A 115,343-nucleotide genomic window follows, 5' to 3' on the forward strand; every position below is an offset into this window, starting at 1 on the left:
AGCCTCGGCAAAATTGGCAAACAAAAGCGTTGCTAACAAAATTAAAAATACTATGAAATTGTAAGTAAAACTGCCTTGGTCTTGTGCGCCAAATAAAATGGCAATACAAACAGCAAGCATAATGGCAGTTCCAATTTCAACGGTGAACATGACCGGATTCTTGAACATTATTTTCGGGTTTAGCTTTACAAAAGACTGTACTAGCGCCTCTTTTACTTGCTTACTTTCGAATAATGAATTGGATTTATTGTTATTCATTTTTATTATTATTTTAATGTAAAATATTCTGCCAATGGTCCTAAAGCCAATGCTGGGAAGAAAGATAAGGCTGCAATAATGGCGATTACGGCAAAAACCATAACTCCAAAAATGGTCGTGTCTGTTTTTAAAGTTCCAGCACTTTCAGGAATATATTTTTTATTTGCCAACAATCCTGCGATAGCTAAAGGCCCAATGATAGGAAGGAAACGACTCAATAATAAAACAATTCCTGTGGTGATATTCCAAAAAGGATTATTGTCGCCCAAACCTTCAAATCCAGAACCATTGTTGGCAGCGCTCGAAGTATATTCGTATAACATTTCCGAAAATCCGTGATTACCAGGATTGTTCAACCAGCCAGTGGCATTACCGCTAAACCAGTAGCCCATTGCAGTATCATTTGCAGCAAAATAAGATGCTAAAGCCGTTCCTGACAATATCAATAAAGGGTGAAGAATGGCAATGAAAGCTGCAATTTTGACTTCTCGGGCTTCAATTTTCTTTCCTAAAAATTCTGGTGTTCGTCCCACCATTAATCCCGAAATAAAGACCGCTAGAATGATAAAAATATAGAAGTTCAAAAATCCTACGCCGCAACCACCATAAAAGGCGTTGACCATCATCGCTAGTAATTGCATCGAACCAGAAACCGGCATCGAGCTGTCATGCATACTATTGACCGAGCCTGTAGAAATCACGGTGGTAGCAATGCTCCAAAATCCAGAAATAGCGGGTCCAAAACGAACTTCTTTGCCTTCCATGGCTCCGGTTGTTTGGGCAATTCCCATTTTTTCGATAGCTGGGTTTCCGTTGAGTTCACTTATAACTGTTGGAATAACTAAAAGTAAAAATCCAACCGTCATAACGCCAAAAACTACGTAGGACAGCCTTCTTTTCTTTAGATAAAAACCCAAAGCAAAAATCATCGCAAACGGAATTATTAATTGTGCCCAAAGTTCAACTGCATTGGTAAAATAAGTAGGATTCTCTAATGGATGTGCCGAATTGGCTCCAAAAAATCCTCCGCCATTGGTACCGATATGTTTGATACCGATAAATGCTGCAGCTGGTCCACGGGAAACTGCTACCGAATCCCCTTGTAAAGTGGTAATTGTATCTTTTCCTTCAAAAGTCATTGGTGTTCCGCTAAATAACAATGCGATGGCTACAAGAGCAGAAAGAGGCAGTAAAATTCGAGTACAGCTTTTGATAAAATAGTTATAAAAGTTGCCCAATTTATCAGTGGTTCTTTCTTTCATTGCAGTAAAAACCATTGCTGCGGCAGCCATCCCGACACCTGCAGAAACAAATTGCAGGAACATTAATACCATCTGTGATAAATAAGAAACACCTGTTTCACCAGAGTAATGCTGCAAATTACAATTTACCATAAACGAAATAGCGGTATTGAATGCCAAATCGGGAGTCATGTTTGGATTATTGTCTGGATTCAAAGGCATTGAACCTTGAAATAACAAAACAAAAAAGCAAAGAAAGAACCAAACCATATTCACGCTTAACAACGCTTTTAAATGTTGTTTCCAGTTCATTTCTTCAGTGGAATTGATACCACTTATTTTGAAAATAAATTTCTCAATTGGATTGAAAATCGGGTCAAGTAATGTTTTATCTCCCGTAAAAACTTTAGCAATATATTTCCCAACAGGAACCGCTAAAATTATAGAGATTATAAAAATACTAATGACACCAAATAATTCTGTGTTCATAATTTAATTTTAGATTAGTTATTTAAAATTTTTCGGGCTTGATTAATACATAAATCAAATAGCCAAAAACGGCCAGTGCGACAATAAATAGTGCAGTCATAATTTAGATTTTTTCAAAGAATTCGACAGATTTAAAACAAATCGCAAATAACAAAACGGCTAGTGCGAGCAAAAGGATTGTGATGATCATAATTTTAGATTATTGGATTATTGGACTTTTAGACAATCGATCAAATAATTCAATCGACTACTCTTGTTATACTCCCGAAGCATTTATTTGCTTGATGTATTCCGCCTTCAAGGATTTTGGGAAAAGATCTGAAATAGTGCAATGGCGCATTTCCATAAAAGAGGAAACCGAAAAAAGATAGACATTGGAAATAGCAATTTTAGTTTCATTGCTTCCTGTTGCCAATAAGCGTTCAGCGAGTGCCAAACATTTTTTTGCTCTGGAAATATTTCCCGTAATAATGGCAGTCTTGGTGATTTCGGCGAAGCGTTCTGCTTGTTTGTAAATCGTGGTGACTTGATTTTTCATAAGAATGATTTATTATGTTCTTCATCGCTTATGCCAAAATACATTCCAAAAAACTACAGCACCCTTTAAAGCTTTGTCAATTAAGGTTTTGAAGTTTTTATGCCAAAAAAAAGCATAAAAAAAGCCTATCAAAATGATAGGCTTTTCTCAAAATAATATGATTTTAATGAATATTGTATTCGTCTAATTTTCTATAAAGTGTGGCAATACCAATTTCTAGTAACCGCGCCGTTTCGGCTTTGTTGCCCTTTGTATAATTCAAAACTTTTTGAATGTGTAATCTTTCGACGCTTCCTATAGAAAAAGCGGAGACTATCTTGTTGTCTTTGGCAGTTTGATGTTGTATTTCGTAAGGCAGCAAATCTTGAGTTAAAATCTCGTTAGTAACCAAAATAACAGAACGCTCAATCACGTTTTTAAGTTCCCTTACATTTCCTGGCCAGTGGTACGTCTCAAGTTTATTAAGAAAATCGGCGTCAATTTGAACTGTTTTTTTATTGGTTTTAGCCGAGAATTGAATTGCAAAACTTTGGGCTAATGGAGCTATATCCTTTAATCTTTCGCGTAAAGGTGGAATTTTAATCTCGAAAATATTTAGCCTAAAATAAAGATCAGAACGAAAACGATGTGCTTCACTTTCTGCCTTCAAATCCCGATTTGTAGCTGCAATCAAACGAAAGTTAGATTTTTTTACAGTAGTTCCTCCAACCGGAATGTATTCATTTGTTTCTAAAACCCGAAGCAATTTAGCTTGCAAATCAATAGGCATTTCTCCTATTTCATCTAGGAACAAAGTCCCGCCATGCGCTTCTTCAATAAACCCTTTTTTATCTTTTAGTGCTCCCGTAAAAGCACCTTGCTTGTGTCCAAACAATTCACTTTCGAGAATTTCCTTACTGAAAGTACTGCAGTTCAAAGCCACAAAGGACTTCACTACTCTATTGCTATTTTCATGAATGGCTTGAGCAAAAACTTCTTTTCCGGTTCCTGTTTCTCCTGTTAATAAGACTGTTGAATCTGTAACGGCTACTTTTTTAGCAAGTTCTATTACTTGCTGCAAAGCTTTTGATTTTCCAACTATAGTTTGGAATGAAAATTTATCTGAAATTCGTTTTTCGAGTATCACAACTTTGCGTTGTAATTCTGATTTTTCAAGAGCTTTATATAGCAGAGGCAGTATTCTGTCATTATCATCACCTTTAACAATATAATCAAAAGCGCCATTTTTCATGGCCTGAACACCATCGGAAATATTTCCAAAAGCTGTCAATAAAATAACCTCAACAACGGGAAAGGATTCTTTAATCTTGCTTACAAAATCTACACCATTTCCATCTGGAAGTTTAACATCACACAGTACCACATCAATATCGTTGTGTTCTAATTTCTTGAAACCTGATTTTAAATCGGAAGCTTCAAGAACTTCAAAACCTTCTGATTTTATTATTCTGGCGAGAAGTCCGCGAAGTTTTTCTTCGTCGTCAATTATGAGTATGTTTTTCAAAATAAGCTATCAATTAGACCACAAAAATACATTTTTTTGTAGGGGATTCATGAAAATATTGTTTGCTATTGTTTTTTTAAGATCAATGATAACTTTATAGAACTACTGCTCTTGACTTTTAAAAATTGTACGAAAGTAAAAAAGTAAAATAAAAAAATAGATTACATTATCAATTGCTTGCGCTAATACAATACCTTCAATGCCATATTTTTTTAATAGCAAAGTACTTAAAAATAGCATTAAAAATAAGGATAACAACTCTGTCAATAAGAATGCTACAGTAAGTTTTTTGGCAAAAAATTGACACCCCAAAATTAAAGCAGCAACCTTGAAAATATCTCCAAATAATTGCCAAAAAAACAGGGCCGCAACAGGACGGAAAGCGGGAGTAAAAAGAAGATCAATGATGTAAAATCGTAGGCAATATAATACCACCATGACAACTATAAAAAGTGGTAAAACCAATTTATAAAATTCCAAAAACATTTTTTTTGTTGCCAAATTGTTTTTGGCTGTAGCCAATTGCGGTAAAAAATATACACTTATAATAGTGGTCACAAACATCATATAATATAAAGAAATACGCGTCATAGTCTCCCAGTATCCAGCTTGTTCAAGTCCTAAATTTACGATGATATTTTTTCGAATGGCGAGATAAATCAATGGACCCACAACAGCTGTGGCCAAAGTCATTACTGTATAAGATCCTAATTTTTTTAGAATTGCAAAATCAAATTCTTTCCAAGAAAATAAGGATATAAATGCAATTTCTTTATTGGCAAAAAAAACGGCTGCAAAAAATAGTGTTGCTGGCATCAAGACGAGCGCAAGTAACGCACCCGTTGTTTTGTAATTAATAATCAATACTATAGACAATAAAAAACCCAATACATTCCCTATTGTATTGATCCAAATAACTTTTTTGTATTTACCAAATCCATTGATAACAGCGGTAAAAAATACAGAAATGGTATACCATGGTAAAGAAAATGCCAAGACTTTTATGATAAAAACAAAGTCGAAATTTTCTCCAAATAGCAAAAAATTCCAATAGGATGCCAAAAAAAACAAGGAAGAACTCAAAACCACTGCAACTGCAAGCAAACTCATCGTTACTGTTGCTAAAACTTTCTTGAGTTCCAAATCGCTATTTTCGGCTTCAGCAACATATTTTACGATGCCATTTTGAAAACCTAAAGTAGAAATATTCTCCAGTGAAGTAAAAAAAACACGCAAATTTCCCACCAATGCCATTCCGCTAGGTCCTACAAAAACAGCTAAAATTTTTGAAGTGATTAATCCTGAGACTATTTTTATGGCAACACTCAAGCTATTCCAAGTAGCAATTTTAAATAACTTATTTTGAATAATTTTACTTAATATGTTCAAACTAATATTGATTTAAAATCGTTATCACATAACTAACTTCGTCCTCAGTCATGACAGGGCTCATGGGTAAACTCAAAACCTCGTTATGTATTTTCTCGGTTATGGGAAATGAATGTTGGTTTAAAAATTCAAAAGCTTTTTGCTTGTGTGGCGGTATAGGATAATGCACTACCGTTTCAATATCATTTTCGCTTAAATATCTTTGTAGATCATCTCGATCAAGTGTTCTAATCACAAACAAGTGAAATACATGACTTGTTTCATGATCAATGGAATTTGAAATGCTCGGTAATATTATCTTTTCATTTTTTATTTCATTTAAATATCGCTGTGCAACTGCTATTCGATGAGCATTTGCCGCGTCTAGAAGAGGTAATTTTACATTTAAAAATGCTGCTTGCATCTCATCTAATCTAGAGTTTACCCCTATAAAATCGTTTTTGTATTTAAGCTTAGAACCATAATTTCGTAAGTACCTTAAAACTTCAGCAAGAGCAGCATCATTGGTAGTAATAGCACCTCCATCTCCTACTGCTCCCAGATTTTTACTTGGATAAAAACTATAGGCTTGATTGCGGGATAATGGCTCCTCTTGTAATTCTAGAATGGCTTTACCACTCGTAATTTGAGCACCATGAGCTTGGGCTGCATCTTCCAGTACTATTAAATTATGAGCATTTGCAAGGGCAAATATAGCATCCATATCTACCAATTGTCCGTATAAATGAACAACTAAAATAGCCTTGGTATTTGAAGTAATATGTTTTAGAATAGCATTGGTATCAATATTGAACGTACTAAGCTTTGGCTCTACTAATACAGGAACAAGATCAGCTTGTAAAATAGCTAGTATACTGGCAATATACGTATTAGCAGGAACAATGACAGCATCTCCTTTTTTTAATTTACCTAATTGTATGTACCCTTTAAAAAGCAATAAAAGTGCATCAAAACCATTGCCTACACCTATACAATACTTGGTACCGCAGTACTTAGCAAAATTCCGTTCAAAATCCTGCATCTCACTCCCTAGTATATACCAACCATTATCCAGTACTTGTTTCAACTTATCTTGAAAAGCACTTTCATAAGGTGCATTTATTTTCTTTAAATCTAGGAATTTAATCATCTATCAAGACTTAATTTTTAATTACAAAAATAGCGGTTAACTTTTCAAAATCAGCCGTTTGTACTTCATAAAAATCTTGAATTATTGTTCTAGCTCCAAAACTTTCTTTCCAGTATGACAAACCTTCGTTGAGCAACTTCCCATTTTGTTCATTTGAAATCCCAAAATCAAAATACCGCTTATGAGCAAAAACTTGATAAATTAAATGTTGGAATAAAATGTCAAGGCTTCCTAATTTTTTTCCATTTTCAAATTTAGATAGGTATTGACAATGGGTCACTGTATCGGTTTCAAATATGGTTGCACCTGCAACAATAACATCCTTGTTGTATACATTAAACTGCCTAACGTTTTCAGGAAACTTTGTTTTTAAAAACTCAATTTCTTGAACCGTATGCACAGGCTCTATTTGATGTTGTGCTTTCAAGTTAGGAATTAATACCTTGTCCCAAAACGAGTTAAAATTATTTTCCTCCTTAACAACCAAATTATTTTTAATCCCTCTTATAATTCCATTTTTTCTGGATCTATCAAATGTAATATTTTGGGTCAAATCTATCACAGCCAATGAATCTCTTCGTACTAATTTGGCATCGGCCAAAAATAAGGCATATAGCAATTCATCGGATGGTTTGTTACAATATATGGAGGGAATTGCTTTTAGATACAATTTTTGAACCGCATTATGATTTAGGAAATATAAAACCTTCTTAAAGGCCATGAGAATTGTTTTGAGCTTAGATTTATCAGTTGTAACCAGACCTCCGTAAGTAAGACCTTGGTGAGAAAAAACAGTATCCTCAACTCTGTTGGCTGGCAATACACCAATCAATTGTGAATTGAAATAAATCAAAAGTGAAAAATCAACAAAACGATCTTTATGGTACTCCATAAAATCCCGATGATACAAAAAAGTAGCATTTTTGGCTTGACCAATAAAATCATTCCACAGTTTATAATCAGTAGGTTCGTATTTTTTTATGTAAAATTGCTTCACTTTTAAATTTTAGACAGCATTAAAGTAATCATTTTTTTATTTTTTTTCTAAGGTAGGTAAATACCATTTAAACTTGACTGCCATCAATCTAAGCGAAATAATTATAGACGAAGTTGTTAAATACAGCACATCATTTTCTAGGTTTAAATCCCTAAGTATAAAAAATACGATTCCGCCCAAGATACAAAGGGTAGCGTAAATCTCCCGCCTAAAAATAACTGGAATTTCAGTACATAATATATCCCGAATTACGCCTCCAAAACAAGCGGTCATAGTACCTAGCGCTACACATATTATAGGATGTAACCCAATGTGAATTCCTTTTTCAAGACCAATGAGTGTAAAAACACCCAATCCTATAGTATCAAACAAAAATAAGGAAGTCCTGAGTTTGTCAAATTTTTTTCTAAAAATAATAGCCAATACAAAACCCACGGCAATAACATAAACATAATTCAAGTCTAGCATCCATCCTACAGGAGTACGTCCAATCAAGATGTCACGCAATGTTCCACCGCCCACAGCCGTTACAAATGCTATAATAAAAACACCAAAAGGGTCCATTTTTTTACTCATAGCTGTTAATGCTCCCGAAAGTGCAAAAGCCATTGTACCAATAAGATCTAGAAAATGAAACATTTAAAACTAGTTTTTTGCCAAAAATAGATAAAATCTGCGTCAATTCACCTCTAGTATCCCTAAATTATAGTGCTCTTGCTTTGTATTAAATATTAAATAAAAGGGCTTTAAAACTGTCATTTCTCTATGTATCTTTGTAGCTACAAATCAAATAGATCAAAATCTTGAAACAAATTACTTCAGTTCAAAATCCATATATAAAATCCTTAGTGCAACTACAGGAAAAGGCTAAAGCACGTAAACAATCTGGAACTTTTTTAATAGAAGGGAAAAGAGAAATTGAAATTGCAGTTAAAGGTGGATATGTTCTGGATCAAATTTTATTTCTTCCAGAGATTATTTCAGAAACCGAAGCATTGCAATTATCAGCAACTGCTGAGTTAATTTCTATAAATAAAGAAGTGTATCAAAAACTAGCTTATAGAGATACTACCGAAGGGGTTTTGGCTGTAGCCAAAACTAAATCCACGCAATTGAATGATCTCAAATTGTCGAAAAACCCTCTAATCCTTATTGCCGAAGCTCCAGAAAAACCGGGAAATATTGGGGCACTATTGCGCACTGCCGATGCCGCTAATCTAGACGCCGTAATCATAGCAAACCCAAAAAGCGACTTGTATAACCCTAATATAGTGCGTTCAAGTGTAGGATGTTTGTTTACCAACCAAATTGCAACTGGAACCACAGCAGAAATTATTGCTTTTTTAAAAGATAAAAAAATCAACTTTTACTGTGCCACCTTACAAAACTCAAACTCCTATCATTTAGAAGACTATACTACACCAACGGCACTAGTTGTAGGAACAGAAGCAACAGGACTTACAGAGGATTGGCGAAATGCAGCAACACAAAACATAATTATCCCAATGCAAGGCGAAATTGATTCTATGAATGTCTCGGTAGCAGCTGCAATACTTATTTTTGAAGCCAAAAGACAAAGAGGTTTTTAAAATTTAAAACTTACTTATGCCCTCTTTTTAAGTCCTAAGAAAATGATAAAACACCTTTTTGATTTGCAAATATTACAATAAATTGCTAAATTTAGTGATTATACAAAGCTGTTATGATAGAAATTGATATCGAGAAAGAAAATAAAGCAATTGCACAAGAATACAAAGAGTTACTAAGAATAAGTTACCAAACCCTAACCGAAGAGGATAAAAAGCTCATTCGTAAAGCATTTGATGTATCTGTTGAAGCCCATAAAGACCAAAGAAGAAAATCTGGTGAAGCCTATATTTTTCATCCGATAGCTGTGGCCAAAATTGTAGCGTCAGAGATTGGTCTTGGAGCAACCTCTATTGCTGCAGCCTTACTGCATGATGTTGTTGAGGATACGCCAACAACTGTCCAAGACATTGAACGCTTATTCAACCCCAAAGTAGCTCAAATTGTAGAGGGATTGACTAAAATCTCATTGGTACAAAAAGACTTGAACGCCTCTTTACAAGCGGAAAATTTCCGTAAAATGATATTAACGCTCAATGATGATGTACGTGTAATATTGATAAAACTCGCCGATAGATTGCACAACATGCAAACAATGGATTCTATGCGAGAGGACAAACAAACCAAAATCGCATCAGAAACGCTTTATATTTATGCTCCACTAGCGCACCGTCTAGGTTTGTATAATATTAAAACCAAACTTGAAGATTTAGGATTAAAATACACTGAACCATCAATTTACAACGAAATTGTAAGTAAAATAAAAGAAACTAAAGAAGAACAAGACGCCTATATTGCTGATATTTCAGATGTTATTAAAACATCATTAGATATTGAGAATGTAGAATATATAATTAAGGGACGACCAAAATCAGTCTATTCCATTCGAAGAAAAATGAAAGCTCAAAATGTAAGTTTTGATGAAGTGTATGATAAATTTGCGTTGCGAATTGTATACAAATCAAATCCTCATGAAGAAAAATTCATTGCTTGGAAAATATATTCTATTGTAACAGATCATTACAGACCTAGTCCCAGTCGTTTACGCGACTGGATATCATCGCCTAAATCAACTGGTTATGAAGCTTTACACATCACTGTTATGGGTCCAAAAGGACGCTGGGTAGAAGTACAAGTACGTAGCGAACGCATGGATGAAATTGCAGAAAAAGGATATGCTGCACACTACAAATACAAAAATGGAGCTACCGAAGAAAGTGGTCTGGATGTATGGCTAAACCTCTTGAAAGAAGCGCTAGAAAACTCTGAAACAAATGCGGTTGACTTTGTAGAGGATTTCAAAATGAATTTATATTCAAAAGAAATTTTTGTCTTTACGCCAAAAGGAGAAATAAAATCATTGCCAAAAGGTGCTACCTCACTAGACTTTGCATTTAGCATACACTCAGAAATTGGAATCAGAACTAGAGGAACGCGTGTAAATGGAAAATTAGTACCACTAAACTTTGAATTAAAAAGTGGAGATCAAATAGAAGTAATCACATCACAACATCAAAAACCTTCTATCAACTGGCTGGATTATGTAACCACTTCAAGGGCAAAAACAAAAATTAAAAATGTTTTAAATGAGAATACTAAAAAAATTGGCGAAGAAGGAAAAGAACTTCTTACACGCAAATTAAAACATTTAAAAATAACATTGAGTGAGCAAGTTATTAATGAGCTCGTTAATTTCTTTAAACTCAAAACAAGTCTTGATTTATTTTACAGAGTAGGAATAGGTGCTATAGAAAATCAGCAACTCAAAGACTACGCTGCTCAAAAAAGCAATACGTTCATTAATTTTTTCAAGAATAAGATAAAACGTTCTCCTAGTCATACATCAGATGAGGACATTCACAAACCTATTATCAGTAGTAATTATGACATGCTTGTTTTTGGAAAAGAACATGACAAGCTGGATTATAAATTATCTCCTTGTTGCAATCCTATTCCTGGGGATGATGTTTTTGGGTTTGTAACTATAAATGAAGGAATAAAAGTTCACAAAAAAGATTGCCCAAATGCAATAGGGATGCAATCTAATTATGCATACAGAATCATGTTCGCAAAATGGATTGACTCTTCTCAAGAAGAATTTAAAGCCATTATCAATATTACGGGAATGGATATACTAGGACTTGCAAATGAACTTACAAAAGTAATTTCGAGCAATATGAATGTAAATATTCAAAGTATTTCACTGAGTACCGATGCAGGTATTTTTCACGGACAAGTAGCAGTTATTGTACAGAACAATACTATTTTGAAAAAAATGATCAGCAACATCAAAAAAATAGATGGTATAGACAAAGTTACAAGAGAATACAAGACCTAATTATTTTACAAACTAATTAGTAGCCAATACCTTCTTTTTATAAATCAAGTGCAATCTTGTATGGATTCAAAAAAGAAAACTTTACATTTTAAACTAAAAAAATTATCTTTGCCAGCATATGACACTTATTGCCACAGACAACTCAAAAAACCAAGAAATCGTACGAAATGTATTTACGATTTATCTTGAAAAAAAAGGGCATCGCAAAACACCAGAGCGATATGCTATCCTACAAGAAATTTATGATAGCGAAGAACATTTTGATGTAGAAAATTTATACATCAAAATGAAAAACAAAAACTACCGTGTGAGTAGGGCAACACTTTACAACACCATTGAGTTACTGCTAGATTGTGCTTTAGTTAGAAAGCATCAGTTTGGTCAAAATCAAGCGCACTATGAAAAATCGTATTTTGACAAACAGCACGATCATATCATTATGACTGATACCGGAGAAGTAATAGAGTTTTGTGATCCAAGAATTCAAACCATCAAAAAAACAATTGAAGAGATTTTTGATATTGAAATCACCAATCACTCGCTTTACCTTTACGGCAATAAAAAACAAAAACAATAAGAGAACACTAGTTCTTAAAATATAAAATTAACTACAAATAACACTTAGAATGACGGTAGATTTATTATTAGGATTACAATGGGGAGATGAGGGGAAAGGAAAAATTGTTGATGTTCTTACTTCTAAATATGATATTATTGCCCGTTTTCAAGGAGGTCCAAATGCAGGCCATACACTTGAATTTGACGGAATAAAACATGTTTTAAGAACTATTCCATCCGGTATTTTTCATAAAACTGCTGTAAACATAATAGGAAACGGAGTTGTTATTGACCCTGTAGTTTTTCAAAAAGAAATTGAAGGCCTAGAAAAATTTAATTTAGATATCAAAAGCAAATTAATAATTTCTAGAAAAGCACACTTAATCTTACCTACTCACCGCTTGCTAGATGCTGCCTCTGAAGCATCAAAAGGGAAAGCTAAAATTGGATCAACCTTAAAAGGTATTGGTCCAACATACATGGATAAAACAGGTAGAAACGGAATTCGTGTGGGTGATATTGAACTCGAAGATTTTGCAGATCGTTACAGAGCATTAGCTGATAAGCATGAAGAGATGATCAAGTTTTACGATGTATCAATTCAATACAATTTAGCTGAAATGGAAACTGAATTCTTTGCAGCAATCGAAGAATTAAAAAAATTAGATTTTATTGACAGCGAAGAATATTTACACCAAGCTCAAAAGGCTGGTAAATCAATCTTGTGCGAAGGTGCTCAAGGTTCTTTACTAGATGTTGATTTTGGGACTTATCCTTTTGTAACATCATCAAACACTACAGCTGCAGGTGCTTGTACTGGTTTAGGTATTGCTCCAAATAAAATTAAAGAAGTTTACGGAATTTTCAAAGCATATGTTACTCGTGTAGGAAGTGGCCCATTCCCAACAGAACTTTTTGATGAGGATGGAGCAACTATGGCACGCGTAGGAAACGAATTTGGATCAGTAACCGGAAGACAAAGACGTTGCGGATGGCTTGACCTTGTGGCATTAAAATATGCTGTACAAGTTAATGGTGTAACGCAATTGATGATGATGAAAGGTGACGTACTTTCTGGATTTGAAACCCTAAAAGTTTGCACGGATTACAATTATAAAGGAGAAAAAATTTCGCATTTCCCGTATAACATTGAACCAGAAAATGTAACTCCAGTTTACCAAGAATTTAAAGGCTGGAAACAAGATTTAACGGGTATGACAACTTATGATGAATTGCCAGTTGAACTAAAAGAGTACATTGCTTTTATAGAAAAAGAAGTTGAGGTGCCGATCAAAATTGTATCTGTAGGTCCAGATAGAAAACAAACGATCTTAAAATAAACATACTAAACGTCCCGATTCAACGGGACGTTTTTTTTGTTCCAATAAATGAATCAAATGAAAAATCCAAATATTAAAATCCAAAATACTGAAATACTTTCTGATAACTGGTATCAACTAAACAAAGTAACATTTGATTATCAAAAAAAAGACAACTCATGGATTACTCAAAAAAGAGAGGTCTATGACAGAGGTAATGGAGCGGCCATATTGTTATACAACACGCATTTTAAAACAGTTGTACTTACAAAGCAGTTCAGACTACCTACCTATTTAAATGGCAATGAAAGCGGGATGATGATTGAAGTTTGCGCAGGACTTCTAGACCAAGACAATCCTGAACAATGCATAATAAGAGAAACTGAAGAAGAAACGGGATACCGAATTTCAAAAGTAAAAAGAATCATGGAAACGTATATGTCACCAGGTGCTGTTACTGAAATTCTCTATTTATTTACTGGTGAATATGATGCTAGCATGAAAGTAAGCGAAGGTGGTGGAGTTGAACATGAGGAGGAAAATATCGAGGTAATTGAAATGCCATTTGAAGTTGCATACGCTATGATTGAAAGTGGTGAATTAAAAGATGCTAAAACAATTATGCTCTTACAATATGCCAAAATAAATAGCCTTTTGTAATGAATAACACTATTAAAGGAGTTTTATTTGCTTTACTAGCTACTTTACTTTGGTCAGGAAATATGGTTATTGCAAGCGGGATCAAAGGACATATCCCTCCTGTTGGCTTAGCATTTTGGCGCTGGGCGGTGGCTTGTATTGTTTTGGCACCATTTGCTTTAAAAACAACTATTGACACAATTTCAACAGTTAAAAAGCACATTAAATACTTAGCACTTACTGCTTTGTTAGGCATCACCATTTTTAACACACTCATCTACTTTGCTGGCAAAACAACTAGTGCTGTAAATTTGTCATTAATTGCGATTTCGATTCCATTATTTATAGTATTGTTGTCCCGTATTGTTTTCAAAGAAAAAGTTTCAACTAAACAAAATATTGGAATTGCAATCATCATAACTGGAGTTTTGGTACTCATTTCCAAAGGATCATTTCAGGCATTACTGCACATACAATTTGCCATTGGAGATGTTTTAATGCTTTTTGCCTGCTTTTTCTTTGCGTGTTACACCATTTTAGTTCGCCAGAAACCAGATGAGTTAACTCCAAAAGTATTTCTATTCAGTGTGTTTGTAATTGGAACTATTTTCCTGCTTCCGATTTACGTCGTAGAACACATTTACTTTAAAAAAGTAACTCTGGATTCAAAAACCATCTTAATTACGGGTTATGTTGCCGTTTGCGCCTCCTTAATTTCATTTTATGTATGGAACGAAGCTATCCGTTTGATAGGCACCTCAAAAACAGCTTTGATTTACTACTTAATCCCAGTATTTAGTGGACTTCTAGCTTATTTATTTCTAAATCAAGAAATTTCACTTTCGCAAATGATCAGTATGGGAATCATTATTTCAGGGTTGTTAATTACCAATAAGAAATAGGATTGGTAACTTATTAAAAAAATTAAAACGTTCTATTTCTTCTTTAAATTCGGCAAAAAGAGCGCTATTATACCAATCAAGGGAAGATAAGCACATATAAAATAAACATGTGTTATACTAGTTTGATCAGCAAGACGGCCTAGTAAAGCAGAACCTAAACCTCCCATTCCAAAAGCAAAACCATAAAACAGTCCTGAAACCATTCCGAGTTTTTTAGGCAATAACTCTTGCGCATAGACTAAAATTGCTGGAAAAGCAGATGACATGATGATCCCAATAAGCACAGATAAAACTCCTGTCCAAAATAAATCTACATACGGCAACAACAAGGTAAAAGGTGCTGCGCCCAAAACAGAGAACCAGATTACATATTTTCTTCCAAACTTATCGCCAATTGGTCCGCCTAAAAGTGTACCTACAGCACATGAAACTAAAAATAAAACCAAATAAAACTGTGCATCTTGAACGGACAATCCGAATTTTTCAATAAGATAAAAGGTAAAATAACTTGACATACTAGCCATATAAAAGAACTTAGAAAAAATCAAAACCAACAAAATTACCACAGCTAAAACAATGGTAGTTTGGGATAAATTTGGTAGAGCAATTACTGTTTTCTTGGTGCTACGCAAACTTAAATGATGCTGGTACCATAAGGCAATTCTACTCAAAACCATTAGGCCAATTAAAGCTGCTATGACAAACCAAATGATATAAAACTGTGAATTAGGAACTACAATTAAAGCAATTAATAAAGGTCCAATGGCAGTCCCAGCATTACCTCCCAACTGAAAAATAGATTGTGCCAAACCGCGCTTGCCTCCAGAAGCTAGAAACGATATTCTAGAAGCTTCGGGATGAAAAATAGAAGATCCTATTCCTACCAAAACAACAGCAATTATAATCATTTCAAAACTAGAAGCGTAGGACAAACATATAATTCCTGACATAGAAAATAACATCCCGAAGATTTGTGAGAAAGGCTTTGGCCTCTTGTCTGTGTACAAACCCACTAATGGCTGCAAAATAGAGGCGGCCAGTTGATAAGCTAACGTAATTAGACCTATTTGCGAAAAAGTCAAATTAAAATTTTGTTTTAAAATGGGATATGATGCCGGAATAACAGCTTGGAGTAAATCGTTTAGTAAATGTGCAAACGCAATAGAAAACAAGATCGAATAAACGGTTTGCTGTGCAATAGGATTTGTATCTTGTTGGGATACCGAATTAGTAGATGTATTCATATTCAAAAAATAGATAAACGTATAAAAAATTTAGTTGTGATAAATCAGTTCAAATGAATTGTACTAAAAAATACCAAAACAACAAAGTGACAAACGATAATGGGATTCCAAAACCAACCATCATGCTGCTTAAACGAGGTTTTAAACCATGAGAAGCAGATAAAATACAAGCTGTAATCATAGGAGCCATCGCAGCTTCCATGATTGCTACTTGAATAATTTTAGAATGCTGTTGCAGAAGCACTACATACAAAAAATATAGGAGTGCAGGAGTTAGGATTAATTTATAAAGAAGTCCGAGTCCTAAAAAACGCCAATGTTGACTTTTACGTTCAAATTTTAATTGCAGTCCTACTGATAACAATGCTATTGGTGTTACGCCACTTCCTACTTTTTGCAATCCAAATTGAAGCGTATCAATAAAATCATATCCTAAAATATTCATGACACAAGCAATTATAAATGTAATGAAAGGCGGAAAAAAAAGGATTTTTTTTAAAATATCAAATCCATTAGATTGACTACTAGAATACATGGTAGCAACTAGAATACCTAGTGTAGAAAGTACTACAAAAGATCCTGGTTGATCTACTAAAATAGCTGTTTTCAATCCTTCTTCACCATACAAAGCCTCAATTATGGGGAATCCTAAAAACGATGTGTTTCCTAATCCTGCTGTCAGAATCAAACATCCAATAAGTTTATTAGACCAACCAAATTTTCTTCCAAGCAAAGTAAAAAAGAGATACGCGCCGATAAAGCCTATCCAAGCCACACCAATAGGAAAAAGCAACTCCGTACTCCATTTTATTTTAGGGATGTAAAATAATGCAAGCGCAGGAAGACAAATATAAATTACAATTTTATTCAGGAATTTATAAATGTCTACTGGAAATCCTTTGCAATGTTGCAAAATAATACCGAGTACTAAAAAAACAAAAATTAATATAAAATTGGTCATAGCTTAATTTACTACAAAAGTACCCCTATTTTATGAATTGAATCAAATGAATTTACAAATAGGCAAATGAAGAAGAAAAAAAACATTTTAAAATTGGTAAATTAAAAATACATCGTATATTTGTAACATATTTTATTACAGTATGATTTCAGGTAAGTTTGCTATAACCATTCACATTCTCACATTGCTGCATCAATTTCCTGAGGAATATCTATCCTCAGAGTTCTTGGCGTCGAGTATGAATGTACACCCCGTTTTGGTTCGGAAAGAGATAGCAAACCTTAAAAAAAATAATATTGTAGTTAGTAAAGAAGGTAAAAATGGAGGTAGTAAATTATCCGTTTCAGCAGCTTCCCTTACTTTAGATACCATATTTAAAATGACTTTTGAAACCGTTAACTTAGGCTATGCAAAAAACACGCCCAATCCAAAATGCCCTATCGGAAGAAAAATGAATGAAAAACTATCTGATTTGTATGATGAGATCAACACTAAAATCAGCTCTGAATTGAGCAACATAACACTCGAAAAATTTTCGAATCAATTTTAAACTTTTTTTTAACTAAAACTGTAACATTTTTTATTACTTATTAAAACCCAACATTATGAAAATTGCTATTATTGGCGCCACAGGATTTGTGGGCACTGCTATTTTAAACGAATTGACATCACGTAATCATGAAATTACTGCAATTGCGAGAAACCCAAAAGACGAAAATAATGAACTCGTAAAATGGATTAAGGCCAATGCCCATGTTGAAACGGAATTACTTGAGGCCATTACAGGAAATGATCTTGTGATTAACGCCTATAGTGCAGGCTGGACCAATCCTAACTTTTACAACGATTTTCTTGAAGCCTCAAAAACAATTCAGGAAGCAGTAAAAAAATCAGATGTAAAACGATTTCTTACTATTGGAGGTGGCGGTAGTTTGTACGTTGCGCCGAATGTTCAAGCTGTTGACACACCTGATTTCCCTAAAGAATATTATACGGGCGCTACCGCTGCTCGGGATTATTTGAATCATATTAAAGAGGAAAAAGAACTAGATTGGGCTTTTTTCAGTCCTGCTTTGGAGATGCATCAGGGCATAACTACAGGAAGAACGGGCAAATACCGTCTGGGTTTAGAAAATCCTATCTTTAATGAAGATAATAGAAGCATCCTATCTGTAGAGGATCTTGCAGTTGTTATTGCCGATGAAGCTGAAGAACCAAAGCATCATCAAGTACGATTTACAGCGGCATATTAGTACACAACTAGCATCTAAAAAAACAGTTTCAAAAAGTAAAAGCTTATTTGAAACTGTTTTTGTTTTTAGTACTTTTACAGTTCAACGCTACCATATTTTGGAACAAAAAAACAAAAACCCAAGCGCACTTCACGAAAAACCCGGAATTGCTCCTCCTGACATGATAAGCACATCATCTGTTGGAACCATTCAGCGTTTTAGAAAAATACAGCCGTCCGCAAAAGAACTTGTTGAAGGTATTCTAGCAGGAAACATTGCAGCCTTGAGCCGTGCCATTACGTTGATAGAAAGTACCAGCAGTACTCATTTGGCTAAAGCCAATGAAGTAATCACAGCTTGCTTACCGCACGCCAATAAATCGGTGCGAATTGGAATTACAGGTGTTCCCGGTGTTGGAAAAAGTACTTTTATTGAGGCGTTTGGAAAATACTTAACTAGTTTAGGAAAAAAAGTTGCTGTACTTGCCGTTGATCCTAGCAGTACTATTTCACACGGAAGTATTCTGGGTGATAAAACTCGTATGGAAGAATTGGTCAAAGATAAAAATGCGTTTATCCGTCCATCAGCTTCAGGAGAAACATTAGGAGGCGTTGCCCGTAAAACTCGTGAAACCATTACACTTTGTGAAGCTGCAGGTTTTGATATTATTATTATAGAAACTGTTGGCGTAGGCCAAAGCGAAACGGCTGTTCACAGTATGGTCGATTTTTTTCTGTTGTTAAAAATATCTGGTGCAGGCGATGAATTACAAGGCATTAAACGCGGGATTATGGAAATGGCAGATGCTATTGTGATCAACAAAGCCGATGGCGATAATATCAAAAGAGCCAATCTTGCCAAATTAGAATTCAACAGAGCTTTGCATCTTTTTCCAGCCAAAAAATCAGGCTGGACACCAACCACGGCAGCTTGTAGCGCCATAACACAAGAAGGAATAAGCGAAGTTTGGACCACCATCGAAAAATTCTTAAGCCTAACCAAAAGCAATGCCTATTTTTTTGAAAAAAGAAAGGAACAAAATCAATATTGGATGCTTGAAACGATCAACGAGCAATTGAAAACCAATTTTTTCAGCAATCCAGAAATCCAAAAATCATTAACATCTACAAAAAAAGCGGTACAAAATGATGAAATTTCACCCTTTGCAGCCGCTCAAAAATTATTAGAAACCTATTTCAAAAAAGAGTAAAACTTACTCTTTTTCGTAGCGTTCCATTTCCCGGTCATAAAACTCATTGGCAAGAACGATTAATCCTTCCATTTCAGTATTTAATTCAGCTTCATCTAAATCCTCGGCTTCTTCCATAAACTCTACCTCATCGTCTTTCAGATTAATTATAAATCTTGGATAGTCTAAGTGTATGATAAAAATATCTTCGGGAAAATCAGTATTGTCTCCTAGTAAAAATTTTGGTAATTCCATTATGTATTATTTTATTGATTCGTTTTACAATTCACCATTTAAGTGCGTTTTCTTTAGTTCCACCACAACTTCAAAAATCTATTTATCTGAAAGAATTATGGGTGCACTTCCTCTTCCATTCATAAAAATAATTTTTGTATTTGATGAGGCAGCTAATTCTTTTTGTGCCTTTATTTGCTCGTATTGCAATTGTTTATCTGATAATCCCGTCGAAATAATACGCTGATAATCTGCAATACCTTGTGCTTCTACTCTTTTACGTTCGGCCTCTTGTTTTTCTTTCTGCAACACAAACGTCATTTTTTGCGCATCTTGCTCTGCGTTAATTTTACTTTCAATAGAAGCTTTTACTGATGCTGGTAAGTTTATATTTCGAATAAGCAGTTGCTCTAGAACCAAACCTCTAGCTTTGAAATCAGCTTCAATGGTTTTAAAAATACGTTGTTGAAATTCATTTCTTTTTGTTGAATACAAAGCTACAGCATCATAATAAACAGCATTGTCTCTAATACGCGTTCTAGTTACTGGTCTAACAATTTTATCTGAATAGTTTACACCAATTTCTTTAAAGATTTTTGGAGCAGATTCTGGAGAAATTCTGAATAGAACGGTCAAATCGATGACTACTTCCAGTCCATCATTAGAAAGAACACGAATGGCATCATCACCTTGCTGAGCCCCTTCACTATGAACGGCAGACATGGTATAATTTTGTGTTTGAATATCAAATTCAGTCACATCCATAAGCGGATTAATCAAACTCAATCCACTTTCTAAGATATCAGACTGCACACTTCCATAAAGCGACTTTACGCCGACTTTACCAGCATCAATTTGTTTGAAAACCGCCGAAACAACGCCTAAGAAAATCAATAGTACACCTACAGCTTTTAGAGCTACTGAATATTTAGAGAAAGAATTTGATGTAGTATTTAATGTAAAACTAAAAACTAGAAGAACAACTCCAAGAATAATAAATACAATCATTTTGTTAGGGATTAAGTTTATATCCTTGTTATACGGAAATAGAAATAAGAAGTTACAATGTACGAAAAAATTTAACTTTGATGTTGTTGCATTGCCAACTTCTTAGTCAATCTTGCAAAGCGAATATACAAAAATAATGCAGCAATCGTCAAACCTGCCAAAAGTCCTATCCAGATACCCACCGCTTTGAGTTCTGTGTACTTCCCTAAATAATAGGATATAGGAAAGCCTACAACCCAATAGGCTACAAAGGTAATGTACATAGGGATTTTTACATCTTGAAGACCTCTAAGTGCACCCAAAACAACTACTTGAATTCCATCTGAAATTTGAAATATAGCGGCAATCAATAATAGTTTTGAAGTTATTGCTATAATTTCATTATTATCAACTAGTTGACTCGCATCGGACATGTTTAAGAAAAAATGTGGTAACACTTGATGAAAAATAACAAATAAAATCGCAAAAAATATTTCTAGTAAAATAGCTAAAATAAAAATAGAGCGCGCTACTACAATAAGTTGCTTAAAATCATTCAATCCCTTGGTATTACTTACTCGTATCATGGCTGTAACACTAAGTCCCAAAGCTACCATAAAGGTTGATGATGCCAGGATTAATGCAATTTGATTTGCAGCTTGACTATTTTTTCCCAATGATCCAGAGAGCCAAATTGCCGCCGTAAATAAAGTAACCTCAAAAAGCATTTGCATGGCTGAGGGCATTCCTAAATTAATGATTTTTTTAAGAATCGATTTTTTTATTTCTTTGAAACTAAAATTCTTAAAGTATTTTTTCAAATCGGCGTTTCTTTTCATCAGATAATGCATAAAAACGACCATCATGATTCGGGATAAAACCGTTCCTAATGCTGCACCTAAAATTCCTAATTTTGGAAAAATCCAGATTCCATAAATCAATACGTAGTTAAAAAAGATATGCACCACGTTCGCCAGCAAAATGGCATACATAGAGTATTTAGTTTTTGATAAACCATCTGCAAACTGCTTGTATCCTTGGTACATAATTACCGGAATCATAGAAAAAGCAACCCAATCAATATAAGGCGCAGCAAGATCAGCCACTTCTTTGGGCTGTTGCATGATATACATTACCTGCTTAGAAAGCACTGTAACCACAAACAATACAAATCCCAAAATGGTACATAGCAATAATCCGTGATGAAAAGTAGTTCGGATTTTTTGATTGTCTTTTTCAGCATCGGCCTCTGCAATAAGCGGTGTTATTGCTGTAGAAAACCCAATACCAATAGACATTGCAATAAAAATAAAACTATTTCCAAGTGAAACAGCTGCTAATTCAGTAGAGCCTAATTTCCCCACCATAAAATTATCTACAATACCTATTAATGTATGCCCCAACATTCCTAGAATAACAGGATAGGCTAATTTGATGTTATAAGAAAACTCTTTGACGTACTGCGATAAATTCACTTTATTCTTTTTTGATGACAAAGATAATAGAAGCTTTTAATTCTAGCTTTACAATTGCATTATTAAACTAGCTTTTTTCATTATTACTCCCCAAAACAAGAAATTCTGTAACAAACCCGTTAAATTGTATAACATGTCTACAAAACTCCAAGTCTATATTTGTACCGTTGTATTGCACGAATAACAAAAGCAAAATGACACAAAATATTAATATTAAATTTTACAATTATGACAATCGCAGGAAAAATTAAAACAGGATTTTTAGTAGCAGTAGCAATGATGTTTGCTTCAACAACTCAAGCACAAGAAACAAACACAGCAGAAAATTACGATCAAGGTTTCCGTTTAGGTGTAGGATTAAATGCAGGTTACTCAACTAATGATCCATACAAACTATCCCTTGGAGCTGACGTAAGAGGTCAGTATGATTTATCAAAAAGATACTCTTTGACTTTAACTACAGGATATACCAATTTATTTCAAAGTAAAGCAGATGGATTTCCTGGACAAACAGAAGGAAAAGATTTAGGTTTAATCCCAGCTAAAGCAGGTTTCAAAGCATTTGTTTGGAATGATCAATTTTACTTAATGGGTGAAGCAGGTGCTGCATTTGCAGTAAGTAATGTAGACAATACAAGAGATAAAACATCTTTATTGTTGTCTCCAAGTATAGGATATGCTACTAAATATATCGATGTATCGTTGAACTATACACATTACAATCATTTTGATCGTTTAAACAACAATGGAACTCTTGGTAGAGGAGTTGGACAAGTTGGAGTACGTTTAGCTTACGGTTTTCAACTATAAGACCTCTTAGAATTAGTTACAAAAAAAATGCGCTGAATTTCAGCGCATTTTTTTTGTCTATTCCTTTTCTAACATTTCTTTATACAGTTCCATATTAGCCTTGACCTTATCATCCATCTCTGGCTCCTTAATATCAGTGTGTTTTTGCATTTCTTCCCAAATAATCTTAGCCACAATATAACGTGCCATTTCCTTATCATCGGCTGGAACTACATACCATGGCGCATGCTCAGAACTTGTCTTGTTTATGGCTTCTTCATAAAAATGCATATAATTATCCCATTGATCACGCTCTTTCAAATCTCCTACCGAAAATTTCCAGTTGTGTTCCCTCTCTTCTAAACGGCGCAACAAGCGCTGCCTTTGCTCCTCTTTACTCAAATGCAAAAAGAACTTTAGCATAATGGTTCCATTTTGCGTAATATGCTTCTCAAAATTTTTGATCTGCTCCATTCTATTTTCCCAAAACTCCGGCGTAATGTCTGCTACGTTTTCAATTCCAGGTAGATTTTCGTTCAAAATATACTCAGGATGCACTCTCGTCACCAATACATTTTCATAATGTGATCTATTAAACACAGCAAACTTACCTTTTTCAGGTAAAACTAAGTAATGCCTCCACAAATAATCATGCTCTAATTCAGTAGAATTGGGCGTTTTAAAACTATGCACAACCACTCCTCTCGAGTTAAATTCCTTGAAAACTTCCCGAATCAAACTGTCCTTTCCTGAAGTATCCATTCCTTGCAAACAAATCAAAACACCATACCTATTGTGCGCATACATGACATCTTGCAAGGCACTTAATTTTTCAGTGACATTCTTTAATTTATCTTCTTTTTTTTCATCGCTGGCACCAATTTCTAAATTGGTTGGCAATTTTGACAACTTAATTTTGTCAACAACTTTAAAATCATCCGGATTTATAGACTTCATAGGAAATAATTTATCTTTACTTCTCAAATATAACAAATTACAAGTAGCTTTTTCCTGCTGTACGCTTGAATCTTTTCCTCCGCCAAAAAAAGGCGTTCGTAAAAGGATAACGCTTCCATCAGGGCTAGGGACTTGCTGCAAAAACACAAATAATGGAAAAATTCAAACTCGAAATTCTCTTGCATATCATCGGTATTGGTTCAGCTTCAGGACTAATCTATAAAGACAATTCCCTACTAATAATAGGAGATAACAGCGGATTCCTTTATGAATATCAATTGGATTCTAAAGACTTAAAACGCCATCCATTGCTCGAAAATCCTATTGAAAACACCCCTAAAAAAGACAAAGCCGATTTTGAAGCTATCGCATACTTTGCCGATAGTCTTTATGTTTTTGGCTCTGGATCAACCGCAAATAGGAACAAAATGATTCAGCTAAACGATGCCGATAAAAAAATAATTGCAACTCACGATCTAACCGATTTATATGCTGTCATGCAAAACTTTGGCGGAATCAATCCCGAAGATTTCAATATCGAAGGTGCCACGTATAATGGTCAAAATTGGTATTTATTGAACCGCGGTAACGGAATTTCGAATAAAAATGTACTTTTTACCATAGCTGGCAAAAACCTAACAAACGATTTTCAAATTCTTTCCAATACTTACAAATTACCTAAAATAAAAGGAGTACGCAGCAGCTTTACCGATGCGATTCTTGTAGACGATACGCTTTATTTTTTGGCCACAGCCGAAGATACAAAATCGACGTATGACGATGGAGAAGTTTTAGGAAGCTTAATTGGGAGCATCGACTTGAAAACCATGAAAATCAATTTCACACAAAAAATTAGCGATACCCATAAATTCGAAGGATTGACTTTATACACCAATTCAAAAGAAAAAATTGAGTTCCTGCTTTGTGAAGACAAAGACACTGAAGTTTTAGAAACGTATATTTATAAATTATCCTTTTCAAAACAATAAATCAAAAAATATTTTATCTCCATCCCAACCTTTTTCATTTTTTTAATCTCTTTAGTAGAAAGACATAAATTGTGATAAACGAAAATTTAATTTCTGACTGCAAAAAAATGCACCGAGATGCCCAGCGTCAAGTGTATGAGCTTATGGCTCCAAAATTGTACCGCACTTGCAAGCGCTACCTAAAGAAAGAGGAAGAAATAGAAGAGGCATTGGCCGACGCTTTCTATACTATTTTTACCAAACTCGAACAGCTCAAAGAATTTGGCGCTTTTGAAGCTTGGTCCCGAAAAATTACAGTCAATCATTGTTTGGCTACCATCAAGAAAAACACCAATTTCAATTTGCATCTTGATGATATCAAAACTATTGCGCAACCTTTTACTGATGAAATAACGGACCTCGAAGAGGAAGATTTGCTGAATTTGCTCAATCACATTCCTGAAGGTTGCAAGACGATTTTTAATCTTTTCGTTATCGAAGGCTATGGCCACAAAGAAATTGCAGTTATGCTGAACATTTCCGAAGGCACATCCAAATCACAATTGAATGCTTCGAAAACCAAGCTAAAGGAATTAGTAAACAATTTGTATTACCAAAAAGCGAAATAGTCATGGACAATCAAGAAAAAATATTCAACAAAATAAAAAATGCTTCCCAAAAAGCAGAAGAAAAAAACTTTCCTGCAATGGAAAAAGTTTGGATGCGAGTAGAAGAAAAACTAGACAAAAAAGAAGATAAAAAAGCTATTGCCCTTTGGAAAAAATTAACCATTGCCGCTTCACTCCTATTGTTTTTCTCATTGGGATACCAGTTTATTAAAACCGATTCAAAAGTAGTCAAGCCAAGCGGAACGAAAGAAAACAGCGTAGTAATACAAGAAAAAACAGAGCCTAAACAAACCGAGGGACTTTCAAAAACCATAAAACCAGATGCTGAAGTTATTCTAAAAAAACAAATTGAAAAACCTGTAATCGTAGTAAAAACAACAACTCATATCAATAGTAACATCAATCAAATAACTTCTACTAATTCAGAAGACATCGAATTGAGCAAGGACAAAGAAGCGAATATTAACGCCTTTAAAGTCGAAGCAATTGCATTAGAAGAAAATAAGGGAAAAGCCAAAATCACATCTACATACGATGCCACAACAAGAATGATTTCGGGTATAGTTACAGACGAACAGGACTTACCACTTCCTGGGGTAAATGTATATATTAAAGGAATAACAAAAGGTGTCGCAACTAACTTTGAGGGAAAATTTAGCATCAAAGCTGAAAAAGGAGATGAACTTGTTTTTTCATATATAGGATATGAAAACAGTTATGCTACTGTTGGTGAAAATGATAAAATAAATATGAAACTGGTTAATAATTCAATGGCTTTGAATGAAGTTGTAGTTGCTGCTTATGCATCTAAGCCAAAAAAATCAGTTTTGACGAGTTCTGTTGCTATGATTTCTGGTACTGATTTGATGAAACAAAAATCAGCAAATGTTAGTCAAGCCCTTCAAGGTAAAATTGCAGGAGTTCAAATTACAAACAATCCTGAATATTTGAGTCAAGACTCGCCTAAACCTTATCCAACAATCAGAATCCGCGGGAAAGCATCCATTAGACAATCAAACGAACCTTTATACATTATTGATGGAGTTCCTGTGAATCCTGATGAGTTCAAACAATTAAAACCCGAAAATATTAAAACTGTAAACGTCCTAAAGGACTTCGCAGCAACTTCTTTATACGGAAGTAGAGCATCAAATGGTGTCATCTTAGTAACAACAAAAAACGGAACTTATCAAAATCTTTCTAAAAAAGAACTAGAAAAAAGACTCAAAAAACTGAGCAAAAATAAAAAGCAAGAACAAATAGTAGTTCCACCAAAATCTATCGAAGTTTCACAAGAAGACTATGAAAATTTTGTAGAAAATCAATTCGAAAGTCCAAAATCAGCACCACTTTCCACTTTCTCCATTGATGTTGACAATGCTTCTTATACCAACATAAGACGTTTCATCAACAACGGACAAACCGTACCGAAAGATGCCGTGAGAGTCGAAGAAATGATGAACTTTTTCAAATACAAATATCCACAACCACAAGACCAAAATCCGTTTTCGATTAATACGGAATACAGTGATTGTCCTTGGAATCCAAAACACCAATTGCTAAAAATTGGTTTACAAGGCAAAAATATTCCAACGGATAATCTGCCAGCTTCCAACTTGGTTTTCTTGATTGATGTTTCGGGTTCGATGAGTGATCCCAACAAATTGCCATTGCTGAAACAATCGTTGAAAATTTTGGTAAACGAACTCCGAAAAAAAGACAAAGTAGCCATTGTGGTTTATGCTGGAGCAGCAGGAATGGTTTTGCCTCCAACATCAGGAGATGAAAAGCAAACTATCATCGATGCTTTAGAAAAACTCAATGCTGGCGGAAGCACGGCTGGTGGTGCAGGAATAGAATTGGCTTATAAATTGGCAGAAGAAAACTTTATCAAAGGAGGTAATAATCGGGTAATTCTGGCTACTGATGGCGATTTCAATGTGGGAGCTTCATCCAATACTGATATGCAAACCTTGATTGAAGAAAAAAGAAAATCGGGAGTTTTCTTAACTTGTTTGGGTTATGGAATGGGCAATTACAAAGACAGCAAAATGGAAACTTTAGCCGACAAAGGCAATGGAAATTATGCTTATATCGACAATATTCAAGAAGCCAATCGTTTCTTAGGTAAAGAATATAAAGGTTCAATGTTTGCTATCGCCAAAGACGTGAAAATCCAAATCGAATTCAATCCAAAACATGTTCAGGCGTACCGATTAATTGGCTACGAAAACAGAAAATTGCGCCCTGAAGATTTTACAAACGATACCATTGATGCAGGAGAATTAGGTAGCGGCCATACAGTAACGGCTTTGTACGAAGTGATTCCTATTGGTGTGGAAAATGAATTTATCAACAATCAACCTGACTTAAAATACACCAAAACAAGTTCAAATGAAAGTGATTATTCTGATGAATTGGCAACTATAAAATTCCGTTATAAAAAACCTGATGGTGACAAAAGTATCGAAATGGTAAAGGCTATTGAAAACAAATCAATTCCGTTGAAAAATTCGTCTGATGATTTTAAATTTAGTTCCGCTGTAGCTTGGTTTGGGTTGAAATTGAGAGATTCAAAACTAGTATCTAATACATCCTCTGAAGAAATCAAAAAACTGGCAAAAGAAGGATTGTCCAATGACGAAGACGGTTATAAAGCAGAGTTTGTCCGTTTGGTAGAAACTGTGAAATAATTATTTTAACCCGAGTTAAGTTATTCCAATCTGCAAATGTTGTGTATAAAGATACACTGAATAAACTTCTCAATAAACCTCTCACTCAACGTGAGTTATATTGAGAAGTTATTGTCAAAAAAACTAAAAATGATAAAATGAAACTAATTTTTTTAATAATATCTTTTCTTATAATAGTCCAATCTACTTTTTCTCAAACAGATAAAAAAGTAAACAATCCTATTTCAGCAAGTAAAACTCAGATTGTTTCAATAGATCCTGTTTATTTCGTACTAGGAACATTAAGTGATTATATGGGGCGTTTTTATGCTGTAAAAAGAGAAAAGCAAGTTGACAGATACTATCCTTTTGAAAAACCATTAGTAAATTATTTGAGTTTATATATTAAAACTGAATTAAATATTACTATAGAAACAATTTTTCAAAAATCGAATCACTGTGAAATGTATTCCGAGGAAATTTCAAAAAAAATGAATAGTTTTTATGGCGAAAAAGATGAACTCTTAAATAACAAATTTGAAACGAATGAGCAGATTTATTCCTTTTTAGCAGGTGTTTATTACAGATATGGTGAAAAACTGGATTCTTCTATTTATAAAATTCAATTAACTAACTCAACTAAACATCAAAATTGCAACGAATTCCTTAAACAGGTTGGTTGTAAAAACATATTATATGAATATTTGCAGAATATTCCAGCACAATTTATATATTACTTTGAACCAACAGCTGATTTGAAAAAATATTTTGATTCTATTGAGCCTGAAAGAGTAATACTTAAAAAATCATTTTATGATAGTATAGTAAAAATGACGGAGGGTGGTATAACGAAAACAGACTTCGAAATGAGTTTACAAAAATTAAAAGCGGACGGAATTGAAAAATTTAAAAAGGCTTCCAAAAAATAAATATCTTAACTTTGTTTCTGAACAAAAACAAAGCAAAAAATGACTGATTTAAAAAATAAAACGGCACTGGTTACAGGCGCCGGAAAAGGAATAGGGAAAGCAATTGCATTGGCATTAGCCAAAGAAGGCGTAAACGTAATTTTAGTAGCGCGCACTCAAGAAGAAATTGACAGTGTAGCTGCAAAAGTACGCTCGCTACGTGTAAAAGCTTTGGCTGTTACTGCAGATGTTGCTGATATCAACTCTGTAAACGCTGCGGTAGAAAAAGCACTAAGCGAATTTGGCGCTATTGATATTTTGATCAATAACGCTGGTATTGCATCGTTTGGAAAATTCTTAGAATTAGAACCAACCGATTGGGAACGCATTATTCAAGTGAATTTAATGGGACCGTATTACGTAACCAGAGCCGTTGTTCCAAACATGATTGAAAGACAAACTGGAGATATTATCAACATCTCATCAACCGCTGGATTGGCCGGAAATGCATTGACGAGCGCGTATAGTGCCTCTAAATTTGCATTGCTAGGACTAACCGATTCATTGATGCAAGAAATGCGCAAACACAACATTCGTGTTACCGCACTTACGCCAAGCACCGTGGCGACTGACATGGCCAAAGAACTCAAACTTACGGACGGAAATCCGGATAAAGTAATGCAAGCCGAAGATATGGCAGAGCTCGTAATCGCGCAACTCAAATTAAACCGACGCGTGTTTGTAAAAAACAGCAGTCTTTGGTCTACTAATCCGTAAAATTTAAAAGCTTACAGTATAAAAACTAAAAACCATTGAGAATCGCATTTTAATTGCTTTCTCAATGGTTTTTTCTTTATTACAATCTGTGGCTATTCCTTATTTTGTTGCGTAGCTCTATTTTTCTGTTCTTTTAAAATAGTATTCATATGTGCTTTTGTTTCTCTTTCGATATCACTTTCACTGAGTTGTAAACCTTTGGCATCGTCTGCCAAAACATACCAAGGTTTGGTTTTTCCAAACGGATAGGCTCCAAAAACAATGACAGGAGTTCCTTTTACTTTTATATTTTGATCATCTTGAAGTACCCATTCGTCTGCCCAACTGTACAGTTTTTTGGCATCTGCTTCTTGAAGTCTCAAACAAGAATGCGAAGCTGGATAACCCGGCAAAGCATATTGATGAAAACCAACACCCAATTTATTTTCGATGTTAAAATTCCATTTTAAATCCCACTCGTCGTTAAAAGTACTGGTTGTTTTTTCCGCTTTCCAATTGGTAAAAAACAATCCAGTTGGTGTTTTATCTTTTTCCCTTCCCATATTGGTTGGGCCGGTATAAATCAATTCGCCATTTTCATAGGCAGCAAAGGTTTGTGTTGGGTATGAAAAATAGATAATCTTTTCAACATCTTTCAAATACGAAACCTTCAAAGGAAAAGGCAAATAATAAGCAATATCTCCCGTAAAATCATTTGGAACTATAACCGAATCTAATTTTTTAAAATTCTCGGCATCAGTCCTATTGATGGCATAAGCAAGTTGCAATTGAGTACTATTGTTTGTAGCTTTCTCTACCCATTCTTTCGTATTTTCAAAATGATAAGTGACCGTACCAGGTTTTTTTCGTTCTATTTTAGTTGGAACTTTTTCTGTTAGATTTTTGTCTTTAGACTTTTTTGCATTCTCTTGACAAGAAAACAAAACACAGCAAACTAATGCACTAAGGATATAAACTATTGGCTTCATAAGGTTTAATTTTATTTTGTTAAAATTACCTCAATCAGCTATCAAGTCTCTTACACAATTTGTATTAGTTGTTACAGAATTAAACTTGAAAAAACCATTAAGAAATGAAGAAAATTAAGCTAAATACTTAATGAACTCAACCTCTTAATGGTTTAAAAATGTTTTACTTAAATGACTTATATGTTTAAAACCTACACTAACACAGATACAAAATCCATGCGCACACTACCATCCTCATCAATTCGAGTCAAGTTGATATCGTGTAGCGTATTCACTAATTCTGGATTCCAAGGCGTTTTTACTTTTACGTAATTCTCAGTAAATCCGTGAATGTAGCCTTCCTTATTTTCACTTTCAAACAACACTTTGCGTTGCGTTCCCAATTGACTTTCATAAAAAGCACGACGTTTTTTCACAGATAATCCACGTAACATTTTACTACGTTTCGCACGCACATTTGCCGGAACTACGCCACTCATAGCAGCAGCCTCAGTATTATCACGCTCCGAATACGTAAAAACGTGCAAGTACGAAATATCCAAATCATTCAAAAAATGATACGTTTCCAGAAAATGCTCGTCCGTTTCACCCGGAAAACCTACAATGACATCCACACCTATACACGCATGGGGCATTACTTCCCGAATTTTATTCACGCGCTCCGTGTACACCTCGCGTAAGTAACGGCGTTTCATCAACTTCAAAATATCATTACTGCCTGATTGCAACGGAATGTGAAAATGCGGCACAAAAGTTCTACTTTTCGACACAAATTCAATCGTTTCATTTTTCAATAAATTCGGTTCAATAGACGAAATTCGCAAACGCTCTATACCGTCTACTTCATCCAAAGCCTGAACCAATTCCAAAAAAGTATGTTCGTGTTTTTTATTTCCAAATTCCCCTTTACCGTAATCACCAATATTTACGCCAGTAAGTACGATTTCTTTAATGCCTTGTTTCGAAATTTCAGCTGCATTTTTCAATACATTTTCTAACTCGTCACTTCTAGAAATTCCTCTCGCCAGCGGAATCGTGCAATACGTACATTTATAATCGCAACCATCCTGAACTTTCAAGAAAGCACGCGTTCTATCGCCTATAGAATAACTGCCCACATAAAAATCAGCTTCGGCAATCTCGCATGAATGCACCTCGCCCATGTCATTTTTAGACAAATCGTTGATATAATCGGCTAGTTTGAATTTTTCGGTAGCACCAAGAACCAAATCTACTCCATCCACCGCCGCCAATTCTTCGGGTTTTAGTTGCGCATAACAACCCACCGCAGCTACAAAAGCTTTATCATTGAGCTTCATGGCCTTACGCACCACTTGTTTGAATTGTTTATCGGCATTTTCAGTAACTGAACACGTATTAATCACGTACATATCAGCCACTTCTTCAAAATCAACGCGATCAAAACCCTCGTCTTGAAGATTGCGCGCAATAGTTGATGTTTCTGAGAAATTGAGTTTACAGCCTAAAGTATAAAAGGCTACTTTTTTGCGTTTTTCCATAAGTAAGCGCTATCTAATGAAATCGTTGTCAAAAAAATAGCGTGCGCAAATTTACGAACAAATACGAGAAAATGATAACGATTTGAATTTTTATTAAACAGGGCGTGCCCCTTCGTAAACTGCGGGTCGGGCTATGCGCTCTATCTTTATTTTTTTAAAGAAAAAAATAAAGGATGCCGCTGCTATCCCTCACGCGAGCGCGCAAACTGCAAATCAAAACAACTGCAACAAGAAACACTATTGCTTTTGTAATAAATTTATTATTTCTATATTTGATAAATGCAAACTAACTGTGCTATATACTAATCATTTTCAATTGGTTTGAGTTGAAGAAGGTTTAAAATAATTATAGAGTATTTAGCAGATATTTTAAAACAACAACATTATGACATTAAGACAACAAATTGTGCAAGACCATATTGACAAAACAGCTATTAAACTTGATTTGACAGCAGACAATGCTTTTTTAATTTTTGCGCATAGTGTTTTTACTGATATTAGTATACATTCTTTTGATGAAAATGACAATGTTGACGGCGGGCAAGATAAACAAATTGATGCAATAACAATTGAAGATACCTCAGACGAAGCAACAATTTACATAACTCAAATTAAAAATGAAGAAACCTTTTCGTCAAACTGTATTATTCAAATTAGGAATGGTTTACAATGGATATTTGAAAAAAAACAAGCAGACATTGATACACTTACAAATATTAGATTCAAAGACAGAATAAAAGATTACAGAACTCTTCAATCGTCTTTAGGACCTTCAAATATTAACGTAAAAGTTGCTTACATAACAAAAGGTCAAAATATTGACCTTTCAGCAGAAGCAAAGCAAGAAATTAAAACAATTACAGATACTTACGATAATGGAACCTTCGCAAGTTTTACTTTTGAAACTATTGGAGCCGACGAAATAGTCGATGTATTGAATTCACAAGAAAAGAAAAATAAAAAAATTAATTGTGAAGTGAAAATTATATACGACACCAATAATCCTTCACTTATAAAATATCATAGTAAAGGTCTAAAAGGAATAATTTGTTCAGCAACTGCATCTGAAATTGCTCAAATAGTAAATACAGATGTTAACGGCTTTGTTTTCGATTTAAATATTAGAAAATACTTAGGCAAATTAGGAGGTGTAAACAAAGACATTTTGAATACCTGCACAAATAGTAATTTAAGTCCACTTTTTTGGTTTTTAAACAACGGTGTTACTATTATTTGCGATAAAGTTGACCCTGTTACAGATCCAGATGATCCAAAAGTTAAAATTGAAAATATGCAAATTGTAAACGGTTGCCAAACAGCAACAAGTCTTGCAAATGCTTTAAAAGAAGGACATTTACAACCAGATACAAGACTTCTTCTGCGCATATATGAAACAAACGATTTAGACTTAGTTGACAAAATTGTTTTAACTACCAACAATCAAAATAAAATAACAGGTAGAAATCTAAGAGCAAACGACATAACACAACTTGACCTTGAAAAAGGTTTTTCTATGTTTAATTTTTCTCTAGAACGTAAACCAAGACAATATGAAAATACTAGTATTCCAAAAGACAATATAATTCCAAATGAAGATGTAGCAGTTTCATACTTGGCTTTAGTGTTAAAAAAACCATCTGACGCACGAAGTAGAAAATACAAAGTCTGGAATGAATATTACGATAAAATTTTCTCAGGTACCGATATTATTGAGCCGTATTTATTATCTGTGCTTATTCACAGAAAATCATCAGAATATTTATTAGCTAATTATTCTAAAAACGCGGACGATACAATTCGTTATTTATCAAAAAATGCTTCTTTTCATATTTCTAGAATTTCATCTTTTCTATGGCGTGGCGGTGATAATTGGACAAATACAGGAAATTTAAAAGCTGAAATTAATTCTTATGTTTCAAATAAGAATATTCTAGACACACATATTTCCAACGCAATCGTAATTTTAAGCAATATTGTAAAAAGTAATCCTAAATATATTGCAGACTTAAACAATTCATTAAAATCGGCTGACATTGACAATGAAATAAGTAAAAAACTGCACACTAATCACAAACCAAATCTCAGCTAGTCCGAGCATTTGGTAACACTGGGCTAATGCGAGATTCTAGCTCGTGCTCCCACTGTAGTAGAGAGACATCATGTGCTAGAGCCAAAAAAATTACTATGAAATGAAATTTATAGATTTAATTGAATATGCGGTTAAACTCGGTTTTAAAGCTATTCCGGTAGAAGATGAATATTATAAAATAGTTTTTAGAAGTAATAATTCAATGTATATAGAAATCTCTTTTCCCAATGATACTATTAACCAAGACTTAGAAGACCATATAAATATTGACTGGGATTATAGCATCAGAAATGATCAGAAGATAGAAATCCACAAAGAGAGCTTTGAGTATTATAAAGGAAATGCAGCAACGAAAATTGCAGATATGCAAAATGATATTTCAAAATACTTGAATAATTTTGCTCATTCAAAATTTAATATAATCGAGCAGTCTGGATTTTCTATTTTTGGAATACGTTTTCTAAGATATAAACAGTTAGTATTTGAAAAAAAATAGTCTTAAAGATATTGTTTTACTCACACTATCGCTCGTTTGTAACGAGCACCTACTGATTTTAAAGAAGAAAATCCGATAGAGCAGATTTGCAATCCGTGTCCACAACAATAAGACACAAAAAACAAAAACTATTATTTATTTCGTTCAAAAAAATATCAATCACTAAAAACAACAATCATTATGAAACAACGTTCCAAGCATTTTGCAGTAAAGACAATCCTAATTGGTCTATTCATCCAGTTAATTACAATAACAGTTTCCTTTGGGCAAACCAAAACGGAGCAAATTGATAAATTGATGAATTTATATTCAGAATACGAGCAATTTAACGGCTCCATTCTTGTCGCTGATGCTGGAAAAGTTATTTATAAAAAGGGTTTTGGAATGGCAAACATGGAATGGAATATTCCGAATCAGCCAGACACTAAACACCGCTTGGGTTCTGTTACCAAACAGTTTACCGCTGTGCTAATACTTCAATTAGTAGAGCAAGGAAAATTAAAGTTGGATGCGCCTATCTCAACCTATCTTCCTGATTATCCTAAAACATTGGGCGATAAAATCACTATTCACCATTTACTGACGCACACCTCTGGAATTCCTAATTACACTTCGTTTCCAAATTTCATGAAAGATTTAAGCATGAATCCGTATAGTCCAGAAGTTTTTGTGAAAAAATTCGCTGATCTACCGCTAGAGTTTACACCTGGCGAAAAATTTGCCTACAGCAATTCTGGTTATTTTTTATTGGGTTACATTATAGAAAAAGTTTCTGCTAAAACCTATGAACAGTTTTTGCAAGACAATATTCTTACGCCACTCAAAATGAATAATACAGGATACGATCACCACGAAACGATTTTAAAAAACAGAGCTTCTGGCTATGAGAAAAACGGTAAAAACTATAGTAATGCCAGTTATCTTGATTTGTCAATCCCCTACGCTGCCGGCTCTTTGTACTCTACTGTAGACGATTTATTTCTATGGAATCAAGCACTTTACACTGAACAATTACTTTCGACAAAATATAAAGAACTATTATTTAATTCCTATATCCCAGCAGGACCGGGACATTATGGTTACGGATGGTTTGTTAACAAGGATTTCAATGGAGAAAAAAATGACATCATAACAGTTATTGAACATGGTGGTGGAATAAATGGATTTAATACCTTATTCTCTCAAATACCAGCTGACAAAAATCTAGTGGTTTTATTAAATAATACGGGCGGTACCAACTTAAACGAGATGAATAAAGCGATTAGAAATATCCTTTACAATAAACCTTATAGTTTGCCTAAAAAATCGTTAGCGAATGCTTTCACAGAAGTTATTCTGGAAAAAGGAATCGCATCTGGAATCGAGTACTTTAAAGAAAATAAAAATTCAAATACTTTTGCAATCAACGAAAATGAAATGAACAGCGCAGGATATCAATTATTACAAACCGGAAAAGTAAAAGAAGCGATAGAAGTTTTCAAACTAAATGTTGAAGCGTTTCCTAAATCAGGAAATGCATATGACAGTTTAGGAGAAGCCTATTTAAAAAACGGAGATAAAAAACTTGCCCTTGTTAACTATAAAAAATCCATAGAACTAGATCCAAATAATGAAAACGGGAAAAAAGTATTGGAAGAACTTTTAAAGTCCTAAATTATCACACTGGCGCTCGTTTGCAACGAGTGCCTATTTTTCTAATAAGAAAATGGTAGCGTTTGCAACGCGAATAATTAAAAGAGAAATGTAGCCTATGATTTTGTGGACATGCAAAGCAATTAATCACCAGTTTATCGTCAGGTTTTATAAGATTCCTCATTTGTCGGAATGACAAAAAAACAGGCATACTTTTTTAAAAATAAAGAGCAAGAGCAAACAATAATTAGGACTTCGCAATCTATATGTTGCAATTAGTAGTTGCTTGTTATGATTTTGAAAGAAGTGCATTCGCAATTAAAATGGTTCTAATTTTGAATCTAAAATAAAAAGCAATGCTTTCTAAAAAAGAAATACTAAAAAGATCCTAAAATCCGTTATAGTAATAGTGTAATTAAGAAATGTTATAAAATAGTACAATAATCAAATGACACTTTGAGATTGATATTTTATACACTATCTTTCCATTGTAATTTAATTTATTTTAAACTACTCAAAAACAAATGATTAACAACTGGGTAAGCCGAAAACCAACTAGAGTAGGCAACATTTTATAACTACAATGAAAACATTTTTCCCCACAATCTACTTCATTCTTTTAGCAGCTCTAGGCTGTTATGGTCAAAATCCTGCTCCAAAAACCAACACATTCCCATCAGTTACGACATTGAGTAATTGGGCAAATTACAACTCACAACAAAAATTTGATTTAGAAATTAGAACATTAGGTTTTAAATTCGAAATAAAAGAAGCCGAAACTAGCTCTATTGCGTACACCTACATTCGCAAAGTTGTTATTGATGGCGTGAATTACACGGATAGAATAGTGTATCGCATTGCAAATGATAACAGCGCCAGTATTATTTCACTGGTAACAGCATCTACAGATCTAGTTTCATTATACAACCCACAACTAGCTACCTTCAAAAATGTCAAGTGTGATACACCAATGGCAAAAGACAAGAATACTTCATGCAATTGTTATGTAAGTAAAACTCATGCTATCGATATTTGTGACGAGCGCGTGAAACTAACTATGGGAGACGGCAATAAATACTTTATATCAGTAGCTAAACTGTAGAGATATACAAAACAGTAAAACGATATTCAGCGATACATTTAAAATAAGTGTATCGCTTTTTTATTAGTTTACGTTCAAAATAAAACGTTCAATAACTTCGGCAACACCATGATTGTTATTTGATGCTACAATTTCATCCCCGTACATGCGTAACTCAGGTGTAACATTATCTACCCAAACGCCAAGTCCAGCATATTGAATCATTGATAAATCATTTCCAGCATTACCCACAGCAATGATTTCGCTTTGATCAATTGCTAATTTTTTGGCTAAAAAAGCGATACTTGCTGCTTTATCAATTCCGTTAGGCGCTACTTCTAGAAAAAATGGTTTAGACATGGAAACACTTAAATCTGGCATAGCGTTTTTTAAATCTTTTTCTACTTCTTTTAAGTAAGAAGGTTCTTCCAGCAAGATACATTTTACAGCATTAGTGGTAACAGCAGCTTTAAAATCAGGTACTAAATGATGTTCAAGCCCTGTGATACTGCGTTCTACCTCAATAAACTCAGAGTGTGTCTCGCTAATAATGACATCGTTTATATAAGTAATAATGTGGGTATTACTTTTTAAACTGTATTCATGGAGTGTATGAATTTGCTCTTTGGTCAAAGATTTTTCAAAAAGAATTTCACTAGTATTCAAATCAGACACTACTGCTCCATTAAAAGAAATCATGAAATTATTTTTCAACTCATGAGCAAATTGCGTCATGGCAGGCGTAGGTCTACCTGATGCTAAAACTACCTCAACACCTAAATCTTGAGCCCTAGCAATCATTTCTCTATTCTCTATAGAAATGGTATGATCATCCGTCAACAAGGTATCGTCCATGTCTAGGACTAGCATTTTATATTTCATAATTTTTATTTTACAGCAAAAGAATCTGTCACAGACTAGCCTAGATATTCATTCTAAAATCTTCAATAACTGGATTGGCTTTTGCAAAATCAGTTTCTTGAATAAAAAGTTCTACTGCTAAATCACTTCCGCCAAAACCTCCCAAACGTGAAGATTGAATGTTGTCCTTTTTTAAGGTTTCAACACCCGCTGTTTCTAATCTTTCTTGTAAGGCTTGCGCCAAAATTTCACTTCCTGAAAACACTTTCATTAATCCCATTGTATTCCTATTTTTTAATTATCATCATTATTTTCTTCATCACCATCTTCTTCTTCATCCTTATCTTCGTCCTCATCTTCATAAAAATCAAACTCGAAAGGTTCAATTAGCATTCTCTCGGTCATGATTTCAATTCGCTCGGTGAACTGCTCGGTGAAAATAATGCGTTGGGTTTTGTCAATACTATTCGAGATTCGCATGATTTTAGTTTCATGACGCAATTTCAAAATAGGATCAGCATCGTCTAGAATAAACATTTTCAATCGGTTCACGTTGTAGCCCGCCGATGAAAACATTTCGCTCAATTTATTTGGCGTCCCAATCAAAACATCAATACCGGTTGAAATGTAATTTTTGTCATAATCCATATCGCCTTTGTCATGAACACCATATATTTCTAGGTCCGTGTATTTTGCCAATTTTTCAAATTGCGCTGCCATCTCAACCACTTTCTCTTTATCCGATACGATGATTAAAGCACGTGGCGACTCCTCAACAGAGCCAACCAAGCGTTGAATGACATTGATAACAATGGTAGTCGATTTTCCGCTGCCAGCAGGTGCAACAATAATAGCATCGGCACCACTTTTTAAAGTCCCAAAGGTCTCTTTCTGAATATCATTCGCCTCTAAGAACCCGTTGTCAATTAAGTTTTGTTGCAGCGTCTCGTTTAATTTTTTTAATTTCATTCTTTTTAGATTGAAAGATTCAAAAATTTAAAAATTAAATGATTAGCTCACTAATTTTTAAATGATTCAACCTCTAAATTATTTAATTATTTTGATGCAAATAACTTCACATCATTCTCTGAAATCTCGCTTCCGCCAAGGATAATCAAGCGTTCCACAACATTGCGTAATTCCCTAATATTCCCTGTCCAATCGTATTCTTGTAAAAGTTTAATTGCAGTAGCCGAAAATTTCTTTACCGTATTTCCTTGCTCAGAAGCTATTTTATCAGCAAAATGCTTGATCAACAATGGAATATCATCACGCCTGTCATTAAGAGCTGGTACTTTAATGAGGATTACAGCCAGCCTATGGTATAAATCCTCTCTAAAACGACCTTCGGCAATTTCAACTTTCAAATCTTTATTCGTAGCAGCAACAACTCTTACATCAACTTTTATGTCTTTATCTGCTCCTACACGAGTAATCATGCTTTCTTGTAACGCTCTTAAAACTTTGGCTTGCGCCGAAAGGCTCATGTCTCCAATTTCATCTAAGAAAATAGTTCCTTTATCTGCCGCTTCAAATTTTCCTGCACGATCTTTTACTGCTGATGTAAAAGCTCCTTTTACATGACCAAATAATTCACTTTCAATCAATTCAGATGGGATTGCAGCACAATTTACTTCGATTAAAGGAAAGTTTGCACGTTCGCTTTTTTCATGCAATTGATGCGCGACTAATTCTTTTCCGGTTCCGTTAGGTCCTGTAATCAATACTCGTGCCTCGGTTTGAGCAACTTTATCAATCATGATTTTAATATGATTAATGGGATCACTCTCACCAATCATTTCATAATTCTTGCTGACTTTTTTCTTTAGGATTTTATTCTCAACTACAAGTTGTTTTTTGTCCAAAGCATTTCGAACCGTATTCAATAATCGGTTTAAATCAGGTGGTTTAGAAATGTAATCAAAAGCTCCTAAACGCATGGTATTGATAGCTGTTTCCATGTCACCATGCCCAGATATCATAACCATAGGAATTTCTGGTTTGATTTTTTTGACTGCTTCTAGCACTTCAACCCCATCCATTTTTGGCATTTTTATATCGCATAGAACCAGGTCATAATCAGTAGTTTTAATTTTTTCCAAACCCACTACACCATCCTCTGCCTCCTCTACTTGGTAGCTATCATTTTCTTCTGATAGGATTTTTGAGAGCACTCTTCTTATGGCTGCCTCATCCTCAATGATAAGTATTTTTGACATATTTTTATTTTTGATTGGCTTATGAGCACCAAATTATTTTTATTGCAAAATTCAACTTTCTTACGGGATTCTCTAGCCCCGATTATAATGGAAATCCTTTACTGCGGCGCGATAGCAAAGCAGGAAAGATTGAAATGAAAAGCGGGAAACAGCTCCTAAAAAATACTCTTGAACAGCATTTTATCAATTATTTTACTACTTCATCCATCGATACAACTCTTTCCATGTTGGTTTTTTACCATACATTAAAATTCCGATTCGGTAAATTTTACCAGCAAACCAAACTACGGATAAAAAAGAAGCAAAAAGTAACGTTACTGATATGGCTATTTGCCACAAAGGTACGCCAAAGGGAATTCTCATGAGCATAACTATGGGCGAAGTAAGCGGAATCATTGAAAAAACTATTGCCACTGTACCGTGTGGATCATTGATAACGGTAAAGAAACCAACATATACGCTGAGTATAAGCGGCATGATGATGGGCATTAAAAACTGTTGCGAATCGGTTTGATTGTCTACTGCGGCTCCTATTGCGGCATAGAAAGAGCTGTATAACAAATAGCCTCCTATAAAATAAACTACAAAACCCGCTAGTATACCTGCAATAGGCAAGTTCCATAATTCCTTGATATAAAGTGCGGCTGAACTACTCATTTCTGGCTGTGCCGAAAGTACATCTTGAGCACCAGAAACAGGTCCTATATTAACTCCAAAAAATAGTGACACTGAGAAAAGCAATATAAACCCTAAGCACGCCCATATAAAAAATTGCAACAATCCTGCCAGAGCTGTCCCTATAATTTTTCCCATCATTAATTGAAATGGTTTGACAGAGGAGATAATAATTTCTACAATTCGGCTTGTTTTTTCCTCTATTACGCTACGCATGACCATGTTACCGTAAATGATAATAAACATCATGATAAGGTAACCAAATGCTCCTCCTATTCCAATTTTAATTTCGTTTAAACCTTTGAGACTCTCTTCTCCAGATGCTTTTGTAATATTAATAACAACTTTTGCCTGTGCTTTTTTGATGGCAAGTGTATCGAGTTTAGCTTTTTCTAAATTTGCCTTTGTCAACTTATTAGCTACGATATCTTGCATGTTTTCAATAAATGCAATGCCTGGACTATCATTTGAAATGTATTGAATTTTATTTTCTAACAGTTTTGTATCCTGTACTTTTGGGATATAAATAATTCCTTCGTATGCCTCAGCACTAATACTATCTTTTAAAAAATTTAAATCAAGAGCTGTTAAATCTTGGTAGTCATACGTGGCTTTTTTACTGTTTTTCTTTAAAAATTCTTGTACAAACAATCCCGATTTATCATGTATGGCAATGCGCTTTGTATCTGGTTTCATACTGCTTAAGTACGCTACAAAAACTGCAATGGCCACAAATAGCAACGGACTTAAAAAAGTCATTACAATAAAGGACTTGTTACGTACCTTGGTAATGAACTCTCGCTTGATGATTAATGTAATTATTGACATTTTTTAGTTTTGATTTGTCCAAAATTCCCAAAAAAGAGGAATCAAAAAATGGTTATTTAGTTTATTTTTTTTTAATGCTCATGTCTTGCTAAGAACCGCTAACGGTTTGAATGAAAATATCATTCACACTCGGGATTTTTTCTACAAAATGTGTGATTTGACCAAAAGGAGTTAAGCTGTTGAGCAACTCATTTGGTGATGCATTCCCTAATTGAATATTTAATTTAAACTCATTATTTAACGATTTAAATTGGGCAGGATTTGTGCTAAAGTTTTGAGATAGCGCTTGCATTAAAGCTTCGGGCTTATCCGAAAGTATACCTACTTCAAAAGTATTGGTTTTAAATTGCCTCTTGACATCATTTAGCTTCCCTTCAATTAATTTATTTGATTTATGAATCAATGCAATATGATCGCACATTTCCTCCACACTTTCCATACGGTGGGTAGAGAAAATTATTGTAGCACCTTGATCTCTCAGAGCTAAAATTTCGTCTTTGATAATAATGGCATTCACAGGATCAAAACCCGAAAAAGGTTCGTCAAAAATGAGTAATTTGGGTTTATGCAATACACACACGACAAATTGGATTTTTTGAGCCATCCCTTTAGAAAGTTCTTGAATCTTTTTGTTCCACCAGCCTTGAATACCTAGTCTATCAAACCAATATTCCAGTTGTTTTTTGGCTTCAGCCTTTGAAAGACCTTTCATTTGTGCTAGATATAGGCATTGCTCTCCTACTTTCATCGTGTTGTACAAACCTCTTTCCTCTGGTAAATATCCTATGTGTTGTACATGCTTGGGTTGCAATTTCTCTCCATCAAAAATTACAGTGCCACTATCAGGCATTGTAATTTGATTGATAATTCGAATTAATGATGTTTTACCAGCTCCATTTGGCCCCAAGAGTCCGTAAATACTGCCTTTAGGTATATTGAGCGATACTGCATTAAGTGCCTTATAATCGCCGTATTGTTTTACAACTTGATTGATTTCAAGAATAGTACTCATACTTATATTTTAATGGTGTAAAAGTAAATAATTAGTATCGAAATACTTATAATAGTTTGATATAAGTAGTATTTTATTTTGGCAAAAACTTAATTTTTTAGCCTTGCGTAAAATGCTTTTTGCTGACACCAAAATAACAAATTGTATTTCACAAAAAACCCATCCTTGTGCATAAGGATGGGTTTTGTATGAATGTCTACATTCAAAATTAACATTTTTGAATTAAGAGAACATGTCTTTTACTTTTTCAAAAAATGACTTATCTGATTTCTCAGGATTTGGAATAAAATTATCGTCGGTTAAATTCTTCTCAAAAAACTGTTTTTGTTCTTTGTTCAATGTTTTAGGAGTCCATACGTTCACATGAACCAATAAATCACCATTCCCGTAACCATTGATACTTGGTATCCCTTTACCTTTTAGTCTTAATATTTTACCTGATTGAATGCCTTCCTCTAACTTGATACGTACTTTTCCGTTGATAGCTTCGATATCTTTAGAAATACCTAAAACCGCTTCAGCAAAGCTAATGTACAAATCATAGTGCAAATTCTCACCTTCGCGTTTCAAGAAGTCGTGCTCTAACTCTTCGATTGCTACGATCAAATCACCTGGCACGCTGTTTCCTGGCGCATCGTTTCCTTTGTTTGAAACTTTTAACTGCATTCCGTCAACAACACCGGCTGGTATTTTGATTGAAACCGTTTCATCTTCAAGAACCATTCCTTGTGAATCTGCGTCGGCTGGTTTTTTATCTAAAATTTGACCTGAACCATTACAAGTTGGGCAAGTAGAAGCAGATTGCATACGGCCCAAAATGGTGTTTGTTACACGCATTACTTGACCTTGTCCGTTACAAGTATTACAAGTTTTATAAGTAACGCCAGCAGCTTGTACTTTACGTTTTACTTTTACTTTTTTCTCAACACCATTAGCAATCTCTTCCAAAGTCAATTTTACTTTGATACGAAGATTACTTCCTTTGGTACGACGATTTCCGCCGCCACCTCCGCCACCGAAGCCGCCAAAACCACCTCCAAAAATATCTCCAAACTGACTGAAAATATCATCCATGTTCATACCGCCATGACCACCTCCGCCAAAACCGCCTGAACCATCAAATGCTTGATGACCATACTGATCGTATTTTGCCTTTTTTTGTGGATCACTCAATACTTCATAAGCTTCTGCCGCTAACTTAAATTTCTCTTCAGCAGCTTTATCGCCAGGATTTTTATCAGGGTGATGTTGCAAGGCACTTTGTCTGTATGCTTTTTTTATTTCTGCAGCAGTTGCACTTTTAGTAATGCCTAATATTTCGTAAAAATCTTTTTTCATCTGTATTTTTTATTTAGTGCGAATGTATTTTAGTACTATCTTAAAAAGCTAATACTCCACATTTATACTTAAAATGACACTTTCAACCAGCATCGCAGTTGTAATTATTGACCGATTACCACTTTTGGAAAACGAATAATCTTGTCTCCAAGTTTGTATCCTTTTTCTAGTACATCCACAATTTTACCTTTCATACTGTCTGATGGCGCAGGAATTTGAGTAATTGCTTCGGCAAAATCAGCATCAAATGCGTCACCTGCTGTAACCTCAACTTGCTCTAATCCTTTAGCCACTAAAGTATTTTTTAGTTTTTCATGGATAAGCTCAACACCTTTAGTTAGCAATTCATCCTCTGATTTGTTAATCTCAATAATAGCTCTATCAAAATCGTCTAGCACTGGTAACATAGCAAGTAAGACTTCTTGATTTGCTGTTTTAAACAACTCAATACGTTCCTTAGTTGTTCTTCTTTTGTAATTCTCAAACTCTGCAAACAACCTTAGGTATTTATCTTTTTCTTTTGCTAAATCTTGTGTTAATTGTTCTTCCACGCTTAATTCCTCAACAATAACCTGCTCTTCATTAACATTATTTTCTAATGTTGCATCCTGTAATTCTTGATCGATTTCTGTATTTTCAGTGGTCATAGTGCTCTTATTTTTAAAAATATTCTTAAACTTCATTTTAATCTTTTTTTGAATTGCAAAAGTACTGCCAATTCTCTTAAAATGTCAAATTGTCACACTTAATATTATTTATGCTTATCAAAAAGGGGGATTTTACCAAAAATGGCTCACGTACAACCAACTTGAATTCCTTTAAACTGAATAAAAAAAATAAATTTCTTAACAATTTTTATCAACGCTTTGTTTAAAATTTAGGTTTTTTTTAAGATTATCATATTATATTTATGTTATATTTGTAAATGGTTTTATTCATTTCGCATGAAATAGAATGACAAATTATTAATTCACATTTACGTTATATAAAAAAAGCTTCGTTTTTCAACGAAGCTTTTTTTTTAATTCTGTAAGAGATAATTTTTCAAACCTTCTAAATCGAGAACCTGCTGTTCTCCTGAAAGTAAATTTTTAAGAGCAAATGTTTTAGATTCTAATTCTTGTTCTCCTGCAATAATTGCAAAAGGTATTCCACGCTTGTCAGCGTGCTGAAACTGCTTTGCCACTTTTACATTATCTGGATATAACTCTACTTTAATTCCAGTTTCTCTAAGCTCCTTAATAGCTTGCATGGCATAAAAGGCTTCATTATTTCCGTAATTGATAAATAAAGCTTTAGATGTTGCTGCTACTGTTTCTGGAAACAACTTTAGTTCTTCTACCACCAAATAAATGCGGTCAAGACCGAAAGATATTCCCACTCCACTCATGTTTTTCAAACCAAAAATACCCGTTAAATCATCATAACGTCCTCCGCCACCGATGGATCCCATTGCAACAGTTTTGGGTGGTGCTACTTCAAAAATAGCTCCAGTGTAATAATTTAATCCTCTTGCTAATGTAACATCTAGATCCAAAACAGCTGTTGACAGCCCTAGTTGTGAAACCGTTTCACAAATAAAACGCAATTCCTCCACACCTTTCATACCTTCTTCTGAGTCTTGTAATAAAACAGAGAGCTTCTCGATTTTCTCAGTGATAGAACCTGTAAAATTAAATAGTGGCTGAACTTTTGACAGTGCTTCCTCAGGAATTCCTTTTTCTATCATTTCTTTCTTGACTCCGTCCTCGCCTATTTTGTCTAATTTATCAAGAGCTACTGTAAAATCAATCAGCTTGTCAGAGGCTCCTATTACGGCTGCAATTCCAGATAAAATTTTTCTATTATTGATTTTGATGGTTACGCCTTGCAATCCTAAAGCTGTAAAAACGGTGTCATACAATTGAACCAATTCTACTTCTTGCCACAAAGATTTTGATCCAACTACATCTGCGTCACATTGATAAAATTCTCTAAAACGTCCTTTTTGAGGTCGATCAGCTCTCCAAACGGGTTGAATTTGATAGCGCTTAAACGGAAATTCAATATCGTTTTGATGTTGCACCACATACCTTGCAAAAGGTACAGTCAGATCATAACGCAAGGCTTTCTCTGAAATGCTTGACGTTAATTTTGTACTGTCTTTACTTTCTAGATGACTTTCGTTGGCTTTAGAAAGATAGTCTCCAGAATTTAATATTTTAAAAATCAATCGATCGCCTTCTTCTCCGTACTTACCCATTAAGGTTTCAGAGTTTTCAAACGATGGCGTTTCTATAGGTTGAAAGCCAAATTTTTCAAAATTGCTTTTAATGATTTGAATGATATAATTTCTTTTGGCCACATCTGCTGGCGAAAAATCTCGGGTTCCTTTTGGTATGCTAGGTTTTGATGCCATGAATCTATTTTTGCTGTCCTTATTATTATGCCTTACTAGGCAATCTTTTTCTGGTTGCAAATATCTTATTTTTAAAATTATTCTGTTTACAAAATGCCACATTTTATTACTGCTTGTTTAGCCCGGATTGTCGTGGAAATATAGCACTACAAATTCTTATGTTTTCCTGACTTAAAGAGCGACTAGCGGAAGCTCATTTAAGGTAGAAAGAAAACAAAGAATATGGAGTGCGGTATTGTAGCAAAAGCCGGAAACAGCTCCTAAAAAAAAGAAAATTGTTATGAAATATTTTTTTGGTTGTAAAATTTTGTAACAAAAAATATAAATTCGTGTCAAATGGGTATGATGTTAAAATTATTTAAAGAAAATGTTCGAATTGCGTCTGGTTCAATCAGAACGCAATTGTTACGAACGGTTCTTACGGTGATGATTATCGCCATAGGAATCACGGCTTTAGTGAGTATTCTTACGGTTGTATCTGCGCTGGAGAATACTATTTCCTCTGATTTTGCTTCTATGGGTGCCAACACCTTTAATATAAAGCAATATGAAAACACCGTAAGAAGACAGGGCCGAGATGAACGTGAAATAATCAATCCTATTATTTCTTATCCCGAAGCGGTGGCTTTCAAAAACAAATACAACTACCCCTTAACCGAAACTTCACTTTCCTTTACCGCAACGGCAGGAGCCGAGGTAAAATATGAGTCGACTAAAACAGATCCTGAAAACTCTGTAGTAGGAGTTGACGAGTATTTCATGACCAATTCAGGTCTTGAAACCAGTTCTGGTAGAAATTTTACCCGTTTTGATGTTGATAATAATGCTTATGTATGTATCGTAGGTTCTGATTTTGAAAAAGGACTATTCAAAGACATCAACCCTATAGATAAAGTGGTCTCCATACGTGGCGCAAAATTTAGAGTTATTGGAGTGTTAAAAGAAAAAGGTTCCACTTTTGGCAATAGTCAAGATTTAAGAATATTAATACCTATCCAAGTAGCACGTTCCCTATTTACAGCACCTAACATTAATTATACCGTGAGCGTTATGGTTAATAAAAAGGAGTTGCTAGAGCAAGCGCTAGACAACGCAACAAGCGTAATGCGTAGGGTTAGAAAACTTAGTCCTATAAAAGATAATAATTTTGGGATTGTACGAAGTGATGATTTAATTAATAAAATTCTAGGAATTACACAATATCTAGGATGGGCATCATGGCTTATTGGGATTATTACCGTTTTAGGTTCATCTATTGCATTGATGAACATTATGATCGTATCGGTAACAGAGCGAACTCGAGAAATTGGGGTTCGAAAAGCACTTGGAGCCAAAAAAACAACCATAGCCATTCAATTCTTCATTGAAACCCTACTCATAGGACAAATGGGTGGCTTAGTAGGAATTATTTTTGGTATCTTAATTGGTTTTGGTATTGCAACTGCCATGGATTTTGCTTTTGTAATCCCTTGGGGCGCAATAATGGCAGCTTTTATAACCAGTTTTATAGTAGCTATTGCGTCTGGTTTATATCCAGCCATTAAAGCTGCTGTTTTAGACCCTATTGAGGCATTGCGTTACGAATAATAGATATTCCAATACAAATTAGGGCGTGACCACATAAAAAAAGGGGCAACAAATCATAATGGATTGTTGCCCCTTTTTTTTTATAGGGTCGGGTTATACGCGTTACATGGTAACGTGCTGCTACCCCTCACGCGAAGTGCTTACTAGTTTGTTTTTTTTGGTAACATGAAACTGTTTTTCTTCCTAGTATTGTTTACTGTAATTACACTGTATCATTCTGTCATTCCCGTAGATATCTTTTCTTAATTCGATATTTTTAAAATTCAAGTTTTCAAGTAAATCCACCGTTTCCTTACCTAAATACTGATTAATTTCAAAATAAAGAAATCCATTATTAGAGAGACTTGTTTGAGCCAATTCGGCTATCTTTCTATAAAAAATCAAAGCATCTGAATCTTCAACAAAAAGTGCCAAATGAGGTTCATAATGTAATACGTTATTTTTAATTTCTTGTTTTTCTAAATTGCGTACATACGGAGGATTTGAAACAATGACATCAAATTGTTGCAATAAATCATTTGTTTCAAGAATATTTTGATGCAGAAACGTAATGCTAACTTGATTTTTTTGAGCATTTTTCTGAGCTGTCTTCAATGCTTCTTCAGATACATCTAAAGCAAAAACTTGCGCATTTACTAGATTTTTTGCTAGAGAAATAGCAATGCAACCACTACCCGTTCCGATGTCAAGAATCTTTACTTTTTGATTAGCAACAGTAGATTGTAAACTATTCAGAATCCATTCAACCAATTCTTCCGTCTCGGGTCTTGGGATTAAAACAGCATTGTTTACTTCAAAATCCAATCCAAAAAAACTAGTACTCCCCAAAACATATTGCACCGGGATTTCGTTTTTTAATTGCTGTAAAAATTGATCCCAAACTTTAAGCGCATCAGTTGAAAGAATCAAATCCGGTTGTAAAGCCAAATCGATTCTTTTTAATTGCTGTTGGTTTTCTAAAATCAAATAAAAGAAACTTTCGGCTTCATCTTCACCATAAAGAGCCGTTAAATCTTGTATAAACTGCGTTCTGTATTCTTTTATTTTCATGTGTGAGGGACATTTTTAGGGCAAAGTACTGCTTGAATTAATTTTATAAATCCTTCAACATCCAAACCGGACAACTGCTGTGACCAGTAGAACCCATAGGCCCATCAATGTTTTCAAAACCTGTTTTTTTATATAATTTTTGAGCATCATGCATAAAAGGCATCGTTTCAAGATAGCATTTTTCGTACCCAAAATTTCGAGCACTTTGCAAACATACTTCCATCATCTCAGTTCCAATTCCCATTCCACGAGTTTCAGGTAAAAAATACATTTTTTGTAATTCACATATAGAAACCGCTTCATTAGCCAGTGGCGCAATTCCAGCCGCGCCTACAATCCTATCATTATGCTCTACAACATAATACACAGATCTTGGCTTGCTGTACTCCTCAAACATCAAATCCAAATACGGATCTTCGTAAGCTGTACCTACTTTTGGAATATCCATTTCGTCAAAAACAGAGCGAATTAATTGAGCCACTGCTGCATTGTCCTCTTTATTTATTTTTCTTATGCTGTAATTTTCCATATTTAAAAAATCAGGTTATTGATGCAAAAATAGAAATACTTTGCTATAATGACGTAAAACATTTTAACAAAATGAAAAGCTCAAAAAGTATTACTTTTGCACCGTGAATATACATGAAAAATACATCAACCGCTGCATACAGCTGGCCCAAAACGGCCTTGGCACAACCTATCCTAACCCGCTTGTGGGAAGTGTGATTGTACATAACAATGTCATTATAGGTGAAGGTTGGCATAAAAAAGCAGGAGAACCCCATGCCGAGGTGAATGCAATACAATCTGTACGCGATACGCCATTATTAAAAAACGCCACAATTTATGTGAGCTTAGAACCTTGTAGCCACTTTGGTAAAACACCTCCGTGCTGTGACTTGATCATCAAACATAAAATACCGAATGTAGTTATAGGTACCGTAGATCCTAACATAAAAGTAGCTGGAAATGGTATAAAAAAACTTCTTGAGGCAGGCATTAACGTTAAAGTGGGTGTACTAGAAAAAGATTGTCTGGAACTCAACAAACGTTTTTTTACTTTTCACGAAAAAAAGAGACCTTATATTATCTTGAAATGGGCAGAAAGTCAAGATGGTTTTATTGCTCCAAAGGAACGTTCTGAACAAAAACCCGTTTGGATTACTAATCCGTATTCTAGACAGCTGGTGCACAAATGGCGCACCGAGGAACAAGCTATACTGGTGGGAACGCAAACCGTTATTGATGACAATCCCACACTTAATGCACGTGACTGGTACGGAAAAAACCCTGTAAGATTGATTTTAGACCAAAACAAAAGGGTCTCAAAAGAAAGTGCCATTTTTGACAATCAAGCTCAAACAGTTGTTTTTACAAGTCTCCCATTTGCAAAAGATATAGAAAACACTGCTGAAAAAATAATTGATTTCAAAGAAAATATTACCCCTCAAATTGTCCAAGCACTTTATGAAATGGATATTCAATCAGTTATTATTGAAGGTGGAAAACAAACTTTACAAACTTTTATAGACGCACAACTCTGGGACGAGGCAAGAGTTTTTATTGGAGATAAACCTATTCTTAAAGGAATCAAAGCTCCGCAAATAAATAAAACTATAGTGCAAAAAAAGCACATTTTAACAGACGAACTAATTTTGATCAAAAATCATGATTGATACTATTATATTTGATTTTGGAGATATCTTCATCAATTTAGACAAGCAAGCCACTCCTAAAGCTTTCAAAGAATTAGGCTTACAACAATGGAATAGCACCTTGGATGCATTAAACGTCGCTTTTGAAACTGGAAAAATATCCCGTCAAGAATTTTTAGATGGTTTACAAAAACAAATTCCGCAGGCTAACCAAACTGAGATTTTGAAAGCATGGAATGCCATTCTGCTTGATTTTCCACAACATCGATTGGATTTTTTAGTTTTATTGTCGAAAAAATATCGTTTGTTTTTATTATCTAATACGGATGCTATTCACATAGAGCAATTTGAAAAACAAAGCGGCACCGCATTTTACAGTACTTTTTATAAATGTTTTGAAAAAGTATATTTCTCCTTTGATCTAGGCATGCGCAAACCCGATCTAGAAATTTACAAGCATCTTATAGAATCACACCATTTAATTCCAACCAATACCCTTTTTGTTGATGACAAAAAAGAAAATACAGATGCAGCACTAAAAACTGGCTTACAGGTTTGGAATTTACAAGTTGGTACGGAAGACGTTGTTGATTTATTCGAAAAAATAAATTTCTAACGCTTTGGCAAATCCTAAAATACCATAAGATTTTAAATTAATTGTGAAAGACACCTATAAAACCATTGACACGCCTTCTGGTGAAATTCTATTCAAAGAAAAGAACAGCAAGTTTTTTGGCTATGCATTCCCCGCAAGCAGTGAAGAAAATGTAAAAACCATACTAGAAAGTTTACGCAAACTTCACCCCAACGCAGGACATTTTTGTTATGCGTATCAAATGGGGACTTCAACTTATACCTATAGAGCAAACGATGATGGAGAACCAAGCAACAGCGCTGGAATGCCTATTTACGGGCAAATACTATCTTTTGATGTAACTAACATCCTTGTTGTAGTCGTGCGCATCTTTGGCGGTGTAAAACTTGGTGTTGGTGGATTAATATCAGCCTACAAAACGGCAGCACAAATGGCCTTATCAGAATGCGAGATTATCGAAAAAACAATTGACATTCATTTTAAAATTATGTTTGATTACCAATTCATGAATAAAATCATGCGCGTGGTGAAAGAAAAAAAATTAGATATCGTGACACAAACTATGGAAATTAATAGTTTGACACAACAACCCGAAGGCATTATTGAAATAAAAACACGAAAAAAAAATGCCGAAATGATATTCGACATTTTTAATTCCATTTTTGAAATCAAAATTATTCGTGTTTAAATTCACAAAAAACTGCATCTTTTTTATTTTATTCCATCGCTTTTAGCAATTCTAAAATATAATCTGGCGGAACCACTGGACGACCTGTTTTTAAGGACACAAAAACCAAGATAAATTGGGCAGTTGTTAATAACTCATCCTGCTCATTATAGATAGCGCAATCAAATTCTATCTTAACAGACGACTGACTTTTAAAAACCGTATGAACCGTTAAAAGCTCATCATAGCGAGCTGATTTTTTATAATTTATATTCATAGAAACTATAGGCAACGCAATACCGCTTTCTTCCATTACTTTATACGAAACCCCTTTGTTTCTAAGCCATTCCACCCTTCCTATTTCAAAATAAGGTATGTAATTACCGTGGTAAACCACTCCCATTTGGTCTGTTTCAGAGTATCGAACTCTAACTTGTACTTGATGATCTTTCATTAATAATGAATTAAAAAATTTAATTAAAAATAGTGCCTTACAACAATAATAGGGAAAATTATAACCCTATATATTTTTTTTTACAGAAATTTGTTCACATATTTGTTACCCCAATAATAAGTAACAAAACATCTTTTTTTTAGTAATCTAAAAATTACAAATAAAAAACAATTTATTTAGAATATATGAACAAAACTGCTCAATCAGTATGGGAAAACTGTTTGTCTTTCATAAAAGACAACATCCAAGACCAAGCCTATAAAACTTGGTTTGAACCAATCAAATCAGTTGAACTTACCGATAATGCATTATATATTCAAGTACCTAGTAAATTTTTCTACGAATGGCTAGAGGAACACTATGTAAAACTTTTAAAAGTTGCCTTGACTAAAGAACTTGGAAAAAACGCTAAGTTACTTTATAAAATTAGAATGGAAAACACCTATGGCAACAAACAACCGTTTACAGAACAGTTGCCAAGTGCCAATAGAGTTCCCATGAAACCTCAGGAAGTTGATGCTCCGTTTAAAAACTTAAACCCAGAGCTCAAAAATCCTTTTGTAATTCCTGGTATTCGAAATCTTAAGATTGAATCACAGCTTAACGCCAATTATAGCTTTGATAATTTTCTTGAAGGAGATTCTAATAGATTAGCACGTTCTGCAGGGATGGCTGTGGCCAATAAACCGGGTGGAACATCATTTAATCCTTTACTAATCTTTGGAGGTGTAGGACTAGGTAAAACTCACCTTGCACATGCAATAGGTGTAGAAATAAAAGATAAATATCCAGAGAAAACTGTTTTGTATATTTCTGCCGAGATATTTACACAGCAATATATTGACTCGGTTAAAAAAAATAACCGTAACGACTTTATCCATTTTTATCAATTGATTGATGTTTTAATCATTGATGATGTTCAATTTCTTTCAGGTAAATCAGGTACTCAAGATGTGTTTTTTCATATATTCAACTACTTGCATCAAAACGGGAAACAAGTCATTCTAACATCTGACAAAGCTCCGGTTGATATGCAAGATATCGAACAGCGTTTGCTTTCCAGATTCAAATGGGGATTGTCTGCAGAAATTCACCAACCCGATTATGAAACTAGAATTTCTATCTTAAAAAATATTTTGTACAGGGATGGAGTTGAAATTCCTGAGGATATTATTGAGTACGTAGCTAGAAATATCAAATCAAATGTTAGGGAGCTAGAAGGTGCCATCATTTCATTGATAGCACAATCCTCATTCAATAAAAAAGAAGTTACTCTTGACCTAGCGAAAAGTGTAGTTGAAAAATTCGTTAAAAATGTAAAACGTGAAATTTCAATTGATTACATCCAAAAAATAGTTTCAGATTACTTTCAATTAGATCTAGAGACTTTACAATCGAAAACTAGAAAAAGACATGTGGTACAAGCCCGTCAACTAGCTATGTTTTTTGCCAAAAAGTTTACCAAAGCTTCACTAGCTAATATTGGTTCACAGATAGGTGATCGTGATCATGCTACCGTTTTACATGCTTGCAAAACAGTAGATAACCTTGTTGCTACTGATAAACAATTCAAAAAATTTGTTGACGATATCAATAAAAAATTAACGTTGTAAATACCTCATGCCTACTAAAATTCTCATGGTTTGTTTGGGTAATATCTGTCGGTCACCATTGGCTGAGGGAATATTAGCCTCTAAACTAGATCCTGAAAAATTTATTGTAGACTCAGCTGGAACCGGTTCTTGGCATGTGGGTAAATCACCTGATGAACGTTCTGTAGCCGTTGCAAAAAAAAACAACATTTCTATTTCTCATCAAAAAGGGAAACATTTCAATAAAAAGGACTTTGAAACCTATGATTACATCTACGTGATGGACAGTTCAAATTATGATGACGTTATGCAACTTGCACCAACTCCTGAGCATCAAAAAAAGGTTAAAATGATCTTGAATGAACTGTTTCCAGGTGAAAATGTAGATGTTCCTGATCCCTATTATGGATTATCGAATGGATTTGAATTGGTTTTTAACATGCTAGACGAAGTTTGCGATATCATTGCAGACAAACTAAAAAAACATCATTCCTAAATAGAATCTTGGAATTCATTTTCAAAAAAATCTAACTACTCAAAACCTAAAATTATATTTTATGAACAGTAAAACTTCTCTAGGCAAACTTTATTTAATCCCTACAACAATGGGAGAATGTGATCCTATGGATGTTTTTCCGCAAACTATAAAAAGAAGCATAGAACTATTAGACCATTATATTGTTGAAAATGACAAAACGGCAAGAAAATCAATCAAATTAGTATGTCCAGAAAAAAAACAAGCTGATCTTACCCTTTATGTTTTAAACAAACATACCGAAACTAAAGAGCATCTTGAGTTTATAAAACCTTTGCTTGAAGGCCATAACATGGGACTTATGAGCGAAGCCGGCTGTCCTGGTGTGGCCGATCCTGGTGCCGTGATTGTAAAACTAGCACATGAAAAAGGCATTCAAGTAGTTCCATTAGTAGGACCATCCTCAATATTATTGGCAATGATGGCATCTGGAATGAATGGTCAAAGTTTTACTTTTCATGGTTATTTACCCATAGAGAAAGATGAAAAAAAGTCCAGCTTAAAAACCTTAGAGAGAATCTCATTTGAAAAAAATCAGTCTCAGATTTTTATTGAAACTCCTTATCGAAATAATAAGTTACTGGAAGACTTAATTCAGATATTACATCCAGAGACACACTTGTGTATAGCAACTGATATTACATTGCCTACTGAATATATTAAGACCAAAAAAATAGCAGCTTGGAAAAAAGAAACCATCGATTTACACAAACGTCCTACTATTTTTATCATTCATAAAATGTAAATTGGGTTGCGTGAGGGATAGCAGCAAGTACCGAAGTACTGCGTATAGCCCGGCACTACAAAAAAAGGGGCTTTGTCACTATTAAGGTGATAAAGCCCCTTTTTTTGTAGGGTCACGCCCAAAGGAAAGCAACGCTGCATAATATAGTAATCCCTTTTTTGATTGATAGCACTCATGGTATGTATTAAATCCTTATTTTTAACGTGTTTTAATTGACTATTTCATGAGTAAACTTCCGGATGTAAAAACAAGTATTTTTTCGATTATGTCTAAAATGGCAGCGGAATACCAAGCAATAAATCTTTCGCAGGGCTTCCCCAACTTTCCTGTAGATGAAAAGTTGACTACTATAATGGCGCGTTTGTCCCGAGAAAATGTGCATCAATATACACCTATGGCGGGTTATCCTCTATTACTGCATCAAATTTCTAAGTTAGTAGAACGTTCTTACGACAGAATTTTGAATCCCGAAACTGAAATTCTAGTGACAGCGGGCGCTACTCAAGGGATTTTTACTACTATAATGGCTCTGGTGAATAGTGGTGACGAAGTGATTATTCTAGATCCCAGTTATGATTGTTATGAGGCTCCGGTGTTACTAAGTCAAGCTACACCTGTTAGGATTCCGCTTCATGATGATTATTCCCCTAACTGGGAGCGAATTGCGACTGCTTGTACCTCAAAAATCAGAATGATTATTATCACAAATCCGCATAATCCTACCGGAAAAATATTGAGCAATAAGGACATTGAAAGTCTAGAAACTATTCTGGAAAAACATCCTAACATCATATTGCTTTCAGATGAAGTGTATGAATACATCACATTTGAAGACAAACACATATCAGCGCACACTAGAAAAAAAATTCGGAATCGCTGTGTTATGATTTCCTCTTTTGGTAAATCCTTTCACATCACAGGCTGGAAAATAGGATATGTTGTAGCTCCCGAAGCATTGATGATTGAAATTAAAAAAGTACATCAGTTCCTTGTTTTTAGTGTGAACAGCTTAAGCCAAATGGCCATAAGCGAATACATTGATATCGTAGATCTTTCAGAAATTAAAAAACGATACCAAGCAAAGCGTGATTATTTTAAAGAACTGCTTATTTCTAGCAGATTTGACCTGCTGTCCTGTGAAGGAACATACTTTCAGGTAGCTTCTTACGCCAAAATATCTCAGGAAAATGATGTTGATTTTTGCAAACGTTTGATTACCGAATTTGGCGTTGCTGCAATTCCAATTTCGACCTTTTATGCTGATGGTAGCGATTTAAAACTCATTCGTTTTTGTTTTGCCAAGGATAACAATACACTTAAAGAGGCTGCTTTACGATTGTGTAAAGTTTAACTATTTCTGAGTATTTCTTTTTATTATGCATGCATACTATTTTTATTTTATTATATTTACATTAAAAAATATCAAGATATGAGTTATACAGATAAAATGTTACGCGACGATGCGCTTCAAGGAAAAGTTATAGTTGTAACTGGAGGTGGTAGCGGATTAGGTAAAGCAATGACTAAATATTTCCTTGAATTAGGTGCGAAAGTGGCTATTTCTTCAAGAGATATTGAGAAATTAAAAAAAACAGCTGCTGAACTTGAGCAAGAAACAGGAGGAACTTGTTTGCCTATTCAATGTGACGTGCGTCATTACGAAGAAGTAGAAAATATGCTTCAAGAAGTTTTAAAAACCTTTGGAAAAGTAGACGTCTTACTTAACAATGCTGCTGGAAATTTCATTTCCCCTACAGAGCGACTTTCGTCAAATGCATTTGATACTGTTATTGATATTGTACTTAAAGGAACTAAAAACTGCACGTTGGCTTTTGGAAAACATTGGATCGATACCAAACAAGCCTCATCGACTGTTTTAAATATTGTAACCACTTATGCTTGGACAGGATCAGCGTATGTAGTGCCTAGTGCTACTGCAAAAGCGGGAGTGTTAGCCATGACAAGAAGTTTAGCTGTAGAGTGGGCTAAATATGGTATTCGTACTAATGCTATTGCGCCAGGACCGTTCCCTACAAAGGGAGCTTGGGATAGATTACTTCCTGGAGACTTAGCCGAAAAATTTGATATGGCAAAAAAAGTGCCTTTAAAACGTGTAGGCGATCACCAAGAATTAGCTAATCTTGCAGCTTATTTAGTGTCTGATTTTTCAGCCTATATCAACGGAGATGTAATTACTATTGATGGTGGCGAATGGCTTAAAGGAGCTGGGCAATTTAATTTACTAGAGGCTATTCCAGAAGAACTTTGGGATCAACTAGAAATGATGATCAAAGCCAAAAAAAATAAATAAACACGAGTCTAGCAACATAAAAAAAGGCAAAACAACCAAGTGTAAAGCTTGTTTGTTTTGCCTTTTATAGTTACAAAATAATTATTCTAAAGCTAGTAAGATTTCGCTGGTAAGTAATCCGCTGCCGCCTCCATAATGTTGTACGATTCGGCAATGGGGTTGTTGTTTTTCAAAAAAAGAGCGTAAAGATTCTTCTTCTTGTTCTAAAATTCCACATCCTAACAGAACAATATCAAAATTAGATTCTGCAAAAATTGCTTTGGCTTCATCATCTTTTAATACGCCTTGAGCATACCAATTATCTTGCTTATTGATCAAACGAATTACTGTTTGCAATATTTCAAGATGTCTTCCTATGTATAAAATATTGACTTTTTTCATGGTATTGGTATACATTACTTCGGCGAAATCCTCAACAAACAACGACTTACTTTTTAAAAATAGAGTTTATTGTTTTACGAATTGCAATTCGATTGCCAAACGAACCTCATCACTTACAAGAACACCACCTGTTTCAAGAGCTGAATTCCAAGTCAATCCCCAATCTTTGCGGCTAATTTTACCTTCTAAAGCAAAAGCTACTTTGGTATTACCCCAAGGATCTTGCATTATTCCTCCAAAATCAGCAGCTAAAGTAATTGGTTTTGTTACGCCATGTAAAGACAAATCGCCTACCAATTCATAATCAGAACCGCTTTTTTGTGTAAAAGAAGTAGCTTGGAAAGCAATTTCTGGAAATTGCTCCGCATCAAAAAAATCAGCACTTTGCAAATGCTTGTCTCTATCGGCATTACTTGTATTTACTGAAGCTACAGCACCTGTGAAATTAATTTTAGCATTCTCAAAACTTTCATTTTCTGTTTCAATAGTAGCATCAAAAGTTAAAAATTTACCAGAAACATTTGTAAACATCATGTGTTTTACTTTAAACCCTATTTCAGAGTGTGTTGGGTCAATTGCCCATTTAGTTGTAGCCATAATTGATTTATTTAAAAATTAATAGATTGTTTATAATTTAAAGTTGCATGGGTACTTCCATCAATAAAATTTCGGCACCATCACTGTTTGACGTAATTTCAAAAGAATTTGTATCCCATATTCCTAAACCATCTCTTTCATTTAAAGAAACACCACCAATTGTAAAATCACCTTTCAAAATAAAAGCATAAACGCCATTTCCAGATTTATTCAATTGGTAATTAGCTGTATGCATGTTATCAAACTTACCAATATGAAACCAAGCATCTTGATGAATCCATACACCAGCATCCTCTGGATTAGGAGACAAAATTTGTTGTAATTTATTGTGTCGATCGCTTAAATCCAAAGTAACTTGGTCATAACGCGGGGTAACATTCTTTTTATTTGGATAAATCCAAATTTGTAAAAATTTAACTAGTTGATCTTTGTTTTTATTATACTCACTATGAAAAATTCCGGTACCTGCACTCATCACTTGAATATCACCTTCTTTGATCACAGTAGTATTCCCCATGCTGTCTTGATGCTCTAGATCTCCTTCAAGAGGAATGGATATTATTTCCATATTATCATGCGGATGTTTACCAAAACCCATACCTTGATTCACTCTATCATCATTTAATACACGTAAAACTCCAAAATTCATTCGGTCTTTGTTGTGGTAATTTGCAAAACTAAAAGTGTGATAGGACTCTAACCAGCCATGATTAGCATGCCCACGAGTGTTCGCTTTGTGTAGTTCATAATGAGTTAGTGCATTTTCTTGAGGTATCGTTGTATTTTCCATGATTTCGTGTTTTAATATTAGAGTACAAAATTGCAACAAAAAAGAAACTAGGACATTGAACTAGGACAAGAAAAACAATTTTCTACATTATTTCTTAGCCATTTTTGTTCTTATTTTGCTTAAAAATTCAGCCGAAATGCCCAAATAAGAGGCAATATAATGTTGTGCCACACGTTGCGAGAGAGTGGGATATTGTGCTGTGAATTCTTGGTATTTTTCGGTGGCCGATCTTGATATAGTTTGAAATAAACGCTCCTGAGTTACAGCAAGGCTACGTTGCATTAAAATCCTAAAAGCACGTTCAAACCGTGGTGCTTTCGCAAATAGCTCTTCTTTGGTTTCTGGGTTAAAGACGAAGAATTCACAATCTTCCAGAGTTTCTATAAAAACGCGACTCGGTTTATTTTCATAAATACTAAATGAACTATCACTCACCCAAGCATTTTCTATGGCAAATTGCAAAATGACTTCAAAACCATTAGCATCAATATAATACTTGCGAACACAGCCTTTGATTACAAAAATTTCAAAATTACAGATCTCCCCTTCTTGCAACAACATGGTTTTTTTGGGCACCTCTTTATAAGTCAAAAGTGAATTGAAAATTTCTAACTCACTTGAACTGAAAGAAACATAACGAGTGATATTGGAGTTAATTTGTGTATACACGATAGGTTCTGAATTTAAAAATTAAAGATACTAAATCTGATCGCATAAAGGACAAAAAAAGCATGCTGTTGAACTAATTTTTATTTGAAAAATGGAAAACTACCCCATTAAAATTCCTATTTTTGCCTCAATAAAAACATAATAATACACATATGCTAATTATAGGAATTGCTGGAGGAACTGGTAGCGGAAAAACAACTGTTGTACATCAAATTATGAATGAGTTACCGCAAACAGAGGTGGGTATTATCTCTCAAGATTCTTACTACAAAGAAAACCACGGACTCTCATTTGATGAAAGAGCATTAATTAATTTTGACCATCCTAGAGCCATTGATTTTCCTTTATTAGTTTCGCATTTAAAAGAACTAAAAGCAGGAAATAACATTCACCAACCTGTGTATTCTTTTGTAACTCATAATAGAACAGACGATACTGTTTTTACACATCCTAGAAAAGTAATGATTGTAGAGGGAATTCTTATCCTTGCAAATCCAGAGTTAAGAGAATTATTTGATGTTAAAATATACGTTCATGCTGATAGTGATGAGCGCCTAATTCGACGGATGAAACGCGACATTGCAGAACGTGGTCGCGATATGAACGAGGTAATCAACCGATATCAAAATACATTGAAACCAATGCATGAGCAGTTTATAGAACCTACAAAAGCTTTTGCTGATATCATTATTCCTAATGACAAGTACAACACCGTGGCAATTGATGTGGTTAGAGCAGTAATTAACCAAAGGATTTCATAAATTACCGTATCTTTATAAAAAATACTGATCCAGTATCTAATAGCATTATAGTAAAACATGAAAAACAAATTTAAAAACAATCCTTGGCTTAAATTCTTGAGTAATAAGTATGTTTGGGTGTCCTTGTTTTTTTGTATCTGGATGATTTTTTTAGATAATTACTCTTATTTTAACCATCAGATTTTAGATGAACAAATCCACGATTTAGAGGAAAATGCAACTTATTATAAAGAGGAAATTAAGAAAGATAAAGAAAATATCAAGCAATTAAAAAATTCCGAACAAATAGAAAAATATGCTCGGGAAAAATATTACATGAAAAAAGATAGCGAAGACATTTACATTATAGAATTTGAAAACGATACTCTAGTAAATAAGTAAAATTAAAGATTTCGCAAAGCTACCAGAATTCATTTTTTTAAAGGCAAAAACAACAATATAAGTCTCCTTCCTCAAGGTAAGGTTGAGATAATGAAAACTAAAAACACAATGAGCACAAACCTTTTTGAAGATTTTGATCTTGTTTCATCCAAACAATGGAAACAAAAAATCCAGTACGAACTAAAAGGTGCGGATTATAACGAAACCTTAGTTTGGAATTCCCCTGAGGATATTATGGTAAAACCTTTTTACCACAAAGATGAAAATAGTACCGCTTTAAACAGTGGAACAAAAGCTACTGAGTTCAAAATTTGTCAAAATATTTTTGTTTTTGATATCTCAAAATCAATTGAAAGAGCTCAAGATGCCTTAAATAGAGGCGCTGATAGCTTGAGGTTTACTATTGAAAACGAAACTATAGACATTACCCTTTTATTAGAAAAAATAGCTTTTCAAAGGATTACCGTCTATTTTAACCTAAGATTTTTTTCAATCGATTTCGTGAAAAAAATAGAGGATTTTGCTAAGAAAAGCAACGTTACTATCTTTTGTAATCTAGATCCAATAGGCCAACTTGCTAAAGATGGGAATTGGTTTTCAACGCCAGAAAAAAGTAATTTTAATAGTTTGAACACTATAGCGTCATCCACGAACTCGGTTTCTTTTATTAGCGTAAACGGCGCATTGTATCAAAATGCTGGCGCTACAATTGTGCAGCAAATTGCATATAGTTTAGGTCATGTAAATGAGTATTTTAATCGTGTGGAATCAATTTCAACACCTATTGTTTTTGAAATAGCTGTTGGGACTAACTATTTCTTTGAAATTGCAAAATTGCGTGCACTGCGTATCCTATTTAACTTAATTGCTAAAGAATATAACCATACGCTACCGTGTAATATTATTGCTTTCCCTACCAAAAGAAATAAAACTTTATACGATTACAACGTAAATATGTTGCGTACCACTACCGAATGTATGAGTGCTATCTTAGGCGGCGCAGATGCTATTGCCAATTTACCTTACGATGCCTTGTACCATAAGGATAATGAATTTGGAGATAGAATAGCCCGTAATCAGTTGCTTATTCTTAAAAAAGAAAGTTATTTTGACAAAGTAAACAACCCCGCCGATGGCAGTTATTATATTGAAAATCTAACGCAACAACTTGCAGAAAAAGCCTTAGCACTGTTTAAAGATATTGAGGCAAATGGAGGTTTCCTAAAACAATTAAACGAAGGAACCATAAAAAGGAAAATTCAAGAAAGTGCAGATGCAGCGCAAGAATTATTTGATTCTGGTAAAGAAATTTTGTTAGGAACAAACAAACATCCTAACAAACAGGATAAAATGAAACATGATTTAGAGTTGTTTCCTTTTGTAAAAGTCAAGCCAAGAAAAACTTTGATTACACCAATCATTGAAAAACGTTTGGCAGAAAAAATAGAACAAGAACGATTAGAGCTTGAATAAAAGGATAATGAACTTTATAAATCAACAGAATTCCTATAATTTGGCACACTACAAATGAAAAGAAAAGATTTACAACATATAAAATTAGAAAGCAACCCTATAAATGTTGAGAATGAAAATGCAGCGACTAATGCATTTCTAACTGCAGAGGGAATAGAGCTAAAACCAACATACACACAGCAAGATATTGACAACCTCAAGCATCTAGATTTTGGAGCTGGTTTCGCACCCAATTTACGTGGACCCTACGCAACCATGTACGTTCGCCGTCCTTGGACCGTGCGTCAATATGCAGGATTTTCAACAGCTGAAGAGAGTAATGCCTTTTACCGCAGAAACTTAGCTGCAGGACAAAAAGGACTTTCAGTAGCTTTTGACTTGCCTACCCATAGAGGATATGATTCAGATCACGAACGTGTGGTAGGCGATGTAGGAAAGGCAGGAGTCGCTATAGATTCCGTTGAGGATATGAAGGTTCTTTTTGACCAAATCCCTCTTGATGAAATGTCAGTATCCATGACTATGAATGGTGCTGTTTTACCTATAATGGCTTTTTATATTGTAGCTGCAGAAGAGCAAGGAGTTAAAGCAGAACTACTCTCTGGAACTATACAAAATGATATTCTAAAGGAGTTCATGGTGCGTAATACCTATATTTATCCCCCTACACCTTCGATGAAAATAATTGCTGATATCTTTGAGTATACCAGCAAAAACATGCCTAAGTTCAATTCCATTTCAATTTCTGGATACCACATGCAAGAAGCTGGAGCTACAGCCGATATTGAATTAGCGTATACACTAGCTGATGGATTGGAATACATCAGAACTGGATTAGCCACAGGAATGAAAATAGATGAATTTGCTCCGCGTTTGTCCTTTTTCTGGGCAATTGGAATGAATCATTTTATGGAAATTGCAAAAATGCGTGCCGGTAGAATGATCTGGGCTAAATTAGTCAAACAGTTTGAACCAAAAGATGATAAGTCTTTGGCGTTACGAACGCATTGTCAAACATCAGGATGGAGTTTAACCGAGCAAGATCCATTTAATAATGTAGCAAGAACTTGTATAGAAGCTGCTGCTGCCGCTTTTGGTGGTACACAATCTTTACATACCAATGCACTTGATGAAGCCATTGCATTGCCAACAGATTTCTCAGCTAGGATTGCAAGAAATACTCAGCTATATCTTCAAGAAGAAACTAAAATTACAAAGACAGTAGATCCATGGGCTGGCAGTTATTATGTAGAGAGTTTGACGAATGAAATTGCCGAAAACGCATGGAAATTAATCGAAGAAGTTGAAGAACTTGGCGGAATGACCAAAGCTATTGAATCTGGTATCCCAAAATTACGTATTGAAGAAGCAGCCGCAAGAAAACAAGCTAGAATAGACAGCGGACAAGATATTATTGTAGGTGTAAATCAATATCGATTAGAAAAGGAAGATCCACTACAGATTCTTGATGTAGATAATCAAATGGTTCGCAAGCAGCAACTAGAACAACTAGATCGAATTAAAGCGTCTAGAGATACCCAAAAAGTACAAGATTCACTAAAAAAACTGACCCTTTGCGCACAAACTGGTGAAGGAAATTTACTTGAAATTGCAGTTGAAGCAGCCAGAAATAGAACTACACTTGGAGAAATTAGTGATGCACTTGAAGCCGTTTTTGGCAGGTACAAAGCACAAATAAAATCATTTAGCGGTGTGTATAGTAAAGAAATAAAAGACGACAAAAGTTTTGAAAAAGCAAAACAACTTGCCGACGAATTTGCAGTAAAAGAAGGCCGTCGCCCTCGAATCATGATTGCAAAGATGGGGCAAGACGGTCATGACAGAGGTGCAAAAGTAGTAGCAACAGGCTATGCCGATGTGGGATTTGATGTGGATATAGGTCCGCTTTTTCAAACACCTGAAGAAGCTGCCAAACAAGCCGTAGAAAATGATGTGCATATTCTAGGTGTTTCATCCTTAGCTGCTGGACACAAAACGCTAGTGCCACAAGTAATTGACGAATTAAAAAAATACGGTCGTGAAGATATTATGGTCGTTGTAGGCGGTGTAATTCCAGCGCAAGATTATCAATTTTTATTTGATGCTGGCGCGGTAGCTGTTTTTGGCCCTGGAACAAAAATAAGTGACGCAGCAATCAAAATACTTGAAATATTGCTCGAAAGTTTTGAATAAACCTTTTACAAAACAAAAAAATCACCTAAATGGTGATTTTTTTGTTTTTACAATGAATGTAAAAGATAATTACTTCTCGTAAAAGTTCGTCCAATACATCCGTATTGAATTTGAACAAACAAAAATTAAAATTTTAAAGTTTATTTTAGAAAATAAAAAAATACTAGATATTATGGACTGTTGCATTATTATCTGCAACAATAAAGGAAGTGTCATACCCGCCAAACATTTTCATATAACTCCTGATAGAGGTACCGTAAGCATCTCTAAAGTTGCGCTTGCCTTCGTGTCTAAAATATTTTTTTACCGATCCTGCGCCTCCTAAATGAGCAGCAGCTAATATTCCTGATTCGGTGATTCGGATTCCATTGAGCACTGTACCATCGTACTTCTCAATTTCTCTTTTTAATTCCCACTTATTTTTTGCTAATAGTGCAATAAAAGCGCGCTCTTGTAATTCAGGACTATTCAAAAAGGTAGTACTACTCTTTACACCAACAGATTTTAGCGTTTCGGTACCAAATTGATATTTACCTAAATATCCAAGTGAATTGATTTTCTTGTATTTGCTTTCGGATTCTCGATGCCCGATCGCTTCTTTGAAGCCTATGAAAAAATTTCCTGTAAATGGAATATTCAAATTAGTGTATTCGCTTGCTTCTTCGGATGGAAATAAGTAGTGTGTTCCATCTTCTTCGTTGATTAGAAACCAAGGGCTGGTTTCTAGATTAAAAGGTTTAAAACCTGAGCTTAAAAAAACTGTAATCACAGTTAGGCTAGCATAAAAATACCACTTCTTTATCATAAATTGTTTTTCTTCAAAACGCTGTCCCGTTAAGAAATTTCTATGCACAAAGATACAAAAAAAATAGCAAGCTTGATAATCAGCACGTTAAACTTATCTAAAAATAGATTAAGTGGTATTTAATACCGTTTAAGTGCGAGAACTCTATTGTAGGTGCAGGAATTTTGACCGTATTAAAAACCGAGAAAACCGTCTTCAAAAAATGAGAATTGGTTTTGATTTTTGTCAAGTCAACATCCAAACTAAAGTAAAACTGTCTATATCGTTGTGGATTAAAAGTCGCATCTGGAGCAAGTGTAACGCTATTTCCCGTTATCATTCCTTTGGCACCATAACCCAAAGCAACATTCAACCATTTTGGTATTTTAGAATTTTTAGCAAAGGAATGTAAATTGATAGAGAGCCAATACGTTTGTCCGTTATAATCCTTTATGATTTGTTCTGATAATGATTTCCCTAACACCGCTGGACGGTATTGCGCATAGGGTGAAGTATGGAAAGAAAATTTTGGCAGTATGCGTTGTTCATCCCACAGTAATTCTTGCGACACGTACAAGCCTGTTCCTGTAGCATTAGCAACAACATCGCCTAGAGAAGCTCCCCATTCTGCGGAGTATCCGTCCATTACCTCAACAGCAGTCAAGAATGCAAAACCCAATCCTGCACCATAAATCAGTTGATTTTTTTTAGAAGCTCCACTCCAATGGAGCATTTGAGCACTAAAACTACCCAATTGATAGGATGAAAATACATGGCCTACTTTGTCCATCTGCAACCACTCTGCATTATCATTTACAAAATGAAAATCAGATTTGGGATAATTGGCATACCATAACTGATTCAAAGCAAGTAATGTTCCTGTTGCAACCACAGCTTGGGAAACCAATACTATTTTTTGCCTTTGCACTTGTATTGTATCCGAAGGTTTTAAAAACGTGTTTAATTTGCTTTGGCAAAAGCCAATTTGAAAAAACAGAACGGCCACAAACGTGCACCTCAAAGTAGTGATCACAACTATCTTTTTACACCTTGATTGTTAATCCAATCTGAATATTTTTTGGCATTTACATTATGTTCTGGCAATGTAGCTGCAAATTCATGATACCCAAAACGGTCAACACTAGCGCAAAAATAAATGAAATCGTTTTTTTCAGGATTTAAAACAGCCTCTAATGCGGTAATATCAGGCATAGCAATTGGCCCAGGAGGCAAACCAATATTCATGTATGTATTGTAAGGATGAGACATTGTCAGGTCATTGTAAAAAACTCTTTTGATTACTTGATTAAAATCATTGGCTTTCTTTTTCATGGCAAAAATCACCGTAGGATCTGCTTGTAAAGGCATTTCTAATTTCAATCGGTTGAGATATACTCCTGCAATTCTTGGTCTTTCGTCTTTTTTAACCGACTCTTTGTGAACAATTGAGGCTAAAATAGTAGCTTCAACTGGAGTAAGGCCTTGGGCTTTTGCCTTTGCAGTACGCTCTTCATTCCAAAAATTACGGTATTCTTTAATCATTTTATCTCGAAACTTTTCGGCTGGGGTATTCCAATAAATTTCGTAAGTATTGGGAATAAACATGGCTAAAATATTTTCCTCATTGAATCCGTTTTCTTGTAAAAAAACTGAATCTTTAAATGTATTTAGCAAAACTAAACTATCCGCTTCTATTTGAGATCCTACACGACCTGCAAGATTTTCTATTCGTTCTTGATTGTTGAATGCTAATTTTACTGGCGAATTCAAACGTAAGGTTTTTACAAGATCATAGCTACTCATTCCCTTTGTAAGTAAAAATCGACCTGGAATTACATTTTCAATATAGCCACGCTTAGAAGCTACAAGCTCAAAACGCTCTAAATTTTCTACATAAGGGCTTAAAATTTTCTTGACATCTTCATATTTAGAATCGGTAGGTACATAAACGTACACTTCTTGCTCCGGAAACTTAGTATTGGCAGAGAAAATTTGTTTTAATAAAATCATGCCGTAGATCATCAGTCCAGATATCAAAACAACTGAAACAATGCTAATAATTTTCTTAGTATTCATAGGGTGGTATTATTTTTTTAAGCTTTTAGTTTTTTTTTGAAAAGGTAATTAATTGATTTAAAAACATTTATATCTTAACCTGAAAAATTAAAATTTAGTATTGATAAGCTGGTACATGGCTTCATCTTTGTAATTTCCCTGATGCAAAGTCCATTCTTTTTTTATACCAATCATTTCAAATCCAAATTTAGTAAAAAGTGCGGTACTTGCTACATTTTCAGTACCAATATTTGCATATAATTGATGTAAATTAAGATTACAGAATGCATATTCTATTAATAACTCCAAAGCTTCGGAACCTACATTCTGATTTCGGTTTTCGCTCTTTTGAATTACAATACCCACACCTGCCCTATTATTCTTTGGATCAAAATCAAATAAATCTATCAATCCAAGTGCAGGAAAGTCTTGGTCTTGACAAATGGCGAGTCGCAATTGCTTGGCTTCGTAAATATCTTGATGTGCGTTTTCAAGGTATTGCTTGACTAGAAACCTACTGTATGGAGTGTTTGTATTACTAACCTCCCAAATACTTTGGTCGTTTTCAATTGCATAAATAAATTCTAAATCATTGGGTTCTAATGCCCGAATGTAAATATTATCGCCTTTTAATGTTTTCATTTATTTATTTCAGAAAGTTACACAGAGACACACCAAACTTGATTCTAATACTGGTTTTGAAAATTAAATCTCAATCGTCCCTTGAAATACAAATTGAGCTGGGCCTTTTAAAAACACATTGGTAAACACGCCCTCATTGACATCAAATGAAATTGCTAATTTGCCGCCTTCAACATTCAAATCTATTGCTGTTGCAGGTGTTTTCCCTAAAACATTCATGGCAATAGCGACAGCTGTAGCGCCTGTTCCGCAAGAAAGTGTTTCATCTTCAACGCCTCTTTCATACGTTCGAAGAGAAAAGGTATTTCCATTAATTTGCTCTACAAAATTAACATTACTACCTGCCTGTCCGTATAAATCTCCGTATCTAATTGATGCGCCAATATTTTTTACATCGTAGTTTTCTAGATCACTTACCAATTGTACGTGATGTGGTGAACCTGTATTTAAAAACACATAATCCTCCTCAACTTGCACCGCAGGTACATCGATCATTTGCAATGCTACAATTTCGTTCTCGTCAATAGTACCATGATGCAATCCATCTGTGGCTATAAATGTAGTTTTGTTTTCAATAACCTGAAGCTTTTTGGCGAAAGCCACTAAACAGCGTCCACCATTACCACACATAGAACTCTGGTTTCCATCTGAGTTGTAATACACCATTTTAAAATCGGTATCCAAGTCGTTTTCTAACAAAATCAAACCATCGCCTCCTATTCCAAATCGGCGGTCACACAGTTGAGCGATCAATTTTGTATTCTCTTTTGGAAAAAAATTACTACGGTTGTCAATCATTACAAAATCATTGCCCGTTCCTTGGTATTTATAAAATTCTAATTGCATTTTTTATCGTGTTGAATGATACAAAAGTACGAACTATTAATGAAATGTTAATCATTGTTAAAGAGCGTTAAACTGTATTTTAACAACCAATTTAATTTTTAATTTTACGTGTAAATATCTTTAAAAACGAATTTAATTATGAAAAATTTTTCAACACTTTTTTTAGTTTCCTTGTTGAGCGGAGTAGTAACACTAGGTTCATACAAGCTATTATTTGATACCGATGGCTTTTTTTCTAAAGATAAAGCCGGATTGGTTACCATGGCCTCTGATTCCTATAATAAGAGAGTAGGATTATCATCGGAAGTACTAGATTTTACTGAGGCGGCTGATAAAACGATACACACGGTGGTACACGTAAAAAACGTTTCCAGAACCACTGTTTCTAATCCGATTCTGGAATATTTTTACGGCTTTCGTGGCGGACAATCGCAGGAGCAAGTAGGAACAGGATCTGGAGTAATAATCTCTGAAGACGGGTACATTGTAACGAACAATCACGTGATTAAAGATGCATCTGAAATTGAAATTACGCTCAATAACAAGAAATCATACAAAGCAAAATTAATTGGCACCGACTCCAAAATGGACATTGCTTTGCTTAAAATCGATGCGGGTGAAAAGCTTCAATACACGGCTTTCGCCAATTCTGATTCAGTGAAAGTAGGTGAATGGGTATTAGCAGTAGGAAATCCGTACAACCTGAATTCGACAGTTACAGCAGGTATCGTTTCGGCGAAAGCTAGAAATCTTGACACGAGCGGAATTCAATCTTTCATTCAAACGGATGCAGCGGTAAACCCAGGAAACAGTGGTGGTGCCTTAGTGAATACTCGTGGCGAATTGATTGGAATTAATACGATGATTTCTTCGCCAACTGGAAGTTATACCGGATACTCCTTTGCGGTTCCCTCAAACATCACCCGAAAAATCATTGAAGATTTAATGGAATTTGGGAATGTACAACGCGGAATTCTAGGCGTTGAAGGTGGCGAATTAAACAGTATCTCATCTAAAGATTACGGTATTAGTTTGACTCAAGGATTTTACATCAATAAAGTCACTAAAAATTCTGGTGCTGACAAAGCTGGCTTAGCCAAAGGCGATGTAATTGTAAAAATAGACGAACAAAACATCAGCTCATTTGCAGATTTATCAGGCTATATTAACACCAAACGCCCAAATGACAAAGTTCAAGTGACTTATAGCAGAGACGGAAAAACGAAAACCGTTCCTGTAACTTTGAGTAAAAATGAGTTTTTTAATGCTGAGTTCAAAGGAATGACTTTAGAAAACATTGAAGCAGCTGACAAAAAGAAATTTAAAATCGATTACGGAGTGCGCATCAAAGGCATTAGCGACCAAAAATGGCAGCAATATGAAGAGGAATTAGTGGGAAGTATCATTTTAAGTATCGATAATGTAAAAGCTACCAATGTAGAAACCGTATCAAAATTGATGAGTAAAATTGACGACAATCAAAAAGTGCGCATCGAATTGATTAGTAAAAATGGTGAACTGGTACGTTTCTATATGTAAGTTCATTTTTTAAAATTGAATACTAAGCCATCTTGCAAAACAAGGTGGCTTTTTTATTTTGTAAAAAAAACTAAAAACACGCTACGAAATCGATTGAAATAGGTACTTTTGCAAAAATTTTGTAAAAAATACAACACCTTATTTTCCTTAAATTTTCAACATGGCAGCTACAACTTTATACGAAAAAGAAGTCTCTTTGCAAGCCGACAGGCGACGTGCAGGAGTAAAACTGATTAAAATTATCAGTGATTTATGGTATGACAAATCGATTGAGATGGTCTTATTCCGCAATCAATTATTGGACAGAAATGTAAGTGACATTATCAATTTACACGAATATGCTGCTGAGTTTGTAGGCAAACCTATTTCAGTTTTTGATTCGGTTAAAATTGCAAAAGCTATTTTAGAATTGAACTTACTTCCTGCAAAATTAGACATCGGAAAACTTACGTATGAATATGGATTAGAAGAGGACAAATATCCAGATGCTAAGTATTTTGTAATCGACAAACTAAAAAACGCTAAAGATTCTGAAGAAATTCAGCCAAAAGATGTTGTCTTATATGGTTTTGGACGTATTGGTCGTTTATTAGCCAGAGAATTAATGTCAAAAACGGGAAAAGGAAGTCAATTGCGTTTGCGTGCTATTGTAACCCGTGATAAAAACGATGCTGTTTCTCTTGAAAAAAGAGCTTCATTGTTGCGATATGATTCTATTCATGGAGATTTTGAAGGTTCAGTAACTGCAGATCCTGCAAACAATGCTTTAATCATTAATGGAACAACCGTACATATTATTACTGCAAACGGTCCAGAAGAAATTGATTATACACAATTTGATATCAACAATGCTTTAGTAATTGACAATACAGGCGCTTTTACAACTCAAGAAGCTTTGAGCCGCCATTTAACTTCAAAAGGAGCTGATAAAGTATTGCTAACCGCTCCTGGAAAAGGAGTTCCTAATATTGTACACGGTGTAAACCACAACGAGTACAACCCGGATGAAATCAATATTTTCTCTGCTGCTTCTTGTACTACAAATGCCATTACTCCAATTTTGAAAGCGGTTGAAGATACCTTAGGCGTTGTAAAAGGACATTTAGAAACCATACATGCTTATACCAACGATCAAAACTTGGTAGACAACATGCACAAAAAATACCGCCGCGGAAGAGCTGCTGGTTTAAACATGGTAATTACTGAAACCGGTGCTGGAAGCGCTGTTGCAAAAGCGTTACCCTCATTAGAAGGGAAACTAACTTCTAATGCTATCAGAGTACCTGTTCCTAATGGATCACTTGTAGTTTTAAATCTTGAAGTATCAAAAACCACATCAGTTGCAGACGTTAATGCCATCATGAAAAAATATGCGCTAGAGGGAGAACTTGTAGAGCAAATTAAATATTCCATGAATAATGAGTTGGTTTCCTCAGATATTGTAGGAACTGCGCAACCTGCAATTTATGACAGTAATGCAACCATAGTTTCAAAAGACGGAAAAAACATCGTGCTTTACATTTGGTACGATAACGAATACGGTTATAGCCACCAAGTAATTCGCTTGGCTAAATATATTGCTAAAGTAAGACGTTTCACGTACTACTAGCCTACCGTTTACAAGTTGTGGTGGGTGGTTGTAATTTTTTTAGTTTTAGTAAATAGTTTAAATGGAAGACAGCCACTTCCCAACTTGAATAAAATTCAAAATCCGTCTTGTTCTTCAACGAGACGGATTTTTTATTTTATAATTTTTGTTATGGTCCTGAATTGGCACGCAGATCACGCGGATTTAGCAGATTTTCAACTTTATAAATATTCAATCTAAACTCCGAGATTAAAAACTGTGACTGAATACTGAGACTGCGACTGAACCACAGATTTCACTATTTTTTTAGTTTTAGCCAATAGTTTTAAATTTAAAGCAACCACTTCCCAACTTGAATAAAATAAAAATCCGTCTTGTTCTTCAACGAGACGGATTTTTTATTTTATAATTTTTGTTATGGTCCTGAATTGGCACGCAGATTTAGCTGATTTTTAGTTCTGTCAATAGTTTTAAATTTAAAGCAACCACTTCCCGACTTGAATAAAATAAAAAATCCGTCTTGTGTTAAAACGAGACGGATTTTTTATTTAAAATTTTCAGTTATTGTACCGAATTGGCACGCAGATTTAGCAGATTTAGCAGATTTTCAAATTTAAAAATATTCAATCTAAACTCCGAGATTAAAAACTGAGACTGAATACTGAGACTGAAAACTGTAAACTGTAAACTGTAAACCGTAAACTGAGACTAAAAAAACCTACTCCTTCGCCTTAGTCATATAGTAAATCGGGATACCTATAAGCATAATCAAAACACCCCAACCACAGGTAGTTGGTTTTGTGTACAATAACGCCAAGCAAATCGCCGAAGAAATCAAAATGTACACAGCAGGCAATACCGGATAACCAAAAGCCTTGTACGGACGTTCTGCATTGGGCATTTTTCTGCGTAAAATAAAAATTCCTAATATCGTTAAGATGTAAAACACCAGTACAATAATCACCACAAAATCAAGCAAATCACCATACTTACCCGTCAAACACAAGGCCGAAGCCCAGATGCATTGCGCCCAAATAGACCATTCTGGTACACTTGCTTTGTTTAACGAAACCGCTTTTTTAAAGAAAACACCATCCTGCGCCATAGTATAATAAACACGAGCACCCGCCATAATCAAACCATTGTTACACGCAAAAGTCGAAATCATAATCATCACGGCAATAATCAAAGTTCCTACCGACCCAAAAATAGTTTGCGAAGCCACAACAGCCACACGATCTGATTCGGCAGTAGCAATATCAAACAAAGGCACCACAGCCAAGTACATCACATTGGCCACAATATATATCACACTCACTAATAATGTTCCTAAAAACAAACTCAAACCCACATTGCGTTTAGGGTTTTTAATTTCTCCTGCAATAAAAGTTACGCCTTCCCAAGCCACACTCGAGAATTGCGATCCCACAAATGCCGCCGAAATACCTGATATCAGCGCAATACCACCAATAGGCAACCACTCGCCTGTTTCCACATTCAAACTTTGAGCTTGCCATGCGTTGGCCCAATTCGCATCCCACACCGCACTATCGGCAGCAATGAAACCAAAAATAATCAAACCCGCTAACGAGAGTACTTTGATCACCGTAAGCACCGTTTGCAAAATCTTAGAGTTTTTCACCCCGCGACTGTTCACATAACTCAACAACACAATCGTAACAATAGAAACAATCTGGGCAGCGTTCAGTTTAAAGTCGCCTATTTCATACAAAATATTTTTATCACTCAAAGGCGCATACAAGTACGCCGCAAATTTGGCAAAAGCCACACCCACAGCCGCAATAGTACCAGTTTGAATCACCGCAAAAAAGCTCCATCCGTACAAAAAACCAATCAGTTTGCCGTAAGCTTCCTTAATATAGACATACTGTCCGCCCGCCGTAGGGAACATCGCGCTCAACTCGCCATAACTCACCGCAGCAATCACGGTAATCACGCCCGTAAGTACCCACATAGCAATCAGCCAGCCGGCAGAGCCAAGTTGTCGCACCATATCCGAGCTTACAATAAATATCCCCGATCCTATCATAGAACCCACCACAAGCATGGTCCCGTCAAGTAGTCCTAATTCTCTCTTAAAATTGTCTGGTTTTTGGTCTTCCATAAAATGGTTTTTTGGTTAGTTGTGGGCTAAAGATATACTTTTTTTAGAAATCTAAATTCAGATATATTCATTTTGGGCATGTCCCAGCTTCCGCACGGCTACAGCTGCGTCAGGCTATCCGCTCTATCTTTATTTTCTTAAAGAAAGAAAATAAAGGATGCCGCTCCTATCCTTCATGCAAAATCCTCCTTTTCATATTCAATCTCAAAAAAGAGAAGAATTGCATCAATTTTTTAAGTACGAAAAGGTTGCAACTATTAAAACACCTTTACTGTTTTGTAATACAATTATTCTTATATTTGAAAATCTATCTAGCCAACTGCAAGCAATGTTTCCCAATTTCCGGGTGATGTGTTTAAACTAATGACACATATATAAAATTTGACAGAAATTTCAATAAACATCGTAAAAATGAACAAGACCTATTTATTTATTATATTTTTCCAATTTGGATTATTATTTTCTCAAAAGACTAAAATCGATAAAAGACAAATAATTCCAAATGAGATAGATTTTAATGGTAATGTTAAAAAAATCACTTTAAAAATTTATGAAATAAATAGAAACAAGGAAAAAATTGACACAACTAAAACTATCTCTGAAATACATTTTTCGAAGTTAAAAAAAATACTCAAAATAAATAAATTCGACAAATCTTTAGACAATTTGTGGAATATAAGTGAGTTTGATGATTTAGAAAGAATTAAAAAAATTTCAAGAAAAAATGAAGGCAAAATGTTTAATGCTGTGATACAATATTTTTCTACTGAAAATGAATTTCCTGATTCAACTACCATAGACTTTAATGAAAATTATAAAGAAAAATATATAAATTATTTTAAAGATAATTTAGTCATAAAACAGGAACATTTTGTTAAGGATCTATTACAAGATTACCGATTATACAAATACAATGAGAAAAATCAATTAATTGAAGACTTATATCTTAATCCTGAAAATAATTCTGATAAAACTGTTGTTTTTAAAGCAGAGAATCAGCTATCATTTTATCCTGAAAGACTAACAAAATATGAATATAAAGAAATAAAAGATACTTTAATTTCGATAAAAATTCGACCAAAATTTAATGTGAAAGAAGTAACAAAAAAATTGAAGACAAAAAAATATTCGCTTGAAATAAAAGAAGATTATGACAATGATTATTTAAAAAGTAGAACATTAATTTATACAAACAAAGATTCAATTATTGTTTATACATACTACTACAAAAATAATAACGAAATTAAAAGCTACTATATTACAACGACTACAAAAAACAATATAACCTCAAAGTGGAAAACCGAAGGTTACGGAAATAATGAAGAACGTAACGATATAATCAAAATAAATATCGTCAATGACAAACATAAAAATTGGGTTAAAAAAACTTATTCTAATAAAAATCAGACAACAAGAATAATTGAAAGACAGATCGAATATTATTGAAAATAAGAAAAACATCTACTAACCACCGCACGGCTACAGCTGCGTCAGGCTATCCGCTCTATCTTTATTTTCTTAAAGAAAGAAAATAAAGGATGCCGCTGCTATCCTTCATGCAAAGTCCTCCGTTTCAAGTTTAATCTCGAAAAAGAGAAGAACAGCATCAAGTTTTTAAGTACGAAAAGCTTGCAATTAATAAAACACCTAGTCCGTTTTGTAATACTATTATTCTTATATTTGGAAACAGATAAATGTGGCTAACATCAAAGCAAGCGACCTAATTTCAGGGTCCTGTATTTGATTTTGTTTGATAAAGCTAAAAGTTATGGGCAATACTAAAGAAACCTAGAAATGAAAAAAGAAACTAAAGATGACATTGCATACGGTGTAGCAAAGGCAGTTCTTGGTTCTATTCCTGTTGTCGGTGCGACAGCGTCAGAGCTTTTACAATTATTAGTCACTCCTCAATTAGAAAAAAGGAGAAATGAATGGATGATTGAAGTAGGCGAAAAACTAAAACAACTTGAACAGAAAGAAGAACTTGATTTGATTAAATTAGCAAATAATGATGTGTTTATAGACGTTGTTTTGCAAACCACACAGTTGGCACTTCGAACAAGCGAAAAAGAGAAAATACAATATTTCAAAAACGTAATTTTGAATAGCGCCGTTGAGGAAAATCCAAACATAACTGAAGTGCAAATCTTTCTAAACTTTATATCTACTTTCACAGTTTGGCACATTAAAATCTTGAAATTATTTGACAATCCAGAAAATTGGTTTAAGAAAAATGGAAAGAGTTTACCGAATTATATGGCTGCCGGTTTATCAAATGTTTTGGAAGAAGCATATCCTGAATTAAAAGGAAAAAGAGAATTGTATGATTTGATTTGGGATGATTTGTCACGAGCAGGTTTACATAAAACTAGCGGTTTACATACTACAATGACAGGCTCAGGTTTAATGGTTCCGAGAACAACAACCTTTGGAAAAGAATTTTTAGAATTTATAACTGAAAGTCCAATCGATTAAATGACTGTGCATTATAGCCACTACGACGGATTTAGGCAATTAGCATAATGGAAAAATGGTTTTGTATTTGGGATGATTTGGCAAATCTGAAAATAGGGCTTTCTTTATCCCAAACCCGCAATAGTATCTGAACGATAGCGCTAATATTAAAAAAAATGACAAAATAATGATTCCTGATTATCAATCCATAATGTTACCACTCTTGAAAATAATGAGCGATGAAAGAACTCATAAACTTAGAGAGCTAATAGAAATTTTACATGATCATTTTAAATTGAGTGATGCTGAGAAAAAAGAATTACTACCAAGCGGAAGTCAAGCAATTTTTGACAATAGAGTTGGTTGGGCAAAATTCTATTTGGAAAAAGCTAGTTTATTAAAAACTGAAAAAAGAGGATATTATCGTGTTACTGAACTTGGTGCAACTTTCTTAAAATCAAATCCAAGTGAACTCAAAACAAAAGATTTAGATAAATTTAAAGCTTTCAAGGAATTTAAAGAATCAATTACTCCCAAAAATGATCTTGACAATTCTAATCCGGAAAATCAAGAAAATGGAGACACTACTAAAACTCCAGAAGAAGCTTTAGAATATGCATATCAGAAATTAAAAAATGATTTATCAAGAGATTTACTTGACACTATTAAAAGCTGCTCCCCTTCATTTTTTGAAAGGTTAGTCGTTGATATGTTAACAAAAATGGGATACGGCGGTTCACGTAAAGATGCCGGAAGAGCTTTAGGCAAATCAGGAGATGGCGGAATTGATGGAATAATTAAAGAAGATAAATTGGGTCTTGATACAATTTATATTCAAGCTAAAAGATGGGAAAATGTTGTTCCTGTTAGAGAAATTAGAGACTTTGCAGGTGCATTACTTTCAAAAAAAGCTAGGAAAGGTATTTTTATTACAACTTCTAACTTTCCAAAAGGAGCTTATGAATTTGTCGAAAGCATAGAACATAAAATAGTATTGATTGATGGTAGTCGACTTGCAGATTTGATGTTTGAGTATAATGTTGGTTTATCAACTCAATCTACTTATGAAGTGAAAAGAATTGATACTGATTATTTTGACGAATAAGAACACTGATGATAACTGCGCCCCGCTCGTGATGGTCTTGACGTATAACTATAATTTTAGTTTTTGCCAGTGATTAGTTTTATTTTAAATTAATTGTGTTCACGAGCGGGATACTCGCGAGTACAGGAGGAAACCTTTAGTAAAATTTAAACAGTATAATTATATAAATCATGATAATAAAAAAAATAATCCTAACAGTATTAATTTCTATTTCACTATCAGCAAATGGTCAATATAAAAGACATAATTTTAACAGTAAAGAATTAAATACAATTTTAAGAAGTGAAATTGGAGCAGAAATATTTACAACTGGTCAGAAAAGTTTTCAAGAGGCTGTTAAAATTATAGCATGTCCTGATTTTAAATTAAATTTTGTAAAGTTTCCCTATAAAATTGGTGACATTTTACCATATTTAGAAGATAAAAAACAATATCGACTATATTTTAACCCCGCTTTAAAGGATTATTTAGATCGTGGAACTATCGGAATTGCATTTGACAAAGAAAAAAGTATTTACGTTCCATATATAGACTCATTTAATGGCCTTTTAACAAAAGATCAAAAAGAAAAATTAATTGTTGAAAATGCGATCTACATCAATCCTGATTGTGCAGATTGCTTAAAAAAAGTATTTATTTACAATGGGAAAGCAAGTAATATACTCAAGTTTACATACCAGGAATTTATAAATGACATGGCAAGACCCGCATTCAATCAAGAGCTACAATATGATCTTAGCGAAAGTAATATAATTGGATTTAAAGGCATGAGAATTGAAATCTTAAATACATCAAACATTGAAATAGAATATAAGGTTTTAAGTGAATTTAAATAAACTGGCATGCTAACGTCTAGCGTATGCGTCCCGCTCGTGATGGTCTCAACGGATTACTATGATTATTGTTGGTGTAAGTCTTTAGACTTTTTTTATCCTGTTCAGATAGAAATTATATTAACGAGCGCCAGCTAAGAAATTTTCTTAAAAAAAATAAAAAACAGAAACAAAAAAAATGAAAAAATTACTTTTGAGCATTACATTTCTATTAATTTCAACATTAAACTATTCGCAAAATTCAAAAATTAAAATCGGAGTTCAAGCTGGATTAAATTATTCAAATTTAAGAGGTTATGACATTCCTGTTCAATTTGAGCCTTTTTATTCCGAAAGTCCTGCATTTTCTTTTTTAGGAGGATTAAATTTTGAATATCAAATGAAAGAAAAATTAAGTTTGAAATTGGAACTTAATTATGAAAGAAAAAGCCAAAAAGGAGATAATAATATTGAGGTAACAGATACAAATGATTTTTCCCAAAATTATAATTTTACATCAAAAAAGAATTATGACTATTTAGTTTTACCCATAATGCTAAAATATAATTTTAGCAATACAAATAGTTTTTATGTAAATGGCGGTCCATTTATTGGGTATTTATTAAAATCAAACTTAACGAATGATTTGGAAAAAATTGATGGCCTAAATAATGACCCTGTCGAAACTACAAATCTTAATAATAAGACAGATTTTGGTTTATCAATTGGATTAGGAAAAACAATTGAAATAAATGAAAAAAACTCAATTTTTATTGAAATTAGAGAAAATTTAGGCTTAAGTAATACAAGTAAAAATAAAGTTTGGGGAAATGGAGAGGTTAAAACTAATTCATTGAATTTAATAATTGGATATTCAATAAACTAAAAAAAACATCCCACTTGCACGAGCGTCCCGCTCGTGATGGTCTCAACGGATTACTATTATTTTAGTTTGTGTCAGTCATTAGATTTTTTTAAAATATTAAAATAGTATTTGTGTTCACGAGCGGGACACTACAGGTAGCTTGGGGACAATTTTTTTTTTCAGAAAAAGCAAATTAGATAACATTATGACAGAAGGAACGAAAATGAGCAAAATAGAAGCGATAGTATTTTTCATTTTAATTATAATTGGATTTTGTTTTATTATCAACAAAGCCAATAAATCTAGAGAAGAAATTGAAAATTATCCTGGCACAACGATTTGTAAATACACGCTTTGCAAACCTGCCCGCAAATCATCTACCGCTTTTGTGAAATACGTTGTCAATAATAAATTGTATCGAACTGATAGTGGTGGTTGTCCCGAGAATTCTTCTGAAAAAATCAATAAATTCTTCTACCTAAAATATGCTACAGTTAATCCAAACAACATTGAAGTTGATTTTACAAAAGAGGTTACCAACAAAGCAGAGATTGAGGTACTAGAACATCAACTTAAAAATTGGTTTGATCTTGAATAACACTGCTCAATACCCCGCTCATGATAATATTAACGAATTAATATAATTTTAGTTGGTATCTGTCATTAGATTTTTTTAAAATATTAAAATAGAATTTGTGCTCACGAGCGAGACTCTCGCGCCAACAGTGACAAAAACCGAACAATTCAATCAAATAAAACATAGAAAATATGAGAAAAACAATGCTCTTACTTACCTTTTTTGCTGTTAGTAATTTTACTTATTCACAAGTTGATAAAGTTGATGATGCGATAAAAAACCTAATGCAAAAAAATAAAATTGTTGGTTTGCAATTAGCGGTAATTAAAGATAATGCAATTATTAAAACAGGTCACTACGGATTAGCATCCGTTGAAGATTCAATTGCAGTTGATAGCCAAACTATTTTTAGCATTAATTCCATGACTAAAACATTTACAGGAGTTGCTATTATGCAATTAGTCGAAAATGGTAAATTAAATCTTGACGAGCCTATTTCAAAATATTTGGATAAGCTGCCTAAAAGTTGGCAAAATATTACAGTAAAACAAATAGTGACGCATCAATCGGGACTTCCTGAAATTTGGGATTCACAAGGAAATATGTTATCTGAAAATAGTGAGACTTTATTCCAAAAAATAAAAGAATTGCCTCTTGTTTTTAAACCTGGTAAAGAGTTTAGAGACTGTCAAGCAAATTACCTACTGCTTGGAATGCTTATTGAAAAAATAAGCGGACAGTCATTTGAAAAATTCATTTCAGAAAACCAGTATAAAAAAGCGGGAATGAAGAATTCCACCAAAGCTGGTGTAGGCGATTTTTACAACATAATTAAGCACTCTGCAAAGCCCTACTCGTATTTTAGAAATAACATGCTAACTAATGTGTATCAACCCATACCTTCAAATTTGTATCCAGCTGGCGGAATCTATTCAACGGCAACCGAAATAGCACAATGGGTAATGGCATTACAAAGCAATCAATTAATTAATGCCGAAAATGTAAAAACTCTTTGTACCCCTATTCGATTAGAGAACGGAGACATATATCAAGAAAACGGTTTTCTGAATCAGAGTTCGATTGGTTTTTATTCCTCTTCAAGAGAAAAAAATCCTGTAATTGCTTCATTAGGGGGCAATAGAAATGCTTTATACATTTATCCAAAAGAAAATATTTCAGTAGTGATTTTGACAAATTTAGTGGGTTCACGTCCTGAAAATTTCATTGAAGAAATTGCGAATTTATATTTGGCTGAGAAAAAATAACAATAACTAGCAACTGCGTCCCGCTCGTGATGGTGTCAACGGATTAGAATGATTTTAGTTTATACCGGTCATTAGCTTTTTTTTTAAATATTGAAATAGTATTTGTGTTCACGAGCTAAACATTTACGCCAACTGTGCAGCAATATACTTATTTAAACGAAAATCCTAAATTAAGCTAATTATGCAAAAAAAATTATATCCTAATAAAATAAAACATTTTCTACTTTTATTTGTAATATCATTATTTCTAGCCACTCCATTTATTTTAATGCAGGATTTGCTGTCTTTAGAAATTTCGCAAATATTAATGTTCATAGCATTTATTGTTAGTTTCATTGGGTTAACATTTTTATTCAATTTTAAAAGAAAAGTAAAAGTAGAGTTAAATTTGAAATTAAAGGCAGAAAGGCAAATACCTCTAATGATTTTAATCATCGTAATTTTTCAAATTGGTTTCACCAAGCCTTTTAATCATTTAATAAAATTAGCATTAGGACAAAACTTAATATTAACAAACCCTTTGGATGCATTTTTAACAACTATAGGTGCTATTTTTTTGGGGTCAATATTTGAGGAAATAATTTTCAGAGGAATGGTTTTGAAAGGGTTTTTATTAACATATTCCCCCAAGAAGGCTATAATTTTCTCTGCTATTTTCTTTGGAATTATCCATGCAAATCCATTTCAAATTTGGGGAGCAATTATATTAGGCCTGTTTTTTGGCTGGATATTTTATAAAACAAGAAGCATTGGAAATACTATAATATTACATTTTTTTGCAAATTTTATAATCTTAATTCAATCGTACTTATATTTTAGTTTTTTAGATATTCATTCAGTTACAATTTTAAGTGTAATTAGTATTCCAATTGCTACAATAGCTCTTTCATTTTTGGTCAGAAAGCTATTAAGAGATATGAATGAAAAAACTATTTTAATTGTAGAAGATCAACTTTAAATAAGCAGAAACCTAGCTAGTGCGTGCGTCTAACAAGTAATTGGTCGTGGATTAACATGATTTCACTTTATACCAATCATTAGATTTTTTAAAATATTGAGATAGTATTTGTGTTCACTAGCGTGACGCTCTCGGCAGCTGTTAAGTCAAAAAGATAAAAGCATTACAACATTACAATCAATTAAAAACAGATAATTTCAACCAAAAATAGTTATGACAAATTGGACGCAAAAAATGCAAGAGGTTTTAAACGAAAAAACTGAAAATTATACGACTCAAGAGAAAGCTCATATTAGTTTTGATTATTTAAAAAATCTACTGGTAAAAATTGAAGACAATCATATTCCTGATAGTGAAGTGCTTCGCACAAAAATGGAACAGGTGATTAATGGCATACAACATAAGACACCGGAACAAAAAGTCCAGTACCATGGAAAACATTTAATTGAAATAACCAATTTACAAACCTTTGTAGAAGAGAACTTCAATTATGTTAAAAAAGGTAAATTTAAAAGAAGTTATGTAAGTAAGGGTATGATTTTCGGAATGTCTTTCGGAATAGCTATTGGTGCTGCATTTGGAAAAATAGCAATAGGTTTATCAGTAGGTATGTTGTGGGGTTTAGGCATAGGAGGGTTTATTGGTAGTAATTTAGATCGAAAAGCTGAAATCGGAAATAGAGTCTTGTAAAAATAAAGAAGTTCCCTCGATTAGATGGAACTCCACACGTACTTTTAAAAAAATATGTAGGGTTTGAAATACAATTACCTACACCCATAGGATCATTAATACCTTGATACTTTTTTAGGTATGAAATAATATTGATAATGCGTCTATTTTAAAATAAAATGCATTTGATATTGAGATATGTTCTTTGTTTTAGTATTTTATTTCGTTTATTTTCTAAAACAGAAAGACTGAGGTTTTTTCATTGACTGACACAAGCAGCAAGTACATTTAATGAAATGTCTTATATTTGAACTCAAAGTAAAAATTAATGAACAAATTATTAAATTTCCTCGATTTAACAAAAGGAGAGGACAATAAAGAAACCGTGCTCGAGAATGTGAAATCGAATATTTCGTTTCGAGGTGCTAACCTTTGGATTCTTTCTTGTGCCATCGTGGTGGCGTCTATTGGTTTGAACGTTAACTCTACTGCTGTAATTATAGGTGCTATGCTAATTTCGCCATTAATGGGACCAATCATTGGGGCTGGCTTTGCGCTCGGCATATATGATTTCGAACTTCTGAAGAAATCGTTAAAGAATTTAGTAATAGCGACTTTTGTGAGTCTTGCAGTGTCAACTATTTATTTTTATCTAAGTCCGTTTAAAGAAACTCAATCTGAACTTCTGGCTCGTACTTCTCCAAATATATATGATATTCTGATTGCCTTTTTTGGTGGCTTAGTAGGGGTAATTGCCATTACACGAAAAGAAAAAGGAAACCCTATTCCAGGTGTTGCAATTGCTACTGCCTTGATGCCGCCACTTTGTACCGCAGGATATGGTTTGGCAATTGGCAACTACCGATTTTTTGGAGGAGCAATTTACCTATACACTATCAACTGTGTTTTCATCTGTGTTGCTACTTTCTTGATTGTAAAATTCTTGAAATATCCGCGTTTGGTTCAATTTGAAAAAGCGCGAGAAAAACAAATTACATATGTTATTACAACCTTGACTGTTGTATTGCTGATGCCCAGCATTTACTTTGGCTATACGTTGTTTGAGGAAAGAAAATTTGAACAAAAAGTAAATTCATTCATCCAAAATGAATTTACGGATAAAGGATATACCATCATCTATCAAAAAACACGCTATAAATCCAATTCAAGCAGTGTCGAGATTGCGCTACTTTCAAAGCGATTTACCCCGCAAGAAAGTGCCGAGATAAATCAAAGATTAAAAATTTATGATTTAAAAGGAACTCAATTTAAAATCCGTCAAGATACCACGAATCTAAAGCAGGACATTTTAAACCAAATTAAAAATGATAAAGCCAATGTAGATGAAAAAGATGCTGTCATTGCAACTTTGAGAAATGAAATTGAAAATAATAAATATGATAATACATCTTTACTTAATGAAGCTAGAATACTATTTCCGGTACTAACTGATATTTCTATTTCTAATCATCCATTTAATGTAAGTCAAGAAAAGAAAGATATTGTTCCTGTTGTTATTTATTCCAGTATTAAGCAATTGAACAGAGAGGACACCCAAAAATTAGAGCAATGGATTAAAATAAGAATCAAAAAAAATACAGTAGAGGTATTTTGGAAAAGCACTAGCAATTAGACAATGATTCAAACCATTTAGAACTTTATGCAGTAGGTTTTAAAACAAGGCTAAAGCGTTACAAATTATTAAGCCTGTCAAAGTAGCAAAATTCAAAAACACGATCAAAGCCTTAAAAGACCTACATAATCCTTGAGATTGCTATACTTTTAAATTAAACATCGTATTCCCTGCAAACAATAACACGTATGAAATCGCTAATCTACCCTTTATTTCTGCTCATCATTGCGACACAATTTGCATTTGCACAAGAAAAATTACCCATACTTAAAACTGACAAAAACACTATTAGTATAAAAGAGGGAAATTCTGATTATAAAGATGAATGGACGATAGCGCCAGAAGTGAAGTCAGATGTTTTTGTAACACAGAGATTTACAGGAACTAAAATAATTACATTTTATTCAGAAATCGATAGCATATCTTTTACAGTAAAACCAAACAAAAAATATGACTTTATTATTTTGCTAAACGGAAAATACAAAGCTCATACTCAAATAAATACTGATAGCAAACAAAATCCTTCATTAGAACCTAAACTATTTTACACAAGACTAACAAAAACAGACCAGGCTACAGACACCATACCTTTCACACTTGGAATTGACAATAGAATTCATATGAAAGGTAAAGTAAACTATTCAGACACTTTAGATTTTATGTTTGATACAGGAGCAAGTTCTTGTGTTATTACTTCCTCATTAATTAATAAAAAAGTAAAAATTAATTTAGACGGAAATCAAGAAAATACTGGAACAGATGGCAAAGCAATCGTGGGGACAAGTTCTAAAAATACAATTGAAATCAACGATTTGAAATGGGAAAATGTTTCACTTTTGTCAATTGATTATCAAAAACCATCTTTTGATTTAGTTTTAGGTTGGATTGCGTTTGAAGGCAAAATTATTGAAATTGATTATGAAAAAAGCATTTTAATAGTTCACCAATCATTACCAAAATTGTCTACTGAATATTCCAAGTTGGATTTTAAATTAATAGAAGGAATACCCTATATAAAATTAAAACTTATAATAAATGGGAAAGTAAGTGAAAGTTGGTTTGATTTTGATACAGGCTCAAACGGTACGTTAGTTGTTGGGCAAAAGTTTGCAAAAGAGCATTTTCTTAACAATGAAATGAAACAAATAGGAACAATTACATCCGTAGGTTCTGCAGGAAAGGAAATAATTAGCAATTTAGTGATGTTGCCCAAGCTGAAAATTGGAGATTTTGAGATGTATCAAATTCCTCTATCAATTCAACAAAAAGAAATAGAAAACGTAGAGCATAATGAAAACATTGGTAATAAAATTTTAAAAAGGTTTAATGCGGTTATTGACTTTAAGCATCATCACATTTACCTAAAACCAAATAATCTATTTTATGATCAGATGCTAAAAAATTAAATGTTATACAATTAAAAAAAGGGCTCTAATCCAAAATGGCTCTTGTATAAATCGAATACTTATCTTTGAAAAGAAAACTTGCGTTTGTAACGTAAGTACCTAAAAAAGCAACATTATATAACACCTACTAAATCCCAAAAAAAATGAAAAAAATAGTTATCCTTTTACTACTTATTGTTTCATTAAAGGGCTTTTCACAAAACCTTGAGTTATTTGGAAAAGTCGAATCTTACGGCTTACAGGAAACAGGTAAAATTTATTGGACGGAAGAAGGAAAGCAATTTGATCCTAAAAAATTTATACCTTTTGGAAAGGATAGAGCGTTCCGTTTTAAAATAGCCATTGCCGAAATCAAGAAATTAAACAGTCCCGTTTTGGTCTTTGCAACAGACATAAAGCAAGAAACAACTAATCCAAACAGTTGCGTACAGCGCATCAAGGTATTGGAAATTGTAAATGCTTCTGAGTTTGATAATTTAAAAAACATAGCCCTTAACACTGATTTAGTGTTAAATCTAAATTGTGAAGCCGGTGTTTACTACGATGCTAGAATGGAACAGTTAGAGCAGTTTGTAGGGTCTTACACGCTAACTACTGCTGATAATTTTCGCACCATTAGATTGGGTAATGATTTAAAACGGTACAACGGCTATCTCTCGAAACAAACAAAAGATTATATGACCACAGAAGTTGGAAGTTGGAACTATGATAAAGAACAAAAAATACTTTCTTTTTACGTATTCAGACAAATGAACGAACAGTACGGCTTAGTCCTGAGTATGAATAATGAATATAATTTTACGGTTAAACAAAGCGAAGGCCCCATGTTGTTTGAGTCAGAAATAGGAGTCTTGAAAAAAAGATAACACTAATAAAAATGTAAGCTTCTGTAAAAGTTTTTATTAAAAAAAAAGCTACGATTTTATCCATTAGAACCTCAATATAGCAATTACAAATCGTGCTTTATAAAATAGACAGCTCGCTTTGTATAGCTTACTGTTCTATTTTTTATTAGATTCAAAAGCAAACTATAAGATTAGAATACATTACGGTTTTGTAATTTAGAACTACTATATTTACGGTATACATACAGCGTTTTTAAAGCATATTGGCTATGATAATAATAAGTCTTAAAAAGTGCTTCTGAAATTAATTCTTTAGCAAAAGAACAAAGTTAGATAGTATTAAAAAACAAAAACCTAAATGAAAACAAGCCACATCAGTAAAAAAGAAATTCAAAAGGGTGAAGAGGTAAAATGTTGGGATATAAGAGAAGGAATTTTCAATTTAATCAAATCAACCTTTCCCGATTTAAAACAAGACGATTATATTACTATTGACGAATTGAATCAATACAGACGCCTCTATTTAACCTCCTTAATCATTCTGGAAAAAGGAGAAATTGCGGCCATTGATCAAGATGTAATGGAGGCGATAAAAAACAACTCCATTCTTTCTGAAAATATTCAAGATGAAATAGAGGCTGAACTCACTTTTGGACAAAAACTTGCTGATAATGTTGCTTCATTTGGTGGTAGTTGGATGTTTATCATCACTTTTTTTTCTTTCATCTTAATTTGGATGATCATTAATATTTGGTTTTTAACTACAAAACCATTTGACCCATTCCCCTTTATATTGCTTAACTTGATTCTTTCTTGTTTAGCGGCTATCCAAGCTCCTATTATTATGATGAGCCAAAACCGACAAGAGCAAAAAGACAGACAGAGAAGCGAACATGATTATAAAATCAATTTAAAAGCCGAACTTGAAATAAAACTTTTAAGTGAAAAAATTGATCATTTGTTAGCCCATCAAAACAAAAAACTACTTGAAATTCAAGAAATCCAAACAGACTATCTAGAAGATTTAATGAAAGAACTCAAAAAGAAATAAAATTAAATACCACAGCATAAATTTCAAATGATCAGATAGCAACTAAAAACAAAACATATTCATAATGATACTTGTTCTTATTTTGTAGTTAAAATCAATTATATTTACGATTAAATTCACTTACCCTTTTGACCAATCGAGATAGCTATTAACCTACATGCAGAATAATTAAGAATCTATAAACATGAATTGTAACAATTGTAATCAAGAATTAACCTCAAAGTATTGTCCAGAGTGCGGACAGCCAGCTGAGCTAAAAAGAATTAACGGACACTACATAATTCATGAAATAGAACATGTTTTACATTTTGAACGGGGCATTTTATTTACCGTTAAAGAGTTACTAGTTAATCCTGGGAAAAACATCAGAGATTATTTCACACAAAACAGAACCCGCCTTGTTAAACCGGTTATATTTATAATTGTCACATCATTAATTTACACCATCCTAAATAACTTTTTCAACCTTGAGGATGGATATGTAAAATACCAAGGAGCTCAGAATGATACAACAAGCATAATTGTAAAATGGTTGCAAGGACATTATGGATATGCAAACATATTAATGGGAGTATTAATAGCAATGTGGTTGAAAATATTTTTTAAAAAGTCCAGCTATAACTTCTACGAAATCTTGATAATGCTATGTTTTGTTTTGGGAATGGCAATGCTGATATTTTCAGTTTTTGTAATCATTGAAGGTGTAACACATTTCAAAATTATGACATTTGCAGGTGCCGTAGGTATATTGTATAGTTCTTGGGCAGTAGGACATTTTTTTAATAAAGGCAAAGTTATGAGCTATATTAAGGCATTGGGTGCGTACCTATTAGGTATGATATTTTTTTGGGTAATACCTGTAGTAATAGGAATTTTAATTGATTTGGTGAACAAAAACTAAAAAAAGCAACTTAAAAAATTTACAATTAGTTCTAGCGAATAAAATAGTATCATACTTACAAAACACAATCCAAATCGTTTTTAAAGAGAAAAACGGTTCACACATATTTTATAAAATAGATTAACCAAGCCAACCATCATGATTCTATTTTTAAAAAAATTATTTCAAACAAAAAAGAAATCTCCCCAGATGAGTACCAGCATTTTACAGTCGATATTACAAAAATCTAAGGACAACAAAGAAATAATTGCCATCTGGCAATACAATTCTGACAAAGGTTCCCTTGTAGGGTACATCACTGAAATTAATGAAGAGTATATTGGGTTTAGACATTACACCCGTTTTGGCAAACCTGATGGAATTATTTTTATAAAAGTAGAAAACATTAAAAATGTTGACTTTAATGATGATTACATCAAGGTTATGGAATGCCTCATTCAATATTCTGATATTATTGATAAGCCATCCAACTTTGCAATTCACTTGAATCAATCCGAAAACTGGCAGTTTAGTGCTATTTTACAATTGTATAACAATCAGGATCAAATGGCGAGCTTTGAAATCAACGGAAATGAGTTTTTCACTGGTTTTGTTAAAGACCTTTCTGACCAAGATTTCATTCTGAATTGTGTAGCAAAAAACGGAGAAGATCTAGGAACTTCGCTCTTTAAAATAGAAGACGTTACTGAGGTAAGAGTGAATGATATTGATGATAGAAGAAGATTGTTATTGTACAATTGGCGTAAAGCTACTCTGTAATTCATCCGAAAACACTAAAATCATAACGCCAAATTGCATAACACTACTCAATTAAAATATAATGAAACATGCTGAATTTACTATTGAAAACAATACCATAGAATTCTTTAATACCATTTTTGGAGTGGAAAAAGTACTACTCAACGGAAAGAATATTTCGAGTAAATTTTCTTTTTCAGGCGCCGACCACGCTATAAAATTACAGGACAGAAATCTGGTTTTAAAAGTCAGATACGTAATAGGAAATATCAAAATGCAATTGATGGAAAATGATCTATTGCTTGAAGAACAATCTGCTAAAATTAGTATCAAACAGAGGATTTTTGCGGCTTTAATTGGAGTTGGCATAGGATTCTTACTTACTAGGCTTACGAGTTATATATAAGTTTAAAAGCAAAACTTCTCCCTTACAAATGTGCTATCGGTAAGATGGTTTATTTACCAAAATTAAACCGTACTTTAGTGTTGTTTTCCTTTTGCAAGTATGCATTTAAAACCAAAAAGAAAACAAATCATTTTTTGAACTAGAACATTATGAAAAATATACAATTAGGATGGGTCGGTTTGGGCAACATGGGTAACCCAATGGTGCTTAACCTACTTAAAGCGGGTTTTAATGTATCCGTTTTTAACAGAACCAAAGAAAAAGAAGCACCTTTACTAGCTGCAGGGGCAAAATCAGCAAACAGCTTACAAGATTTAATGGAAACTTGCGATGTAATTTTGACCATGTTATCTAATGACGCAGCAGTAAAAGAAGTTTTTGAAGGTCCGAGCGGTTTGTTATCGAAAGCTAATTCTGGGAAAACCATCATTAATATGAGCACCGTTTCTCCTGAAACTTCTCGCTATTTAAACACCATTTGTAACCAACACCAAGTAGCATTTATAGATGCGCCCGTTTCAGGAAGTGTAAAACCAGCACAAGATGGAACGCTCGTAATTCTTGTGGGTGCTACTACAGAAAATTTTAAAGTTGCAAAACCGATATTTGATGTTTTGGGTAAAATTGCCATTCATGTAGGCGAACCCGGCGTGGCAAGTTCAGCAAAATTAGCCATTAATTATTTACTTGGCCTCAACTTACAAGGTATTGCAGAGACCGTATTATTTGCCGAGAAAAATGGCGTAAGTAAAGAAGACATGCTCAACATCATCAATCAAGGCGCTTGTGGCAACGGCATCACTAACATTAAAACACCTGCTATTTTAAGCGATTCCTATCCAGCAGCATTTGCGTTGAAACACTTGGTTAAAGATTTAGGCTTGGCCAAAGCAGCGGGATTAGATTCGCCACTCATTCATCCTTTGTATGACAGTTACGCTGCAGCTGAAAAAGAAGGATTGGGCGATCAAGATGTAATGGCGATTATTAGTAGTTTGAAAAGTAAATAGGGTTTTATAATTCTATTAAATACCCACAAAAACAAGAAAAGCTACACCCAGTAAGATGTAGCTTTTCTTGTTTACTCGAATCAGAAAACGATATTACTTTGTTTTCATCGGTGGCAAGTCAAACGCAGCAGGCTCATGCTCAAAACTATTGCGGTGTGCACCATCACAAAAAGGTTTGTTGGCAGATAAACCACAACGGCAAAGCCCTAATGCGGTTCTTCCTTCTAATCCGTATGTTTTTCCTTCACAGTCTGTAATTTCAAAATCACCTTCTATTTTTATAGAACCATTCTTATTGATTGTTAATTTAGTCTTGCTCATATTGCTGTATTTTTTTTTAGAAATCAAAGATTGCAAAATATTTTAGAACCTGTTCAAGATAGAGTAGTATTTTATTATTGAATAGGGTTATTTACATTAATTCTATTTTGTTGTACTTCCTGAAAAGTGTTTTTATTCAGCAAGAACAATCAATTTCAATCAGAGAAAAACAACAAAAAACTCACAGTCTATTAAGCATTTTAAAGTTTTGAACCAATTCCAAATAATACTTTTTTTACTCAAAAAAACAATGTAAACAAGTAAATTGTACATTTGTCCAAAATAGAACAGTATAACATTTCATATATAACATGAGCCTTCTAACAAAAATCAATGTGCTGCGCCGAGCTATAACTCGTGGACTTACAAAAAATATTGGCAACTCAGCTAGCAACTTCGCAATAGATCCTTCTCAAAAAATAACAATTAAAAAAGTTTTAATTTCTAGACCCAATCACAGGCTTGGGAACTTACTCCTTATTACTCCGCTTGTTCAGGATGTGACCAACACTTTTCCAGCTTGTAAAATAGATTTGTTTGTAAAGGGTGGCTTGGCACCAATTGTTTTTCAAAACTATGACAACATTAATAACATTATAGAATTACCCAAAAAACCTTTTAAAGATCTTGTTGCTTATTTTAAAGTATGGGTGAAAATCAAAAGTGAAAAATATGATATTGTAATAAATGTGGATAAAAACTCCTCTTCTGGCAGGTTATCAGCACAATTTGCAAATGCGAAATATAAATTTTTTGGAGAAGAAGATGAAATACTCCGAACGAAATACCCTGACTACGATCATATTGCAAAGTTTCCTATCTATGAATTCCGAAGTTTTCTAACTAAATTAGGTTTCCCCGAGAATCATGCAGCTTTGCCTCCACTAGACATCAAACTGACTGCAGCGGAATTACTACAAGGTAAGAGCGCTGTTGATGCTTTAGTCCCAAATGACAAAGAAACCATTTGTATTTTCACCTATGCTACGGCTGACAAATGCTACTCTACAACGTGGTGGGAGGAATTTTATACGGGTCTAAAAGTAGAATTTTCTGATTACAATATCTTAGAAATTTTACCTGTTGAAAATGTTTCACAAATCAATTTTAAGGCAACTTCATTTTACAGCAAAGATGTGAGAGAAATAGCTGCTGTAGTTGCAAATACAAAACTTTTTATAGGAGCTGATAGTGGAATTATGCATTTAGCAAGTTCTGGCTTAACTCCTACTGTTGGGTTATTTTCAAGGCCAAACATTGATATTTACAAGCCTTATCACAACAACAGCATAGGAATCAACACAAACATAGGTACCACAAAAGACTGGATTGAAACAATAAATAACGTATTGCTTAAACAATAATTAATCACATCCTATTTATAAAAATATCATTAGAGGTAGAAATATTGAAACCGTACATCGATTAAAATACTAAGCCTTGTTGTACCGACTTAAGAACAAAATTTCTGCTTCCGCTCCTATTTGCATTGCTTTGTACGGGAGCAATTTCGTCGTAAAATCCAGAAACTTTAACTCTGATGTTAGATTATATGACAGTTTCAGTTAAAGATCTGGATCGATTATTTGATGTTTACAAAATGTATTGAAGCTATCAGAAATCACAATCCTGACCAAACGTATTAAGGAAGTTTACTTGGTGTTTAAACCCATAATTCTGCAGCTTTAATCACTTATGATCAGTTTACTAAACAGCATCTCCTAAAGCCGCCCAAAAGTACTTAAAAAGAGTACGGTTCCCGCAGATGGAATCAAACAATTCCACATTTAGGATACGTGAAAAATGAAACTTTTACTCTGAATTGTATAATCCTTTTTACTGTTTTATATCCCAACTTTGTAAAAGAATTTACAGAGTCTAACAGTCTAAATAAAACTTAGGATTATGAGTGATCAAGCAAATGAACATACAATAGAAGGAATAGATAAACTTAAAAGCCTAGTTACAGAAATTAACACCTGTCTTTTTTGCACCAATCTCAAAACGAATGATGGAGCAACCACAAGACCAATGGGAGCGGTACACGTATGTGAGCAAGGAAATATTTGGTTCTTCAGCGAAAAAAATAGTGATAAAAACAAAGAAATTGAGCAAGATTCTAGTGTTCAATTATTTTTTGCACATCCCGGAAAAGGAAGTTACATGGTTGTAAATGGTGAAGCATCAATAGTTACCAATCAAGAAAAAATCGAAGAACTTTGGTCTCCTGTTGTGAATATTTGGTTTAAAGAAGGTAAAAACGACCCAAATGTTTCGCTTATCAAAGTAAAACCAAGCAGTGCATATTTCTGGGACACTGAAGGAAATAAAATGATTAATTTTCTAAAAATGGCGGCATCTGTTGTAACAGGAACTAATTATGTAAGTGGTAATGAAGGAGAAATTAAACTTTAAAACAAAAAAAAACGCCCCAATTTGGGAACGTTTTAAATATAAATATTTTTAATTTTTAAAGTGAATTATTGTAGCACTCTATTGATTTGGGAAAAGTTTTTTTCATAATACTTTTCCTTAGTTGAAGATATGATTACTCCGTTACTTGTTGATGAATGGATAAATTTTATTTCTCCCTCACAAACCTCAACAACCATTCCTACGTGATTAATCTGGCCTCTACCATTAGTTTTGAAAAAAATTAAGTCTCCTTTTTGAGCTTCATCTGTACTAATCTTAGTGCCCACCGCAGATTGTTCTCTAGAAGTTCGGGGTAGTTTTATGTCAAAAGAACCAAAAGTGGAACACATCAATCCAGAACAATCAAAGCCCTCTTTGCTGGTGCCTCCGCTTCGGTATCGAGTTCCTATATTTTCTGAGGCTCTAGAAATCAACTGGTCTAAAAAATCGTGATTAAATGATGGTTTAACGGAGGTATTAAAGTCAATTTTTTTACTTTCAATAGCTGCATCAGTAATTTTTATATCTCCAGCTGTTTCAAGTACAGCATTTGAAGTTATTGGTGAAAGAATAGAAAGTTTATCCCCTACAAGAAGTCCGTTTTTTATTGTAGGATTTTGTTTCTCTAATTCTTGAACAGTAATACCATATTGTTTGGCTATAGCATACTTAGTTTCCTTAGGTAAAACCTCTCTTATTATAGATTGGGAACTAGAATTTAATGTTCCTATAGCAGTATTAGGCTGAATAAGACTAGCTGAATTATCTGTTGCTTTCTCTATTACGCTACTTGTAACTGGTATTGTTTCCAGATTTTCATTTTTGGGACTTGCTGCAGCAATTGTACTACTAGTTTCTTCAAGAGAAGTAGTTTGACTTTGTAACACAACCTCTGTGCCAGGGATTGTTATCATTTGACCCGCTCGCAATGCTTTTACGCCTATTTCAGGATTTGCTTTGTCAAATTCTTTGATTGTAATTCCGTATTTTCGTGTGATAGAATACTTTGTCTCTTTTGGTAAAACTGCTCTTGTAAAAGTGCTTTTAACTTCATTTTGATCTTCGTTATTACCCTTTTCGGTGTGATTTAGAACATCCGATTCTATTTTACTAGATAAAAATGCATTTTCAGGAATATTAATTTTTTGACCTATTCTTAATTCAGATTCTCCGAGAGTGGGATTCAATTCCTTAAGTACTTTAAATGCAATTCCGTATTGTTTTGCAATACCATACAAAGTTTCTTTGGCTTGTACTTCATGATCTTTTGTTTTTTGACTTAAGATCGAATTACTTTTGGATGCACTTTTATTCTTAGATTCTTGCGGTATTACTAAAACTGAATTCAGTTTTAATAATTTTTTTGCACTTGGATTTAACTTTATAATTTCACTTTGCTTCACTTCATATTTATCAGCAATACTGGATACGGTTTCTCCTTTTACGATAGTATGTTTTATGACTCGCTCTTGCGAGAAAATAGCAATACTATTTAGAAAAAATAAAGCTGTTAGTAATCGTAAATTCATATTTATTTGTTTGCTGCTCTTTAAAAAACATACAGAGCGTGATTTGGTTCTTAGCTAATTGCTTAAAAAAATGATGTAAAAAAACTTTTCATTTCTAAACAATATAAAAATGCAATTACCCTAATCTCTTTGTCTGAAAGAGTTTTTCCAATCTAAATATTAGCGATTGGGATTAGGATTGCATTAAATTCAAAAATTTCTTAAAATGAATTAAATTTTTATTTAATTATTTCAAAAAAGCTAATTTAATTGATTTAATCAAAAAACACACCCTTTTTTAGAACTTTAACGTTGAAAAAATCCATTTTAACGAATTCTTTAGAAAAATTAAACCAACTAGCCTACCTGATATTCATTACTATTCTTACTTTAGAAGTCAACTCAAGTAATGTATATCACAAAAAAAACTCTCAAAATAGCTTTGAGAGTTTTAAAAGATGTAAAATCTGTTTATAAATTACTTGCTGCAGCAATTAAATTTAAAGCTGATCCTGCCTCAAACCAACCTATTTGACTTTCATTATAAGTATGATTTGCAAGAATTCGATCAGTGCTACCATCTGAGTGAACAAACTCTAGTGTGAGTGGTTTTGCAGGTGCAAATGATATTAAGTCCAGAAAATTAATGGTATCGTCTTCTTGAATTCTATCATAATCATTTTCATTAGCAAAAGTCAAAGCAAGCATACCTTGTTTTTTTAAATTCGTTTCATGTATGCGTGCAAATGATTTTACTAAAACTGCCTTAACTCCTAGAAATCGAGGTTCCATAGCGGCATGTTCACGTGAAGATCCTTCGCCATAATTGTGATCTCCTACAACAATTGATGGGATTCCAGCAGCTTTGTAAGCCCTTGCCACCGCAGGAACAGCATCATATTCTTCTGTTAATTGATTTTTTACAGCGTTCGTTTTTTGATTAAACGCATTAACGGCACCAATCAACATATTATTAGAAATGTTATCTAAATGGCCTCTAAAACGCAACCAAGGACCAGCCATAGATATGTGATCTGTAGTACATTTTCCAAATGCTTTTATCAATAACTTTGCTCCTGTAATATTTTTTCGATTCCAGGCTTCAAATGGAGCTAAAAGTTGCAGCCTATCAGACGTTTTACTGACCAAGATTTGAACTCCAGAACCATCTTCAGCTGGTACTTGAAATCCATTATCTTCTACTGCAAAACCTTTTTGAGGCAATTCATCACCATAAGGAGCCGTTAATTTCACCTCTTCACCTTTATCATTAATCAAGGTATCTGTAATCGGATTAAAATCCAAACGTCCCGAAATAGCCAGAGCCGCAACCATTTCTGGGGAAGTTACAAAAGCATGGGTGTTAGGATTTCCATCGGCTCTTTTCGAAAAGTTTCGATTGAACGAATGCACAATGGTATTTTTTTCTTCTTTATCTGCTCCTGCTCTATCCCATTGCCCAATGCATGGTCCGCAGGCATTGGTAAATACTTTGGTTCCCATTTTTTCAAAAGTGGCAATAATTCCATCTCTTTCAATGGTATATCTAATTTGTTCCGATCCTGGATTGATTCCGAATTCAGCTTTTGGAGTAATCCCATGTGCTACCGCTTGGTTTACAATTGATGCAGCTCGTGCCATATCTTCATAAGAGGAGTTGGTACAAGACCCTATCAAACCCCATTCTACTTTGATAGGCCACCCATTTGCAGCCGCTTCCGCTTTCATTTGAGAAACTGGTGTTCCTCTATCTGGCGTAAAAGGTCCATTAATATGTGGCTCTAATTCAGAAAGATTGATTTCAATTACTTGGTCGAAATACGTTTCAGGATCTGCATAAACCTCAGGATCTGCGGTTAAATATGCTGCTACATGGTCTGCTGCATCTACCACATCTTGTCTGCCTGTTGCTGCTAAATACCTACGCATGGATTCATCATAACCAAATGTAGACGTGGTTGCTCCTATCTCTGCACCCATGTTACAAATAGTCCCTTTACCAGTACATGACATTGAAGTTGCTCCTTCTCCAAAATACTCAACAATCGCTCCTGTTCCTCCTTTTACAGTTAGGATATCAGCTACTTTTAAAATAACGTCTTTTGGAGCAGTCCATCCAGATAATTTACCTGTTAATTTAACTCCAATCAATTTAGGAAATTTTAATTCCCAAGACATTCCAGACATCACATCAACAGCATCAGCTCCACCTACACCAATAGCAAGCATTCCCAAACCACCCGCATTAACGGTATGTGAATCAGTACCAATCATCAAACCTCCAGGGAAAGCATAATTTTCTAAAACAATTTGATGAATAATTCCTGAACCTGGTTTCCAGAACCCGATACCATATTTATCAGAAACCGAAGAAAGGAAATCAAAAACTTCTTTGGACTGTGTATTGGCTACAGCCAAATCGGATTGGGCTCCGTTTTTTGCCAAAATCAAGTGATCACAATGAACTGTAGTGGGTACGGCTACCGTTTTTTTACCAGCATGCATAAATTGCAACAAGGCCATTTGCGCTGTAGCATCCTGACAAGCAACTCTATCTGGTGCAAAATCTACATAATCAACCCCACGAGTAAAAGCTTGCCTAGGATTACCTTCCCAAAGGTGATTGTACAATATTTTCTCGCTTAATGTAAGCGGTCTACCTACAACTTTTCGCGCTGCATCAACACGATCTGCCATGTTGCTGTACACTCTTTTTATCATTTCTATATCAAAGGCCATAATTTCTATTTAAGTATTGTTGAACAATATTACAATTTACAAAAAATTAAGACAGCTATTACACAAAAAATAGCTCGAGTACCTAAACCCGAGCTTTTTATAAAAATTTTAACGTATGGCTTTAAAATACAGATTGGTTATTTGAAGGTGCAAATTTGGTTAAATTAATCCCTTGAACTGCAATTTTATACTCTTCAATAGTTGGAGTTCTTCCTAATATTGTTGACAATACAACTACTGGTGTAGAAGAAAGTAGTGACTCTCCTTTTTTCTCAGCTGTATCTTCTACAACTCTACCTTGGAACAAACGAGTAGATGTTGCCATAACCGTATCTCCTTTTGAAGCTTTTTCTTGGTTACCCATACATAGATTACACCCTGGGCGCTCTAAATACAACATGTTTTCGTATTCAGTACGTGCAGCACCTTTTGGAGCGTTATCATCAAACTCGAAACCAGAATATTTTTGTAAAACTTCCCAATCACCTTCTTCTTTTAACTCATCTACGATGTTATAGGTTGGTGGCGCTACTACTAATGGTGCTTTAAATTCTACTTTACCATTTTGTGCTTCCACGTTTTTAAGCATTTGAGCTAATATTTTCATATCCCCTTTATGCACCATACAAGAACCGATGAACCCTAAATCTACTTTTTTATCCCCTCCGTAAAATGAAAGTGGACGAATGGTATCGTGAGTATATCTTTTAGAAACGTCTTTGTTGTTTACATCTGGATCAGCAATCATTGGTTCGTTAATCACATCCAAATCTACCTCCACTTCTGCATAATATTTAGCATTGGCATCTGGAGTTAAAGCTGGTTTATCACCTGATTTAATCTCAGCAATTCTCTTATTTGCTTTGTTGATTAATCCTTGAAGAACCTGCGTTTTGTTATCCATTCCTTTATCAATCATGATCTGGATTCTTCCTTTTGCAATTTCCAAAGATTCCACTAAAGTATCATCTTCTGAAATACAAATCGAAGCTTTGGCTTTCATTTCAGCAGTCCAATCTGTAAATGTAAAGGCTTGATCGGCTGTAAGCGTTCCTAAATGCACTTCAATAATTCTTCCTTGGAAAACATTTTCTCCTCCAAATTTTTGTAACATTTGCGCTTGAGTAGCGTGAACTACATCACGGAAATCCATATAACTAGCCATTTGACCTTTGAAAGTTACTTTTACAGATTCAGGTATAGGCATAGAAGCTTCTCCTGTTGCAAGAGCTAAAGCAACTGTTCCAGAATCGGCACCGAACGCTACTCCTTTTGACATACGAGTATGTGAATCACCACCAATAATGATAGCCCAATCGTCAATTACAATATCGTTAAGAACCTTATGAATTACGTCTGTCATTGCATGGTACTGACCTTTAGGATCACGAGCGGTAATCAAACCAAAATCGTTCATGAATTTCATCAATTTTGGAATGTTGGCTTGCGCTTTTTTATCCCAAACTGATGCAGTATGACAACCTGATTGGTAAGCACCGTCAACTATTGGTGAAATCACTGTTGCTGCCATAGACTCTAATTCTTGAGCCGTCATTAATCCCGTTGTATCTTGAGAACCAACGATATTTACTTCAACACGAACATCAGAACCCGCGTGTAACGCTTTTTTAGAAATAGTTCCTACAGCATTTCTATTGAAGATTTTTTCAACAGCAGTGAGACCTTGTCCTTCAATTGAAACCTCTTTTGAAGGCGCATAAACTAGAGGTGCTTCAATTCCTAAAGTCTTAGCCGCAAAAGTTTGAATTTTTTTACCGAAAACAATCGCATAAGAACCACCAGCTTTGATGAATTCCATTTTCTGAGGCGTGAAAGCTTTAGAAATGTCAATTAATTCTTGGTCTCCGTTATATAACTTTTTTGATTTTGTATTAATGGTAAGAACCGTTCCTGTTGCTACAGAATACGTTTCTTCTAAAACTGGATCACCACTTTCATTACGAACTACCTCTCCGTTAGCGTCTGTCTTTTTTACCCAGTTTTTCAAGTCTAAACCGATACCACCCGTTACATCAACTGTAGTAAGGAAAATAGGAGAAATTCCGTTTGTACCTGCAACAATTGGCATAAAGTTTACAAATGGCACGTAAGGACTTGCTTGTTTACCTGTCCAAAGTGCTACATTATTTACACCTGACATACGAGATGAACCAACTCCCATCGTTCCTCTTTCTGCAATTAACATTACAGATTTATCTGGATGTTGTGCTTGCAATGCTTTTATTTCGTCTTGAGCTTGAGGCGTAATCATACATTTACCGTGCAATTCACGATCGGAACGTGAGTGAGCTTGGTTACCTGGTGACAATAAATCTGTAGAAATATCTCCTTCACCTGCTATAAAAGTTACTACTTTAATTTCTTCTGCTACTTCAGGAAGTTTTGTGAAAAATTCTGCTTGAGCATAGCTTTCTAAAATTTCTCTAGCTACTTCATTATTACTTTCAAATGCAGCTTTCAAACGATCCATATCAGCATCGTAAAGATATACTTGAGTTTTAAGAACTTTAGCAGCTTCTTTGGCAATTGCTACATCATTTCCCAAAGCTAAATCTAGTAACACTTCAATTGAAGGACCACCTTTCATGTGCGATAATAATTCAAAAGCAAAAGCAGGAGTAATTTCATTTACCACTTCTTCTCCAAGAATAATTTCCTTTAAAAATTTTGCTTTTTCAGTAGCAGCACTTGTAGTTCCTGGTAAGGTATTGTAGATAAAAAACTTAAGAGAATCTTCTCTATTTGGGTTATTTGTATCTTTAATTTGTGCTACGATTTCGATTAGCAATTCTGCTGAATCGATTGGTTTTGGGTGAAGACCTTGAACTTTACGCTCTTCAATCTCATTAATGTAATCGTTATAAGTACTCATAAGTGTGATATATTACTGTTCTATAATGCTAAAAATTTATTGCAAATAGAGACATAAGAATTAAATGTTATTTAGTTTAGCAAATTTAAGAATTAAAGCTGAGATTTAAAAAAATTTAATAGAAGTCCCGTTTTTAAAAATTATTATTGCTAAAACCATATAAAAAACCACATCCAGTGCAGATAATTCAAAATTTTAATAAAATTTTATTTATTTGGTATTTAAAAAAGCCATTTTTAGCAATCCGTGAATTTAGACCAAAATAAAAAAAGGTTCTTTGCTGCTTTTACAACAAAGAACCTTTCTAAATAAGCTAACTACAACGTTATAATAGCTTTTCGATAATCATTTCTTCAGTTATTCCCTCGGCATCTGCTTTGTAATTTTTAATGATTCGGTGTCTCAAAATTCCGGTTGCCACGGCTTGAACATCTTCTATGTCTGGAGAAAATTTTCCATTAAAAGCCGCATTGGCTTTGGCAGCCAAAATTAAATTTTGAGAGGCTCTAGGTCCTGCTCCCCAATCTAAATAATTTTTCACAAATTCATTTGACAAAGAATTATCTGGACGCGTTTTACTCACCAAGCGCACCGCGTATTCTATAACATTATCCGCAACAGGAATTCTGCGAATCAATTCTTGAAAATCAATGATCTCTTGTGCTGTAAATAACGAATTTACAACTACTTTCTCATTTGAAGTAGTTTGCTTTACCACTTGTACTTCCTCCTCAAAACTTGGATATTCAAGTTTTATAGCAAACATAAAACGATCCAGTTGCGCTTCGGGTAAAGGATAGGTTCCTTCTTGCTCAATTGGGTTTTGAGTTGCCAAAACAAAATAGGGCAAATTCAATTTATAATTGTTTCCGGCAATAGTAACAGATCTTTCTTGCATAGCCTCAAGCAAAGCTGCTTGCGTTTTGGGAGGCGTTCTATTGATCTCATCAGCCAAAACTATATTCGAAAAAATAGGTCCTTTTATGAATTTGAATTGTCTGCTTTCATCTAAAATTTCACTTCCTAAAATATCTGATGGCATTAAATCTGGAGTAAACTGAATTCTTTTAAACTCTAGACCTAAGGCCTGCGCCAATGTATTCACCATAAGCGTTTTTGCTAATCCAGGAACGCCCACTAATAAAGCATGTCCACCTGAAAAAATACAAAGTAATATTTGATCGACAACAGCATCTTGTCCTACAATAATTTTTGCGATTTCTTTTTTTAGTTCATTTCGTTTTTGAACTAAATTATGTATTGCTGCAACATCTGACATGTATATATTTTTAAATTAAAAAAGAGCTAGTTTATGCAAGCATAAAACTAACTCTTTTTATTTATTTACAGAAATTTTTTAAGTTTTAAAGACTAAAAATAAGTCTATTTTTTTAACCAATTGTTTGTGAATTTACAATCTCTATATTCTCCCTGAATCTTGATGTAGGTCTCTTTGATTTTTTCGTCAAACCATTTTCCTATTTCAGTAATTCGTTTTTGTTTTAACGCTAAATCTTTAATTTTGATATAATCCTTAGCGTAATCTGCTGTGTGTTCATCAATTCTATTGGTAACCGTAATAATTTTATAACTTTTTTTACCTTCTTCACTTTGATCTAAAATAGGTGCAGAAACTTCATTTTCTTTTAAATTTGAAACTTGGCTGTAAAAAGAAGGATCCATTTTTGTCAACTCAAAACGAGTATCTTGTGTTTGAGGATTGATTAAAGCACCGCCATTTGCTCGAGTTTCTTTTTCATCAGATAAAGTTCTTGCAGCTTCAGCAAAAGTAATGTCCTTATCCTCAATTCTTTTTTTAATTAGCTTAATTTTCTCTTTAGCTTCAGTTAAGGAAGCCTCGGTAACAGTAGGCGATAATAAAATGTGACGCAATTCTACTTCCTGGCCTTTAATTTTTTCTACTAGAATAATGTGATATCCGAATTCAGTTTCAAAAGGAGCCGAAATTTCTCCCTCAGCTAAACTAAAAGCGACTTCTTTAAACTCTTTTACAAATGGAGTTTTTCGATTCATCTTATAGTAACCACCACTTGATCTAGACCCTGGATCTTGCGTATACAAAACTGCTTTTGTTGAAAAACTAGCACCTTCCTCTACTTCTTTTTTAAACCCATTGAGTTTGTCAATGACTTTTTGTTTGTCTTCTGCAGAAACTTTTGGCATAACCACAATTTGTGCTACTTCAAGTTCTACACCAAAAAAAGGCAAATCAGCCGCTGGTATTTGTTTAAAATAATTTCGCACCTCTTCCGGAGTAATTTCTACAGCATCAATAATCTTTTTTTGCATTTCTGATGTTAGCTTTCCTTCCTTTAAGATATCAGCAAAATAAGTTCTAAATTCTTCCTCAGAATCCTTTTTATAATATTGAACCACTTTTTCCATAGACCCAATTTTGTCTATCATGTAATTCAATCGTTCTTCCATCATTCCCTTCACTTCTGTATCTGTAACTATAATACTATCTTGAACAGCTTGATGAGCATACAACTTGTCTTCTAGAAGCTTTCCAAGCATTTGACAACGATCGTACTCTGAAGTATTACCACCTCCAGCTTGTATCTCTAAATACGTTTTATCTATATCTGAGTCTAAAATAATATAATCCCCAACAGTAGCAACAACACCGTCAACTTTTTGTTTGCCAGTTGACTTTGCTTTTTTTACGGGAGCTATTACAGAATCCTTAATAATTTCTTGTGCATTTACAACTACACTCATAAACATTAAGAACAAAACAGTAAGTGTAATTCTATTATTATTGGACTTCATTGGTATTGAATTTATTGGCATTATTTTAATTTACTTTTAATGATATTGTCTTTAAAATTAAGATTTTCAAAATGAAACCTTTTCAGGTGTCCCAATTCTAATTATAACATTCTAAAATTGAAATATTTACTACATCAAATCAAAAGTTGTTATCTTAAAATTTTAAAAACGAACAAAAATAACAATTCAATTACATTATACAAGTATACCTGCTACTATTAACAAAAAATTATAGCGCAATTGAATAGTGAAATTAGAGCTCATTTCATGAGTTATCACTAACATACAATAAGTACATCTTAATTCTATTTCAAAAACAAAAATTCAATTTCAAATATTTTGTTTTGAATATCAACTCATAAAATTATAAAACTGGATTAATTCTATTTAAAATTAAACTCCGAATTAAATCTTAAAATTCTCATTTTTTTAAGTCTAAAATACAAAGTTGTAAACACTACATCGTTTTCGTTACAAAATAAAAATAAGCAAATCACCTTCAAATCTTTTAATAATTAAATTAGCTTCCGTTATCAATTTAAAAGATAAAAACATAATAAAATAAAAATACCATTATTTATTGGCTTTATATTCTAGAAATACATAATAAAAATACAATTATTAAAATATATTTTAATCTTCAGAATTAATGCTAACAATATGAATTCATCCCAAAATCTAACATCAACAATAACCAATTAACCTAAATGATTATGAAAAAAAATGTATTAAAAACCTGTGCCATCGCGTCACTTTTATTAAGTTTAAATGCTTGTTCTACATCAGACGAACTGCAAAAAGATGCCATAGAAGAAGTATCTCAGTTTAAAATTATTCAAGTCACTAAACATGATGGACGTCCGTTTAGCACAGGAAAACAGACAAATATTTCTACCGGAAGATATGTTGCAAATCCTGGTGGAGGTGTCATGATGCAAGCCTTCTACTGGGATGTCCCCGCAGGTGGAACGTGGTGGGATGTAGTCAATTCAAAAATAACAGCTTGGTCAAATGTAGGTATTGGTTCAATTTGGTTGCCACCTGTATCAAAAGCTCAAAACGGAGCGTTTTCTATGGGATATGATCCAACTGATTATTTTGATTTTGGTAATTTTAATCAAAACGGAACTGTTGAAACGCGTTTTGGTTCTAAAACCGAACTAGAAAGTTTAATAACAAAGGTTCATGCCGAAAACATGCAAGTGTATGCAGATATGGTTCTAAATCACAATAGTGGCGGGCAACTAGAGAGCAATCCATTTACAGGAACACAAACATATACTAATTTTACAGGTGTTGCCTCTGGTAAGTTTAAACGAACTAGTGCTGATTTTTATAAAAATGCCTACGGAAATAATGATGAAGGTTTTTTTGGAGGATTTCCTGACCTAGCTCACGTTACTCCAAATGTTCAAGACTGGCTCTGGAAAAGAACAGATGGCGTGGGTAAATTTTATAAAAACACCATGAAATTTGACGGCTGGAGATTTGATTACGTAAAAGGTTTTGGTGCTTGGGTAGTTAAAGATTGGAATGCTAATGTTGGCGGATTTTCTGTAGGTGAACTATGGGATTCTAATGTAAATATACTCAATGACTGGGCAAATAACGCAAATAGCTCTGTGTTTGACTTTGCTTGCTATTATAAAATGAATGATGCTTTTGATGGCAATAATCTAAACGTTTTGAATGATGATATGATGTGGAAAAGAAATCCATACAAAGCGGTTACATTTGTTGCGAATCATGACACTGATGAAATTTGGAAAAAAGAATTAGCATACGCGTACATATTAACACATGAAGGATATCCAACAATTTTTTACCGTGATTATGAAGAGTGGCTAAATAAAACCAAATTGAATAATCTAATTTGGATTCACAACAACAAAGCAACCGGTAACACTTCTATTTTATACACAGATAACGATGAATACGTAGCAAGAAGAAACGGCTACAATGGCAATCCAGGATTAGTAGTTTACATCAACAACTCTTCAACCTGGCAAGAGCGTTGGATACAAACCAACTGGTCTAATGCACAAATAAAAGATTTCACCGGCAACTCTGGCTGGTACCCGATAACACAAGCTGACAAATGGGTAAAAATACAATGTCCTCCTAATGGATATTCTGTTTGGTCCATCAATATGTAATAGTTTTTCTTTGAGGCTGCCTTTTTTAGGCAGCCTCTTTTATTTGGAATCGTTTACACAATACGAATATACCTTTTAAACAGATCAAATTTTCAAATAGCGTATATAAATAGTACTTTTGCAAACTATTGATATACATATGGGCTTTTTAGAAGAAATACAACGCAGAAGAACTTTCGGGATTATCTCACATCCTGATGCTGGAAAAACGACATTGACTGAGAAATTACTTCTTTTTGGAGGAGCAATTCAAGAAGCAGGTGCCGTAAAAAATAATAAAATAAAGAAAGGTGCTACGAGTGACTTTATGGAAATTGAACGCCAAAGAGGAATTTCTGTATCTACCTCTGTACTTGCATTTAATTACCAAGACAAGAAAATAAACATACTTGATACACCTGGACACAAGGATTTTGCCGAAGACACTTTTAGAACTTTAACAGCAGTTGATAGTGTAATTGTGGTAATTGACGTGGCTAAAGGTGTAGAAGAACAAACTGAAAAATTAGTAGCAGTTTGTAGAATGCGTAAAATTCCAATTATTGTATTTATCAATAAATTAGATAGAGAAGGAAAAGATGCATTCGACTTAATGGATGAAGTTGAACAAAAACTTGGACTTACCGTAACACCATTGAGTTTCCCTATCGGGATGGGATATGACTTTCAAGGAATTTATAATCTTTGGGAACAAAATATCAATTTATTCAGTGGTGATAGTCGTAAAAACATCGAAGAAACAATTGCTTTCTCAGATGTACAAAGTCCAGAGCTTGAAAAAATAATTGGTCAAAAACCAGCCGATAAACTTAGAGAAGAATTAGAGTTAATTGACGAAGTGTATCCAAAATTTGACAGACAAGATTATTTAGACGGAAAACTACAACCCGTTTTCTTTGGTTCAGCCTTGAATAATTTTGGTGTTAGAGAACTACTAGATTGCTTTGTAGAAATTGCACCTTCGCCAAGACCTAAAGACTCCGAAACAAGGCTAGTGGATCCAGAAGAACAAAAAATGTCTGGTTTTGTATTTAAAATCCATGCCAATATGGATCCAAAACATCGAGACCGTCTAGCGTTTATTAAAATCGTGTCGGGTACTTTTGAAAGAAACAAACCGTATTATCACGTTCGCCAAAAGAAAAATTTAAAATTCTCTAGTCCTAACGCCTTTTTTGCTGAAAAAAAAGAAATTGTAGATATATCTTACCCTGGAGATATTGTAGGCCTTCATGATACAGGAAATTTTAAAATTGGTGATACACTTACCGAAGGGGAATTAATGAGTTTTAAAGGAATCCCAAGTTTTTCACCAGAACATTTTAGATACATCAATAACGCTGATCCTATGAAAGCAAAACAGCTAGACAAAGGAATTGATCAGTTAATGGATGAAGGAGTAGCGCAATTGTTTACCCTAGAAATGAACAACCGAAAAATCATTGGAACAGTGGGTGCATTACAATATGAGGTAATTCAATACCGTTTGGAGCATGAATATGGAGCAAAATGTACGTATGAAAATTTCCCTGTTCATAAAGCTTGTTGGGTAAAACCAAATGACCCAAAAAGTGAAGAATTTAAAGAGTTCAGAAGAATTAAACAAAAATTTCTAGCTCATGATAAATACGGTCAATTAGTATTTCTTGCAGACTCCGATTTTACTATACAGATGACACAAAACAAATATCCTAATGTGAAATTATTTTTTACTTCTGAATTTGAATAGTTCCGATCTAAATAAATACCAAAAAAAAACGCTAATCTTTCAATTAGCGTTTTTTTTGTTTTTTATATTTTTAAGCAACCATAACTTCTGAGTTAATTGCTTTTTTCAAGAAAGTTTTAATTAAAATTCTATTAGGAGCAGTACCTGATGTAATAACTTGTTTTTTTGTATTTGTTTCTTCGATAGAAGTATTTGATTTAGTATCTTGTTTAGAACCCATAAACCAAAGCACAAAATTCACATTATTTGTTGTACTCGTTTTAGTTATATTTTCATTTTTAACTGATACTATTTCAATAGGATTATTTTCTACAATGGTTTGTGAAGATTGCGAAAAAGTTACATTAGAACACAATATAAAAAAGAAAAAAAGGCAACCTTTAAGTGTTAATTCATTGCAAACTAAAGACGAGAAATATTTCATAAATAATAATATTTTTTTTCGGGGAGTTGACATCCAAATCCGAAACAAAAGTATACCATTTGTTTAGTCGTAAAAAAAATTTTCGACAAAGCACCATAATAGTCGATTAAAGCACAAAATTTAATATTAAAGCATGTAATAATAACGATTTAAACACATAGATTTCTGTTTAGTAATATCGATTTAACAAATTAAAATCCAAAACAATTTACCCAGTTATAACCTAAAAAAAAAGCTCCAGTAAATATACTGGAGCTTTTGAAATTTATGCTTGACCGGCTGGGCCAAAGTTGAGCGGTATGGGCAACTGTTCCGTGTCTTTAATTTCGCCATGGGCAATTTCAAATCTATGGATATTTTCTCCAATAGCCTTTAATAATCGTTTAGCATGCTGTGGTGTCAAGACAATTCTTGATTTCACTTTAGCCTTAGGAATTCCAGGCATTATACTAACAAAATCTAAAACAAATTCTGAAGAAGAGTGATTGATAATTGCTAAGTTAGAATAAATTCCTTCTGCAGTTACTTCATCTAATTCTATATTAATTTGATCTTGTTGTTGGTTTGAATTGCTCATATCCTTGTATTAATAAATGTACTCCTCTTTGTTAGCCATCATATCATTGTAATCATCTTTTGACCCTACAATTGTAGCATCATATTCTCTCATACCTGTTCCTGCAGGAATTCTGTGTCCTACGATTACATTTTCTTTCAATCCTTCTAAGTAATCAATTTTACCTGCAACAGCAGCTTCATTTAATACTTTAGTAGTTTCTTGGAACGATGCAGCAGAGATAAATGATTTCGTTTGAAGCGAAGCTCTGGTAATACCTTGTAATACTGGAGTTGCTGTAGCAGTTACAACATCACGGGCAACAACAAGATTTTTATCCGTACGTTTCAATAAAGAGTTTTCGTCACGCAACTCACGAGGAGTAATGATCTGACCTTCTTTTAAAACGCTTGAATCACCAGCATCCTCAACAACCTTCATTCCGTAAAGCTTATCATTTTGAACAATAAAATCTTTAGTGTGAATCAATTGATCTTCTAAGAATAAAGTATCACCTGGATCTTGTACTCTTACTTTACGCATCATTTGACGTATTACTACTTCAAAGTGCTTGTCGTTGATTTTTACCCCTTGTAAACGGTATACTTCTTGAATTTCATTAACCAAATACTGTTGAACAGCAGCTGGACCTTGTATTCTTAAAATATCATCTGGAGTAATTGCTCCGTCAGACAATGGCACACCTGCTCTTACGAAGTCATTTTCTTGAACCAAAATTTGGCTTGATAATTTAACTAAGTATTTACGAACATCACCAAATTTAGATTCGATAACAATCTCACGGTTACCTCTTTTGATTTTTCCAAAAGAAACAACACCATCAATTTCAGAAACTACAGCTGGATTAGATGGATTACGAGCTTCTAAAAGCTCTGTAATTCTTGGTAAACCTCCTGTAATATCTCCTGATTTAGAAGAACGACGTGGGATTTTCACCAATACTTTACCTGCTTTAATTTTCTCACCGTTTTCAACCATCAAGTGGGCACCAACTGGTAAGTTGTAAGAACGAATCAATTCTCCATCTTTACCGTAAACTAATAAAGTTGGGATTAATTTTTTAGCTCTAGATTCAGAAATTACTTTTTCTTGGAAACCAGTTTGCTCATCGATTTCAACCATGAACGATTGTCCTTGCTCTAAATCTTCGTAAGCAATTTTACCAGTAAACTCAGAAACAATAACTCCGTTATATGGATCCCATTTACAAATCACATCTCCTTTAGCAACAGATTGACCATCTGCAACAAAAATACTAGAACCGTAAGGAATATTATTAGTACTTAATAAAATACCAGTTGTTTCGTCAATTAATTTTAACTCTGTAGAACGAGAAACAACGATATCAACTGAGTTTCCTTCGCTATCCTCACCTTTAACAGTTTTTAAATCTTCAATTTCAAGCTTACCAGCAAATTTAGTAATAATGCTTGATTCTTCAGATATACCACCCGCAACCCCTCCAACGTGGAAAGTACGTAATGTTAACTGTGTTCCTGGTTCCCCAATAGATTGTGCTGCAATTACACCAACTGCCTCACCTCTTTGTGTCATTTTTCCAGTTGCAAGGTTACGACCGTAACACTTAGCACAAATACCTTTTAAAGCTTCACAAGTTAGTGGAGAACGCACTTCAACTTTCTCAATAGGAGAAGCATCAATAGCTTTCATAATAGCTTCGGTAATTTGCTCACCAGAATGAACCAATACTTCGTTAGTCAATGGATTAATCAAATCTTGTAAAACTACACGTCCTAAGATTCTTTCTCCTAATGATTCTACAATTTCTTCGTTCTTTTTCAATGCTGAAACTTCAACACCTCTCAAAGTACCACAATCTTCGATGTTAACAATAACGTCTTGAGAAACATCATGTAATCTACGAGTCAAGTATCCAGCATCGGCAGTTTTCAAAGCCGTATCCGCAAGACCTTTACGAGCACCGTGAGTAGAGATAAAGTACTCAAGGATAGAAAGACCTTCTTTAAAGTTCGAAAGAATCGGGTTTTCAATAATTTCACCACCACCAGCAGTAGATTTTTTAGGCTTAGCCATCAAACCACGCATACCAGTTAACTGACGAATTTGTTCTTTAGATCCCCTTGCTCCAGAGTCAAGCATCATGTACACCGAGTTGAATCCTTGTTGATCTTCTCTAATGTTTTTCATTGCTAGCTCTGTTAATTGAGCATTTGCTGATGTCCATACATCAATAACTTGGTTGTAACGTTCGTTATTGGTAATAAGACCCATGTTATAATTTGCAGAAATACCTTGAACTTGTTCTCTTGCATCAGCAATTAACTGAGGCTTTTGATCTGGAATTCTAATATCTCCTAATGAGAATGATAAACCACCTTTGAAGGCGAATTTATACCCCATATCTTTCATGTTATCCAAGAAAGCAGCAGTTGTTGGAACATCTGTACAGCTAAGTACGTGACCAATAATGTCTCTTAAGTTTTTCTTAGTCAATACGTCATTGATATAACCAGCGGCTTCAGGAACAACTTCGTTAAACAATACACGTCCAGCAGTAGTTTGAATCACTTTGTATACTAATTCACCTGCTTCGTTAAAATCTTTTGCTCTAATTTTAACACGAGCATTCAACTCTACTCTTCCTTCATTCAAAGCGATGTTCACCTCTTCTGCAGAATAGAAAGTAATTCCTTCACCTAAAATTTTCATTTCAGGAGTTGACAAACGTTCTTTGGTCATATAATAAAGACCCAAGACCATATCCTGAGATGGTACCGTAATTGGAGCACCATTTGCAGGGTTCAAGATATTGTGCGAACCTAACATTAATAACTGAGCCTCTAATATAGCTTCTGGTCCTAATGGTAAGTGTACCGCCATTTGATCCCCATCAAAATCCGCATTAAATGCCGTACAAACTAAAGGGTGCAATTGGATTGCTTTTCCTTCAATTAATTTTGGTTGGAATGCTTGAATACCTAGTCTGTGCAAAGTAGGAGCACGGTTTAGTAAGATTGGGTGACCTTTGATTACATTTTCAAGGATATCCCAAACTACAGGCTCTTTCTTATCTATTATTTTCTTAGCAGATTTAACTGTTTTAACAATTCCTCTTTCGATTAATTTACGAATCACAAAAGGCTTGTACAATTCAGCTGCCATATCTTTTGGGATACCACACTCAGATAGTTTTAATTCAGGTCCAACAACAATTACCGAACGAGCAGAATAATCCACACGTTTTCCAAGTAAGTTTTGACGGAAACGACCTTGCTTACCTTTTAACGAGTCAGAAAGTGATTTTAAAGGTCTGTTTGATTCTGTTTTAACAGCAGATGCTTTACGCGTGTTGTCAAATAATGAATCTACAGATTCTTGTAACATACGTTTTTCGTTTCTCAAGATAACTTCTGGAGCTTTAATCTCCATTAATCTTTTCAAACGGTTGTTACGTATAATTACACGACGGTATAAATCATTTAAATCTGAAGTTGCAAAACGACCTCCATCAAGTGGCACAAGCGGACGTAATTCTGGTGGGATAACTGGTACCACTTTCATAATCATCCACTCAGGACGATTTTCGCGGTTTAAGTTAGACTCACGGAAAGACTCCACAACTTGTAATCTTTTTAAAGCTTCTGTTTTACGTTGTTTAGATGTTTCATTGTTAGCGCTGTGTCTTAATTGGAAAGACAATGCATCAAGATCAATTCTTGCTAACAAATCCATAATACACTCTGCTCCCATTTTGGCAACAAATTTATTTGGATCAAAATCATCTAAATATTGATTGTCAGCAGGAAGTGTATCTAAAATATTCAAATACTCTTCTTCTGTCAAGAAATCTAATCTTTGCAATGATTCACCATCAGGATTTTTAGCAATACCCGCTTGGATTACTACGTATCTTTCGTAGTAAATAATCATGTCTAATTTCTTAGATGGAAGACCAAGGATATAACCGATTTTGTTTGGTAAAGAACGGAAATACCAGATGTGAGCAATTGGCACCACAAGATTGATGTGACCTACTCTATCTCTACGTACTTTTTTCTCAGTTACTTCAACACCACAACGGTCACAGATAATCCCTTTGTAACGTATTCTTTTATATTTACCACAAGCACATTCAAAATCCTTAACAGGACCGAAAATTCTTTCGCAAAATAATCCGTCACGCTCTGGTTTGTGCGTTCTGTAGTTAATTGTTTCCGGTTTTAAAACTTCCCCTCTTGATTCTTTTAAGATAGATTCAGGAGATGCAAGACCGATTGAGATTTTATTAAACCTTTTTACAGGGTTTTTATCTTTATTGTTATTATTTCTATTATTCATCATAGTTTTTACTATTGATTTATTTGCAATTAAAAAATTGATTTGATTTTAGTCTAAAGTCAAATGTCATAAAGTTTTAAAGTCACGACTGACTTTTTACTTTTGACTTTCAAACTTTTGACTTAAACACTACCTCGGGTTACTTCTCTAAACTTCAAACCTTTTTATTTTGAAGTGCTAGTTATAAAATTATTTGAAATTTCATAAAAAATCGGAACGGGTTACGGGTCTAAATCCTAAAAACTTATATAAATGCCAAAGTAGAGATGCGATTAATCGCATCTCTACAGTTGACAAAATTTATTTATTCCTCTAAACGAATATCAAGTCCAAGACCTTTCAATTCATGCATTAATACATTGAATGATTCTGGTAATCCTGGTTCTGGCATAGACTCACCCTTAACGATTGCTTCGTAAGTTTTAGCTCTACCAATAACATCATCAGATTTAACAGTCAAGATTTCACGTAGTGTGCTAGAAGCTCCATATGCCTCAAGTGCCCAAACCTCCATCTCTCCAAAACGCTGACCTCCAAATTGTGCTTTACCTCCAAGTGGTTGTTGAGTGATTAAAGAGTACGGTCCGATAGAACGTGCGTGCATCTTGTCATCAACCATGTGACCCAATTTCAACATATAGATTACTCCAACAGTTGCTGCTTGGTGGAAACGCTCTCCAGTTCCTCCATCATATAAATGAGTATGTCCAAAACGTGGTACACCTGCCTCATCAGTCAAAGCATTTATTTGATCAAGTGAAGCACCGTCAAAAATTGGAGTAGCAAATTTTCTACCCAAGTTCATTCCAGCCCAACCAAGAACAGTTTCATAAATTTGACCAATGTTCATACGAGAAGGTACCCCAAGTGGATTCAATACAATATCTACTGGTGTTCCATCTTCAAGGAAAGGCATATCTTCATGACGAACGATACGTGCAACGATACCTTTGTTACCGTGACGTCCTGCCATTTTATCACCCACTTTTAACTTACGTTTTTTAGCGATGTAGACTTTAGCTAATTTCAAAATTCCTGCTGGCAATTCATCTCCAACAGTAATCGTGAATTTCTCTCTACGTAATGCACCTTGTAAATCGTTCAATTTAATTTTATAGTTATGAATTAAATCATTAACCATAGTATTAGTAGCATCATCAGCTACCCATTGACCTTTACTTAAGTGGGCAAAATCTTCAACAGCATAAAGCATTTTTTGAGTATATTTTTTACCTTTTGGTAAAACTTCCTCACCCAAATCATTCATTACACCTTGAGATGTTTTCCCGTTAACTATCAAGAAAAGTTTTTCAACTAATTTGTCTTTTAATTCAACAAATTTCACTTCAAACTCCATTTCAAGTGCTCCTAAAGCATCCTTGTCTTGTGTACGTTTACGTTTATCTTTCACTGCTCTTGCGAACAATTTCTTGTCTAAAACAACACCATGTAAAGAAGGAGACGCTTTTAAAGAAGCATCTTTTACATCACCTGCTTTGTCCCCGAAGATTGCACGAAGCAATTTCTCTTCCGGCGTAGGATCTGATTCTCCTTTTGGAGTAATTTTTCCAATAAGAATGTCACCAGGCTTCACCTCGGCTCCAATTCTAATCATACCGTTTTCATCCAAGTCTTTTGTAGCTTCTTCAGAAACGTTTGGTATATCATTCGTTAACTCTTCATTACCTAATTTAGTATCTCTAACCTCTAATGAATAATCATCAACGTGGA

General features: G+C 34.0%; 104 protein-coding genes (2 of these 104 only partly in view). 55 read left to right on the top strand and 49 right to left on the bottom strand.

Features of this window, described 5'->3' with window-relative positions; genetic code table 11:
* The 9 genes from kdpB to IQ05_RS00815 form a co-directional block, all read right to left on the bottom strand.
* Nucleotides 1-258 carry the 5' portion of a potassium-transporting ATPase subunit KdpB gene (gene kdpB / locus IQ05_RS00775; RefSeq protein WP_144889021.1) on the bottom strand. The gene continues 1,800 nt to the left of window position 1, outside the view, so 258 of the gene's 2,058 nt are visible here — the first part of the coding sequence; its start codon is at nt 256-258; its stop codon lies off the left edge, out of view.
* 8 nt (nt 259-266) lie between these two features.
* Complete coding sequence (kdpA, locus tag IQ05_RS00780) at nt 267-1,988, bottom strand: potassium-transporting ATPase subunit KdpA (protein ID WP_144889022.1); 1,722 nt, start codon at nt 1,986-1,988, stop codon at nt 267-269.
* 22 nt (nt 1,989-2,010) lie between these two features.
* A complete protein-coding gene (gene kdpF, locus IQ05_RS00785; protein WP_144889189.1) occupies nt 2,011-2,088 on the bottom strand; it encodes a K(+)-transporting ATPase subunit F in 78 nt (25 codons plus the stop codon).
* Nucleotides 2,089-2,244: 156 nt separating this feature from the next.
* Nucleotides 2,245-2,526 (bottom strand): DUF7674 family protein, encoded by a 282-nt coding sequence (locus IQ05_RS00790; protein WP_144889023.1) that lies wholly within the window; start codon nt 2,524-2,526, stop codon nt 2,245-2,247.
* Nucleotides 2,527-2,689: 163 nt separating this feature from the next.
* On the bottom strand, nt 2,690-4,033 hold the full coding sequence (locus tag IQ05_RS00795) for a sigma-54-dependent transcriptional regulator (RefSeq protein WP_167496919.1): 1,344 nt from the start codon (nt 4,031-4,033) through the stop codon (nt 2,690-2,692).
* A gap of 99 nt (nt 4,034-4,132) precedes the next feature.
* Nucleotides 4,133-5,419, bottom strand: a complete 1,287-nt coding sequence (locus IQ05_RS00800; protein WP_244289505.1) for an O-antigen translocase — start codon at nt 5,417-5,419, stop codon at nt 4,133-4,135.
* A gap of 1 nt (nt 5,420) precedes the next feature.
* Nucleotides 5,421-6,548: a DegT/DnrJ/EryC1/StrS family aminotransferase gene (locus tag IQ05_RS00805; protein ID WP_144889025.1), complete on the bottom strand. Its 1,128-nt coding sequence runs from the start codon at nt 6,546-6,548 to the stop codon at nt 5,421-5,423.
* A 10-nt stretch (nt 6,549-6,558) separates the two neighbouring features.
* A complete protein-coding gene (locus IQ05_RS00810) occupies nt 6,559-7,545 on the bottom strand; it encodes a GNAT family N-acetyltransferase (protein WP_144889026.1) in 987 nt (328 codons plus the stop codon).
* 36 nt (nt 7,546-7,581) lie between these two features.
* Nucleotides 7,582-8,184, bottom strand: a complete 603-nt coding sequence (locus IQ05_RS00815; protein WP_086453609.1) for a trimeric intracellular cation channel family protein — start codon at nt 8,182-8,184, stop codon at nt 7,582-7,584.
* 164 nt (nt 8,185-8,348) lie between these two features.
* On the opposite strand from IQ05_RS00815, the gene IQ05_RS00820 reads away from it, so the two are divergent.
* The 6 genes from IQ05_RS00820 (at nt 8,349) to IQ05_RS00845 (ending at nt 14,888) form a co-directional block, all read left to right on the top strand.
* Nucleotides 8,349-9,134 carry a TrmH family RNA methyltransferase gene (locus IQ05_RS00820; protein ID WP_144889027.1) on the top strand — a complete coding sequence of 262 codons (786 nt, stop codon included), beginning with the start codon at nt 8,349-8,351 and terminating at the stop codon, nt 9,132-9,134.
* A gap of 113 nt (nt 9,135-9,247) precedes the next feature.
* Entirely contained in the window at nt 9,248-11,470 is a 2,223-nt protein-coding gene (locus tag IQ05_RS00825; RefSeq protein WP_144889028.1) for a RelA/SpoT family protein, read from the top strand.
* A 118-nt stretch (nt 11,471-11,588) separates the two neighbouring features.
* Nucleotides 11,589-12,047, top strand: coding sequence for a Fur family transcriptional regulator (locus IQ05_RS00830; protein WP_086453606.1), 459 nt, complete (start codon nt 11,589-11,591; stop codon nt 12,045-12,047).
* A gap of 49 nt (nt 12,048-12,096) precedes the next feature.
* Entirely contained in the window at nt 12,097-13,368 is a 1,272-nt protein-coding gene (locus IQ05_RS00835) for an adenylosuccinate synthase (protein ID WP_144889029.1), read from the top strand.
* A 57-nt stretch (nt 13,369-13,425) separates the two neighbouring features.
* Entirely contained in the window at nt 13,426-14,007 is a 582-nt protein-coding gene (gene nudK / locus IQ05_RS00840) for a GDP-mannose pyrophosphatase NudK (protein WP_144889030.1), read from the top strand.
* Nucleotides 14,007-14,888 carry a DMT family transporter gene (locus tag IQ05_RS00845; protein WP_144889031.1) on the top strand — a complete coding sequence of 294 codons (882 nt, stop codon included), beginning with the start codon at nt 14,007-14,009 and terminating at the stop codon, nt 14,886-14,888. Before nudK ends, IQ05_RS00845 begins: the two co-directional genes overlap by 1 nt.
* A 32-nt stretch (nt 14,889-14,920) precedes the next feature.
* On the opposite strand, the gene IQ05_RS00850 is transcribed toward IQ05_RS00845, so the two are convergent.
* Complete coding sequence (locus IQ05_RS00850) at nt 14,921-16,132, bottom strand: MFS transporter (RefSeq protein ID WP_144889032.1); 1,212 nt, start codon at nt 16,130-16,132, stop codon at nt 14,921-14,923.
* A gap of 49 nt (nt 16,133-16,181) precedes the next feature.
* Nucleotides 16,182-17,093 carry an AEC family transporter gene (locus tag IQ05_RS00855; protein ID WP_144889033.1) on the bottom strand — a complete coding sequence of 304 codons (912 nt, stop codon included), beginning with the start codon at nt 17,091-17,093 and terminating at the stop codon, nt 16,182-16,184.
* A gap of 142 nt (nt 17,094-17,235) precedes the next feature.
* Between IQ05_RS00855 and IQ05_RS00860 the strand changes: the two genes are divergently transcribed.
* The 3 genes from IQ05_RS00860 to meaB are packed head-to-tail and all read left to right on the top strand — an operon-like array spanning nt 17,236 to nt 19,535.
* Nucleotides 17,236-17,643 carry an RrF2 family transcriptional regulator gene (locus tag IQ05_RS00860; protein ID WP_144889034.1) on the top strand — a complete coding sequence of 136 codons (408 nt, stop codon included), beginning with the start codon at nt 17,236-17,238 and terminating at the stop codon, nt 17,641-17,643.
* Between the two features lie 55 nt (nt 17,644-17,698).
* Nucleotides 17,699-18,346, top strand: a complete 648-nt coding sequence (locus IQ05_RS00865; RefSeq protein ID WP_144889035.1) for an NAD(P)-dependent oxidoreductase — start codon at nt 17,699-17,701, stop codon at nt 18,344-18,346.
* Nucleotides 18,294-19,535, top strand: coding sequence for a methylmalonyl Co-A mutase-associated GTPase MeaB (meaB, locus tag IQ05_RS00870; protein WP_167496914.1), 1,242 nt, complete (start codon nt 18,294-18,296; stop codon nt 19,533-19,535). The genes IQ05_RS00865 and meaB overlap by 53 nt, the downstream gene beginning before the upstream one ends.
* Before the next feature lie 3 nt (nt 19,536-19,538).
* On the opposite strand, the gene IQ05_RS00875 is transcribed toward meaB, so the two are convergent.
* The 3 genes from IQ05_RS00875 to IQ05_RS00885 form a co-directional block, all read right to left on the bottom strand.
* The gene (locus tag IQ05_RS00875; RefSeq protein WP_086453598.1) at nt 19,539-19,769 is read right to left on the bottom strand and encodes a hypothetical protein; all 231 of its coding nucleotides are present in this window, start codon (nt 19,767-19,769) and stop codon (nt 19,539-19,541) included.
* A gap of 78 nt (nt 19,770-19,847) precedes the next feature.
* Nucleotides 19,848-20,756 (bottom strand): prohibitin family protein, encoded by a 909-nt coding sequence (locus IQ05_RS00880; RefSeq protein ID WP_144889036.1) that lies wholly within the window; start codon nt 20,754-20,756, stop codon nt 19,848-19,850.
* A gap of 71 nt (nt 20,757-20,827) precedes the next feature.
* A complete protein-coding gene (locus IQ05_RS00885; protein ID WP_144889037.1) occupies nt 20,828-22,210 on the bottom strand; it encodes an MATE family efflux transporter in 1,383 nt (460 codons plus the stop codon).
* 228 nt (nt 22,211-22,438) lie between these two features.
* Between IQ05_RS00885 and IQ05_RS00890 the strand changes: the two genes are divergently transcribed.
* On the top strand, nt 22,439-23,020 hold the full coding sequence (locus IQ05_RS00890; protein ID WP_144889038.1) for a hypothetical protein: 582 nt from the start codon (nt 22,439-22,441) through the stop codon (nt 23,018-23,020).
* Nucleotides 23,021-23,077: 57 nt separating this feature from the next.
* On the opposite strand, the gene IQ05_RS00895 is transcribed toward IQ05_RS00890, so the two are convergent.
* Entirely contained in the window at nt 23,078-23,956 is an 879-nt protein-coding gene (locus IQ05_RS00895) for a PPK2 family polyphosphate kinase (protein ID WP_144889195.1), read from the bottom strand.
* Nucleotides 23,957-24,108: 152 nt separating this feature from the next.
* Between IQ05_RS00895 and IQ05_RS00900 the strand changes: the two genes are divergently transcribed.
* The 5 genes from IQ05_RS00900 to IQ05_RS00920 all read left to right on the top strand — a co-directional run bounded on the left by IQ05_RS00900 (nt 24,109) and on the right by IQ05_RS00920 (nt 29,910).
* A complete protein-coding gene (locus IQ05_RS00900) occupies nt 24,109-24,945 on the top strand; it encodes a DUF6929 family protein (protein WP_144889039.1) in 837 nt (278 codons plus the stop codon).
* A 107-nt stretch (nt 24,946-25,052) separates the two neighbouring features.
* Nucleotides 25,053-25,553 carry an RNA polymerase sigma factor gene (locus tag IQ05_RS00905; protein WP_144889040.1) on the top strand — a complete coding sequence of 167 codons (501 nt, stop codon included), beginning with the start codon at nt 25,053-25,055 and terminating at the stop codon, nt 25,551-25,553.
* Between the two features lie 2 nt (nt 25,554-25,555).
* On the top strand, nt 25,556-28,246 hold the full coding sequence (locus IQ05_RS00910; RefSeq protein ID WP_244289506.1) for a VWA domain-containing protein: 2,691 nt from the start codon (nt 25,556-25,558) through the stop codon (nt 28,244-28,246).
* Nucleotides 28,247-28,383: 137 nt separating this feature from the next.
* On the top strand, nt 28,384-29,154 hold the full coding sequence (locus IQ05_RS00915) for a hypothetical protein (RefSeq protein ID WP_144889041.1): 771 nt from the start codon (nt 28,384-28,386) through the stop codon (nt 29,152-29,154).
* Between the two features lie 39 nt (nt 29,155-29,193).
* A complete protein-coding gene (locus IQ05_RS00920; protein ID WP_144889042.1) occupies nt 29,194-29,910 on the top strand; it encodes a 3-ketoacyl-ACP reductase in 717 nt (238 codons plus the stop codon).
* 92 nt (nt 29,911-30,002) lie between these two features.
* Here IQ05_RS00920 and IQ05_RS00925 read toward each other — a convergent pair whose 3' ends face one another.
* On the bottom strand, nt 30,003-30,878 hold the full coding sequence (locus IQ05_RS00925) for a L,D-transpeptidase (protein ID WP_144889043.1): 876 nt from the start codon (nt 30,876-30,878) through the stop codon (nt 30,003-30,005).
* Between the two features lie 191 nt (nt 30,879-31,069).
* The gene (gene mtaB / locus IQ05_RS00930; protein ID WP_144889044.1) at nt 31,070-32,398 is read right to left on the bottom strand and encodes a tRNA (N(6)-L-threonylcarbamoyladenosine(37)-C(2))-methylthiotransferase MtaB; all 1,329 of its coding nucleotides are present in this window, start codon (nt 32,396-32,398) and stop codon (nt 31,070-31,072) included.
* A gap of 385 nt (nt 32,399-32,783) precedes the next feature.
* Here mtaB and IQ05_RS00935 point away from each other — a divergent pair, with 385 nt between their 5' ends.
* From IQ05_RS00935 to IQ05_RS00950, 4 genes are all read left to right on the top strand, one after another.
* Nucleotides 32,784-34,487 (top strand): AIPR family protein, encoded by a 1,704-nt coding sequence (locus IQ05_RS00935; RefSeq protein ID WP_144889045.1) that lies wholly within the window; start codon nt 32,784-32,786, stop codon nt 34,485-34,487.
* A gap of 100 nt (nt 34,488-34,587) precedes the next feature.
* Nucleotides 34,588-34,983, top strand: a complete 396-nt coding sequence (locus IQ05_RS00940; protein WP_144889046.1) for a hypothetical protein — start codon at nt 34,588-34,590, stop codon at nt 34,981-34,983.
* Between the two features lie 180 nt (nt 34,984-35,163).
* Complete coding sequence (locus IQ05_RS00945) at nt 35,164-36,636, top strand: serine hydrolase (RefSeq protein WP_144889047.1); 1,473 nt, start codon at nt 35,164-35,166, stop codon at nt 36,634-36,636.
* Nucleotides 36,637-37,198: 562 nt separating this feature from the next.
* Nucleotides 37,199-37,717: a hypothetical protein gene (locus IQ05_RS00950; protein ID WP_244289507.1), complete on the top strand. Its 519-nt coding sequence runs from the start codon at nt 37,199-37,201 to the stop codon at nt 37,715-37,717.
* A gap of 63 nt (nt 37,718-37,780) precedes the next feature.
* On the opposite strand, the gene IQ05_RS00955 is transcribed toward IQ05_RS00950, so the two are convergent.
* From IQ05_RS00955 to hisS, 9 genes are all read right to left on the bottom strand, one after another.
* Nucleotides 37,781-38,578, bottom strand: coding sequence for a Cof-type HAD-IIB family hydrolase (locus IQ05_RS00955; protein WP_144889048.1), 798 nt, complete (start codon nt 38,576-38,578; stop codon nt 37,781-37,783).
* A gap of 40 nt (nt 38,579-38,618) precedes the next feature.
* On the bottom strand, nt 38,619-38,837 hold the full coding sequence (locus tag IQ05_RS00960; RefSeq protein ID WP_086453769.1) for a putative signal transducing protein: 219 nt from the start codon (nt 38,835-38,837) through the stop codon (nt 38,619-38,621).
* Between the two features lie 14 nt (nt 38,838-38,851).
* Entirely contained in the window at nt 38,852-39,526 is a 675-nt protein-coding gene (locus IQ05_RS00965) for a DEAD/DEAH box helicase (protein WP_144889049.1), read from the bottom strand.
* Between the two features lie 86 nt (nt 39,527-39,612).
* Entirely contained in the window at nt 39,613-40,776 is a 1,164-nt protein-coding gene (locus tag IQ05_RS00970; RefSeq protein ID WP_144889050.1) for a sigma-54-dependent transcriptional regulator, read from the bottom strand.
* A gap of 195 nt (nt 40,777-40,971) precedes the next feature.
* Entirely contained in the window at nt 40,972-42,279 is a 1,308-nt protein-coding gene (locus IQ05_RS00975; RefSeq protein ID WP_144889051.1) for an ABC transporter permease, read from the bottom strand.
* Nucleotides 42,280-42,367: 88 nt separating this feature from the next.
* The gene (locus tag IQ05_RS00980) at nt 42,368-43,291 is read right to left on the bottom strand and encodes an ABC transporter ATP-binding protein (RefSeq protein ID WP_144889052.1); all 924 of its coding nucleotides are present in this window, start codon (nt 43,289-43,291) and stop codon (nt 42,368-42,370) included.
* 222 nt (nt 43,292-43,513) lie between these two features.
* The gene (dnaJ, locus tag IQ05_RS00985) at nt 43,514-44,629 is read right to left on the bottom strand and encodes a molecular chaperone DnaJ (RefSeq protein ID WP_144889053.1); all 1,116 of its coding nucleotides are present in this window, start codon (nt 44,627-44,629) and stop codon (nt 43,514-43,516) included.
* A 104-nt stretch (nt 44,630-44,733) separates the two neighbouring features.
* A complete protein-coding gene (locus IQ05_RS00990; RefSeq protein WP_144889054.1) occupies nt 44,734-45,312 on the bottom strand; it encodes a nucleotide exchange factor GrpE in 579 nt (192 codons plus the stop codon).
* A gap of 338 nt (nt 45,313-45,650) precedes the next feature.
* Nucleotides 45,651-47,027: a histidine--tRNA ligase gene (hisS, locus tag IQ05_RS00995; protein ID WP_144889055.1), complete on the bottom strand. Its 1,377-nt coding sequence runs from the start codon at nt 47,025-47,027 to the stop codon at nt 45,651-45,653.
* Between the two features lie 342 nt (nt 47,028-47,369).
* On the opposite strand from hisS, the gene IQ05_RS01000 reads away from it, so the two are divergent.
* Nucleotides 47,370-48,614, top strand: coding sequence for an ABC transporter permease (locus IQ05_RS01000; RefSeq protein WP_167496915.1), 1,245 nt, complete (start codon nt 47,370-47,372; stop codon nt 48,612-48,614).
* A gap of 183 nt (nt 48,615-48,797) precedes the next feature.
* Here IQ05_RS01000 and prmC read toward each other — a convergent pair whose 3' ends face one another.
* Nucleotides 48,798-49,664, bottom strand: coding sequence for a peptide chain release factor N(5)-glutamine methyltransferase (gene prmC, locus IQ05_RS01005; RefSeq protein ID WP_144889056.1), 867 nt, complete (start codon nt 49,662-49,664; stop codon nt 48,798-48,800).
* Between the two features lie 43 nt (nt 49,665-49,707).
* Nucleotides 49,708-50,193, bottom strand: a complete 486-nt coding sequence (locus tag IQ05_RS01010) for a GNAT family N-acetyltransferase (protein WP_144889057.1) — start codon at nt 50,191-50,193, stop codon at nt 49,708-49,710.
* A gap of 103 nt (nt 50,194-50,296) precedes the next feature.
* On the opposite strand from IQ05_RS01010, the gene ribD reads away from it, so the two are divergent.
* From ribD to IQ05_RS01025, 3 genes are read left to right on the top strand one after another with little or no spacing between them, the layout of a single operon-like run.
* Nucleotides 50,297-51,340 carry a bifunctional diaminohydroxyphosphoribosylaminopyrimidine deaminase/5-amino-6-(5-phosphoribosylamino)uracil reductase RibD gene (gene ribD / locus IQ05_RS01015; RefSeq protein ID WP_144889058.1) on the top strand — a complete coding sequence of 348 codons (1,044 nt, stop codon included), beginning with the start codon at nt 50,297-50,299 and terminating at the stop codon, nt 51,338-51,340.
* Nucleotides 51,333-51,935: an HAD family hydrolase gene (locus IQ05_RS01020; protein WP_144889059.1), complete on the top strand. Its 603-nt coding sequence runs from the start codon at nt 51,333-51,335 to the stop codon at nt 51,933-51,935. The genes ribD and IQ05_RS01020 overlap by 8 nt, the downstream gene beginning before the upstream one ends.
* 40 nt (nt 51,936-51,975) lie before the next feature.
* Nucleotides 51,976-52,602: an IMPACT family protein gene (locus IQ05_RS01025; RefSeq protein ID WP_144889060.1), complete on the top strand. Its 627-nt coding sequence runs from the start codon at nt 51,976-51,978 to the stop codon at nt 52,600-52,602.
* A gap of 28 nt (nt 52,603-52,630) precedes the next feature.
* On the opposite strand, the gene IQ05_RS01030 is transcribed toward IQ05_RS01025, so the two are convergent.
* A complete protein-coding gene (locus IQ05_RS01030) occupies nt 52,631-53,035 on the bottom strand; it encodes an acyl-CoA thioesterase (protein ID WP_144889061.1) in 405 nt (134 codons plus the stop codon).
* 185 nt (nt 53,036-53,220) lie between these two features.
* On the opposite strand from IQ05_RS01030, the gene dnaA reads away from it, so the two are divergent.
* The 5 genes from dnaA (at nt 53,221) to IQ05_RS01055 (ending at nt 58,218) form a co-directional block, all read left to right on the top strand.
* A complete protein-coding gene (dnaA, locus tag IQ05_RS01035) occupies nt 53,221-54,648 on the top strand; it encodes a chromosomal replication initiator protein DnaA (RefSeq protein WP_144889062.1) in 1,428 nt (475 codons plus the stop codon).
* A gap of 7 nt (nt 54,649-54,655) precedes the next feature.
* The gene (locus tag IQ05_RS01040; RefSeq protein ID WP_144889063.1) at nt 54,656-55,123 is read left to right on the top strand and encodes a low molecular weight protein-tyrosine-phosphatase; all 468 of its coding nucleotides are present in this window, start codon (nt 54,656-54,658) and stop codon (nt 55,121-55,123) included.
* 61 nt (nt 55,124-55,184) lie between these two features.
* Nucleotides 55,185-55,907: an SAM-dependent methyltransferase gene (locus IQ05_RS01045; protein ID WP_144889064.1), complete on the top strand. Its 723-nt coding sequence runs from the start codon at nt 55,185-55,187 to the stop codon at nt 55,905-55,907.
* 223 nt (nt 55,908-56,130) lie between these two features.
* Nucleotides 56,131-57,258 carry a methionine aminotransferase gene (locus IQ05_RS01050; RefSeq protein WP_144889065.1) on the top strand — a complete coding sequence of 376 codons (1,128 nt, stop codon included), beginning with the start codon at nt 56,131-56,133 and terminating at the stop codon, nt 57,256-57,258.
* 78 nt (nt 57,259-57,336) lie between these two features.
* Nucleotides 57,337-58,218, top strand: a complete 882-nt coding sequence (locus tag IQ05_RS01055) for an SDR family oxidoreductase (protein ID WP_167496916.1) — start codon at nt 57,337-57,339, stop codon at nt 58,216-58,218.
* 81 nt (nt 58,219-58,299) lie between these two features.
* On the opposite strand, the gene IQ05_RS01060 is transcribed toward IQ05_RS01055, so the two are convergent.
* The 4 genes from IQ05_RS01060 to IQ05_RS01075 all read right to left on the bottom strand — a co-directional run bounded on the left by IQ05_RS01060 (nt 58,300) and on the right by IQ05_RS01075 (nt 60,655).
* On the bottom strand, nt 58,300-58,641 hold the full coding sequence (locus tag IQ05_RS01060; RefSeq protein ID WP_244289508.1) for a hypothetical protein: 342 nt from the start codon (nt 58,639-58,641) through the stop codon (nt 58,300-58,302).
* 24 nt (nt 58,642-58,665) lie between these two features.
* The gene (locus tag IQ05_RS01065) at nt 58,666-59,196 is read right to left on the bottom strand and encodes a YceI family protein (RefSeq protein WP_144889066.1); all 531 of its coding nucleotides are present in this window, start codon (nt 59,194-59,196) and stop codon (nt 58,666-58,668) included.
* 37 nt (nt 59,197-59,233) lie between these two features.
* Nucleotides 59,234-59,986 (bottom strand): pirin family protein, encoded by a 753-nt coding sequence (locus tag IQ05_RS01070; protein WP_144889067.1) that lies wholly within the window; start codon nt 59,984-59,986, stop codon nt 59,234-59,236.
* Between the two features lie 87 nt (nt 59,987-60,073).
* Nucleotides 60,074-60,655 (bottom strand): Crp/Fnr family transcriptional regulator, encoded by a 582-nt coding sequence (locus IQ05_RS01075; RefSeq protein WP_144889068.1) that lies wholly within the window; start codon nt 60,653-60,655, stop codon nt 60,074-60,076.
* 152 nt (nt 60,656-60,807) lie between these two features.
* Here IQ05_RS01075 and udk point away from each other — a divergent pair, with 152 nt between their 5' ends.
* The 4 genes from udk to scpA all read left to right on the top strand — a co-directional run bounded on the left by udk (nt 60,808) and on the right by scpA (nt 65,463).
* The gene (gene udk / locus IQ05_RS01080) at nt 60,808-61,416 is read left to right on the top strand and encodes a uridine kinase (protein ID WP_086454257.1); all 609 of its coding nucleotides are present in this window, start codon (nt 60,808-60,810) and stop codon (nt 61,414-61,416) included.
* A gap of 57 nt (nt 61,417-61,473) precedes the next feature.
* On the top strand, nt 61,474-61,797 hold the full coding sequence (locus tag IQ05_RS01085) for an FtsB family cell division protein (RefSeq protein ID WP_144889069.1): 324 nt from the start codon (nt 61,474-61,476) through the stop codon (nt 61,795-61,797).
* Between the two features lie 108 nt (nt 61,798-61,905).
* Nucleotides 61,906-63,270 (top strand): methylmalonyl-CoA mutase subunit beta, encoded by a 1,365-nt coding sequence (locus IQ05_RS01090; RefSeq protein WP_144889070.1) that lies wholly within the window; start codon nt 61,906-61,908, stop codon nt 63,268-63,270.
* Between the two features lie 54 nt (nt 63,271-63,324).
* On the top strand, nt 63,325-65,463 hold the full coding sequence (scpA, locus tag IQ05_RS01095) for a methylmalonyl-CoA mutase (RefSeq protein ID WP_144889071.1): 2,139 nt from the start codon (nt 63,325-63,327) through the stop codon (nt 65,461-65,463).
* Between the two features lie 163 nt (nt 65,464-65,626).
* On the opposite strand, the gene IQ05_RS01100 is transcribed toward scpA, so the two are convergent.
* The 5 genes from IQ05_RS01100 to dapF form a co-directional block, all read right to left on the bottom strand.
* The gene (locus IQ05_RS01100; protein ID WP_144889072.1) at nt 65,627-66,268 is read right to left on the bottom strand and encodes a peptidoglycan-binding protein LysM; all 642 of its coding nucleotides are present in this window, start codon (nt 66,266-66,268) and stop codon (nt 65,627-65,629) included.
* 97 nt (nt 66,269-66,365) lie between these two features.
* Entirely contained in the window at nt 66,366-67,253 is an 888-nt protein-coding gene (locus tag IQ05_RS01105) for a DUF2279 domain-containing protein (protein WP_394345191.1), read from the bottom strand.
* Between the two features lie 29 nt (nt 67,254-67,282).
* Nucleotides 67,283-68,323, bottom strand: a complete 1,041-nt coding sequence (gene mltG / locus IQ05_RS01110; RefSeq protein ID WP_144889073.1) for an endolytic transglycosylase MltG — start codon at nt 68,321-68,323, stop codon at nt 67,283-67,285.
* An 87-nt stretch (nt 68,324-68,410) separates the two neighbouring features.
* A complete protein-coding gene (locus IQ05_RS01115; protein ID WP_144889074.1) occupies nt 68,411-68,944 on the bottom strand; it encodes a GNAT family N-acetyltransferase in 534 nt (177 codons plus the stop codon).
* A gap of 63 nt (nt 68,945-69,007) precedes the next feature.
* Entirely contained in the window at nt 69,008-69,790 is a 783-nt protein-coding gene (gene dapF, locus IQ05_RS01120) for a diaminopimelate epimerase (RefSeq protein ID WP_144889075.1), read from the bottom strand.
* Nucleotides 69,791-69,928: 138 nt separating this feature from the next.
* Between dapF and IQ05_RS01125 the strand changes: the two genes are divergently transcribed.
* Entirely contained in the window at nt 69,929-71,329 is a 1,401-nt protein-coding gene (locus tag IQ05_RS01125; RefSeq protein ID WP_144889076.1) for a trypsin-like peptidase domain-containing protein, read from the top strand.
* Between the two features lie 160 nt (nt 71,330-71,489).
* Entirely contained in the window at nt 71,490-72,938 is a 1,449-nt protein-coding gene (locus IQ05_RS01130) for a glyceraldehyde-3-phosphate dehydrogenase (protein WP_144889077.1), read from the top strand.
* 697 nt (nt 72,939-73,635) lie between these two features.
* Here the strand turns inward: IQ05_RS01130 and IQ05_RS01135 are convergent.
* Nucleotides 73,636-75,042, bottom strand: a complete 1,407-nt coding sequence (locus IQ05_RS01135; RefSeq protein WP_144889078.1) for an APC family permease — start codon at nt 75,040-75,042, stop codon at nt 73,636-73,638.
* 411 nt (nt 75,043-75,453) lie between these two features.
* On the opposite strand from IQ05_RS01135, the gene IQ05_RS01140 reads away from it, so the two are divergent.
* The 17 genes from IQ05_RS01140 (at nt 75,454) to IQ05_RS01220 (ending at nt 91,737) form a co-directional block, all read left to right on the top strand.
* A complete protein-coding gene (locus tag IQ05_RS01140; protein WP_144889079.1) occupies nt 75,454-76,488 on the top strand; it encodes a hypothetical protein in 1,035 nt (344 codons plus the stop codon).
* A gap of 348 nt (nt 76,489-76,836) precedes the next feature.
* Nucleotides 76,837-77,517 carry a hypothetical protein gene (locus IQ05_RS01145; RefSeq protein WP_144889080.1) on the top strand — a complete coding sequence of 227 codons (681 nt, stop codon included), beginning with the start codon at nt 76,837-76,839 and terminating at the stop codon, nt 77,515-77,517.
* A 166-nt stretch (nt 77,518-77,683) separates the two neighbouring features.
* Entirely contained in the window at nt 77,684-78,601 is a 918-nt protein-coding gene (locus tag IQ05_RS01150; protein WP_208653340.1) for a restriction endonuclease, read from the top strand.
* Nucleotides 78,602-78,771: 170 nt separating this feature from the next.
* The gene (locus IQ05_RS01155; protein ID WP_144889082.1) at nt 78,772-79,437 is read left to right on the top strand and encodes a hypothetical protein; all 666 of its coding nucleotides are present in this window, start codon (nt 78,772-78,774) and stop codon (nt 79,435-79,437) included.
* Nucleotides 79,438-79,612: 175 nt separating this feature from the next.
* Complete coding sequence (locus IQ05_RS01160; RefSeq protein ID WP_144889083.1) at nt 79,613-80,299, top strand: porin family protein; 687 nt, start codon at nt 79,613-79,615, stop codon at nt 80,297-80,299.
* Nucleotides 80,300-80,501: 202 nt separating this feature from the next.
* On the top strand, nt 80,502-80,876 hold the full coding sequence (locus IQ05_RS01165; protein WP_144889084.1) for a hypothetical protein: 375 nt from the start codon (nt 80,502-80,504) through the stop codon (nt 80,874-80,876).
* 170 nt (nt 80,877-81,046) lie between these two features.
* A complete protein-coding gene (locus IQ05_RS01170; protein ID WP_144889085.1) occupies nt 81,047-82,120 on the top strand; it encodes a serine hydrolase domain-containing protein in 1,074 nt (357 codons plus the stop codon).
* 181 nt (nt 82,121-82,301) lie between these two features.
* The gene (locus tag IQ05_RS01175; protein WP_144889086.1) at nt 82,302-83,078 is read left to right on the top strand and encodes a CPBP family intramembrane glutamic endopeptidase; all 777 of its coding nucleotides are present in this window, start codon (nt 82,302-82,304) and stop codon (nt 83,076-83,078) included.
* A gap of 213 nt (nt 83,079-83,291) precedes the next feature.
* Nucleotides 83,292-83,768, top strand: coding sequence for a hypothetical protein (locus IQ05_RS01180; RefSeq protein WP_144889087.1), 477 nt, complete (start codon nt 83,292-83,294; stop codon nt 83,766-83,768).
* Between the two features lie 307 nt (nt 83,769-84,075).
* Complete coding sequence (locus IQ05_RS01185) at nt 84,076-85,380, top strand: DUF389 domain-containing protein (protein WP_144889088.1); 1,305 nt, start codon at nt 84,076-84,078, stop codon at nt 85,378-85,380.
* A 188-nt stretch (nt 85,381-85,568) separates the two neighbouring features.
* Nucleotides 85,569-86,786, top strand: a complete 1,218-nt coding sequence (locus tag IQ05_RS01190) for a retropepsin-like aspartic protease (protein ID WP_144889089.1) — start codon at nt 85,569-85,571, stop codon at nt 86,784-86,786.
* A 143-nt stretch (nt 86,787-86,929) separates the two neighbouring features.
* A complete protein-coding gene (locus tag IQ05_RS01195) occupies nt 86,930-87,652 on the top strand; it encodes a hypothetical protein (protein WP_144889090.1) in 723 nt (240 codons plus the stop codon).
* Nucleotides 87,653-87,989: 337 nt separating this feature from the next.
* The gene (locus IQ05_RS01200; protein ID WP_144889091.1) at nt 87,990-88,682 is read left to right on the top strand and encodes a DUF1003 domain-containing protein; all 693 of its coding nucleotides are present in this window, start codon (nt 87,990-87,992) and stop codon (nt 88,680-88,682) included.
* Between the two features lie 184 nt (nt 88,683-88,866).
* A complete protein-coding gene (locus IQ05_RS01205) occupies nt 88,867-89,583 on the top strand; it encodes a DUF3667 domain-containing protein (protein ID WP_144889092.1) in 717 nt (238 codons plus the stop codon).
* A gap of 189 nt (nt 89,584-89,772) precedes the next feature.
* Complete coding sequence (locus tag IQ05_RS01210; RefSeq protein WP_144889093.1) at nt 89,773-90,342, top strand: hypothetical protein; 570 nt, start codon at nt 89,773-89,775, stop codon at nt 90,340-90,342.
* A gap of 61 nt (nt 90,343-90,403) precedes the next feature.
* Nucleotides 90,404-90,727, top strand: coding sequence for a hypothetical protein (locus IQ05_RS01215; protein ID WP_144889094.1), 324 nt, complete (start codon nt 90,404-90,406; stop codon nt 90,725-90,727).
* A 149-nt stretch (nt 90,728-90,876) separates the two neighbouring features.
* The gene (locus IQ05_RS01220) at nt 90,877-91,737 is read left to right on the top strand and encodes an NAD(P)-dependent oxidoreductase (RefSeq protein ID WP_144889095.1); all 861 of its coding nucleotides are present in this window, start codon (nt 90,877-90,879) and stop codon (nt 91,735-91,737) included.
* 93 nt (nt 91,738-91,830) lie between these two features.
* Here IQ05_RS01220 and IQ05_RS01225 read toward each other — a convergent pair whose 3' ends face one another.
* Entirely contained in the window at nt 91,831-92,058 is a 228-nt protein-coding gene (locus IQ05_RS01225; RefSeq protein ID WP_144889096.1) for a CDGSH iron-sulfur domain-containing protein, read from the bottom strand.
* Nucleotides 92,059-92,369: 311 nt separating this feature from the next.
* On the opposite strand from IQ05_RS01225, the gene IQ05_RS01230 reads away from it, so the two are divergent.
* Together IQ05_RS01230 and IQ05_RS01235 are read left to right on the top strand one after the other, a co-directional pair.
* Complete coding sequence (locus tag IQ05_RS01230; protein ID WP_144889097.1) at nt 92,370-93,422, top strand: glycosyltransferase family 9 protein; 1,053 nt, start codon at nt 92,370-92,372, stop codon at nt 93,420-93,422.
* Between the two features lie 541 nt (nt 93,423-93,963).
* Nucleotides 93,964-94,473, top strand: a complete 510-nt coding sequence (locus IQ05_RS01235) for a pyridoxamine 5'-phosphate oxidase family protein (protein ID WP_144889098.1) — start codon at nt 93,964-93,966, stop codon at nt 94,471-94,473.
* Nucleotides 94,474-94,538: 65 nt separating this feature from the next.
* On the opposite strand, the gene IQ05_RS01240 is transcribed toward IQ05_RS01235, so the two are convergent.
* The 5 genes from IQ05_RS01240 to IQ05_RS01260 all read right to left on the bottom strand — a co-directional run bounded on the left by IQ05_RS01240 (nt 94,539) and on the right by IQ05_RS01260 (nt 104,406).
* Nucleotides 94,539-96,002 carry a peptidoglycan endopeptidase gene (locus IQ05_RS01240; RefSeq protein WP_144889099.1) on the bottom strand — a complete coding sequence of 488 codons (1,464 nt, stop codon included), beginning with the start codon at nt 96,000-96,002 and terminating at the stop codon, nt 94,539-94,541.
* Between the two features lie 450 nt (nt 96,003-96,452).
* Nucleotides 96,453-98,720 carry an aconitate hydratase gene (locus IQ05_RS01245; RefSeq protein ID WP_144889100.1) on the bottom strand — a complete coding sequence of 756 codons (2,268 nt, stop codon included), beginning with the start codon at nt 98,718-98,720 and terminating at the stop codon, nt 96,453-96,455.
* 121 nt (nt 98,721-98,841) lie between these two features.
* Nucleotides 98,842-101,613 (bottom strand): bifunctional aconitate hydratase 2/2-methylisocitrate dehydratase, encoded by a 2,772-nt coding sequence (locus IQ05_RS01250; protein WP_144889101.1) that lies wholly within the window; start codon nt 101,611-101,613, stop codon nt 98,842-98,844.
* A 325-nt stretch (nt 101,614-101,938) separates the two neighbouring features.
* Nucleotides 101,939-102,892: an AAA family ATPase gene (locus tag IQ05_RS01255; protein WP_144889102.1), complete on the bottom strand. Its 954-nt coding sequence runs from the start codon at nt 102,890-102,892 to the stop codon at nt 101,939-101,941.
* A gap of 104 nt (nt 102,893-102,996) precedes the next feature.
* Nucleotides 102,997-104,406, bottom strand: coding sequence for a peptidylprolyl isomerase (locus tag IQ05_RS01260; RefSeq protein WP_394345188.1), 1,410 nt, complete (start codon nt 104,404-104,406; stop codon nt 102,997-102,999).
* Between the two features lie 713 nt (nt 104,407-105,119).
* Here IQ05_RS01260 and IQ05_RS01265 point away from each other — a divergent pair.
* Nucleotides 105,120-106,562 carry an alpha-amylase gene (locus IQ05_RS01265; RefSeq protein WP_144889104.1) on the top strand — a complete coding sequence of 481 codons (1,443 nt, stop codon included), beginning with the start codon at nt 105,120-105,122 and terminating at the stop codon, nt 106,560-106,562.
* Nucleotides 106,563-106,701: 139 nt separating this feature from the next.
* Nucleotides 106,702-108,291, top strand: a complete 1,590-nt coding sequence (locus tag IQ05_RS01270; RefSeq protein WP_144889105.1) for a peptide chain release factor 3 — start codon at nt 106,702-106,704, stop codon at nt 108,289-108,291.
* Between the two features lie 70 nt (nt 108,292-108,361).
* Here the strand turns inward: IQ05_RS01270 and IQ05_RS01275 are convergent, their stop codons facing one another.
* The 4 genes from IQ05_RS01275 to rpoB all read right to left on the bottom strand — a co-directional run.
* Entirely contained in the window at nt 108,362-108,715 is a 354-nt protein-coding gene (locus IQ05_RS01275) for a hypothetical protein (RefSeq protein ID WP_144889106.1), read from the bottom strand.
* A gap of 265 nt (nt 108,716-108,980) precedes the next feature.
* Complete coding sequence (locus IQ05_RS01280) at nt 108,981-109,292, bottom strand: DUF3467 domain-containing protein (RefSeq protein ID WP_144889107.1); 312 nt, start codon at nt 109,290-109,292, stop codon at nt 108,981-108,983.
* A gap of 9 nt (nt 109,293-109,301) precedes the next feature.
* Entirely contained in the window at nt 109,302-113,615 is a 4,314-nt protein-coding gene (gene rpoC, locus IQ05_RS01285) for a DNA-directed RNA polymerase subunit beta' (protein ID WP_144889108.1), read from the bottom strand.
* A gap of 301 nt (nt 113,616-113,916) precedes the next feature.
* Nucleotides 113,917-115,343 carry the 3' portion of a DNA-directed RNA polymerase subunit beta gene (gene rpoB, locus IQ05_RS01290; RefSeq protein ID WP_144889109.1) on the bottom strand. Its footprint extends 2,386 nt past the window's final position, so the window shows 1,427 of its 3,813 coding nt (coding positions 2,387-3,813); its start codon lies beyond the right edge, outside the window; the stop codon is at nt 113,917-113,919.

Origin of the sequence: Flavobacterium tiangeerense (genome assembly GCF_007830355.1) — a bacterium.
Classification (GTDB): domain Bacteria; phylum Bacteroidota; class Bacteroidia; order Flavobacteriales; family Flavobacteriaceae; genus Flavobacterium; species Flavobacterium tiangeerense.

Coding starts and splice junctions, on each gene's coding strand:
- kdpA (WP_144889022.1), bottom strand. CDS start 1,988: ATGAACACAGAATTATTTGGTGTCATTAGTATTTTTATAATCTCTATA.
- kdpF (WP_144889189.1), bottom strand. CDS start 2,088: ATGACTGCACTATTTATTGTCGCACTGGCCGTTTTTGGCTATTTGATT.
- IQ05_RS00790 (WP_144889023.1), bottom strand. CDS start 2,526: ATGAAAAATCAAGTCACCACGATTTACAAACAAGCAGAACGCTTCGCC.
- IQ05_RS00805 (WP_144889025.1), bottom strand. CDS start 6,548: ATGATTAAATTCCTAGATTTAAAGAAAATAAATGCACCTTATGAAAGT.
- IQ05_RS00815 (WP_086453609.1), bottom strand. CDS start 8,184: ATGTTTCATTTTCTAGATCTTATTGGTACAATGGCTTTTGCACTTTCG.
- IQ05_RS00825 (WP_144889028.1), top strand. CDS start 9,248: ATGATAGAAATTGATATCGAGAAAGAAAATAAAGCAATTGCACAAGAA.
- IQ05_RS00830 (WP_086453606.1), top strand. CDS start 11,589: ATGACACTTATTGCCACAGACAACTCAAAAAACCAAGAAATCGTACGA.
- IQ05_RS00835 (WP_144889029.1), top strand. CDS start 12,097: ATGACGGTAGATTTATTATTAGGATTACAATGGGGAGATGAGGGGAAA.
- nudK (WP_144889030.1), top strand. CDS start 13,426: ATGAAAAATCCAAATATTAAAATCCAAAATACTGAAATACTTTCTGAT.
- IQ05_RS00845 (WP_144889031.1), top strand. CDS start 14,007: ATGAATAACACTATTAAAGGAGTTTTATTTGCTTTACTAGCTACTTTA.
- IQ05_RS00850 (WP_144889032.1), bottom strand. CDS start 16,132: ATGAATACATCTACTAATTCGGTATCCCAACAAGATACAAATCCTATT.
- IQ05_RS00855 (WP_144889033.1), bottom strand. CDS start 17,093: ATGACCAATTTTATATTAATTTTTGTTTTTTTAGTACTCGGTATTATT.
- IQ05_RS00860 (WP_144889034.1), top strand. CDS start 17,236: ATGATTTCAGGTAAGTTTGCTATAACCATTCACATTCTCACATTGCTG.
- IQ05_RS00865 (WP_144889035.1), top strand. CDS start 17,699: ATGAAAATTGCTATTATTGGCGCCACAGGATTTGTGGGCACTGCTATT.
- meaB (WP_167496914.1), top strand. CDS start 18,294: ATGAAGCTGAAGAACCAAAGCATCATCAAGTACGATTTACAGCGGCAT.
- IQ05_RS00875 (WP_086453598.1), bottom strand. CDS start 19,769: ATGGAATTACCAAAATTTTTACTAGGAGACAATACTGATTTTCCCGAA.
- IQ05_RS00880 (WP_144889036.1), bottom strand. CDS start 20,756: ATGATTGTATTTATTATTCTTGGAGTTGTTCTTCTAGTTTTTAGTTTT.
- IQ05_RS00890 (WP_144889038.1), top strand. CDS start 22,439: ATGACAATCGCAGGAAAAATTAAAACAGGATTTTTAGTAGCAGTAGCA.
- IQ05_RS00895 (WP_144889195.1), bottom strand. CDS start 23,956: ATGAAGTCTATAAATCCGGATGATTTTAAAGTTGTTGACAAAATTAAG.
- IQ05_RS00900 (WP_144889039.1), top strand. CDS start 24,109: ATGGAAAAATTCAAACTCGAAATTCTCTTGCATATCATCGGTATTGGT.
- IQ05_RS00905 (WP_144889040.1), top strand. CDS start 25,053: ATGCACCGAGATGCCCAGCGTCAAGTGTATGAGCTTATGGCTCCAAAA.
- IQ05_RS00910 (WP_244289506.1), top strand. CDS start 25,556: ATGGACAATCAAGAAAAAATATTCAACAAAATAAAAAATGCTTCCCAA.
- IQ05_RS00915 (WP_144889041.1), top strand. CDS start 28,384: ATGAAACTAATTTTTTTAATAATATCTTTTCTTATAATAGTCCAATCT.
- IQ05_RS00920 (WP_144889042.1), top strand. CDS start 29,194: ATGACTGATTTAAAAAATAAAACGGCACTGGTTACAGGCGCCGGAAAA.
- IQ05_RS00925 (WP_144889043.1), bottom strand. CDS start 30,878: ATGAAGCCAATAGTTTATATCCTTAGTGCATTAGTTTGCTGTGTTTTG.
- mtaB (WP_144889044.1), bottom strand. CDS start 32,398: ATGGAAAAACGCAAAAAAGTAGCCTTTTATACTTTAGGCTGTAAACTC.
- IQ05_RS00935 (WP_144889045.1), top strand. CDS start 32,784: ATGACATTAAGACAACAAATTGTGCAAGACCATATTGACAAAACAGCT.
- IQ05_RS00940 (WP_144889046.1), top strand. CDS start 34,588: ATGAAATTTATAGATTTAATTGAATATGCGGTTAAACTCGGTTTTAAA.
- IQ05_RS00945 (WP_144889047.1), top strand. CDS start 35,164: ATGAAACAACGTTCCAAGCATTTTGCAGTAAAGACAATCCTAATTGGT.
- IQ05_RS00950 (WP_244289507.1), top strand. CDS start 37,199: ATGAAAACATTTTTCCCCACAATCTACTTCATTCTTTTAGCAGCTCTA.
- IQ05_RS00955 (WP_144889048.1), bottom strand. CDS start 38,578: ATGAAATATAAAATGCTAGTCCTAGACATGGACGATACCTTGTTGACG.
- IQ05_RS00960 (WP_086453769.1), bottom strand. CDS start 38,837: ATGGGATTAATGAAAGTGTTTTCAGGAAGTGAAATTTTGGCGCAAGCC.
- IQ05_RS00965 (WP_144889049.1), bottom strand. CDS start 39,526: ATGAAATTAAAAAAATTAAACGAGACGCTGCAACAAAACTTAATTGAC.
- IQ05_RS00970 (WP_144889050.1), bottom strand. CDS start 40,776: ATGTCAAAAATACTTATCATTGAGGATGAGGCAGCCATAAGAAGAGTG.
- IQ05_RS00975 (WP_144889051.1), bottom strand. CDS start 42,279: ATGTCAATAATTACATTAATCATCAAGCGAGAGTTCATTACCAAGGTA.
- IQ05_RS00980 (WP_144889052.1), bottom strand. CDS start 43,291: ATGAGTACTATTCTTGAAATCAATCAAGTTGTAAAACAATACGGCGAT.
- dnaJ (WP_144889053.1), bottom strand. CDS start 44,629: ATGAAAAAAGATTTTTACGAAATATTAGGCATTACTAAAAGTGCAACT.
- IQ05_RS00990 (WP_144889054.1), bottom strand. CDS start 45,312: ATGAAGTTTAAGAATATTTTTAAAAATAAGAGCACTATGACCACTGAA.
- hisS (WP_144889055.1), bottom strand. CDS start 47,027: ATGGCATCAAAACCTAGCATACCAAAAGGAACCCGAGATTTTTCGCCA.
- IQ05_RS01000 (WP_167496915.1), top strand. CDS start 47,370: ATGATGTTAAAATTATTTAAAGAAAATGTTCGAATTGCGTCTGGTTCA.
- prmC (WP_144889056.1), bottom strand. CDS start 49,664: ATGAAAATAAAAGAATACAGAACGCAGTTTATACAAGATTTAACGGCT.
- IQ05_RS01010 (WP_144889057.1), bottom strand. CDS start 50,193: ATGGAAAATTACAGCATAAGAAAAATAAATAAAGAGGACAATGCAGCA.
- IQ05_RS01020 (WP_144889059.1), top strand. CDS start 51,333: ATGATTGATACTATTATATTTGATTTTGGAGATATCTTCATCAATTTA.
- IQ05_RS01030 (WP_144889061.1), bottom strand. CDS start 53,035: ATGAAAGATCATCAAGTACAAGTTAGAGTTCGATACTCTGAAACAGAC.
- dnaA (WP_144889062.1), top strand. CDS start 53,221: ATGAACAAAACTGCTCAATCAGTATGGGAAAACTGTTTGTCTTTCATA.
- IQ05_RS01040 (WP_144889063.1), top strand. CDS start 54,656: ATGCCTACTAAAATTCTCATGGTTTGTTTGGGTAATATCTGTCGGTCA.
- IQ05_RS01045 (WP_144889064.1), top strand. CDS start 55,185: ATGAACAGTAAAACTTCTCTAGGCAAACTTTATTTAATCCCTACAACA.
- IQ05_RS01050 (WP_144889065.1), top strand. CDS start 56,131: ATGAGTAAACTTCCGGATGTAAAAACAAGTATTTTTTCGATTATGTCT.
- IQ05_RS01055 (WP_167496916.1), top strand. CDS start 57,337: ATGAGTTATACAGATAAAATGTTACGCGACGATGCGCTTCAAGGAAAA.
- IQ05_RS01065 (WP_144889066.1), bottom strand. CDS start 59,196: ATGGCTACAACTAAATGGGCAATTGACCCAACACACTCTGAAATAGGG.
- IQ05_RS01070 (WP_144889067.1), bottom strand. CDS start 59,986: ATGGAAAATACAACGATACCTCAAGAAAATGCACTAACTCATTATGAA.
- udk (WP_086454257.1), top strand. CDS start 60,808: ATGCTAATTATAGGAATTGCTGGAGGAACTGGTAGCGGAAAAACAACT.
- IQ05_RS01085 (WP_144889069.1), top strand. CDS start 61,474: ATGAAAAACAAATTTAAAAACAATCCTTGGCTTAAATTCTTGAGTAAT.
- IQ05_RS01090 (WP_144889070.1), top strand. CDS start 61,906: ATGAGCACAAACCTTTTTGAAGATTTTGATCTTGTTTCATCCAAACAA.
- scpA (WP_144889071.1), top strand. CDS start 63,325: ATGAAAAGAAAAGATTTACAACATATAAAATTAGAAAGCAACCCTATA.
- IQ05_RS01100 (WP_144889072.1), bottom strand. CDS start 66,268: ATGATAAAGAAGTGGTATTTTTATGCTAGCCTAACTGTGATTACAGTT.
- mltG (WP_144889073.1), bottom strand. CDS start 68,323: ATGAATACTAAGAAAATTATTAGCATTGTTTCAGTTGTTTTGATATCT.
- IQ05_RS01115 (WP_144889074.1), bottom strand. CDS start 68,944: ATGAAAACATTAAAAGGCGATAATATTTACATTCGGGCATTAGAACCC.
- dapF (WP_144889075.1), bottom strand. CDS start 69,790: ATGCAATTAGAATTTTATAAATACCAAGGAACGGGCAATGATTTTGTA.
- IQ05_RS01125 (WP_144889076.1), top strand. CDS start 69,929: ATGAAAAATTTTTCAACACTTTTTTTAGTTTCCTTGTTGAGCGGAGTA.
- IQ05_RS01130 (WP_144889077.1), top strand. CDS start 71,490: ATGGCAGCTACAACTTTATACGAAAAAGAAGTCTCTTTGCAAGCCGAC.
- IQ05_RS01135 (WP_144889078.1), bottom strand. CDS start 75,042: ATGGAAGACCAAAAACCAGACAATTTTAAGAGAGAATTAGGACTACTT.
- IQ05_RS01140 (WP_144889079.1), top strand. CDS start 75,454: ATGAACAAGACCTATTTATTTATTATATTTTTCCAATTTGGATTATTA.
- IQ05_RS01145 (WP_144889080.1), top strand. CDS start 76,837: ATGAAAAAAGAAACTAAAGATGACATTGCATACGGTGTAGCAAAGGCA.
- IQ05_RS01150 (WP_208653340.1), top strand. CDS start 77,684: ATGATTCCTGATTATCAATCCATAATGTTACCACTCTTGAAAATAATG.
- IQ05_RS01155 (WP_144889082.1), top strand. CDS start 78,772: ATGATAATAAAAAAAATAATCCTAACAGTATTAATTTCTATTTCACTA.
- IQ05_RS01160 (WP_144889083.1), top strand. CDS start 79,613: ATGAAAAAATTACTTTTGAGCATTACATTTCTATTAATTTCAACATTA.
- IQ05_RS01165 (WP_144889084.1), top strand. CDS start 80,502: ATGAGCAAAATAGAAGCGATAGTATTTTTCATTTTAATTATAATTGGA.
- IQ05_RS01170 (WP_144889085.1), top strand. CDS start 81,047: ATGAGAAAAACAATGCTCTTACTTACCTTTTTTGCTGTTAGTAATTTT.
- IQ05_RS01175 (WP_144889086.1), top strand. CDS start 82,302: ATGCAAAAAAAATTATATCCTAATAAAATAAAACATTTTCTACTTTTA.
- IQ05_RS01180 (WP_144889087.1), top strand. CDS start 83,292: ATGACAAATTGGACGCAAAAAATGCAAGAGGTTTTAAACGAAAAAACT.
- IQ05_RS01185 (WP_144889088.1), top strand. CDS start 84,076: ATGAACAAATTATTAAATTTCCTCGATTTAACAAAAGGAGAGGACAAT.
- IQ05_RS01190 (WP_144889089.1), top strand. CDS start 85,569: ATGAAATCGCTAATCTACCCTTTATTTCTGCTCATCATTGCGACACAA.
- IQ05_RS01195 (WP_144889090.1), top strand. CDS start 86,930: ATGAAAAAAATAGTTATCCTTTTACTACTTATTGTTTCATTAAAGGGC.
- IQ05_RS01200 (WP_144889091.1), top strand. CDS start 87,990: ATGAAAACAAGCCACATCAGTAAAAAAGAAATTCAAAAGGGTGAAGAG.
- IQ05_RS01205 (WP_144889092.1), top strand. CDS start 88,867: ATGAATTGTAACAATTGTAATCAAGAATTAACCTCAAAGTATTGTCCA.
- IQ05_RS01210 (WP_144889093.1), top strand. CDS start 89,773: ATGAGTACCAGCATTTTACAGTCGATATTACAAAAATCTAAGGACAAC.
- IQ05_RS01215 (WP_144889094.1), top strand. CDS start 90,404: ATGAAACATGCTGAATTTACTATTGAAAACAATACCATAGAATTCTTT.
- IQ05_RS01220 (WP_144889095.1), top strand. CDS start 90,877: ATGAAAAATATACAATTAGGATGGGTCGGTTTGGGCAACATGGGTAAC.
- IQ05_RS01225 (WP_144889096.1), bottom strand. CDS start 92,058: ATGAGCAAGACTAAATTAACAATCAATAAGAATGGTTCTATAAAAATA.
- IQ05_RS01230 (WP_144889097.1), top strand. CDS start 92,370: ATGAGCCTTCTAACAAAAATCAATGTGCTGCGCCGAGCTATAACTCGT.
- IQ05_RS01235 (WP_144889098.1), top strand. CDS start 93,964: ATGAGTGATCAAGCAAATGAACATACAATAGAAGGAATAGATAAACTT.
- IQ05_RS01240 (WP_144889099.1), bottom strand. CDS start 96,002: ATGAATTTACGATTACTAACAGCTTTATTTTTTCTAAATAGTATTGCT.
- IQ05_RS01245 (WP_144889100.1), bottom strand. CDS start 98,720: ATGGCCTTTGATATAGAAATGATAAAAAGAGTGTACAGCAACATGGCA.
- IQ05_RS01250 (WP_144889101.1), bottom strand. CDS start 101,613: ATGAGTACTTATAACGATTACATTAATGAGATTGAAGAGCGTAAAGTT.
- IQ05_RS01255 (WP_144889102.1), bottom strand. CDS start 102,892: ATGTCAGATGTTGCAGCAATACATAATTTAGTTCAAAAACGAAATGAA.
- IQ05_RS01260 (WP_394345188.1), bottom strand. CDS start 104,406: ATGAAGTCCAATAATAATAGAATTACACTTACTGTTTTGTTCTTAATG.
- IQ05_RS01265 (WP_144889104.1), top strand. CDS start 105,120: ATGAAAAAAAATGTATTAAAAACCTGTGCCATCGCGTCACTTTTATTA.
- IQ05_RS01270 (WP_144889105.1), top strand. CDS start 106,702: ATGGGCTTTTTAGAAGAAATACAACGCAGAAGAACTTTCGGGATTATC.
- IQ05_RS01275 (WP_144889106.1), bottom strand. CDS start 108,715: ATGAAATATTTCTCGTCTTTAGTTTGCAATGAATTAACACTTAAAGGT.
- IQ05_RS01280 (WP_144889107.1), bottom strand. CDS start 109,292: ATGAGCAATTCAAACCAACAACAAGATCAAATTAATATAGAATTAGAT.
- rpoC (WP_144889108.1), bottom strand. CDS start 113,615: ATGATGAATAATAGAAATAATAACAATAAAGATAAAAACCCTGTAAAA.